Annotated in this window: 97 protein-coding genes and 3 pseudogenes (1 of these 100 cut by a window edge); 87 read left to right on the forward strand and 13 right to left on the reverse strand. The window is 35.2% G+C overall.

Annotated features, from left to right (window positions below; translation table 11 throughout):
* Positions 1-139: 139 nt before the first annotated feature.
* From QJV49_RS09035 to QJV49_RS09110, 16 genes are all read left to right on the forward strand, one after another.
* Positions 140-1,000 (forward strand): MetQ/NlpA family ABC transporter substrate-binding protein, encoded by an 861-nt coding sequence (locus tag QJV49_RS09035; protein ID WP_225512334.1) that lies wholly within the window; start codon positions 140-142, stop codon positions 998-1,000.
* Positions 1,001-1,143: 143 nt separating this feature from the next.
* On the forward strand, positions 1,144-2,004 hold the full coding sequence (locus QJV49_RS09040) for a MetQ/NlpA family ABC transporter substrate-binding protein (protein WP_225512335.1): 861 nt from the start codon (positions 1,144-1,146) through the stop codon (positions 2,002-2,004).
* Between the two features lie 116 nt (positions 2,005-2,120).
* On the forward strand, positions 2,121-2,981 hold the full coding sequence (locus QJV49_RS09045) for a MetQ/NlpA family ABC transporter substrate-binding protein (protein WP_225512336.1): 861 nt from the start codon (positions 2,121-2,123) through the stop codon (positions 2,979-2,981).
* Between the two features lie 65 nt (positions 2,982-3,046).
* Positions 3,047-3,817 carry an acetoin reductase gene (locus QJV49_RS09050; RefSeq protein ID WP_225512337.1) on the forward strand — a complete coding sequence of 257 codons (771 nt, stop codon included), beginning with the start codon at positions 3,047-3,049 and terminating at the stop codon, positions 3,815-3,817.
* Positions 3,818-3,831: 14 nt separating this feature from the next.
* Positions 3,832-4,692: a MetQ/NlpA family ABC transporter substrate-binding protein gene (locus QJV49_RS09055; RefSeq protein WP_225512338.1), complete on the forward strand. Its 861-nt coding sequence runs from the start codon at positions 3,832-3,834 to the stop codon at positions 4,690-4,692.
* A gap of 103 nt (positions 4,693-4,795) precedes the next feature.
* On the forward strand, positions 4,796-5,902 hold the full coding sequence (locus QJV49_RS09060) for a methionine ABC transporter ATP-binding protein (protein ID WP_225512339.1): 1,107 nt from the start codon (positions 4,796-4,798) through the stop codon (positions 5,900-5,902).
* Entirely contained in the window at positions 5,902-6,597 is a 696-nt protein-coding gene (locus QJV49_RS09065; RefSeq protein ID WP_003131669.1) for a methionine ABC transporter permease, read from the forward strand. Before QJV49_RS09060 ends, QJV49_RS09065 begins: the two co-directional genes overlap by 1 nt.
* 46 nt (positions 6,598-6,643) lie before the next feature.
* A complete protein-coding gene (locus tag QJV49_RS09070) occupies positions 6,644-7,192 on the forward strand; it encodes an ECF-type riboflavin transporter substrate-binding protein (protein WP_012897180.1) in 549 nt (182 codons plus the stop codon).
* Between the two features lie 108 nt (positions 7,193-7,300).
* Positions 7,301-8,998: an ABC transporter ATP-binding protein gene (locus QJV49_RS09075; RefSeq protein ID WP_225512340.1), complete on the forward strand. Its 1,698-nt coding sequence runs from the start codon at positions 7,301-7,303 to the stop codon at positions 8,996-8,998.
* Complete coding sequence (locus QJV49_RS09080) at positions 8,991-9,812, forward strand: energy-coupling factor transporter transmembrane protein EcfT (protein ID WP_225512341.1); 822 nt, start codon at positions 8,991-8,993, stop codon at positions 9,810-9,812. The genes QJV49_RS09075 and QJV49_RS09080 overlap by 8 nt, the downstream gene beginning before the upstream one ends.
* 163 nt (positions 9,813-9,975) lie before the next feature.
* Positions 9,976-10,269: a helix-turn-helix transcriptional regulator gene (locus QJV49_RS09085; protein WP_010905285.1), complete on the forward strand. Its 294-nt coding sequence runs from the start codon at positions 9,976-9,978 to the stop codon at positions 10,267-10,269.
* A complete protein-coding gene (locus QJV49_RS09090) occupies positions 10,193-10,972 on the forward strand; it encodes an ABC transporter ATP-binding protein (RefSeq protein WP_225512342.1) in 780 nt (259 codons plus the stop codon). Before QJV49_RS09085 ends, QJV49_RS09090 begins: the two co-directional genes overlap by 77 nt.
* Entirely contained in the window at positions 10,965-11,915 is a 951-nt protein-coding gene (locus QJV49_RS09095) for an iron ABC transporter permease (RefSeq protein ID WP_225512343.1), read from the forward strand. The genes QJV49_RS09090 and QJV49_RS09095 overlap by 8 nt, the downstream gene beginning before the upstream one ends.
* 1 nt (position 11,916) lies before the next feature.
* The gene (locus QJV49_RS09100; RefSeq protein WP_225512344.1) at positions 11,917-12,855 is read left to right on the forward strand and encodes an iron ABC transporter permease; all 939 of its coding nucleotides are present in this window, start codon (positions 11,917-11,919) and stop codon (positions 12,853-12,855) included.
* An 83-nt stretch (positions 12,856-12,938) separates the two neighbouring features.
* Entirely contained in the window at positions 12,939-13,880 is a 942-nt protein-coding gene (locus QJV49_RS09105) for an iron-hydroxamate ABC transporter substrate-binding protein (RefSeq protein WP_195362605.1), read from the forward strand.
* Positions 13,881-13,941: 61 nt separating this feature from the next.
* The gene (locus QJV49_RS09110; protein WP_225512345.1) at positions 13,942-14,853 is read left to right on the forward strand and encodes a LysR family transcriptional regulator; all 912 of its coding nucleotides are present in this window, start codon (positions 13,942-13,944) and stop codon (positions 14,851-14,853) included.
* A gap of 50 nt (positions 14,854-14,903) precedes the next feature.
* Here QJV49_RS09110 and QJV49_RS09115 read toward each other — a convergent pair whose 3' ends face one another.
* Positions 14,904-16,085 (reverse strand): MFS transporter, encoded by a 1,182-nt coding sequence (locus QJV49_RS09115; protein WP_225512346.1) that lies wholly within the window; start codon positions 16,083-16,085, stop codon positions 14,904-14,906.
* Between the two features lie 12 nt (positions 16,086-16,097).
* Complete coding sequence (locus tag QJV49_RS09120) at positions 16,098-16,916, reverse strand: aldo/keto reductase (protein ID WP_225512347.1); 819 nt, start codon at positions 16,914-16,916, stop codon at positions 16,098-16,100.
* 141 nt (positions 16,917-17,057) lie between these two features.
* On the opposite strand from QJV49_RS09120, the gene QJV49_RS09125 reads away from it, so the two are divergent.
* The 21 genes from QJV49_RS09125 to recA all read left to right on the forward strand — a co-directional run bounded on the left by QJV49_RS09125 (position 17,058) and on the right by recA (position 43,658).
* Complete coding sequence (locus tag QJV49_RS09125) at positions 17,058-17,405, forward strand: helix-turn-helix domain-containing protein (RefSeq protein ID WP_003131654.1); 348 nt, start codon at positions 17,058-17,060, stop codon at positions 17,403-17,405.
* 25 nt (positions 17,406-17,430) lie between these two features.
* The gene (locus QJV49_RS09130; RefSeq protein WP_225512348.1) at positions 17,431-17,823 is read left to right on the forward strand and encodes a VOC family protein; all 393 of its coding nucleotides are present in this window, start codon (positions 17,431-17,433) and stop codon (positions 17,821-17,823) included.
* 176 nt (positions 17,824-17,999) lie between these two features.
* Complete coding sequence (locus tag QJV49_RS09135) at positions 18,000-18,701, forward strand: phosphoglycerate mutase (protein ID WP_003131652.1); 702 nt, start codon at positions 18,000-18,002, stop codon at positions 18,699-18,701.
* Positions 18,702-18,873: 172 nt separating this feature from the next.
* Complete coding sequence (ahpC, locus tag QJV49_RS09140; protein ID WP_225512349.1) at positions 18,874-19,437, forward strand: alkyl hydroperoxide reductase subunit C; 564 nt, start codon at positions 18,874-18,876, stop codon at positions 19,435-19,437.
* 65 nt (positions 19,438-19,502) lie between these two features.
* Positions 19,503-21,032, forward strand: coding sequence for an alkyl hydroperoxide reductase subunit F (gene ahpF / locus QJV49_RS09145; protein WP_225512350.1), 1,530 nt, complete (start codon positions 19,503-19,505; stop codon positions 21,030-21,032).
* 166 nt (positions 21,033-21,198) lie between these two features.
* Positions 21,199-23,364 (forward strand): penicillin-binding transpeptidase domain-containing protein, encoded by a 2,166-nt coding sequence (locus QJV49_RS09150; protein WP_225512351.1) that lies wholly within the window; start codon positions 21,199-21,201, stop codon positions 23,362-23,364.
* Positions 23,365-23,501: 137 nt separating this feature from the next.
* Positions 23,502-24,098, forward strand: a complete 597-nt coding sequence (gene recR, locus QJV49_RS09155; RefSeq protein WP_003131648.1) for a recombination mediator RecR — start codon at positions 23,502-23,504, stop codon at positions 24,096-24,098.
* 116 nt (positions 24,099-24,214) lie between these two features.
* Positions 24,215-25,264, forward strand: coding sequence for a D-alanine--D-alanine ligase (locus tag QJV49_RS09160; protein ID WP_225512352.1), 1,050 nt, complete (start codon positions 24,215-24,217; stop codon positions 25,262-25,264).
* A gap of 297 nt (positions 25,265-25,561) precedes the next feature.
* On the forward strand, positions 25,562-26,884 hold the full coding sequence (gene murF / locus QJV49_RS09165) for a UDP-N-acetylmuramoyl-tripeptide--D-alanyl-D-alanine ligase (protein ID WP_225512353.1): 1,323 nt from the start codon (positions 25,562-25,564) through the stop codon (positions 26,882-26,884).
* 169 nt (positions 26,885-27,053) lie between these two features.
* A complete protein-coding gene (locus QJV49_RS09170; RefSeq protein ID WP_225512354.1) occupies positions 27,054-28,706 on the forward strand; it encodes a peptide ABC transporter substrate-binding protein in 1,653 nt (550 codons plus the stop codon).
* Positions 28,707-29,014: 308 nt separating this feature from the next.
* Positions 29,015-30,652, forward strand: a complete 1,638-nt coding sequence (locus QJV49_RS09175; protein ID WP_058204070.1) for a peptide ABC transporter substrate-binding protein — start codon at positions 29,015-29,017, stop codon at positions 30,650-30,652.
* Positions 30,653-30,729: 77 nt separating this feature from the next.
* A complete protein-coding gene (locus QJV49_RS09180; RefSeq protein WP_225512355.1) occupies positions 30,730-31,641 on the forward strand; it encodes an ABC transporter permease in 912 nt (303 codons plus the stop codon).
* A 15-nt stretch (positions 31,642-31,656) separates the two neighbouring features.
* Entirely contained in the window at positions 31,657-32,688 is a 1,032-nt protein-coding gene (locus QJV49_RS09185; RefSeq protein WP_012897196.1) for an ABC transporter permease, read from the forward strand.
* Between the two features lie 2 nt (positions 32,689-32,690).
* Positions 32,691-33,740, forward strand: a complete 1,050-nt coding sequence (locus tag QJV49_RS09190) for an ABC transporter ATP-binding protein (RefSeq protein WP_225512356.1) — start codon at positions 32,691-32,693, stop codon at positions 33,738-33,740.
* Positions 33,737-34,678 carry an ABC transporter ATP-binding protein gene (locus QJV49_RS09195; RefSeq protein ID WP_277877535.1) on the forward strand — a complete coding sequence of 314 codons (942 nt, stop codon included), beginning with the start codon at positions 33,737-33,739 and terminating at the stop codon, positions 34,676-34,678. The genes QJV49_RS09190 and QJV49_RS09195 overlap by 4 nt, the downstream gene beginning before the upstream one ends.
* A gap of 229 nt (positions 34,679-34,907) precedes the next feature.
* The gene (locus tag QJV49_RS09200) at positions 34,908-36,479 is read left to right on the forward strand and encodes a peptide chain release factor 3 (RefSeq protein WP_015425810.1); all 1,572 of its coding nucleotides are present in this window, start codon (positions 34,908-34,910) and stop codon (positions 36,477-36,479) included.
* 263 nt (positions 36,480-36,742) lie between these two features.
* The gene (locus QJV49_RS09205) at positions 36,743-38,386 is read left to right on the forward strand and encodes a DEAD/DEAH box helicase (protein ID WP_153241712.1); all 1,644 of its coding nucleotides are present in this window, start codon (positions 36,743-36,745) and stop codon (positions 38,384-38,386) included.
* 397 nt (positions 38,387-38,783) lie between these two features.
* Positions 38,784-39,695, forward strand: a complete 912-nt coding sequence (gene era / locus QJV49_RS09210) for a GTPase Era (RefSeq protein ID WP_225512358.1) — start codon at positions 38,784-38,786, stop codon at positions 39,693-39,695.
* A gap of 97 nt (positions 39,696-39,792) precedes the next feature.
* Positions 39,793-41,385, forward strand: coding sequence for an asparagine synthase B (asnB, locus tag QJV49_RS09215; protein WP_225512359.1), 1,593 nt, complete (start codon positions 39,793-39,795; stop codon positions 41,383-41,385).
* A gap of 138 nt (positions 41,386-41,523) precedes the next feature.
* The gene (mutM, locus tag QJV49_RS09220; protein WP_225512360.1) at positions 41,524-42,342 is read left to right on the forward strand and encodes a DNA-formamidopyrimidine glycosylase; all 819 of its coding nucleotides are present in this window, start codon (positions 41,524-41,526) and stop codon (positions 42,340-42,342) included.
* 152 nt (positions 42,343-42,494) lie between these two features.
* Entirely contained in the window at positions 42,495-43,658 is a 1,164-nt protein-coding gene (recA, locus tag QJV49_RS09225) for a recombinase RecA (RefSeq protein ID WP_023189932.1), read from the forward strand.
* Between the two features lie 12 nt (positions 43,659-43,670).
* Here the strand turns inward: recA and QJV49_RS09230 are convergent, their stop codons facing one another.
* Both QJV49_RS09230 and QJV49_RS09235 read right to left on the reverse strand, forming a co-directional pair.
* A complete protein-coding gene (locus QJV49_RS09230; protein ID WP_003131627.1) occupies positions 43,671-45,044 on the reverse strand; it encodes an amino acid permease in 1,374 nt (457 codons plus the stop codon).
* Positions 45,045-45,112: 68 nt separating this feature from the next.
* A complete protein-coding gene (locus QJV49_RS09235) occupies positions 45,113-46,492 on the reverse strand; it encodes an amino acid permease (RefSeq protein ID WP_225512361.1) in 1,380 nt (459 codons plus the stop codon).
* Positions 46,493-46,638: 146 nt separating this feature from the next.
* On the opposite strand from QJV49_RS09235, the gene QJV49_RS09240 reads away from it, so the two are divergent.
* From QJV49_RS09240 to QJV49_RS09250, 3 genes are all read left to right on the forward strand, one after another.
* Positions 46,639-47,019 (forward strand): YlbF family regulator, encoded by a 381-nt coding sequence (locus QJV49_RS09240; protein ID WP_225512362.1) that lies wholly within the window; start codon positions 46,639-46,641, stop codon positions 47,017-47,019.
* The gene (locus QJV49_RS09245; RefSeq protein ID WP_225512375.1) at positions 47,006-47,320 is read left to right on the forward strand and encodes a YlbG family protein; all 315 of its coding nucleotides are present in this window, start codon (positions 47,006-47,008) and stop codon (positions 47,318-47,320) included. The genes QJV49_RS09240 and QJV49_RS09245 overlap by 14 nt, the downstream gene beginning before the upstream one ends.
* A gap of 230 nt (positions 47,321-47,550) precedes the next feature.
* Positions 47,551-48,069 (forward strand): dithiol-disulfide isomerase, encoded by a 519-nt coding sequence (locus QJV49_RS09250; protein ID WP_225512363.1) that lies wholly within the window; start codon positions 47,551-47,553, stop codon positions 48,067-48,069.
* A gap of 63 nt (positions 48,070-48,132) precedes the next feature.
* Here the strand turns inward: QJV49_RS09250 and QJV49_RS09255 are convergent, their stop codons facing one another.
* Positions 48,133-48,726 carry a CYTH domain-containing protein gene (locus tag QJV49_RS09255; RefSeq protein WP_225512364.1) on the reverse strand — a complete coding sequence of 198 codons (594 nt, stop codon included), beginning with the start codon at positions 48,724-48,726 and terminating at the stop codon, positions 48,133-48,135.
* Positions 48,727-48,941: 215 nt separating this feature from the next.
* Between QJV49_RS09255 and QJV49_RS09260 the strand changes: the two genes are divergently transcribed.
* The 4 genes from QJV49_RS09260 to QJV49_RS09275 all read left to right on the forward strand — a co-directional run bounded on the left by QJV49_RS09260 (position 48,942) and on the right by QJV49_RS09275 (position 52,274).
* Complete coding sequence (locus QJV49_RS09260) at positions 48,942-49,748, forward strand: DUF817 domain-containing protein (protein ID WP_225512365.1); 807 nt, start codon at positions 48,942-48,944, stop codon at positions 49,746-49,748.
* Positions 49,749-49,934: 186 nt separating this feature from the next.
* Positions 49,935-50,594 (forward strand): GTP pyrophosphokinase family protein, encoded by a 660-nt coding sequence (locus tag QJV49_RS09265; RefSeq protein ID WP_015425820.1) that lies wholly within the window; start codon positions 49,935-49,937, stop codon positions 50,592-50,594.
* Complete coding sequence (locus QJV49_RS09270; protein ID WP_003131619.1) at positions 50,581-51,393, forward strand: NAD kinase; 813 nt, start codon at positions 50,581-50,583, stop codon at positions 51,391-51,393. The genes QJV49_RS09265 and QJV49_RS09270 overlap by 14 nt, the downstream gene beginning before the upstream one ends.
* Complete coding sequence (locus tag QJV49_RS09275; protein WP_225512366.1) at positions 51,393-52,274, forward strand: RluA family pseudouridine synthase; 882 nt, start codon at positions 51,393-51,395, stop codon at positions 52,272-52,274. Before QJV49_RS09270 ends, QJV49_RS09275 begins: the two co-directional genes overlap by 1 nt.
* 41 nt (positions 52,275-52,315) lie before the next feature.
* On the opposite strand, the gene QJV49_RS09280 is transcribed toward QJV49_RS09275, so the two are convergent.
* A complete protein-coding gene (locus tag QJV49_RS09280) occupies positions 52,316-53,146 on the reverse strand; it encodes a peptidylprolyl isomerase (protein ID WP_225512367.1) in 831 nt (276 codons plus the stop codon).
* Positions 53,147-53,455: 309 nt separating this feature from the next.
* Between QJV49_RS09280 and QJV49_RS09285 the strand changes: the two genes are divergently transcribed.
* From QJV49_RS09285 to QJV49_RS09295, 3 genes are all read left to right on the forward strand, one after another.
* Positions 53,456-54,889, forward strand: a complete 1,434-nt coding sequence (locus QJV49_RS09285; RefSeq protein WP_225512368.1) for an amino acid permease — start codon at positions 53,456-53,458, stop codon at positions 54,887-54,889.
* 114 nt (positions 54,890-55,003) lie between these two features.
* A complete protein-coding gene (locus QJV49_RS09290) occupies positions 55,004-55,813 on the forward strand; it encodes an NADPH-dependent FMN reductase (RefSeq protein ID WP_225512369.1) in 810 nt (269 codons plus the stop codon).
* The gene (locus tag QJV49_RS09295) at positions 55,813-56,790 is read left to right on the forward strand and encodes an FAD:protein FMN transferase (RefSeq protein WP_225512370.1); all 978 of its coding nucleotides are present in this window, start codon (positions 55,813-55,815) and stop codon (positions 56,788-56,790) included. The genes QJV49_RS09290 and QJV49_RS09295 overlap by 1 nt, the downstream gene beginning before the upstream one ends.
* A gap of 96 nt (positions 56,791-56,886) precedes the next feature.
* Here the strand turns inward: QJV49_RS09295 and lysS are convergent, their stop codons facing one another.
* Both lysS and QJV49_RS09305 read right to left on the reverse strand, forming a co-directional pair.
* Positions 56,887-58,341, reverse strand: coding sequence for a lysine--tRNA ligase (gene lysS, locus QJV49_RS09300; protein WP_225512376.1), 1,455 nt, complete (start codon positions 58,339-58,341; stop codon positions 56,887-56,889).
* 228 nt (positions 58,342-58,569) lie between these two features.
* A complete protein-coding gene (locus QJV49_RS09305; protein ID WP_029344833.1) occupies positions 58,570-59,388 on the reverse strand; it encodes a LysR family transcriptional regulator in 819 nt (272 codons plus the stop codon).
* Positions 59,389-59,551: 163 nt separating this feature from the next.
* Here QJV49_RS09305 and QJV49_RS09310 point away from each other — a divergent pair, with 163 nt between their 5' ends.
* Positions 59,552-60,547 carry a YeiH family protein gene (locus QJV49_RS09310; protein WP_225512377.1) on the forward strand — a complete coding sequence of 332 codons (996 nt, stop codon included), beginning with the start codon at positions 59,552-59,554 and terminating at the stop codon, positions 60,545-60,547.
* Between the two features lie 177 nt (positions 60,548-60,724).
* Here QJV49_RS09310 and QJV49_RS09315 read toward each other — a convergent pair whose 3' ends face one another.
* Together QJV49_RS09315 and QJV49_RS09320 are read right to left on the reverse strand one after the other, a co-directional pair.
* Positions 60,725-61,669, reverse strand: a complete 945-nt coding sequence (locus tag QJV49_RS09315) for an L-lactate dehydrogenase (protein WP_225512371.1) — start codon at positions 61,667-61,669, stop codon at positions 60,725-60,727.
* 293 nt (positions 61,670-61,962) lie between these two features.
* Positions 61,963-62,784 (reverse strand): LysR family transcriptional regulator, encoded by an 822-nt coding sequence (locus tag QJV49_RS09320; RefSeq protein ID WP_225512372.1) that lies wholly within the window; start codon positions 62,782-62,784, stop codon positions 61,963-61,965.
* Positions 62,785-62,937: 153 nt separating this feature from the next.
* Between QJV49_RS09320 and QJV49_RS09325 the strand changes: the two genes are divergently transcribed.
* Positions 62,938-63,912 carry a TDT family transporter gene (locus tag QJV49_RS09325; RefSeq protein ID WP_058210875.1) on the forward strand — a complete coding sequence of 325 codons (975 nt, stop codon included), beginning with the start codon at positions 62,938-62,940 and terminating at the stop codon, positions 63,910-63,912.
* A 715-nt stretch (positions 63,913-64,627) separates the two neighbouring features.
* On the opposite strand, the pseudogene QJV49_RS09330 reads toward QJV49_RS09325, so the two are convergent.
* Positions 64,628-65,784 (reverse strand): annotated as a pseudogene (locus QJV49_RS09330) (IS3 family transposase).
* Between the two features lie 124 nt (positions 65,785-65,908).
* On the opposite strand from QJV49_RS09330, the gene QJV49_RS09335 reads away from it, so the two are divergent.
* Both QJV49_RS09335 and QJV49_RS09340 read left to right on the forward strand, forming a co-directional pair.
* Positions 65,909-66,577: a relaxase/mobilization nuclease domain-containing protein gene (locus tag QJV49_RS09335; RefSeq protein ID WP_225512895.1), complete on the forward strand. Its 669-nt coding sequence runs from the start codon at positions 65,909-65,911 to the stop codon at positions 66,575-66,577.
* A gap of 63 nt (positions 66,578-66,640) precedes the next feature.
* Positions 66,641-66,991: a helical hairpin domain-containing protein gene (locus tag QJV49_RS09340; RefSeq protein WP_281449131.1), complete on the forward strand. Its 351-nt coding sequence runs from the start codon at positions 66,641-66,643 to the stop codon at positions 66,989-66,991.
* Positions 66,992-67,026: 35 nt separating this feature from the next.
* Here the strand turns inward: QJV49_RS09340 and QJV49_RS09345 are convergent, their stop codons facing one another.
* Positions 67,027-67,896, reverse strand: coding sequence for a hypothetical protein (locus QJV49_RS09345; protein WP_225512893.1), 870 nt, complete (start codon positions 67,894-67,896; stop codon positions 67,027-67,029).
* 400 nt (positions 67,897-68,296) lie between these two features.
* Here QJV49_RS09345 and QJV49_RS09350 point away from each other — a divergent pair, with 400 nt between their 5' ends.
* The 24 genes from QJV49_RS09350 (at position 68,297) to QJV49_RS09465 (ending at position 104,154) form a co-directional block, all read left to right on the forward strand.
* Positions 68,297-69,280: a PTS sugar transporter subunit IIB gene (locus tag QJV49_RS09350; RefSeq protein WP_225512892.1), complete on the forward strand. Its 984-nt coding sequence runs from the start codon at positions 68,297-68,299 to the stop codon at positions 69,278-69,280.
* A 22-nt stretch (positions 69,281-69,302) separates the two neighbouring features.
* The gene (locus QJV49_RS09355) at positions 69,303-70,130 is read left to right on the forward strand and encodes a PTS mannose/fructose/sorbose transporter subunit IIC (RefSeq protein WP_225512891.1); all 828 of its coding nucleotides are present in this window, start codon (positions 69,303-69,305) and stop codon (positions 70,128-70,130) included.
* 18 nt (positions 70,131-70,148) lie between these two features.
* Positions 70,149-71,213 carry a PTS system mannose/fructose/sorbose family transporter subunit IID gene (locus QJV49_RS09360; RefSeq protein ID WP_225512890.1) on the forward strand — a complete coding sequence of 355 codons (1,065 nt, stop codon included), beginning with the start codon at positions 70,149-70,151 and terminating at the stop codon, positions 71,211-71,213.
* Positions 71,214-71,652: 439 nt separating this feature from the next.
* Positions 71,653-82,605 carry a non-ribosomal peptide synthetase gene (locus QJV49_RS09365; protein WP_255597835.1) on the forward strand — a complete coding sequence of 3,651 codons (10,953 nt, stop codon included), beginning with the start codon at positions 71,653-71,655 and terminating at the stop codon, positions 82,603-82,605.
* Positions 82,602-86,210 carry an amino acid adenylation domain-containing protein gene (locus tag QJV49_RS09370; protein WP_255597834.1) on the forward strand — a complete coding sequence of 1,203 codons (3,609 nt, stop codon included), beginning with the start codon at positions 82,602-82,604 and terminating at the stop codon, positions 86,208-86,210. Before QJV49_RS09365 ends, QJV49_RS09370 begins: the two co-directional genes overlap by 4 nt.
* Before the next feature lie 6 nt (positions 86,211-86,216).
* Entirely contained in the window at positions 86,217-87,563 is a 1,347-nt protein-coding gene (locus QJV49_RS09375) for a condensation domain-containing protein (RefSeq protein WP_225512889.1), read from the forward strand.
* A 1-nt stretch (position 87,564) separates the two neighbouring features.
* Positions 87,565-87,972, forward strand: coding sequence for an aspartate 1-decarboxylase (gene panD, locus QJV49_RS09380; RefSeq protein WP_225512888.1), 408 nt, complete (start codon positions 87,565-87,567; stop codon positions 87,970-87,972).
* Positions 87,962-88,972 (forward strand): bis(5'-nucleosyl)-tetraphosphatase (symmetrical) YqeK, encoded by a 1,011-nt coding sequence (gene yqeK, locus QJV49_RS09385; RefSeq protein ID WP_225512887.1) that lies wholly within the window; start codon positions 87,962-87,964, stop codon positions 88,970-88,972. Before panD ends, yqeK begins: the two co-directional genes overlap by 11 nt.
* The gene (locus QJV49_RS09390; protein ID WP_225512886.1) at positions 88,965-91,355 is read left to right on the forward strand and encodes an AMP-binding protein; all 2,391 of its coding nucleotides are present in this window, start codon (positions 88,965-88,967) and stop codon (positions 91,353-91,355) included. The genes yqeK and QJV49_RS09390 overlap by 8 nt, the downstream gene beginning before the upstream one ends.
* On the forward strand, positions 91,352-91,987 hold the full coding sequence (locus QJV49_RS09395; protein ID WP_225512885.1) for a 4'-phosphopantetheinyl transferase superfamily protein: 636 nt from the start codon (positions 91,352-91,354) through the stop codon (positions 91,985-91,987). The genes QJV49_RS09390 and QJV49_RS09395 overlap by 4 nt, the downstream gene beginning before the upstream one ends.
* A gap of 608 nt (positions 91,988-92,595) precedes the next feature.
* Positions 92,596-94,605, forward strand: a complete 2,010-nt coding sequence (locus QJV49_RS09400) for a hypothetical protein (protein ID WP_225512884.1) — start codon at positions 92,596-92,598, stop codon at positions 94,603-94,605.
* Positions 94,606-94,762: 157 nt separating this feature from the next.
* Positions 94,763-95,155, forward strand: coding sequence for a DUF956 family protein (locus QJV49_RS09405; protein ID WP_225512883.1), 393 nt, complete (start codon positions 94,763-94,765; stop codon positions 95,153-95,155).
* Between the two features lie 65 nt (positions 95,156-95,220).
* Positions 95,221-95,553 carry a DUF956 family protein gene (locus QJV49_RS09410; protein WP_281449132.1) on the forward strand — a complete coding sequence of 111 codons (333 nt, stop codon included), beginning with the start codon at positions 95,221-95,223 and terminating at the stop codon, positions 95,551-95,553.
* A 216-nt stretch (positions 95,554-95,769) separates the two neighbouring features.
* The gene (locus QJV49_RS09415; protein ID WP_225512881.1) at positions 95,770-96,546 is read left to right on the forward strand and encodes a S24 family peptidase; all 777 of its coding nucleotides are present in this window, start codon (positions 95,770-95,772) and stop codon (positions 96,544-96,546) included.
* A gap of 186 nt (positions 96,547-96,732) precedes the next feature.
* Positions 96,733-98,451: a helix-turn-helix transcriptional regulator gene (locus QJV49_RS09420; protein WP_225512880.1), complete on the forward strand. Its 1,719-nt coding sequence runs from the start codon at positions 96,733-96,735 to the stop codon at positions 98,449-98,451.
* A 375-nt stretch (positions 98,452-98,826) separates the two neighbouring features.
* Complete coding sequence (locus tag QJV49_RS09425; RefSeq protein ID WP_225512879.1) at positions 98,827-99,072, forward strand: hypothetical protein; 246 nt, start codon at positions 98,827-98,829, stop codon at positions 99,070-99,072.
* Positions 99,062-99,268 carry a DNA-binding protein gene (locus QJV49_RS09430; RefSeq protein WP_309568388.1) on the forward strand — a complete coding sequence of 69 codons (207 nt, stop codon included), beginning with the start codon at positions 99,062-99,064 and terminating at the stop codon, positions 99,266-99,268. The genes QJV49_RS09425 and QJV49_RS09430 overlap by 11 nt, the downstream gene beginning before the upstream one ends.
* 43 nt (positions 99,269-99,311) lie before the next feature.
* Entirely contained in the window at positions 99,312-99,434 is a 123-nt protein-coding gene (locus QJV49_RS09435) for a hypothetical protein (protein ID WP_003131860.1), read from the forward strand.
* Positions 99,435-99,437: 3 nt separating this feature from the next.
* Complete coding sequence (locus tag QJV49_RS09440; protein WP_012898553.1) at positions 99,438-99,773, forward strand: hypothetical protein; 336 nt, start codon at positions 99,438-99,440, stop codon at positions 99,771-99,773.
* Positions 99,774-99,775: 2 nt separating this feature from the next.
* Entirely contained in the window at positions 99,776-100,282 is a 507-nt protein-coding gene (locus tag QJV49_RS09445; RefSeq protein WP_225512878.1) for a DUF961 domain-containing protein, read from the forward strand.
* Between the two features lie 9 nt (positions 100,283-100,291).
* The gene (locus QJV49_RS09450) at positions 100,292-101,911 is read left to right on the forward strand and encodes an FtsK/SpoIIIE domain-containing protein (protein WP_225512877.1); all 1,620 of its coding nucleotides are present in this window, start codon (positions 100,292-100,294) and stop codon (positions 101,909-101,911) included.
* Between the two features lie 380 nt (positions 101,912-102,291).
* On the forward strand, positions 102,292-103,569 hold the full coding sequence (locus tag QJV49_RS09455) for a replication initiation factor domain-containing protein (RefSeq protein WP_225512876.1): 1,278 nt from the start codon (positions 102,292-102,294) through the stop codon (positions 103,567-103,569).
* A gap of 24 nt (positions 103,570-103,593) precedes the next feature.
* Entirely contained in the window at positions 103,594-103,857 is a 264-nt protein-coding gene (locus tag QJV49_RS09460) for a hypothetical protein (protein ID WP_225512875.1), read from the forward strand.
* Positions 103,858-103,893: 36 nt separating this feature from the next.
* Positions 103,894-104,154, forward strand: coding sequence for a hypothetical protein (locus tag QJV49_RS09465; RefSeq protein ID WP_225512874.1), 261 nt, complete (start codon positions 103,894-103,896; stop codon positions 104,152-104,154).
* 170 nt (positions 104,155-104,324) lie between these two features.
* Here QJV49_RS09465 and QJV49_RS09470 read toward each other — a convergent pair.
* A pseudogene (locus QJV49_RS09470) lies at positions 104,325-105,481 on the reverse strand (IS3 family transposase).
* 551 nt (positions 105,482-106,032) lie between these two features.
* Between QJV49_RS09470 and QJV49_RS13245 the strand changes: the two are divergent.
* The 12 genes and pseudogenes from QJV49_RS13245 to QJV49_RS09530 form a co-directional block, all read left to right on the forward strand.
* Positions 106,033-106,233: pseudogene (locus tag QJV49_RS13245) on the forward strand (helix-turn-helix domain-containing protein).
* Positions 106,230-106,454 (forward strand): helix-turn-helix domain-containing protein, encoded by a 225-nt coding sequence (locus tag QJV49_RS09480; protein WP_225512584.1) that lies wholly within the window; start codon positions 106,230-106,232, stop codon positions 106,452-106,454. Before QJV49_RS13245 ends, QJV49_RS09480 begins: the two are co-directional and overlap by 4 nt.
* A gap of 15 nt (positions 106,455-106,469) precedes the next feature.
* Positions 106,470-106,832 (forward strand): helix-turn-helix domain-containing protein, encoded by a 363-nt coding sequence (locus QJV49_RS09485; protein WP_225512585.1) that lies wholly within the window; start codon positions 106,470-106,472, stop codon positions 106,830-106,832.
* Between the two features lie 36 nt (positions 106,833-106,868).
* Entirely contained in the window at positions 106,869-108,137 is a 1,269-nt protein-coding gene (locus QJV49_RS09490; protein ID WP_058225861.1) for a conjugal transfer protein, read from the forward strand.
* A gap of 5 nt (positions 108,138-108,142) precedes the next feature.
* Positions 108,143-108,376, forward strand: coding sequence for a TcpD family membrane protein (locus tag QJV49_RS09495; RefSeq protein WP_012898546.1), 234 nt, complete (start codon positions 108,143-108,145; stop codon positions 108,374-108,376).
* A gap of 8 nt (positions 108,377-108,384) precedes the next feature.
* Entirely contained in the window at positions 108,385-108,750 is a 366-nt protein-coding gene (locus QJV49_RS09500; RefSeq protein WP_012898545.1) for a TcpE family conjugal transfer membrane protein, read from the forward strand.
* Entirely contained in the window at positions 108,750-111,317 is a 2,568-nt protein-coding gene (locus QJV49_RS09505) for an ATP-binding protein (protein ID WP_225512586.1), read from the forward strand. The genes QJV49_RS09500 and QJV49_RS09505 overlap by 1 nt, the downstream gene beginning before the upstream one ends.
* A complete protein-coding gene (locus tag QJV49_RS09510) occupies positions 111,318-113,363 on the forward strand; it encodes an MnhB domain-containing protein (RefSeq protein WP_225512587.1) in 2,046 nt (681 codons plus the stop codon).
* A gap of 15 nt (positions 113,364-113,378) precedes the next feature.
* Entirely contained in the window at positions 113,379-114,443 is a 1,065-nt protein-coding gene (locus QJV49_RS09515; RefSeq protein WP_081043273.1) for a phage tail tip lysozyme, read from the forward strand.
* An 84-nt stretch (positions 114,444-114,527) separates the two neighbouring features.
* Positions 114,528-114,839, forward strand: coding sequence for a nucleotidyltransferase family protein (locus tag QJV49_RS09520; protein ID WP_225512588.1), 312 nt, complete (start codon positions 114,528-114,530; stop codon positions 114,837-114,839).
* Positions 114,840-114,941: 102 nt separating this feature from the next.
* Positions 114,942-115,262, forward strand: coding sequence for a HepT-like ribonuclease domain-containing protein (locus tag QJV49_RS09525; protein WP_281449133.1), 321 nt, complete (start codon positions 114,942-114,944; stop codon positions 115,260-115,262).
* Positions 115,263-115,265: 3 nt separating this feature from the next.
* On the forward strand, positions 115,266-115,343 hold the 5' end (the start) of the coding sequence (locus tag QJV49_RS09530; protein ID WP_225512590.1) for a hypothetical protein. It continues 417 nt past the right edge of the window; 78 of the gene's 495 nt are visible here — the first part of the coding sequence; the start codon lies at positions 115,266-115,268; its stop codon lies off the right edge, out of view.

A 115,343-nucleotide genomic window follows, 5' to 3' on the forward strand; every position in this document is an offset into this window, starting at 1 on the left:
GCGCTTTATCTTGAAGAATTTGTTTAACTTTAGAAAAATTAACAGGTGCACGGTTGATTTTTCTAATGGATGTAAAAGTTTATCAAAAGGGGAATAATTGATTTTGAAAAATAAATCAATTAGAAAAAAGGGAGAAGAAATGAATCCAAGAAACAGAAATATTTTAATTGTCGTTATTGTTGTTGTAATTGTTGCTATCGCTGCATTTTTCGGTTTTAATCATAAATCTGGTGAAAGTAAAACGGCAAATAAAACTGTGAATATTGGAATAATGACAGGAACAAAAGAAGATGATGCCATTTGGTCAACTGTTTCTAAAACAGCTAAAGATAAATATGGAATTACTTTAAAATTCACTCATTTTACAGATTATACACAACCAAATACAGCTTTGAAAAACGGCGATATTGATTTGAATGCCTTCCAACATTATGCTTTCTTGAATGCTTGGAATAAAGCTAATGACGGTGATTTGAAAGCAATTGGAAATACAACAATTTCACCAATTCGCCTTTATTCTAAAAAAATCACTTCATTGAGCCAAATTAAATCAGGAGATACGATTGCAGTACCAAATGATGCTTCAAATGAAAGTCGCGCACTTTATGTCTTGAAGAATGCTGGTTTGATTGGCCTTTCTGTATCAGGTGATACACTTGCGACGGTCAAAGATATTAATTCAAATCCAAAAAATTTGGTCATTAAAGAATTAGATGCGGCACAAACACCGCGTGCGCTTGACTCAATTACAGCGGCAGTAATTAATGATGATTTTGCAACAACAGCAAAATTAACGGTTGAAGATTCTATTTATACTGAACCTGTAAACAAAGATAGTGAGCAGTGGATTAATATCATCGTTGCAAATAAAAAAGATGCTAATAACAAAATTTATAAAGAAGTTGTCAAAGCCTACCAAACTGAAGCAACGAAAAAAGCAATTGAAAAAGCTTATCCTGATAAGAGAAAAATTGCTGCTTGGGGATTAAAACTTGACTAAGTAGTTTCGTTAAAAAGTAACGGTTAGGTGAATGCTTCGGAAATTTTTACCTTAGGAATTTCTGCCTTAGGGCTAATAAATTTTACTGACAGAAGACTTAAACTGTTTGCGAACGGTTTGGTCAGTAGAAATTGGAGAAACTTATGAATCCTAGAAATCGTAATATAATTATTGGAATAATTGTTGTTGTCATTGTAGCTATTGCTGCATTTATCGGCTTTGGTCAAAAATCTCAAGCAAATAAAACAGTAAATAAAACAGTGAAAATTGGGATAATGACAGGAACTAAAGAAGATGACAGCATTTGGCAAACGGTATCTAAAACTGCTAAAGATAAATATGGAATTACTTTGAAATTCACACACTTTACGGATTATACTCAGCCAAATACAGCATTGAAAAATGGCGATATTGACTTAAATGCCTTTCAACATTATGCTTTCTTAAAAGCATGGAATAAAGCAAATAATGGCAATTTAGTGGCGATTGGGGATACGGTGATTTCGCCAATCAGTGTTTACTCAAAGCAACTCAAAAATATTTCAGATATCAAAGAGGGTGGAACTATTGCAGTACCAAATGATGCTTCTAACGAAAGTCGTGCCCTTTATGTCTTGAAATCCGCGGGCTTGATTAAATTGGACGTTTCTGGTCAAACATTGGCGACGGTCAAAGATATCACATCAAATCCAAAAAATTTGGTCATTAAAGAACTTGATGCTTCACAAACTGCGCGTGCTTTAGATTCAGTAGATGCAGCAGTTATCAATAATAATTATGCCGTTACTGCTGGTTTAAAGAAATCTGATGCCATTTTTACAGAACCGGTTAATAAAGATAGCCAACAATGGATTAATATTATTGCTGCTAATAAAAAAGATGAAAACAACACTGCTTATAAAGATGTTGTCAAAGCTTATGAAACAGAGGCAACCAAAAAAACTATTGCTAAAGCTTATCCAGATAAGAGTACGATTCCTGCTTGGGGCTTGAAATTAAAATAATTATTTTTAGTGCTCAAATAAGTCTCTCTCCTTTGAGAGGCTTATCGTTCAAAGAAGGTCTGAACACTTGTGAAATAGAATAATTTATAAGTATTCAGTAGAATTTGGGGAAAAATTTGAATCCGAAAAATAGAAATATTATTGTTGCACTCGCACTGATTATTGTTGTTGCTTTGGTTGCTTTCTTTAGTTTAAATCATCAAGCAAGTAAAAAAACAACCGCTCAAAAAACAGTTAAGGTTGGAATTATGAGTGGGGACAAGCAAGACCAAGAGGTTTGGAAATCAGTAGCTAAAACCGCCAAAGAAAAATATGATTTAAAGCTAAAATTTGTTTATTTTTCTGATTATAATCAACCTAATGAAGCACTTCTTTCGGGAGATATTGATGTCAATGCCTTTCAATCTTATAATTATGTGAAAACTTGGAATAAAGCACATAAGAGTGATATTGTGGCAGTAGGAAATACTTATATTACACCAATGCACATTTATTCAAAAGAAGTTAACAAATTGTCAGATTTAAAAGAAGGGTCAACCGTTGCAATACCAAATGATGCTTCAAATGAAAGTCGGGCATTGTTTGTGCTCCAAAGTGCAGGGTTGATTAAATTGACAACAAGTGATTCAAGCAAATTAGTTGGCTTGCCAGATGTCACAGAAAATCCTCATCAATTGAAGTTCAAAGAAGTGGATGCAAGTCAAACACCGCGTGCCCTGGATTCTGTTTCCATTTCGGTTATTAACTATAATTATGCAACAGCAGCTAGCTTACCAAATTCTGAATCTGTCTATATGGAACCTCTCAACAAAACTTCTGCTCAGTATATTAACTTTATTGCTGCGACAAGTAAAGAAAAAAATAATAAAGTTTACAAAGAAGTTGCCAAGGCTTATGCTTCAAGAGCGACAGAAAAAGCAATCAAAGAACAATATCCAGATGGCGGAGAATTGCCAGCTTGGAACTTGAAACTTTGAAACTCCATATCTGTAGCTGTGATAAAAAAATATTAAGCTAGTAGAAGTTGCGAAAGAAGAAAAATATGGGAAAGTTAGCAATTATAACAGGAAGTGGACAAGGCATTGGTGAAGGAATTGCACATCGTCTAGCAGCAGATGGTTTTGCAATTGCTGTGGCAGATATTAATCCTCAGACATCAAAAAAAGTTGCAAAAGTATTGATAAATAAAGGATTTGAAGCAAAAGATTATGTGGTTGATGTCGCGAATCGTTCGGCAGTTTTTAAACTTGTTGCTCAAGCGGTAGAAGATTTCGGCGAACTGGCTGTTTTCGTTAACAATGCTGGGATTGCTTTTATTGATAGTATTGTGGATTCTGATTCAGAAAAAATTGAACGACTATTTGATGTTAATATCAAAGGAACTTACTGGGGAATACAAGCAGCAGCGACTCAATTGAAAAAACAGGGTCATGGTGGACGTATTATTAATGCGGCATCGCTTGCAAGTGTTGAGGGTTCAGCCTTGCAAAGTGCTTATTCTGCTTCAAAGTTTGCAGTGCGTGGATTGTCACAATCGGCTGCGAAAGAACTTGCGAAAGATCATATAACAGTGAATGCTTATAATCCTGGTATTGTACGAACTGCTATGCGGGATACAATTGATAAAAAAACGGCTCAAATCAAAGGAATTAGTATCGAAGAACAGCAGCAAAATTGTTTGAATGAAATTTACCTCGGACGTGAAGGAAAACCAGAAGATGTTGCAGAAGTGGTAGCCTGGTTTGCTTCAGATGCGGCAGAATATATTACAGGACAGTCTATCTTGGTGGATGGTGGCATGAGATTCCATTAGGAAGAGGGGCAAATATGAACGTAAAAAATAGAAGAAGAATAATTACGATTATTATTATAGGATTTCTTATTATCGTTGGTGGAATTTTTGCTTTTTCTCACGCTAGTAGTAAATCAAAAGTTTCTTCAAAAATCGTAAAAATAGGTTTGATGCCTGGCGGGAAACAAGAAGATGTCATTTGGAAACAAGTTCAAAAAAATGCTAAAGACCAATTTGGAATTACTTTAAAATTTGTCAATTTTACTGACGGAGATCAGCCCAATAAAGCTTTGGCTAACCATGAAGTGGACCTCAACGCCTTTCAACATTATGCTTACTTGAAATCATGGAATAAAGCTAATAATGGAAATATCGTATCAATTGGTGATACAATTATTACGCCGATTCATTTGTATTCTACAAAGTATAAAAATGTGACGGAAATTCCTGATAAAAGTACAATTGTTATTCCAAATGATGTTACCAATGAAAGCCGCGCCCTTTATGTTTTAAAAAATGCAGGACTCATTAAGCTTGATACTTCTAGAGGAGCATTAGCAACGGTTAAAGATATCAGAGATAATCCTAAAGGATTAATTATTAAAGAAATTGATGCGAGTCAAACCCCACGTGCGCTTGATTCTGTTGCTGCAGCAGTCATTAATTATAATTTTGCTATTTCAGCAAAAATTTCTGAGAAAGAATCAATTTATCAAGAACCTTTAAATGAAGATTCTGCTCAATGGATTAATTTTATTGCGGCAAATCAGTCTGATAAAAATAATAAAGTTTATAAAGAAGTGGTCAAGGCTTATGAACAAAAAAATATCGCTGATACCATTAAAAAAGAATATCCAGATGGTGGAGAACTCCCTGCTTGGAATTTAAAATTGTAACTAAGAAAACTCGTCAGAGACGAGATTTTCTGTCAGTACTGACAAAGTTATTTTCTCTTTTGTCAGTACTGACAGAGAATGAAAAAAGATAAAGGAAAACAATATGACAGCAATTATTGAATTAAATAATCTTTCTGTACAATTTCATCAGAAAGGACGATTAGTCACAGCAGTAAAAGATGCTACTTTACACATTGAAAAAGGGGATATTTATGGAGTCATTGGTTATTCTGGAGCTGGTAAATCAACTTTGGTCAGAACCATTAATCTCCTTCAAAAACCGACCAAAGGTCAAATTGTGATTAATGGTGAGAAAATTTTTGATAGTGAAAATCCTGTAAAATTTACTGGAGCGAAATTACGTGAGTTTCGTCAAAAGATTGGGATGATTTTTCAACATTTTAATCTTCTGAGTGAAAAAACAGTTTTTAATAACGTGGCTTTTGCTTTACAACATAGCCAAATCGAAGATAAAAACGGGAAAAAACGTTATCTTACAAAAAAGGAAAAAACGGATAAAGTGACCGAATTATTAAAATTGGTTGATTTAGAAGAGCTTTCTGATAAGTATCCGGCTCAGCTTTCTGGAGGACAAAAACAGCGGGTTGCTATTGCGCGTGCACTTGCTAATGACCCTGAGATTTTGATTTCAGATGAAGGAACATCAGCGCTTGATCCAAAAACAACCAATCAAATCTTAGATTTACTTAAATCTCTTCATGAAAAATTAGGAATCACGGTTGTGTTAATTACACATGAGATGCAAGTGGTTAAGGAAATTGCTAATAAAGTAGCTGTTATGCAAAATGGTGAAATCATTGAACAAAATTCATTAATTGATATTTTTGCGCAACCTAAAGAAGCTTTGACGAAACAATTTATTGAAACAACAAGTTCGGTCAATCGTTTTATTGCTAGCCTTTCTAGAACAGAACTTCTGGCACAATTAGCAGATGACGAAGAATTAATTCACTTAGATTATTCAGGTTCAGAGCTTGAAGACCCTGTAGTTTCTGATATTACGAAAAAATTTGATGTAACAACTAACATTTTCTATGGTAATGTTGAGTTACTTCAAGGTCAACCTTTTGGCTCATTAGTTTTGACCTTAAAAGGTTCAAGTGAGCATCGGGCTGCTGCAAAGGCATATTTTGTTGAAAAACATTTGAAATTTGAAGTTTTAGGTAAAATTGAAAGGACGGTAGACTAATGGCAGAATGGTTTGCACATACATTTCCTAATGTGGTTTATTTAGGATGGACAGGTGAGACGGGTTGGTGGACAGCAATTGTTCAAACGCTTTATATGACATTTATTTCAGCACTTATTGGTGGTTTATTGGGATTGATATTTGGAATTGGTGTTGTCGTGACTGCTGAAGATGGGATTACACCTAATCGACCTTTATTTTGGATTTTAGATAAAATTGTTTCTATCGGACGGGCTTTTCCCTTTATTATCTTATTAGCAGCAATTGCTCCCTTGACTAAAATTTTGGTGGGGACGCAGATTGGTGTTACTGCGGCTTTAGTTCCATTGGCTCTAGGAGTGGCTCCTTTTTATGCCAGACAAGTTCAAGCTTCGCTTGAGTCTGTTGACCATGGAAAAGTTGAAGCGGCTCAAACAGTGGGAGCTGATTTTCTCGATATTGTTTTCACGGTCTATTTACGTGAAGAGTTAGCTAGTTTAATTCGTGTTTCAACCGTTACTTTAATTTCCTTGATTGGTTTGACTGCAATGGCTGGTGCGATTGGAGCTGGTGGACTAGGAAATACTGCCATTTCTTATGGTTATAATCGCTTTGCTAATGATGTTACTTGGTTTGCAACCATTTTAATCTTGATTTTTGTTTTATTGGTTCAGCTTGTTGGTGATTTCTTAGCTAGACGGGTTTCACATCGATAATTTATCAAATAATTTTAGATAAAAATAGTTTCTAAAAGGAGAAACAATGAAAAATAACTCTGTAAAAATTGTTGTTGCCACTGGGATTGGGGCTGCTTTGTTTGTGATTATTGGTTGGCTAATTAATATTCCTACACCAATTCCAAATACTAGTATTCAATTGCAATATGCGGTCCTTGCCTTATTTTCAGCCTTATTTGGCCCTTTAGCTGGTTTCTTGATCGGTTTTATTGGTCATGCCCTTAAAGATTCATTTCTCTATGGTGCGCCTTGGTGGACTTGGGTTTTAGGCTCAGGTTTGATGGGCTTATTTCTAGCTTTTGGAGTCAAAAGAGAAACTTTGACTCAAGGAATTTTTGGAAATAAAGAAATCATTCGTTTTAATATTGTTCAATTTTTAGCCAATGTTGTAGTTTGGGGAATTATTGCTCCAATTGGGGATGTTTTAGTTTATAGTGAACCGGCAAATAAGGTCTTCACACAAGGAATTGTTGCTGGTTTAGTAAATGCATTGACTATTGCTGTAGCAGGGACTTTACTACTCAAACTCTATGCTGCTACCAGAACCAAATCTGGCTCACTCGATAAAGAATAAAAAGCTCCAGATATGCTAAAATAAAAGCAGCAAATATTTGCTGCTTTTACGCTTGTATCGGTTTAATAAAGCACAAAAAATAAAGTATCTCTAAAAAGAAGGATAAAAATGGAAGCCTTAATTTCGTTCAAAGATTTTACATTTAAATATGATTTACAAAAAAATCCAACTTTAAAAAAGATTAATTTGGAAATATTTCCTGGGGAAAAAGTACTGATTGTCGGACCTTCTGGTTCAGGTAAATCAACGATTGGTTCTTGTCTTAATGGGATTTTGCCCCATTTACATAAAGGAGAAGCAAGTGGGGAACTCTCAATTGCTGGTTTGCCTTTTGGGACTTCAATTGCTGAATTATCTGAAAAGGTGTCGACGATTTTGCAAGATACTGATGGACAGTTTATTGGTTTGAGCGTTGCTGAGGATATTGCTTTTGCTTTGGAAAATGATGGTCTGATTCATGATGAACTGGTCAGTAAAGTGGCCTATTGGTCAGACAAAACAGAAACAAAGAAACTCTTGAATCATCGTCCCCAAGATTTGTCGGGAGGACAAAAGCAGCGGGTTTCTTTAGCTGGTGTTTTGATTGATGAATCGCCAATTTTGCTTTTTGATGAACCTTTAGCCAATTTGGATCCACAAACTTGCTTAGAAACAATGGCTTTGATTAAGGATATTCATGAAAATAATGAAGTTACTACGATTATCATCGAACACCGAATCGAAGAAGTTTTACCGCTTGGCATTGACAAAATTGTCGTGGTCAACGACGGCGAAATTGTTGCAATTGGAAGTCCTGCTGAATTATTAAAAACAGAAATTTTTAATGAAAATTCATTACGCGAGCCCCTCTATCTCTCCGCATTGAAAGCTGCAAATGCTACAGAATTACTGACAGATTTTTCTGACCTAAAAAGTTTGGAAGTCCTGTCAGCAAAAAATTTACTGACAGATTTTTTAGACACTTATAAATTTACTGACAAAGCTGTCAGCAAAAATAATATTCTGTCAGTAAAAAATTTATCAGTAAATTTTGCTCAACATGAAGTTCTAAAAGGTATTAATTTAGAAATTCAAGAAGGAGAAAAAATTTCAATTGTCGGTAAGAATGGAGTTGGTAAGTCAACCTTTGCCAATGCGCTCTGTCATTTTATTGAGGCGAGTGGCGAAATTTTATACCGAGGACAATCGATTATTGCTGATTCTATTTCTGAACGTGCGGCAAAAATTGGCTATATTATGCAAAATCCAAATCTGATGATTTCGCAAAATATTGTCAGTGATGAGGTGGCAGCTGGTTTACGACTCCGTCATGTTGATGAAAAAATGATTCAAGATAAGGTTGAAGAAATCTTGAAAGTTTGCGGGCTTTATCCTTTTAGAAATTGGCCAATTTCTTCCTTGAGTTATGGTCAGAAAAAAAGAGTAACGATTGCTAGTATTTTAATACTAGAACCTGAAATTTTAGTCCTTGACGAACCAACCGCTGCTCAGGATTTACAATCTTATCGGGAAATCATGGATTTTCTTGACGAACTTAACCGTCGTCTTCATTTAACAATGATTATGATTACACACGATATGTATTTAATTACAGAATATAGTGACCGGACCCTTGTTTTTGCTGACGGGAAAATTATTGCTGACAGCAGTCCCTATCAAATTTTAGAAAATGAAGATTTTGTAAAAATGGGCAATTTAAGTCAACCAAGCCTTTATCAACTTGCCAGACAAACGGATACCAATCCCGTTTTACTGACAAAAGCTTTCATCAATTTTCAGAATCAGGAGAGATTAAAGCATGAATAATCAACTTAGTGTTCTAGGCTATCAAGCTGGAAATTCTTTTATTTACCAACTGAATGCAACAGCAAAACTCCTTTTCTTTCTATTACTTTCTGTCAGTAGTATGGTGACTTATGATACGAGATATTTGGCTTTTGTTGCTTTATTTTCGGTAATTTTATTCTATTTTTCTAAAATTCCTTTTTCATCAGTAAAAAGGGTTGCCCAATTTGCAGCAATTTTTGCGATTTTAAATCTGCTTTTTGTATTTATTTTTGATCCTGGATATGGCGCACGACTTTACGATTCTAAAACAATCCTTTGGGGACCTCTTACTTTAGAAGAACTCTTTTATCTTTTTAATCTCGTCTTGAAGTATTTTTCAACCATTCCGCTCGCTTTACTCTTTATCTTAACTACTAATCCGAGCCAATTTGCCAGTAGTTTAAATAAAATTGGTCTTCCTTATCGTTCCTCATATTCCGTTTCATTAGCGCTTCGCTATATTCCTGATATGCAAGAAAAATTTTTAGCAATCCGTAATGCTGGACAGGCCAGAGGAATGGATTTGTCAAAAAAAGTAGGGCTTTTTTCGCGAATAAAATTAAATGTTCAATTGCTACTCCCTTTAATTTTTTCCAGTTTAGAACAAATTGATACTATTTCTACAGCTATGGAGCTTAGACGATTTGGTAAAAAGAAGAAAAGAAGTTGGTATTCTTATCAACCTTTGAATGTTAAAGATTACTTTGTTATCTTGCTTGCGCTTTTAGGAGTGGCAATTGTTATTCTTCTCTTCTTTGTAAATCAGGGCCGATTTTTTAATCCATTTCATTAAAGAAAAGCAGGTTTTCTGCTTTTTTCTTATCTTGCAAAAATGGGTGGAAAATGGCATAATAGGACTTGTAAAAAACTTTTGACAAGCCAATTGTTTGCAAAAGATAATAAAATTTGAATTAAATCTTAAAAAAGAACTTCCAAAAGAATTAGAAGGGAAAAACATGGAAAATAAAATACGTGAATTGCGCCGATTATCTCATCTTTCACAAGAGGATGTCGCACATATCGCTCACGTCTCGCGTCAGACGATTAATGCGATTGAAAATGACAAATACGACCCAGAGTTAACGCTTGCTTTCAAACTTGCAGAGACCCTAGGGACAACCGTTGATGAGCTTTTTAACTATCAACCAACCGTTGTGAAAAGGAAAGAAAACGATGTATTTTGGTGCGAAAAATATCAATGTGTCTTATGGAAAAGAGCAGGTATTGAAAAACGTAACGCTGTCGATTGAAAAAGGAAAAACGACAGCTATTATTGGAGTCAATGGTTCTGGAAAATCAACGATTTTAAAGGCGCTTGGACGTTTAATTAAATCGGATGGACAGATTATCTTTGATAATCAACCTTTAAGTCAACATTCTAATCGTGAAATTGCTAGAATTTTAGCCCTCTTGCCTCAATCAATCACTGCCCCAGCTGATATTACAGTCTATGAACTTGTCAGTTTAGGACGTTTCCCACATCAAAAATTAATGCAACAACGTCTCTCAAAAGAAGATATTTTGTTCATAGAAGAATTGATGAGAGAAACAAAGATTTGGGACATCCGAGAAAGTAAGATATCGGAACTTTCTGGTGGACAAAAACAAAGAGTTTTTATCACGATGATTTTGGCTCAAGATAGTGAGATTATTTTATTAGATGAACCAACGACTTATCTAGATTTAGCTCATCAGTTAGATATTTTATGTTTATTAAAAGATTTGGCGACAAAGAGAAATAAGACCATTGTTTACGTCATTCACGATTTGAACCATGCTGCTCGTTTTGCTGACAATCTAGTCCTTGTTAAAGACGGAGAAGTGGTTGAAGAAGGAACTGTTGATGAGTTATTTACTCAAAAAACATTGAAAGAATGCTTTGGATTAGATGTCACTTTAGGATGTGATACCTTTACCAAAAAATTAATGATTACTGGGGTGAAAGATGCCTAAAAAACATTTTCTGACAATCTTTTTTGCCCTAGTTTTTTCTTTACTTTTTTTGTCAGTAATATACCTGATGCTTGGGAATAAAAATGTTCCTCTGACAGAACTTTTAGTAAATAAAATGGTCTTACAATTAAGATTTCCACGATTAATAAGTCTTTATCTGACAGGATTTCTCTTATCTGTCAGTGGATTTATTGTTCAAATTATGACTAGAAACCCAATTGCCGAAATGGCCACTTTAGGGATTTCTGGCGGTTCTAGTTTGGCTTTATCACTTATTTTAACTTTGGGTTGGTCAACAAATGATGGAATTTCAGTTCTAGTTTCATCGCTAGGAGCATTTATTGCCTTAGCCGTCGTCATGCTTTTGACTGCAAGAACGCATTTTCAGCCATTAAAAGTTGTGCTAGTTGGAACATCAGTTGGACTTTTTGCAACCAGTTTGGCCAGCTCCTTGACTTTTGCCAGCCACGATACACAGGCCTATTTTCGCTGGATTGTGGGTTCTTTTTCAGGAATAACTAATACTAAAGTTCTTTTAATGGCAGTAGTAAGTTTTATTTTTCTTATCCTTTTGCTTTTATTTTCAAAACAAATTTATTTATTGAATTTTGGTGATGAGCTTGCTCAATCTTTTGGGATTTCTGTCAATTTTGTTCGGTTAGTCATTATGTTTTTAGTTGCGCTGGCTTCTGGTGTAACTGTTGCCTCAGTTGGGGTGGTCAGCTTTGTCGGTTTGATTGCTCCACATATTGCCAAGAAACTTGTCAGGGCTAATTTTTGGCAAAATGTAATTCTGTCAGTACTGACAGGAATGCTATTGCTTGTTTTGGCTGATTTGATAGCGAGAAATTTATTTAAACCTTACGAATTTCCAGCAGGAAGTCTAACCATGCTTCTAGGCGCTCCCTTCTTTCTTTGGGTTATTACAAAGGAGGCAAAATAAAATGAAAAGAAAATTCACTTTACTTTTTGTCCTGCTTTTGGTTTTGATAGTGGTTGATTTGACGCAATTTTCAACAAATCCACAGATTCTATCAATCCTAATTCCTAATTTTCGGCTTCCTCGTTTGATAACAATCCTGTCAGCTGGAATTGCTCTTTCCTTATCAGGCTTTATTATCCAAAATATTACAGAAAATCCTTTAGCGGATAGCGGAACAATTGGGATAACCTCTGGCGCTTCGGCAGGAAGTGTTGCTTTTTTACTGATTGCTGACCATTTTAAGCTGACAGGTATTTGGAATTTTTCTTATCCTATTTTTGCTTTAATAGGTGCTCTTCTTTCATTTGGCTTAATTTACTTTTTTGCTTTAAGAAAGCAAGTTTCTTCTGTCAAAGTTTTACTGACAGGAATTGCAATTACCGCTTTTTTTCAAGCTTTAATTACGATTGGTCAACTTTCAGTCAATGCTTTTGACTTTCAGAAAGTTGCAGTTTGGCTGTCAGGAGATATTTGGCAAACGGGAAGTACTTATTTGTTCATTTGTGTTCTCTTATTAGCAATTGGTTTGATTATTTTGCCATTTTTCTTAAGAAAACTTGAAATCCTCTCACTAGGTGAAGAAATGGCAACTGCTTTAGGATTAGAAGTTCAAAAAACGAAAATCTATCTTTACTTGTTAGCACTACTTTTTGCAGCTGTCGGTGTGTTATTGGTTGGAGGATTAGCATTTGTTGGATTAATTGCCCCTCATATTGCTCGTGAGATCGTTGGTTTTAAATCACGAAAAAGTTTAATCGCAACCGCACTTTCTGGGATGATTATTTTATCTTTTGCTGATATTATTTCACAAACAATCATTGCACCATCAAGTTTACCCTTAGGTTTTGTAGTTGCCTTTATTGGCGCTCCATACTATATTTATCTTATTCAAAAAGTTTAAGAAATTAATTTACTTTTAGTAAATTTCTTATAAAAAAATATCGGCTTATTTTTAAAAATAGCCTAAAAATAGAGGAGAATCTTTTGAAAAAAGTACTCACAACCCTAATTGCTGCAGGAGCTTTACTTACTTTAGCTGCCTGTTCATCAAATTCATCATCAAAAAAAGCGACATCAAGCGATGATAAAGTAACCTTTCACGCTTTAAATGGGGACGTCAAAGTTCCCAAAAATCCTAAACGTATTGCTGTTCAAAATTATCCAGATGAAGTCGCTTCATTAGGTGCAAATGTTGTTGGAACAGATTCATGGGCCTTCCCAAATACCTTCTTATCAAAAGACCAAAAGAAGAATATGGTTGATTTAGGAGCACCAAAATTCAATATGGAAAAATTGATTGCTCAAAATCCTGATTTGATCATTACAGTTGATAAAGACCAAGTGGCAGACTATCAAAAAGTAGCCCCTACTGTTCTTGTCAATTATAAAGACCTCTCAGGAATGAATAAATCTTTGGATTACTTCGCTAAACTCCTTAATCGCGAAGATGAAAAAGCAAGTTTCCTTAAAAACTTTAAAAAAGAAGCCGATAAGCAAAAAGAAAAATTGGCAAAGGTTGATGTTAAACCAGCTAAAAACACAATTTCACTTCTTGAACTTCAAGGAGATAAGGTTTATGCCTTCGGCGACAATTTTGCTCGTGGCGGTCAAGCATTGACGACTGGTTTAGGCTTTAAAGAATCAAGCAAAATGGCTGAACTCTCAAAAGGGGTAGGTTATGCTGAAGTAAATACTGAAAGCTTAGGAGAATTTGATGCAGACTATATCTTTATTGACTTTGCAGAGAAAGATAAAGAACAATATGCTGCATTAAAAAATAATCCAGCTTGGCAAAACCTCAAAGCAGTTAAAGAAGGACATGTGATCACGATGGACTATGACAAAGTTTACTTCTTTGGCGGACCAACAGCGGCCAAAAAAGAGCTGTCACTCTACACTGACGCTATCATTAAAGCTACAAAATAAAAAGAAAAAGTGTATAATCAACTTATACACTTTTTTTGTAAAAAATTAAGGACTTTATGACATGAATATTAAACAATTACGGTACGTCGTCGCCATTGCTAATAGTGGAACTTTTCGTGAGGCTTCAGAGCAACTTTTTGTTAGTCAACCATCAATGTCGATTGCGGTTAAAGACTTGGAGCAAGAACTCGGTTTTCAAATCTTTGAGAGAACAAATACAGGTGCGACTTTAACTATTGAAGGCGAACGTTTTTATGAACAAGCACAAACTGTTTTACGTAATTTTGAAACTTTTGAATCAAAATATTCTAAGCCAAAAGAGTCTGATAAGACTTTCTCAGTTGCCAGTCAACACTATGATTTTCTAGCACCAGTTGCAGTGGAATTTGCAAAGAAAAATCCTGAAATCAAAAATTTTAGAATTTTTGAGTCAACCACTTATAATATTTTGCAAGAAGTGGCGCAAGGGCACAGTGAACTCGGAGTGGTTTATCTCAATAAACAAAATCGCTCAGGGATTTTAAGAATGCTCAATAAACTTGAATTAGATTACGAAGAAATTTTCTTATCACAGACGCATATCTATATTCGCAAAGGCCATCCACTAGCTCAACGCGAAACAATTTCAGATGATGATTTAAAACCGCTAGATCGTGTGCGATTTACACAAGAAAATGAACAGTTTCTTTACTATTCCGAAGATTTGGTTGAGACTTTTGAAAATACCCTGATTTATAACGTCACTGACCGTGCAAGTTTAAATGGAATTTTAGAACGGACAGATGCCTACGCAACAGGTCTTGGTTTTATTGATAAAGAGAGCGTCCATAATGTAACAGTTGTCCCTATGGAGGGAGACAATGGAAATAGTTTGATTTTAGTCAAGCATCGTGGACATTTATTATCAAATGCGGCGACTTCTTATAAACGCAGTCTTGAAGTTTACTTTGAAAACTATGATTTTAAACAATAGCTAAAATAAATACTCTCTGAATAATTATCAGAGAGTATTTTTATAACTTATTATAGTTTACTTGCTTGGTCTTTTTGTGCCAAGTGAATAAGGAACATTGCAAGGAGAATGATAATGATTCCCCCAAGTGGAGTAAAGGCAACACTTGAGCCTTTAGAAATTTGTCCTCCAACAAATGAGCCTAAAGTGATTCCGATATTAAAGGCTGCAATGTTAAAAGCTGAAACTAAAGTAATATCTTTTGGCGTAAATTTCTCTGCTAATTGAACAACATATAATTGTAAACCTGGAACATTCATAAAAGCGAAGAGCCCTAAAAGTAAAGTTGCAATCAATCCCAAAGGTTGCGAAGCTAAACTTGCACTGATAAAGAGAAAGAGTAGACTCAAAGCTAAAGCCGCAAACATTTTTTGAAGGGCAGGTAGGATATTTTTATTTGCTAGATGTCCACCTAGTGAATTACCAATGGCAACCATCACACCATAAGCAACCAGAATAATCACTACTGTACTTGCTGAAAATCTAAAAGTTCCTTCAAGGATTGGTGTAAGATAAGTATAAGCCGCGAAAGTTCCTCCATAACCAAAAGCGGTAATAAAGAGAGACGTTAAAATTGATTTATTAGTAAAAATTCTAGCAAGCCCACTTAAATTAATTTTTCCGGGAATTGGAAGCCCTTTTGGAACAAGAATACTAGTAGCAATCAGTCCAATTAAGCCAATAACAACAATGAAAACAAATGACATATGCCAGTTAGAGTGCTGACCAATGAAAGTCCCTAAAGGAACACCAATGACAGTAGCAACGGTTAGTCCTGTAAACATGAGGGCGATTGCTGAAGCCCTTTTTTCAGGTCGAACAACATCAGCAGCAATGACTGTGGAAATTGACATGAAAATACCATGAGCAAGTGAGGCAAGAACCCGTCCTACTAAAAGTAAAAGGAAAGTTGGAGCGAAAGCTGACAGTAAATTACCAAGAATAAAGAGACCCATAATCGAAACCATCAAAGTTTTTCGTTTCCAAGTTCCTGTAAGAATGGTTAGTAAGGGTGCGCCAACCGTTACTCCTAAAGCATAAAGAGAAACGGTTAAACCCGCTTGAGATAAACTAATATTAAAGGTGTTGACAATCATTGGCATTAAACCAACGCTGATAAATTCGGTTGAGCCGATAGCAAAAGCATTGATTGCTAGAGCTAGAAGAGTGAGACTGGGAGATATTTTTTTCATTATACTTCTTTCTTAAAAATTAAAATGTTCTGGATCTGGCCCGACACGAAGTTCTTCATTGAGTGAGTTGATAGCTTTCATATCTTCAGGGTCAAGTGAAAAATCAAAAATTTGACGATTAGCTATCATTCGTTCACTTTTAATAGATTTTACATTTACTAAAATATCTTGTTGAATATCCCAACGAAGAATAATTTGAGCCACAGATTTTCCATGTTTGTCAGCAACTTTTTTGAGGACTTCATTGCCTAATAATTGACCTTGCATCAAAGGTGACCAAGCTTGAACCTTGATATCATGAAGTTCTAAGAAATTACGAAGTTCTTCTTGTGATAATTTTGGATGGAGTTCAATTTGATTTAAAACAGGGGTGATTTCAGCATAGCTAAGAAGTTCTTCTAAATGTGATTTTTGAAAGTTACTGACACCAATCGCTTTTATTTTGCCTGCCTTATATAAATCTTCCATTGCTTTCCAAGCTTCTTTGTAAGCATAATGTGTGCCTGGCCAGTGGATAAGATATAAATCAAGATAATCTAAATCCAATTTTTTCAAACTTTCTTCAAAGTTTTGAATTGTTTCTTCATAAGAATGATTATCTCCCCAAAGTTTTGAAGTGATGAAAAGATCTTCACGAGAAAGTCCTGTCAAGCCCAAACCTTCTTTGATTCCTTGGCCAGTTCCTTCTTCATTTTCATAAATTTTAGCTGTATCAATTAAACGATATCCGTTAACAATTGCGTTTTTGACAACATCAGCAGTTTCTTCATTTGGAATTTGAAAAACTCCCAAACCAAGTTCTGGAATTTCAATCTGATTATTAAGTTTCATTTTTTGCTCCTCATATATTTTATTTTGGCAGAAAATTAGTATATAATAAATGAAACCTCTTGAACAGTACCTACTTTTTTGTCTCATACATACTAAAAAGTAATAATTGGATAAAATAAGGGATTAGAAAGGAAATTAATTTTGAAAAAAATTTATAATATTGGTGTCGAAGCGACAATGGATGTTATTGGCGGAAAATGGAAACCAATTATTTTGTGTAATTTAAGACATAATCCAAGTCGTCCAGGAGAATTGAGACGTCAAATTCCAGGAATCAGTCAAAAAATGCTGACTCAGCAATTAAGAGAATTAGAAATTGATAATATTATCGTCCGTAAGGTTTATAATCAAGTTCCGCCGAAGGTTGAATATTCTCTGAGCCCTTATGGTGAAACTTTAAATGGTTTATTAGATATTCTTTGCTCGTGGGGTGAAGGTCATGTCCAAACTTTAAAAAGTATGGGTGAAGAAGTTCAAATTTTAGAATAAGAGAACTTAGAAGAGGAGCCGCAAGATGTACCAACCAGCTTTCAATAAAATTCATCACATCGCTATCATTGCCGCAGATTATGAAAAATCTCGTCAGTTCTATGTTGATATTTTAGGATTTTCAATCATTCGAGAAAATCATCGTCCAGAAAAAGGAGATATCAAGCTTGATTTAAAGATGAATGAAGAAACAGAAATTGAATTATTTATCAAATCTGATGCCCCTAAACGCCTAACTTATCCAGAAGCAAAAGGCTATCGCCACTTAGCCATTAAAACGACAAATATTGAAGAAGATAGAAATTATTTGATAAGTCAAGGAGTCGAAGTGGAGGAAATCCGGCAGGACGAAATTACTGACAGAAAAATGCTCTTTTTCTATGATCCAGATGATTTACCAATAGAACTTCATGAGTAATTTTTAAAAAATGGAAATGAAGAAATGGTTTTTAGGTTAGCTAAAGCTTCTGTCAGTAAATAAAAGGGCTTACAGAAAATAAAAGCTAGAAAAAAAAAGAAAAATGTAGTAAAATTAACTTTGTAAATGAACGAACTAAATTTCGTTCAAGTAAAAATAAACGGAGAATACACAAAATGCCAAAATTAGTATTTGCACGTCACGGTGAATCTGAATGGAATCTTGCTAACCTTTTCACAGGTTGGGCTGACGTTGACCTTTCTGAAAACGGAACTAAACAAGCGATTGAAGCTGGTAAATTGATTAAAGAAGCTGGAATCGAATTTGATATTGCTTACACTTCAGTATTGAAACGTGCGATCAAAACAACTAACCTTGCTCTTGAATATTCAGACCAACTTTGGGTACCAGTTGTTAAATCATGGCGCTTGAACGAACGTCACTACGGTGGTTTGACAGGTTTGAACAAAGCTGACGCTGCTGCAAAACATGGTGATGAACAAGTTCACATCTGGCGTCGTTCATATGATGTATTGCCACCAGCAATGGATCATGATGATAAATATACAGCTCACGGAGACCGTCGTTACGCTGGTCTTGAAGATTCATTGATTCCTGATGCTGAAAACCTCAAAGTTACTTTGGAACGTGCTCTTCCATTCTGGGAAGACCAAATCGCTCCAGCTTTGAAAGAAGGAAAAAATGTCTTCGTTGGTGCTCACGGTAACTCAATCCGTGCACTCGTTAAACAAATCAAAAAACTTTCTGATGACGAAATTATGGATGTTGAGATCCCTAACTTCCCACCACTTGTTTTCGAATTTGATGACAACTTGAACGTTCAAAACGAATACTACTTGGCTCCTAAAAAAGCATAATATTTGAATGAAAATACTCTAAGTTATAATAGATACCCATCTATTTAGGACTTAGAGTATTTTTTGTAATCAATGCAATAGTTTGTAAGTTTTTGAACAAATTAATTGATTCTTCATTTTATTCGTGAGATAATTTAATAGTAAAGCTTTAAAGAAGAAAAAGGAGAATCTTATGTCATTAGTAGGTAAAAAAATAGAAGAATTTTCAACAGATGCTTATCTTGGTGGGAAATTTATTAAAGTTTCCGATAAAGACTTTTATGGAAAATGGTCTGTGCTTTGTTTCTATCCAGCAGACTTTTCATTTGTTTGTCCGACAGAGTTAGAAGATTTAGAAGAAACTTATCCAACCTTGAAATCGCTTGGTGTAGAAGTTTACTCAGCTTCAACAGACACACATTTTGTGCATGCTGCTTGGCATGAACATAGTGATGCTATTTCAAAAATTACTTATCCAATGCTCGCAGACCCTTCACAAAAAATTTCACGTGCTTTTGATATTCTCGATGAAGAAGCAGGATTGGCTCAACGTGGAACATTTATTATTGACCCAGACGGCGTGATTCAAGCGGTTGAAATTACGGCTGATGGTATTGGACGTGATGCAAGTCAATTGGTCGATAAGATTAAGGCTGCTCAATATGTGCGTAACCATCCAGGTGAAGTTTGTCCCGCTAAGTGGAAAGAGGACGGAGAAAGTCTTCACGTTGGTATTGACCTTGTAGGTAAAATATAGAATAAAAAAGTGAGTCTTGGCTCACTTTATTTGTCTTTAGAAACTTAATGACAGAAAGGTTTAATATGATTTTAGATGAAAATCTTCGTGCTCAGTTGATGCCTTATATGGATTTGTTGGAAAATCCAATTATTTTAAAAGTTGATGCAGATTTAGAGAACGAAAATGGAAAAAAAATAGCAGAATTTACAGATGAACTTGCAAGTTTGTCCGAAATGATTTCAAAAGAAACAGGAAAACTTAACCGAAAAACAGCTTTTTCTATTGAAAGAGAAGGTGTTTCTGGAGTCCTTTTTTCAGGGCTACCATTAGGTCATGAGTTGAATTCATTAGTTTTGGCGCTTGTCCAAGTGAGTGGACGCCCTCCACGGATTGAACAAGAATTAGTTGAGCGAATTCAAGCGATTCAAAATCCACTTCACTTTGAAACCTATGTGAGTTTAACTTGTCATAACTGTCCAGATGTTGTCCAAGCATTAAACACAATGAGTATTCTTAACCCCAATATTAGTCACACAATGATTGAGGGGGGAATGTTTCAAGAAGAAGTGGAAGCAAAAGGGATTATGGCGGTTCCAACTGTTTTCAAAAATGGTGAAGAATTTCATAATGGACGAGCTAGTCTTGAAGAATTACTAGAAAAAATTACTGGTCCAGAGAGTTCTGAAGCTTTTTCTGATAAAGACCCTTATGATGTTTTAGTTGTTGGTGGAGGCCCTGCTGGCGCAAGTGCAGCTATTTATGCTGCACGTAAAGGGATTCGGACAGGCTTAATCGCTGAACGCTTTGGCGGTCAACCACTGGAAACTTTAGGAATTGAAAACCTCATTGGAACGCCCTATGTTGAAGGGGTTCAACTTGGTCGTCAGCTTGAAGAACATGTGAAAAAATACCCTGTCGATTTGATGAACTTGCAAAAAGCAGTTAAGCTAGAGAAAAAAGACTTGATTGAGGTGAGTCTTGAAAATGGGGCACTTCTAAAAAGTAAGTCAGTTATTATTTCAACGGGCGCTCGTTGGCGAGATTTGGGAATTCCAGGAGAGCAAGAATTTAAAACCAAGGGAGTCGCTTACTGTCCACATTGTGATGGTCCTTTGTTTGCAGGAAAAGATGTAGCGGTTATAGGTGGCGGAAATTCAGGAATCGAAGCAGCTATTGATTTAGCTGGTTTGGTTAGACATGTTACTGTTCTTGAATTTTTACCTGAACTTAAAGCAGATAAAATTTTACAAGAAAAACTTGCGACCTTAAATAATGTTACTGTCCTCACCAATGTGGAAACCAAAGAAATTTTAGGAGATGACAAGGTTAGAGGTTTGAATTATCAAGTTCGCGGCTCTAAAGAAACTGTTCATTTGGAACTTGCTGGTGTCTTTGTTTTAATTGGTTTAGTTCCGAACACTCAGTGGTTGGAAGGAACAATTGACTTATCCGCACGTGGAGAAATTTTGACTGATAAAGTTGGAGCAACAAATCTTCCTGGCGTTTTTGCAGCAGGAGATTGTACGGATAGTGTTTATAAGCAAATCATTATTTCAATGGGGACTGGGGCAACCGCTTCTCTAGGTGCTTTTGATTATTTGATAAGAAACTAAAATTTTAGATGACAAAAAAAGAAAACGTGTTTGAGTTTTCTTTTTTTATTTGATTAAATTGATAGGAATCAAAATTGTAAGGAAAAGTTTTCATAAATGTGGTAAAATGTTTAAGTACAAATTTTGAATGTAAAAACTATTTATAAAACTCATTCTTGGAGTCGAAATGTCAGATAATAAAAGAAAAAATGATAAGCGCAAGCAATCCGATAAGTCTAAAAAATCACATAAAGAAGTAAAAATTTTAAAAGATCCAACTAAATCAATTCCAAAACGAGTGAACCTCTTATTTTTTGTTATCTTTGTTTTGTTTATGATTTTAATTGGTAAGCTATTCAATATGCAGGTTTTGAATTCACATTTTTACGCCGAAAAATCAATAAGTGCAGGTGGGGATGTTCAAATTATTGAAGGTGCACCTCGTGGAAATATTTATGATGCAACAGGAAAAGCTTTAGCATCTACAGTTCCGGTTCAGGCTGTTGAATTTACAAGAAGTCAAAATGCTACTGCTGATGAAATGTATCAGGTAGCCAATAAGTTAGCAACTATTTTATCTAATAACATTGATGTTGCTGATCTGACAACGCGTGATAAAAAAGACTATTTCTTGGCTAATTCTAAAAATCTAGAGAAAATAGCTAATAGTTTATCTGAAAAGGAAAAGAAAGATAAACATGGTAATGATTTAACTGGTTCACAAATTTATGATGTTGAATTAAGTAAAGTTAAAGATAGTGACTTGAATTTTACAGCAGAACAAACTTTTGCCGCAAAATTATTCAAAGAAATGAATAGTACCACTACTTTTAACACTACTAAAATTGCTACTGGAAGTATTACAGCAGAGCAACAAGCGACAATTGCCGAACAAGAAGGTGATTTACCAGGAATTACAATCGGGACTTCTTGGGACCGTTCATATGCTCAAAATTCTTTGACACCACTTATGGGGACAATTACGTCACAAAAATCTGGAATTCCAGCAGAAGAATTAGATGCCTATCTTAAAAAAGGTTATCAACGTAATGACCGTGTAGGGACTGGGCTTCTTGAGAAGGGATACGAAAGTGAACTTCAAGGAACACACAGCATCAGTAAGGTTAAATTTGATAAAAATGGTGATGTTTCTGGAACAAAAACAATCCAAAAAGGAAAACGTGGGGATGATTTAAAATTAACCATTAACCTAGATTTCCAAAACGGGGTTAATAATATCGTTAAAACACAATTAGACCAACTGATTGCCCAAGGTTATGGCCAGTATAATAGAGGAGCTTATGCTGTTGTGTTAAATGTTAAAACGGGGGCAGTCTTAGCTTTATCTGGCTATCAACGGGATCCTAATACAGGAACAATTACGGAAAATACTTTAGGAACTTTCCAAAGTGTCTTCACACCGGGTTCTGTTGTCAAAATGGGAACATTGACTGCTGCTTGGAATGCTGGTGTCATTTCTGGAAATGACACTCTAACGGCACAATCTATTCAATTTAAAGGTTCTCCATCTATCAATGACTGGTGGGGAGATGCTTCACCAATGGCTTTAACTGCTGTTGAAGCTTTGCAATATTCATCAAATACTTACATGATGCAATTGGCAATGAGAATGTTAGGTGCTCCTTATACTGCAGCGGGACAATATCTCAATGATAGTAACAGAGTAAAAGTTTATGAACAGTTTCGTAAGGCTTTTGCCTCTTATGGTTTAGGGGCAGCAACTGGTTTTGATATTCCTGGAGAATCAACTGGATATCTCCCTTCAGCGAAATCTAAGGAAGCTTCTGGGGTCAATGTATTGTATGAATCATTTGGTCAGTATGATAACTATACGCCACTTCAATTGGCGGTTTATGCAGCAACTTTAGGAAATAACGGAACTCGTTTGTCACCACATATTGTTCAAGGAGTTTATGAAGGTGGAACTGACGGACAACCTGGCACGCTTATCAAAAATATTACTCCTAAAATTATGGATAAGGTAAATATTACTCCTGATAATATGGATGTTCTCCATCAAGGGATGTATGCTGTTGTTCATGGGGCTGGTGGATTGACCACTGGGCGGTCAATGGATTCATCAACTGTTTCCATTTCTGGTAAAACAGGGACTTCCGAAAGTACAAAAGTATTGGCAGATGGCAGTCAAGTTATTGTAACGGCTAATAACGCAGTGGCCTTTGCTCCTTCTGACAATCCAGAAATTGCTATTGCGGTTGTACTTCCAGATAATACTGAAAGTAATGCTTCAAGTGGAACAAAAGCAAACCAAAGTATTGTAACGGGAATTACTGATTTGTATTATTCAAATGAAGCTTTCCGTAAAAATTAAAAAAGTTCTCTCTGATAGGAGAGACTTTTTGTTTATAAGTGATTGAGAATTCTATCACCTTTCCTTTTCATTTTCAGTCTTTTATAGTAAAATTAATAAATTGAATAAAATATTTACAAGTGAAGAATTGGTGAAATATGTATTATCCTGAACCTATTGCTCGCCTAATTGAGTCGTTCTCAAAATTACCAGGGATTGGTCAAAAAACAGCGACTCGATTGGCTTTTTATACGATTGGCATGGAAGATCAAGATGTCAATGAATTTGCAAAAAATCTTCTGTCAGCAAAACGGGATTTGAGTTTTTGCTCGATTTGCGGTAATTTAACAGAAAGTGATCCTTGCGCCATTTGTACCGATCCGACGCGTGATCGAACAACTATATTGGTCGTTGAAGAATCTAAAGATGTTCTTGCTATGGAAAAAATTCGGGAATATCGAGGACTTTATCATGTTTTGCATGGCACGATTAGTCCAATGAATGGGATTTCTCCGGATGAAATTAATGTTAAAACATTGATTACAAGATTAATGGATTCAGAGGTTAAAGAAGTGATTATCGCAACTAATGCCACTTCTGACGGAGAAGCAACTGCCATGTATCTGGCTCGAATGATTAAGCCCGCAGGGATTAAAGTGACTCGCTTGGCTCGTGGATTAGCTGTAGGATCTGATATAGAATACGCAGATGAAATTACTTTATCAAAAGCGGTAGAGAATCGGTTGGAAATTTGATTTTTTCTGTGGTAAAATAAAAAAGACAATTACTGACAGAATTGTATTGTAAAAATATCACATGCTGTCAGTAAAAAGAAGTGTCTGACAAAGCTGTCAGTAAAAAAGGAAGAAATATGTCAAAAGAAACATTAATTTTGTTGTATGGTGGTCGTTCTGCTGAGCGAGAAGTATCAGTTTTATCAGCAGAATCGGTGATGAGAGCTGTTAATTATTCTCGTTTTGTTGTAAAAACTTACTTTATCACTAAGGGTGGTGAATTCATAAAAACGCAAGAATTTACTGACAAACCTGCTGAAGAAGAAAAACTACTGACAAATGATTTGGCAGAATCTTATCCAAAGATTTCACCAGCAGAAATTTACGAAAAAGATGCCGTTGTATTCCCAGTTTTACATGGACCCATGGGAGAAGACGGCTCGATTCAAGGATTTTTAGAAATTTTACGTTTGGCATATGTTGGTCCAAATATTTTATCTGCGTCAAGCACAATGGATAAATTATTGGCAAAACACGTTTTTGAAGCGGTTGGTGTACCCCAAGTTCCTTATGTTGCGGCTTTTGCTGACGAAAATCAAGGGGAAATTGCTCAAGAAGTAGTCGAAAAATTAGAATTTCCAGTTTTTGTTAAACCTGCTAATATGGGTTCTAGCGTTGGAATTTCAAAAGTTGATGATTTAGCAGATCTTCAACCTGCTCTAAGTGAAGCCTATAAATATGATAACCGTGTTGTCATTGAACAAGGCGTGGATGCGCGTGAAATAGAATGTGCTGTTTTGGGAAATAATAGTGACGTTTCTGCAACGCTTCCAGGTGAAGTTGTGAAAGATGTTGAGTTTTATGATTACAACTCAAAATATATTGATAATAAAATTCAAATGGATATTCCAGCAAAAGTTCCTGCTGATTTAGCTCAAAAAATGCAAGAATATGCTATAAAAGCATACAAGGCAGTTAATGGGACAGGTTTGTCACGTTGCGATTTCTTTGTGACAAAGGATGGAAATGTTTATCTCAACGAAATTAATGCTATTCCGGGATTCACACAATGGTCAATGTATCCATTGCTTTGGGAAAATATGGGCTTATCTTATTCTGATTTAATTGAAAAATTAGTTGATTTAGCTAAAGAAACTTTTGAAACACGTGAAAATCATCTTTTATAAAAAATACAAATCTGTCAGTAAATCGATTGCTGACAGATTTTTTTGTCAGTAAAAAGTGTTATAAGTATCACTTCTTATGACACGCTAAAGCGTGAACGCGCAGACGGAAGTCGCTATAGCGTCCTTCCTGCCATTTCGCCTGCCAGATTGCTGGCTTAGAGCGAATGGACAACGTAGTGAAACGAAGTAGATACCTATTACTTACTCAGTGGAAAATTATCATTCGGTCATAATAAATCGAAAGCCAGTCACATGAAACGTGTTTCACGTGACTGGCTGTGTTATAATGGAGTCACTATGAAACTCACAATTCACGAAATCGCCCAAGTCGTTGGCGCAAAAAATGATTGGTCGCAACTGGCAGATTTGTCAGTCAATAAAATTGAATTTGATAGCCGTTTGATTGAAAAAGGGGATATCTTTTTGCCACTTAAGGGGGCACGAGATGGTCATGATTTCATCAAAATCGCTTTTGATAATGGAGCAATAATCAGCTTTTCAGAAAAAGAAGTCGAACAAGCTCATCTCTTGGTTGACGATAATCTGCTTGCTTTCCAAAAATTGGCAAAATATTATCTTGAAAAGACAAAAGTTCCAGTCATTGCGGTGACAGGTTCAAATGGAAAAACAACAACTAAAGACATGATTGCTGCTGTTTTGTCTAAGAAATTTAAAACATACAAAACACAAGGGAATCACAATAATGAAATCGGCTTACCTTACACCATTTTACATATGCCGGACGATACTGAAAAATTAGTTTTGGAAATGGGAATGGATCACCCTGGTGATATTGATTTTTTATCAGAACTTGCTCAGCCTGAACTTGCTGTCATTACCTTAATTGGTGAAGCGCATCTTGAATTTATGGGAAGTCGTGAAAATATTGCTAAAGGGAAAATGGGGATTACGGCTGGTTTGCATGGTGAGCTAATTGCCCCTGCTGACCCAATTATTAATGCTTTTATCCCAGACAATCAAAAAATTAGTCGCTTTGGTTTGCCCGGTGAAGATTTATTTATTACAAAATTAGTCGAACATAAAGAAAAATTAACTTTTGAAACTAATTTTTTAGATGAATCAATTACTATTCCAGTTCCTGGTAAATATAACGCTACGAATGCTATGTTAGCTGCTTACGTTGGCTTACATTATGGGCTGTCAGAAGCCGAAATTAAAAAAGCTTTGAAAGAAGTAGAGCTGACCAGAAATCGGACAGAGTGGAAAAAAGCAAAAAATGGTGCTGACCTTTTGAGTGATGTTTATAATGCCAATCCGACAGCAATGCGTTTGATTTTGGAAACTTTCCAAGCTATTCCCAAAAATGAGAATGGTCGAAAGATTGCAGTTCTTGCTGATATGTTAGAACTTGGACCCAGTGCAGCTCAACTCCATAAAGATATATTGAAATCTATAGATTTCGACAAAATTGATAAAGTTTATCTTTATGGTGAAATGATGAAAAATTTGGCAGAAATTTCGACTGACAAAGCTGTCAGCTATTTTACAGACTTAGATTTACTGACAGAAAGTCTGTCAGCAGATTTGAAACCAACTGACCAAGTTTTATTCAAAGGTTCAAATAGTATGAAACTTTCAGAGGTTGTTGAAAAATTATAATGATAAAAAATACTGACAGAAAGTTAGTATTTTTTTGTTTTCATTAAATTATCAGAAAAATACAACAATATTCTTGACAATGTATTTTTGAAAAAGTATAATAAGTCCACATTGAATTTTCAGAATAATATGAAAATTCAATGGTATCTTTACGATTTGGAGAAAGCAGATGAAACAAGGAAAAATTATTGGACTCACCAGCATTATTGCCCTGTCAGGAATTATTTTAGTGGCCTGTGGCACAAAAACAAGTGAGCAAAAAAACATCAAATTTTCAATTCCCACAGATGTGGCATCACTTGATACCACAATTTTAACTGACCAGTATTCTTATGATGTTGCTGGAAATGTGGAAGAAGGATTGACACGCGTTGACTCTAAAGGAAATGCTGCCTTAGCACTTGCAAAATCAATTGACGTTTCAAAAGACGGCTTGACCTACACGGTTACTCTTAGAGATAATTTGAAATGGTCAAACGGTGACAAGTTGACTGCTAAAGATTTTGTTTATTCATGGAAAAGAGCAGTGGACCCTAAAACTGGTTCAGAATATGCCTATTTGATGGGGGCAGTTTCTGGGGCTAATGATATTATTTCTGGTAAATCATCACTCGATAGTCTAGGAATTAAAGCCGAGTCAGATACAGAATTTACAGTCACATTGGCACAACCAACACCATATTTTAAATTTCTCTTGTCAGAACCTGTTTATTACCCTCTTGACCAAAAAGTTGTTGATAAATATGGCAAACAATATGGAACGTCCTCAGATAAAACCGTTTATAATGGACCATTCATGTTCAAATCAGATAAAGGTTGGACAGGAACCAATAAAACTTTTTCAATTTATGCCAATCCAAACTACTATGATAAGTCGGCAGTCAAATCTAAACAAATTGATTTCCAGGTCATTTCAAATGCGAATACAGGAGCACAGCTTTATAAACAAGGGAAACTTGATTTTACACTCCTTTCAACAACTGATTTGATTAATGCCAATAAAAAGACGAAAGGTTATACTGTCTTTAAACAAGCACGGACAGACTATATTGAATACAATCAATCTGGTAAAAATGCCTCAAGTCCAGACGCTCAAAAAGCACTAGCTAATCAAAATATTCGAGAAGCCTTAAATTTGGCAACTAACAGAGCAGGGGTCGTCAAAACTGCCCTACCAGGTTCGACCGTTGCGACAAGCTTTACACCAGTGGGAATGAGCAAGACCTCAACAGGAGAAGATTTTGCAACTTATGCCAAACAAGATTATCGCTATGACCCGACAAAAGCAAAAGAGCTCTGGGAAAAAGGATTAAAAGAGCTTGGCTTAACCAAACTCAGTCTTAGTTTTGAAGCTGCTGGAGATTTAGCACCGTCAGAAGCAACAGCCAACTTTTTACAAACAGCCTATCAACAAAATCTACCAGGCTTGACTATCAATTTAAAACTTGTTCCATTCAAACAAAGGCTGAATGACGCTCAAAATGGAAATTTTGATATGGTTCTCTCAGGTTGGGGTGGAGATTACGCTGAACCTTCAACTTTCTTGCAACTCTTTACAACAGGCCAATCATATAATGATGGAAAATTTTCTAGTAAAACTTATGATGATGCCTTTAAAGCAGCAACAACAACGCCAGACGTTCTTGATCCAACCAAAGTAGATGAACACTACAAAGCAGCAGAAGCAGCCCTCTATCAAGGATCATACATCAATCCAGTTGATTTCCAAGCCAATCCAGCTTTAATGAACCCTAAAATTACAGGCTTAGAATTTCATTCAACCGGTTTAGCTTACGACCTAAAATCGGCTTATGTTAAATAAAAAATACAAAAAGATAAATTTTCTGAAAATTTATCTTTTTTATTGAATATTCTTTCTGAAAAAATAAAACACGAACCAGCCAGACCCCAATTAAATGAAAGGGTTTTAAAGAAAAGTGGGATAAAAAAATACTTTTCAAAAGTTTGTGAAAACTTTCCGCTATTTAAAAATTAAATGTTAATTTTCAGAAAACATAACCATTATACTTTACAATTCAGGTTGAATTAAGTATAATACCAATATAATAAATTTTCTGACAATAATAAAAATTGCGAAGTCAGACACAATTCATGAAAGAGGGAAATTACATGAAGACTTGGAAAAAAGTTACCTTAGGTACAGTTGCACTTGGTTCGGCAGCTTTGCTTGCAGCATGCGGCAATAGCGGTTCTAGCTCATCGTCATCATCAAAAGACATTCAATGGAATTTGACATCACCTATTCAAACATTGGATTCATCACTCGCGACAGATACATATTCAAATATCATTATTGGTAATACCAATGCTGGTTTGACACGTGTGGACAAAGATGGTAAAGCACAGCCAGAATTGGCAAAATCAGTTGATGTATCAAAAGATGGCTTGACATATACTTTCCATCTTCGTGATGGCTTGAAATGGTCAAACGGTGATGCTTTGACAGCTAAAGATTTCGTTTATTCTTGGCAACGTGCGGTTGATCCAGCGACTGCTTCAGAATACGGATACCTCCTTGGCCCAGTTAAAAATGCCAATGAGATTAATGGTGGTAAAGCTGATAAATCAACACTCGGTGTTAAAGCAACCGATGACAAAACATTCGTTGTTACCCTTGCACAACCAACACCATACTTTGAATTCTTGACAGCTAACTCTGTTTACTTCCCACTCAACCAAAAAGTAGTTGAAAAATATGGGAAACAATACGGAACATCTTCAGAAAAAATGGTTTACTCAGGACCATATAAATTTGAAAAATCAAAAGGTTGGAACGGTTCAAACCAAACATTCTCAATCGTGAAGAATGATGATTATTGGGATAAGAGCGCAGTTAAAACTAAAGAAATCGATTTCCAAGTCGTTCAAGATGTTAAAACATCATTTAACCTTTATAAACAAGGTAAAATTGACCAAACTGGTATCGGTGACCCAGACCTTTACAAAGCAAATAAAACAGATAAGAATGTTGTCTCTCTAAATGAAGCAACTACTTCATACGTTCAATATAACCAATCAGGTAAAAATAAAGCCCTTGCGAATAAAGATATTCGTGAAGCTTTCAATCTTGCAACTGACCGTAAACAATATGTTGACACTGTAACACCGGCTTCTACACCAGCAACTGGCTTGACACCAGCAGGTATGGCTAAAACAAATACCGGTGAAGATTTCGCTAAATACGCTGAACAACCTTACAAATATGATGCCACAGCAGCTAAAGCCGCTTGGGAAAAAGGTTTGAAAGAAATTGGTGAAACTAAACTTACATTGACTTTGACAACGGATGATACACAAGCTGCCAAAGACTCTGCAACATTCCTTAAACAAGCATGGGAAGAAAAACTACCAGGTTTGACTCTAAATATCAAATCAGTACCATTTAAACAACGTTTAAATGACTCAACAACTGGTAACTTTGATATGGTCATCTCACTTTGGGGTGGTGACTATGCTGAACCATCAACATTCCTTGATTTGTTTACATCAACTTCACCAAATAACAATGGTAAAATCAATAATGTGACTTATGATAAAGCCATTAAAGCTGCTGAAGTGACAGATGCCCTTGATCCTGAAAAACATTATGCAGACTATAAAGCGGCTGAAGAAGCACTTTATACAGAATCAAATATTAATCCGCTTTACTTCCGTACTTCACCAGTTCTTCGTAACCCTAACCTTAAAGATGTACGTTTTGGTTCAACTGGTTTGACTTATGACTTCAAAACGGCTTACCTCAAATAATAATAGAGTTTTAGAGCAAGAAAGTTAGGATTGGCAGATTGCCAACCCTATCTTTTGCTTAGATTAGGAAATTTTTTATGGTTAAATATATTCTTAAACGTTTGGGGCTTTTGCTTCTGACTTTGTTCCTGATTGTGACATTGACTTTCTTTATGATGCAAGTCATGCCCGGAACACCTTTCTCAAATCCCAAACTAACACCAGATCAACTGGAAATTTTAAAACATGCTTACGGTTTAGATAAACCACTTTGGCAACAATACTTTATCTATGTCGGACATATGTTCACGGGTAATTTTGGTACTTCATTCATTTATACCAACCAACCTGTTATTACGATGATTGCCCAACGTTTACCAGTCTCAATGCAACTCGGTGTTCAAGCACTTATTGTTGGGACAATCCTTGGTGCTTTCATGGGTAAAGCTTCCGCTCGTCGTAAAAATGGATTGCTTGATGGAATTTTCGGTTTTGTTTCAGTCCTTGGGATTTCAGTTCCTTCATTCGTAATTGGTACCTTAATCCTTCTTTACTTAGGATTTAATTTGAATCTTTTCCCAATTTCTGGTTGGGGAACCTTCTCACAAACAATCATGCCAACAATCGCTCTTTCTTTTGCTCCAATGGCTGTGGTAACCCGTTTTGTTCGGTCTGAAATGATTGAGTCTTTATCTTCAGACTACATCTTGTTAGCTCGTGCTAAAGGACTTTCTGAAAAAGAAGTGGTCAATAAACATGCGTTGCGTAACTCACTGATTCCAATGTTGACTTTGATTGGACCAATGGCTGCCAATCTTTTGACGGGTTCGGTCTTGATTGAAAAAATCTTTTCAATTCCCGGTATTGGTTCACAATTTGTTGATTCAATTCCAGCTAAAGACTTCCCAGTTATTATGGCAACAACAATTGTTTATGCGGTAATCTTGATGCTATTTATCTTGGTTACAGATATTCTGACCGCAATTGTCGATCCACGAGTTCGTCTCTAGAAAGGGTTTGTCGAAATGGAAAATTTAAATAAAGACTTCACCCTTGTTGGTTCAAAGGGTTCAGATTCAACAGAAAAAATTGCGAAACCTGCCTTGAGTTTTTTCCAAGATGCTTGGCGTCGTTTTAAGAAAAATAAAGTAGCTTTGGTTGCCATGTGGATTATTGCGATTACATTGGCTTTCTCAGTAATCTCAGCATTTGTTGTACCACAATCAAAGGCAAACTACTTTAATCCAAATAAATCACAGGTTTATGGAAATCTTCCACCAAAACTCTCAGGTGATTTACCATTTTGGAATGGTGAATTTAAAGCACCAGGTTCTACTGAAAGAACAGATGTTTATAAATCACAAGGTGTTCCAGAAAAAGATAAATATGTCTTTGGGACGGATAAATATGGACGTTCATTGGCTAAACGGACAATTGTTGGTTTGCGTATTTCATTGATTATTGCCCTTGCTGCCGCCTTGATTGACTTAGTAATCGGGGTGACCTATGGGATTATTTCCGGCTGGATGGGCGGAAAAGTCGATATGGTTATGCAACGGATTATTGAAATCATCCAATCTGTACCTAACTTAGTTGTAGTAACAATGCTTGCCTTACTCTTAGGACAAGGGATTTCATCAATTATTATTGCGATTGGTCTATTTGCATGGACCGGGATGGCCAGGCAGGTACGGAACATGGTTCTCTCCTATAAGGAGCGTGACTTCGTCTTGGCCTCAAAAACTTTAGGACAATCTACTTGGAAAATTGCAGTAAAACATTTGTTGCCAAACGTTTCAGGGGTTATTGTTGTCCAAATCATGTTTGATATTCCAAGTATGATTATGTATGAGGCTGTTTTATCAGCGATTAACCTTGGGGTTAAACCGCCAACGTCTTCTTTGGGGACTTTGATTAATGATGGGATTGCAAGTTTGCAATTCTATCCATTCCAATTGATTATTCCAGCAGTAGTATTGTCTGTGCTTTCACTCACATTTATCTTCTTTGGAGATGGTTTGCGTGATGCATTTGACCCTAGAGCAAGTGAGGATTAGAAATGGCAGAAGAAAAAGTATTAGAAGTTAAAAATTTGCATGTCAATTTCCACACCTATGCTGGAGATGTTAAAGCGATTCGTGATGTTTCTTTTGATTTAGAAAAAGGACAGACCTTAGCAATTGTTGGTGAGTCTGGCTCTGGTAAATCAGTAACAACAAAAACTTTGATGGGCTTGAATGCGAAAAATGCGGTAATACCACAAGGTGAATTATTATTTAAAGGGCGTAACCTTCTTGATTTAAAGGAGGAAGAGTGGCAAAAAATTCGTGGAAATGAAATTTCAATGATTTTCCAAGACCCAATGACTTCTCTTGACCCAACAATGCGCATTGGAAAACAAATTGCTGAACCTTTGTTGAAACACAACAAAGGAATGAGTAAAGCCGATGCCATGAAACGAGCACTGGAATTGATGCAACAAGTCGGAATTCCTGATGCAGAAGTGCATATTAATGATTATCCACACCAATGGTCAGGGGGGATGCGTCAACGTGCAGTTATCGCGATTGCCTTGGCTGCTGATCCTGAAATCTTGATTGCAGATGAACCAACAACTGCGCTTGACGTTACAATTCAAGCACAAATTATGCATATGATGGCCGAATTGCAAGAAAGAATTAATTCTTCTATTGTCTTCATTACCCATGACTTGGGAGTTGTTGCTGGCTTTGCACATAAAGTGGCGGTAATGTATGCGGGTGAAATTGTTGAATATGGAACAGTTGAAGAAATTTTCTATAATCCACAACATCCATATACTTGGGGACTCTTAGATTCAATGCCAACGGTTGATTCAAGTGTCGATCGATTGGTTTCAATCCCAGGAACTCCGCCTGATTTATTGAATCCACCAAAAGGGGATGCCTTTGCAGTACGTAATAAATTTGCCTTGGCAATTGATTTTGAAGAAGAACCTCCATACTTTGAAGTATCTCCAACACATTTTGCCAAAACTTGGCTTTTAGACCCACGAGCACCAAAAGTAACGCCTTCCGATAATATCTTGGCACGCTGGAAACGCTGGGAAGAATTGAAAGGGGATAAATGATGACAGAACCTAAAAAAGTAATTGAAATAAAAAACCTTGATTTGACTTTTAATAAAGGAAAGAAAGGGGCTAATAAGGCAATTAATAATGTTTCTTTAGATATTTATGAAGGAGAAACATTTGGTCTCGTTGGAGAATCTGGTTCTGGTAAAACGACGATTGGTCGAGCAATTCTTAAACTTTATGATAATTTCATTACTGGTGGAGAGATTCTCTTTGAAGGTAAAGATGTTCGTAATCTAAAAGGTTCAGATCTGCGTGAGTATCGTTCAGAAGCACAAATGATTTTCCAAGATCCACAAGCTTCATTGAATGGACGCATGCGCGTTAAAGATATTGTTGCTGAAGGACTTGATGCCAATGGTTTAGTAAAAACAAAGGCTGAACGTGATGCTCGTGTATTGGAACTCTTACGTTTGGTTGGATTGAATGATGACCATTTGACACGTTATCCTCATGAGTTTTCTGGTGGACAGCGTCAACGGATTGGGATTGCACGTGCACTTGCCGTAAAACCTAAATTTGTCGTAGCTGATGAACCTATCTCAGCACTTGATGTTTCAATTCAAGCTCAGGTTGTTAACTTGATGAGAGATATTCAAGCAAAAGAAAACTTGACTTACTTGTTTATCGCTCATGATTTGTCAATGGTTAAATATATTTCTGACCGAATTGGTGTCATGCACTGGGGGAAAATTTTGGAAGTTGGAACTTCTGATCAAGTTTATAATCATCCAATTCATCCTTATACTAAGAGTTTGCTAAGTTCAATTCCGTCACCAGACCCTATTTCTGAGCGGGAACGTACTCCAATTGTTTATGACCCAACGGCTGAATTGGATGGACAAGAACGTGAAATGCGGGAAATTACCCCAGGACATTTTGTCTTCTCAACAGAAGCAGAGGCAGAAATTTACAAGAAAAACGCTACTGTATAAATAAAAAATTTAATGATAAAACAATTAGTTTTGCTGATTGTTTTTTCTTTTGTTTAATTAACAATCGAATGAATTTTTTAACTCTTTAGTTTGTTGCTAAGATTTATAAAAATCAACTATAAAATCAGGGCAAATTTTGATATAATTAAAAGAACTATTTTTTCGAGGCTTAACCAATGTAAAATAAATTAAAAATATAAATGAATAATTAAAGAAAAAGAGAGTATAAATGACTTTACAAGAAGAAATAAAAAAACGTCGGACTTTTGCCATCATCAGTCACCCAGATGCTGGTAAGACGACGATTACAGAACAATTATTGAAATTTGGGGGAGCCATTCGGGAAGCGGGGACTGTAAAAGCTCGTAAAACTGGTAATTTTGCTAAGTCAGACTGGATGGATATTGAAAAAGAGCGTGGAATTTCTGTAACAAGTTCTGTCATGCAGTTTGATTATGCAGGCAAACGTGTTAATATTTTGGACACGCCCGGGCACGAAGATTTCTCAGAAGATACTTACCGAACATTGATGGCAGTTGATGCTGCGGTCATGGTTATCGACAGCGCAAAAGGGATTGAAGCACAAACGAAAAAACTTTTCCAAGTTGTAAAACGCAGAGGGATTCCGGTTTTCACGTTCATTAATAAACTTGACCGTGATGGACGTGAACCACTTGATTTACTTTCTGAATTGGAAGAAATTCTTGGAATTGCTAGTGTACCAATGAATTGGCCAATCGGGATGGGGAAAAATTTCCAAGGACTTTATGATTTTACGCATGGTCGTGTGGAAGTTTATCAACCTGAGGATGGTAAACGTTTTGTTGAATTTGATGAAAACGGGGAAGTGCCGGCTAGTCATCCTTTGACAAAAAATCCATTCTTTACTCAAGCTTTAGAAGATGCTGAATTACTTTTGGATGCTGGAAATCAATTTTCTGAGGAAGAAGTTGTTGCTGGGCAATTGACACCAGTTTTCTTTGGTTCAGCTCTAACTAGTTTTGGGGTAGAAACTTTCCTTGAAACATTTTTAGAATATGCACCAGAACCTCATTCACACAAAACGGTGGATGAAGAAGAAATTGAACCTTTAAATCCTGATTTTTCTGGTTTCATTTTCAAAATCCAAGCAAATATGGACCCACGTCACCGTGACCGAATTGCTTTTGTTCGGATTGTATCTGGTGAATTTGAACGAGGAATGGATGTTAATCTTGTTCGGACGGGTAAGAAAGTGAAACTCTCAAATGTCACACAATTTATGGCTGAATCGCGAGAAAATGTTGAGAATGCTGTAGCTGGTGATATTATTGGGGTTTATGATACTGGAACTTATCAGGTTGGGGATACATTAACCACAGGTAAATTGAAAAAATCTTTTGAGCCATTGCCAACATTTACCCCTGAGCTCTTTATGCGTGTCCAAGCGAAAAATGTGATGAAACAAAAATCTTTCCAAAAAGGAATTGACCAATTGGTACAAGAAGGAGCCATTCAGCTCTACAAATCTTATACAACTGGTGATATTATGCTTGGTGCGGTTGGGCAACTTCAATTTGAAGTCTTTAAGGACCGGATGGAGCGAGAATATAATTCTGAAACAATCATGACACCAATGGGGACAAAAACGGTTCGTTGGATTAAAGAAGAAGATTTAGATGAAAAAATGTCTAGTTCACGTAATATTTTGGCACGAGATCGTTTTGATCATCCTTTATTCTTGTTTGAAAATGAATTTGCCATGCGTTGGTTTAAAGATAAATATCCAGATGTTGAATTAATGGAGCAATTTTCAGTATAAAATTACTGACAGATATTTTATATAGTAGAAAAGCTTATATTCTTTAAAAAATATCATAAAAATTTACTGACAGCTTTGTCAGTATATTTTTTATGAAAATATTTTAAAAAAAGTAAAGGGCGTAAGCATTTTCAGTCAAAAAATTATGCTATAATAGATAAGTTACGTCAGGCGAGTCACATAAATTTCGCCTGTAGCAAGGGTTTCGTACCCTGTAATAAAAAGTTTGGCGTGGGAACACGCAGTAGAAATATAGGTAAAAAATGAAATTTAGTGAACTCGGCCTGTCAGAAGGAATCGTAAATACACTTACAGAGATTGGTTATGAACAACCAACACCAATCCAAGAACAAACAATTAAACTTGCACTTGAAGGGCGTGACGTTCTAGGTCAAGCGCAAACAGGAACTGGTAAAACAGCAGCATTTGGTCTTCCAACAATTGAAAAAATTGATGCTTCTAATCCAGCTATTCAAGCACTCGTTATTGCTCCAACCCGCGAACTTGCGGTTCAAGGACAAGAAGAACTTTTCCGTTTTGGTAAATCAAAAGGACTTAAAGTTCGTACTGTTTTTGGTGGTTCAAGTATTGAAAAACAAATCAAAGGCCTTAAAGCTGGTGCACATATTGTTGTGGGAACACCAGGACGTTTGGTTGACTTGATTAAACGTAAAGCAATTAAATTGGATCAACTTGAAACTTTGATTCTTGATGAAGCTGATGAAATGTTGAATATGGGATTCTTGGAAGATATTCATTTCATCATTGAAAAAACACCAGAAGCTCGTCAAACATTGCTTTTCTCAGCAACTATGCCTGCTGATATCAAAAAAATTGGTGTGAAATTCATGAAGAATCCTGAACACATCAAAATTGCAGCCAAAGAAATGACTGCTGACCGTATTGATCAATATTTTGTAAAAACAAAAGAATTTGAAAAATTTGATGTTTTGACTCGTTTGCTTGACGTTGAACGTCCAGAACTTGCAATTGTTTTCGGTCGTACAAAACGTCGTGTTGACGAATTGATTCGTGGTCTTAAATTGCGCGGTTACCGTGCTGAAGGAATGCACGGAGATTTGGACCAAAATAAACGTTTGGCTGTTTTACGTGATTTCAAAGCAGGACATATTGATGTTTTGGTTGCAACTGACGTTGCCGCTCGTGGACTTGACGTGTCAGGAGTTACTCACGTTTATAACTACGATATTACTCAAGACCAAGAAAGCTATGTTCACCGTATCGGTCGTACCGGTCGTGCTGGTAAATCAGGACGTTCTGTAACATTTGTTTCATACAATGAAATGGGTTATCTTCGTGCCATTGAAAATATGACTAAAAAGCCAATGAAAGGCTTGAAACCACCTACAAAAGAAGAAGCTTACCAAGCGTCACTCTCAGTAGCTATGGATGATGTGCTTCGTGATTTGTCTGATGATTCAGCTAAAGCGAAATTGGCTAAATTTGACAAACAAGCAGCGAGCCTACTTGAAAAATTTGATGCTAAAGAATTGGTTGCTTTACTTCTTCAAGGTCGCGTAAAAGACCCTGATAATCAAGAAGAAGTTAAAATTACAGCTGAACGTCCATTGCCATATAATGGTGAAGGAAAAGGCTTCAAGAAAAAAGGTAAAGGTGGCGGCGGACGCTACAAAGGCCGTGGAAATGGTGACCGTGACGGAAACCGTGGAGGCTATCGTGGAAATCGTGATGGTAAAGATGGCGAACGCGGTGGAGATCGTAAACGCAACTGGAAAGATCGTGATGATAATCGTGGAGGCTACCGTGGAAAACGTGATGACCGTCGTTTTGACGATCGTAAACAAGGAGAAAAAACTCCTCGTAAACGTACCACAGGAACTGAAAAATCAGCTGGCTTCGTAATGCGTAGCCGTGGTGACAAATAAAAATAATTAAGAAATTACTGATAGTTTAAAGCGATTGCTTAATGAGCTTTAAATCGGTAAATGGAGGAATGGTCAGCAAAGCTGGCCATTCTGTCATTAATAAGCGATTGCTTAATGAGCTTTAAATCGGTAAAAAGAGGAATCATCAGTTAGCTGATGATTTTTTCTTTTGTCAGCTGTCAGTAAATTTTTATGGACAATAATTGAATTTATTAAGCCCATTCTAAAGAACGCGTACTTTTCGTCAGTAAATTTGTACTGAACATAATTAGATTTATTAAGCTGACGGAGATGACAAATGATTTTTAAAGACTCTGTCGCTTTTCGTCAGCAAATTTTCACAATCATTTTTTAGAATTTTACTTAAAAAGGGCTGATTTTATGCTATAATAGCGCTATGACAAATAACAAATTTAAATCAGGATTTGTGGCGATTTTAGGTCGTCCAAATGTTGGAAAATCAACATTTATGAACCACGTGATGGGACAAAAAATTGCCATCATGTCAGATAAACCTCAAACAACAAGAAATAAAATTCAAGGAATTTATACGACAGAAAATGAACAAATTGTTTTCATTGATACGCCAGGTATTCACAAACCACACAATGCTTTAGGCGATTTCATGGTTCAATCTGCTTATTCGACTTTACGTGAATGTGATGTCGTTTTGTTCATGGTTGCGGCTGATGAACCACGTTCAACCGGTGAAAATATGATTATTGAGCGCTTGAAAAAGGCAGAAGTTCCTGTTATTTTAGTCGTCAATAAAATTGATAAAATTCATCCTGACCGTCTTTTTGAAATTGTGGCCGATTATACTTCACAAATGGAGTTTTCTGAAGTGGTTCCAATCTCAGCTCAACAAGGGAATAATACAGAAAGATTAATTGATACGCTCTCTGAAAAATTGGACGAGGGTCCTCAATATTTCCCAGAAGATCAAATCACTGACCATCCTGAGCGTTTTCTTGTTTCAGAAATGATTCGTGAAAAAATCTTATTATTAACTCGGGAAGAAGTTCCACATTCAATCGCAGTCACTACTGACCAAATGACTCGAGATGAAGAAACTGGTAAGATTCATATCATGGCAACAATTATTGTTGAACGCAAGAGCCAAAAAGGGATTATTCTTGGTAAAGGCGGCGATATGATTCGTAAAATCGGGAAAATGGCTCGTCGAGATATTGAAATTATGCTTGGGGATAAAGTTTATCTTGAAACTTGGGTCAAAATCAAAAATGACTGGCGCGACCGAAAAATGGATTTAGCTGACTTTGGCTACAATCGTGATGATTATATGTAATGAAAATAGCGAATTATCGCTATTTTTTGTTTTATTATGAAATTTCCAGACAATTGTGATATAATGTTGAAAATTATAATTATTATTGGGGGAAATTATGTGCGGTTTTTTATTTATGGAAACATCTGATTTAACGATAGAAGAATTTAAAAGTAATTTGGAATTGATTGAGCATCGAGGACCAGATGACCAACAGCATGTTCGTGATACTTTGGGAAATGATTTTGGTTTTTGCCGACTTTCAATCATGGATTTATCAGACTTGGGACGTCAGCCCTTTGGTTTGAATGGTAAAAGAGTCATGTGTAATGGTGAAATTTATAATTTTCTAACTCTCCGTAAGTTCTTGGAAACTAAAGGATACAAATTTACTGGTGATTCTGATTGTGAAGTCCTTTTACCACTTTTTGAAACCACTGGAATCGAAACAATGGTCAAAATGCTTGATGCTGAATTTGCATTTGTTTTGGTTGATGAAAATACTGGTGAGATTTTTGCAGCTCGCGACCCCTTTGGAATTCGCCCCCTTTTTTATGGCTATAATAAATTAACTGGCAAAATATCTTTTTCATCTGAAGCTAAGGCATTAATTTCAACATGTAAAGATGTTACGCCATTTCCTCCAGGTTACTACTATGCCAATGGTGAATTTCATGTTTATAATGATATTGCTGAGGTTTCAACAATTGTTGAAGAACCTTTGGCTGAAATTTCAGGACATATCCGTCGCAAATTGGAACGCGCAGTTAAAAAACGTCTTCATGCAGATGCTCCAATGGGCTATCTCTTGTCAGGTGGCTTAGATTCATCATTGGTTTGTGCAATTGCAGCTAGAGAATTAGAGAGCCCAATTAAGACTTTTGCTATTGGAATGGAAACAGACCCGATTGATTTGAAATATGCGCGTGAAGTGGCAGATTTCTTAAGAACTGACCATACCGAAATTCTGATGACAAAAGAAGATGTGCTTTCATCCGTACGCGAGGTCATTTGGCACTTAGAAACATGGGACATCACAACGATTCGGGCTTCTATTGGTATGTATTTAATCTGCAAATATATTCACGAGAATACAGAACTGAAAGTTTTGATGACTGGTGAAGTTTCTGATGAAATGTTTGGTTATAAATATACTGACTTTGCTCCATCAGCTGGTGCCTTTCAAAAAGAAGCTCAAAAACGAGTGCATGAGCTTTATATGTATGATGTCCTGCGGGCTGACCGCTGTTTAGCAGCTCATTCTCTTGAAGCGCGTGTTCCTTTTGCTGATTTGGATTTTGCGGCCTATGTCATGTCTATTAATCCTAGCAGAAAATTGAATACTTATGACAAAGGGAAATATCTCTTGCGTCATGCTTTTGAAGGAACTGAACTATTGCCAGATGAGATTTTATTCAGAGAAAAAGCTGCTTTTTCTGACGCTGTTGGTCACTCAATGGTTGACTATTTAAAAGAATTTGCTGACGAAAAATATTCTGATGAAGACTTAGCAAAGGCCAGTGAAAAGTATCCAAAACATACACCATTTACCAAAGAATCATTGATGTATCGTGATATTTTTGAAGAATTTTATCCAGGATATGAAGATTGGATTCTTGATTTTTGGATGCCAAATCGTGATTGGGTAGGCGAAGACGTCAAAGACCCATCAGCTCGCGTCTTATCAAATTATGGTGATTCTGGAAAATAAATTTTGAAATCTTTATCGTAAAAAAATGAATGATAAATGTTAAAATAGTCACTGATGAAACTTATCTAATGATAAATTATCAGTGGTTTTTTATATTTAAATTTAATTAAGGATACAATAGAAAGTTGTCAGTAAAAAATGCCAGAGTTACCAGAAGTTGAAACAGTGAGAAGAGAGCTTGAAAAAAGAATTGTTGGACAAAAAATTGTATCTATAGAAGCCACTTATCCAAGAATGGTTTTAACTGGTTTTGAGCAATTGAAAAAAGAATTGACAGGAAAAACCATTCATGGCATTTCACGTCGCGGAAAATATTTAATTTTTGAAATTGGCGAGAAAGATCGTTTGATTTCTCATCTGCGGATGGAAGGGAAATATCGACTTGCAAGCCTCAGTTCTCCAATGGAAAAACATGACCATTTAGCCCTTAAATTTACTGACGAACAATTAATATATGCTGACGTAAGAAAATTTGGAACTTGGGAACTGATTTCTAATGACCAGGTACTTCCATATTTCTTGAAGAAAAAAATTGGTCCTGAGCCAACTTATGAAACTTTTGATGAACAGATTTTCCGAGAAAAATTGCAAAAATCAACAAAGAAAATTAAACCTTTTCTACTTGAACAAACATTAGTGGCTGGACTTGGAAATATTTATGTTGATGAAGTGCTTTGGCTAGCAAAGATTCATCCGGAAAAAGTGGCTAATCAACTGACAGAAAGTTCTATTCATCTTTTACATGATTCTATCATTGAAATTTTACAAAAAGCAATTAAATTAGGCGGTTCAAGCATCAGAACCTATAGTGCCTTAGGTTCAACAGGAAAAATGCAAGAAGAATTACGAGTATATGGAAAAACAGGGGAAAAATGTGTGCGTTGTGGCAATGAAATTCAAAAAATAAAAGTGGCTGGTCGGGGGACCCACTTTTGCCCATTCTGTCAGCAAAAATAATGACTTGATTTTTACTGACAGCTTTTAAAGATTAATTTAAAAACTCAGTGACAAAGTTAATAAAAAAACGTATAGATAAAATATAGGGGCTTATAAAAAATCCTGAAAAATGCTATAATTAAACAATAAATAAAGAATAACGGAGATAAAAGTTGGCAACAAAGAAAAAAACAAATTTTGATGATATTACCAAAAAATATGGCGCTGAACGTGACAAAGCTTTGGCAGATGCACTTGCTTTGATTGAAAAAGACTTTGGGAAAGGTTCACTTATGCGTCTTGGCGAAGCAGCTAACCAAAAAGTGTCAGTAGTAAGTTCAGGCTCACTTGCACTTGATATTGCGCTTGGTGCAGGTGGTTATCCTAAAGGACGTATTGTTGAGATTTATGGACCAGAATCTTCTGGTAAAACAACAGTCGCTCTTCATGCCGTTGCAGCGGTTCAAAAAGAAGGTGGAATTGCAGCCTTTATCGATGCTGAAAATGCGCTTGACCCAGAATATGCAAAAGCGCTCGGGGTCAATATCGATGAACTTTTACTTTCACAACCCGACTATGGTGAACAAGGGCTTCAAATTGCTGAAAAATTGATTACATCTGGTGCAGTTGATTTGGTTGTTATTGACTCAGTTGCAGCTTTGGTACCTAAGGCCGAAATTGACGGTGAAATTGGTGATAGTTCAGTTGGGCTTCAAGCACGTATGATGTCACAAGCTATGCGTAAACTTGCTGGACATATTAATAAAACAAAAACAACAGCAATTTTCATCAACCAATTGCGTGAAAAAGTTGGGGTTATGTTTGGTTCACCAGAAACAACACCTGGTGGTCGTGCATTGAAGTTCTATGCTTCTGTACGCCTGGATGTACGTGGTTCAACAAAAATCGAAGAAGGTTCTGGAGATAACAAAACCCAAATCGGTAAAATCACAAAAATCAAAGTCGTTAAAAATAAAGTGGCTCCGCCATTCAAGGTTGCTCTCGTTGACATCATGTTTGGTGAAGGTATTTCAAGAACCGGTGAACTTTTAAACATTGCTGTTGATGAAGGAATCATCAAAAAATCAGGCGCTTGGTTTGCTTACAATGACGAAAAAATTGGTCAAGGAGCAGAAAAAGCGAAGAACTATCTCAAAGAACATCAAGAAATCTTTGATGAAATTGACCATAAAGTTCGTGCCGCTCACGGCCTTCTTGATGAAGCAGAAGTAGCAGAAACTACAGAAGATACTTCAACAAAAGCTAAGGCAACTAAAGCTAAAAAAGAAGAAAAAGTAGTCGAAACTGAAGAAATTGAACTCGAACTTGAAGATTAAAAAAACAGCTGATTATTCAGCTGTTTTTATTTTTTTAAAGAAAGTAAATAGTCCAAAGATAAGAACCCAAATCACAGAACCAATGGCCGGAACAATTGTATCTTTAAAGCAGAATAGTGAAATAAAGATTAAGACAAATCCAGCAATGGCTAATGGAATAAAGATGTGGGCTGCAGGTAAAACAAACCCTTTGGGATCAAAATCACTTGATTTCCGATATTTAAGATAAGTAATTAAGGTCATCAGGTAAACCACTAGAAAAAGATTGGTTGCGACACTGGTAATAAAGACAAAAGAATTAGAAATTGCAGGAATCATCGAGATGAATGGAGTAAATAGAATTAATAATGAGGTGAAAAGTAAAGCATTTACTGGTACACCAGCTTTTGAAAATTTAGTAAATGGTTTAAGTATTTTATCATTATTGAGTTTTGATAAAGAATAAAGATTCCGAGTGATTGAAAAGAGGGCAGAGTTTAAAGCCGAGGCAGCAGAAGTTAGTACCACAAAGTTCACTAAAGCCGCTGCCCACTTGATTCCAATGAGTTGGAAAATGGTAACAAATGGTGATTTATCAGCCGGAATATCGCGCCATTGGTAGATACTCATAATTGCCAGCAGTGCCCCAACATAAAAGAGGACAATTCGAATTGGAATTTGATTAATCGCTTTTTTCAAAGTCGGTCTAGGATTATCTGTCTCTGCTGCAGTCATTCCGATGAACTCCATCGAAACAAAAGCAAACATGACCATCTGGAAGCTTTCAAAGAAATTAGAAAGCCCATTTGGGAAGAACTCGAAGCCTTTGGTGATATTAGTTACACTTACAGTGTCAGTTCCTGTATGATAATGACTAAAAATAAGGATTATTGCCGTTAAAATCAAACCAATAATTGCCACAATTTTAATCATCCCAAACCAAAATTCGGTTTCTCCAAAAAATTTTGGATTTAAAGTATTCAATAAAGTTAGAAGAACTAGTACAAAGACTTCTGTCATCCAAATTGGTAAATCCGGCAACCAAAAATTAATATAAGTCCCAATAGCAATTAGCTCAGCCATAGCTACAAAAACAACAACCAGTAAATAAGACCACTGAATAAAGTAACCAGGTTTTTCACCGAGGTAGCGTGAAACAAAATTTAAAAAGGAATGTTGATTGGGATCTTGGTAAAGCATCTCCCCGATAGCTCTTAGGAGAATATACATGAGCGCACCGATTATTAAATAAACAAAAATAATTGATGGGCCAGTGAGGTGAATCGATTTTCCGGCACCGAGGAATAATCCCGTACCAATTGTTCCAGCGATGGCAATAAGTTGAATATGCCTATTTTTTAAACCACGTTGCGAAGGCTTATTTTCTTCATTTTGATTTGTATTCATAATATTATATTATACGCTTTTTCATTTAGTTTTTCAGAAGTCACTCCGTTTAGGAAAAGATGACTCGCTTAAATCTTTTTATAGTGCGAGTAGAGTCCAAAGAAAATTGTCCAGACGATTGCTCCCAAGGCTGGATAAAAGGTATCTGCGTTGAAAAATAAAGAAGCAAAGACAATCGCGAAGATAGCTACGATGAAGGGAACAGTAATTTGAGGTTTTGGTGTCAAGAAACCTTTAGGATTGTAATCTTCAGATTTACGATATTGCCAATAAGTGTAGAGGGTGATAAAGTAAACCACTAAAAATAAATTAGTCGTACAAGAGGCTGCAAAATCAAAGGCATTTTTTATCTGAGGAATAAGAGTCAGGACAGGAGCCAAAAGGGAGAGAGCAGTTGCCATATAAAGGGCATTGATAGGTATCCCAACCTTGGAAAGTTTTGTAAAAGGAGTTAATCTTCCTTTGTCGTGCTGTTGAGCGAGTGAGTACATGTTTCGTGTTGCAGAAAATAATGAACTATTAAGCGCTGAAGCCGCAGAAGTCAGGACAACAAAGTTAATGAGCGCTGCTGCCCACTTGATTCCAATAAGTTGAAAAACCATAACAAATGGAGATTTATCTGCCGGAATATAATGCCAGTTGAAGATAGCCATAATAGCCAAAAGTGCTCCAACATAGAAAAGTAAAATACGTACTGGGATTTGATTAATTGCTTTTGGTAAACTCTTTTTGGGATTAACTGTTTCTGCCGCAGTCATTCCAATAAATTCCATAGAAGTAAAGGCAAACATAACCATTTGTAAGGCACCCACAAAGTTCCAAGCACCATGTGGAAAGAGTTGAAAGCCATCAAAAATGTTGTTTAGTGAAGCAGAGTCATGAACAGTTTTTCCGCTTAAAACAGTAGTATAGTGAAAATTACCAGCTACCAAAATAATTGCAGTGACAATCATTCCAATGATTGCTGCTACTTTAATCATAGCAAACCAAAATTCAGTTTCACCAAAAAAGCGAGAATTTAAAGTATTAAGTCCAAAAAGAAGGGCTAGCATGACAATTTCAATCAACCAAAGCGGAACCTGAGGGAGCCAAAATTGAATATAAGTGCCGATTGCTGTCAATTCAGAGATACACACAAAAACAATAACTAACCAATAAGACCACTGAGTGAAGTAACCTGTCCGAACGCCTGAATATTTTGTGACAAAATTTAAAAATGAATGCTGACTAGGGTCATTGTAAAGCATTTCTCCGATTGTTCTTAAGAAAAAGAACATGGCAATTCCAATAAGAATATAAGCAAAAATAACACTTGGACCAGTCATTTGAATAGTTTTTCCGGCTCCTAGAAAAAGTCCGGTACCAATTGTTCCAGCAATAGCAATAAGTTGAATATGTCGGTTCTGTAAGCCCCGTTGAGCTTCATGTTTCTCTTGAAGATTTTCCAAAAGTTTTCCTCCCTTAAATTATCAGATAATTCTAACAATATGTTAATTATTATACCAAATTAATAAATTTGTATCAAGCGTCATATTCTCTTTTGCTAAAAATAACAGTAAAGTGTATCATTTGATATTTATGATATAATAAAAATATGTTAATAATCGACCAAAATCTATTGGAAATAGATAATTTGTTAGAAAAGATAATGGACGAGTTTTTGAAATTTCCAGAAGTTGAAGCTTATCAGAAAGCTAAAGCTGATTTTATGGCAGATGAAAATCTACAACGTCAGCTTAAAACTCTACAAGATAATTCTGAATATATCGCTTTTCGCCCAGAGTTAAGAGCACTTCAGCATGAAATAAATTTGAATGAGAAGGTTTATGCCTTTCGTTTGGCAGAAAATGACCTTCAACAAATTTTGACAGCTTTGACCAAAAAAATTACAAATAGTATTTCGGAACAGATTTATGTTGAGGAGAATCTACCGTTGAAAGGAGGGCAACATGGACGACATCATGGAAAGCATTGAGAAAAAAGAAATTCGCCCCCTTTTTATAAAAGAGCGAATTGCAGTTTATGTTTATTGTTATTCTTACAAGGGAACAAGACAATTGAGTAAATTTGGAGATGTGGTTTATACAAGCCAAAAATCAAATTATTGTTTACTTTATGTGAATGAAGAAAATCTTTCAGATTTATTGAGTAAATTAAAAGATTTGAAATTTGTTAAAAAGGTACGTGTGGGTCATATTAAAGAACTTGACCAAAACTTTTCTGAAGCTTTTGCTCAAACTAATCTCGCCGTCAAAGAGGAAATTGAGCGCTTGTAAGTAAGGGAATAAAAGTGGGCCCATGCGCAAATTTTTGTAAATGGTATTGTGTATTATTTGAGTGAGCAGACTTTTTTTGTTAATATAGTAAAAAAGAGAGGAGACTTGGTAGAGTAATACTGCTTCATTATGTGAAGGGTCAGAACCTGTGAAATAGTTGTATTCTATAGATTCTATTTATAACTTCTTCTCAATTATGAAACTATACCCAAAACCAAGGAAGAAAAACTATGTTGGAGACTCATTATTACTTCACTCCCATTTTAGACCATTTAGAACCATTTGATCATAATGATTGGCATTTATATCCGATTGTTACCCTACCTGCAGCTAAGCAGCTACGGGATGCGGAAGACTTGCCTAAAAATATTAATTCGTTGAATGCTTGTTATGACCGCTTACGAAAAGTATCACTCGATTATCTGACTGTGAATCTTTACGGGCGAAAACAAGGGAGAGCTTTTCTCTTATTGTTGCAAGATATTTTAGAAGAAACGACGATTTTAGATTATACAGTACAAGTTCGTCAGCAAATATTGAAAGAAATTGGCGTGTCTACTCTTAATTTTATGGAGTATCGTTCTTTTGCTAAAAGACATCTCGCTTTAATGTTAAAAGATTTTAGAAAAAATGATTTTCAAGCCTCTCCAGCAAGTTTGATTATGACTCATGAAGAATGCTTAAAAATTGAAGATTGTCCTCATGCCCTCTTACAACAATACTTAGAACAAATTGAAAAAACTGCCTGATGCTTGTCAGACATTTTTTTTATAAAAAATACTGACAGGATTCTGTCAGTAAAATTTTAAAAATTATTTTCGTAAATGTCTTAAACAGTCTAAAAAACGAACAACTTTAGATTTTGAAAAACGATATTCAACTCGATTTTTGTCTAAAAACTCAAAAAAGTCTTTTTTCCCTTGTTTGCTGTCATCAACTTCAAGCTCAAGTTCATAGTCAGTATGTCCCAGATAATCATTCTTATCTAAAGCAGCGAGTCCAATCGGAAGATGTTGTTCATAGCGAATCGTCGTCAAACTTCCAATTAAGGTGATTTCTTCAAGATTAATATCTCGTGCTGTCAATAGCTCACAAATTTCACTTAAATCAGTCTCTCCACAAACGATATTTCGTTCGCCAAGGAGTTGTTGAGCTTCTTCAAGACTGAGATCAATATTATATTCAATATTTCCAACTTCTTGTGGAACTTTTAAAGTCATTTCTGCGGACTTATCAAAAGTTCTAATACGCAAAGCCAATTTTTTCTTGCGTAATTTAAAGTCTTTTGAATCTAAGTAGTGGTTAGTTTGCCTAACAGGGGTTACGTGAGTAAAGAGTTTTTTGAGCTGGTCATACTCAGCCAGCGACAATAGCGACTTATACTCAATCTCCAAATTCGTACTCATTAATTATTTTTAAGATTATTTTCTAAAGAAAATATCTTTCCTTTCAGTTGGGTTAAACGATATATTAATTAAAAGTATATCAAAAGGCTGACTATAAGTAAAGTTGCGCCCTAAGTTGAAGAAAGGGAAAAGCTGGCTCAAAGCAGAGAAACAAAGGGAAGTTTTAAAAATGAAGGAGACTAGATAAGGACTGAAAATATGATAGAATTAAGGCTATGGAAAAAGTAGAAGAGAAATATCATTTAAAAGATTTTTGGGATTTTGGTTTGAAACAATTTCGGTCAGCAATTTTTGGAATCACTATTATTCTGTCATTAATTGTCACTACCTTTATCAAAATTCCACATCTTGCACGTTATGATACTTTATTGATTTGTGTCATTGTCATTCAGATGATACTTTTGGTCAGCAAATATGAGCGAGCTTATGATTTAATTCCAATCATGGTCTTCCATGTTTTGGGAATGATTTTAGAAATATTTAAAGTAAAACATGGGAGTTGGTCCTATCCAGATGCTGGCTTATTTAAAATTATGGATGTTCCCTTATACAGTGCTTTTATGTACTCGGCCATTGGTTCTTATATTGTTCGGGCAATAAAAGAGTTTGATTTAGAAGCAATCAATTGGCCCCATTGGTTGATGTCTGTTGGTATTTCTATTCTTATTTATCTCAATTTTTTTAGTGGAACCTTTGGCTTTGATTTCAGAAATATCTTTTATCTCTTTATTTTAATGATTTTCTGGAAAACTAAATTTACTTTTGTATTGTGGACAAAACGTTATCAAATGCCGGCAATTTTGAGTTTCTTTTTAATTGGTCTCTTTATTTATTTGGCAGAGAATATTGGTTCTTATTTTAGTGCTTGGACTTATTCTTATCAGTTAAAGGCCTGGCAATTTGTTGATTTAGGTAAAATCTCTTCATGGACTTTATTAATTATTGTTTCAATCATCATTGTTATTGAACTTCAGAGATATTTTTCAAAAAACATAGAAGTAAAAAATATAATTAAGAGCTAAAAGGGCAAAATGATTGCTCTTTTTTTATCGAAATTTAAAGCATTTAAGTAGCAATAATGTGAATAAAGCAAACTTATGTTAAAATATTAGATGTGATTCTAATAAATATAGAAGTCAGAAATCGTTTAAGATTTAAATACTCAAAAAAGGAGTATGTGAGAGCAATTGCTTTTGCAAAGTGAAAAAATGTTTAATTGGGAAGAATTCTTGGATCCTTATGTCCAAACAGTTGGCGAGTTAAAAATAAAATTTCGTGGAGTTCGTAAGCAATATTTAAAGAAAGGACTTTATTCTCCGATTGAATTTGTTACAGGGCGCGTGAAACGTCGAGAATCAATCAGAAATAAGGCCAAACTTCGTGGTTACACACGAGAAAATTTAGCTGAAATGGAAGATATTGCTGGTGTTCGAGTAATGGTCCAGTTTGTTGATGATGTTTGGGATGTGTTGGAGCTTTTACGTAAACGCAAAGATTTTAAAATTATTGAAGAACGTGATTATATTAATAACCAAAAAGCTTCTGGTTACCGTTCTTATCATGTCATCATTGAGTATCCAATTGATACAATTGATGGTTTCCAAATTGTCAATGCAGAAATTCAAATTAGAACTTTGGCCATGAATTTTTGGGCAACGATTGAACACTCCCTTAATTATAAGTACGGGGGCTTAATTCCTGAAGATGTCAAGGCAAGATTGACTAATGCAGCGCGTGAAGCTGCTCAACTTGATTTGGAAATGGGCGAAATCCGTGAGGATATTCAAGAAGCACAGTTACTTTTTGATAGTCCTCAGCAAAAACAAGACTTTAAAAAAGAAAATGGTGAAGAAAATGAACTTTGGTAAAAAAGTCTGGCTTATTGGAAATTCGAGTGAAAAATCCAAAAAAACGCTCAATAAATTGAGCAAGATTTTGAAAGCTGAACATTTCGTTTTTGATGATATTAATCCTGAAATTGTGATTTCAGTTGGAGGAGATGGGACGCTTCTACGGGCAATGCACATGTACGAATATCAGCTAGATCGTGTGCGATTTTTGGGTGTTCATACGGGGCATTTAGGCTTTTATACTGATTTTACTGACGAAGATTTGTTTGAAGTCGTAGAGGCCCTTTATGATGAAAATCCAGCTCAAGCGATTCACTATCCACTCATTCGTGTTCAAGTTAGTTTTACTGACGGATATCAAATTGTACGACACGTTCTCAATGAAGCAACTATTCGACGTGCAAGTAAAACAATGGTTGGTGATGTTAGAATTTCTGATTATCTTTTTGAACGTTTTCGTGGAGATGGGTTGTCAATTTCAACTCCAACAGGTTCAACGGCTTACAATAAATCAATTGGGGGAGCCGTTGTTCATCCGCGGGTAAAAGCAATGCAAGTTGCTGAAATTGCAAGTTTGAACAACGTTGTCTATCGAACATTAGGTTCACCAATGATTGTAGCTGAGAAAGATACAATTACCGTTTGTCCTGCGCCAGAGGATGATTATAGTTTGACTTTTGACCAGTTGACTTTTGAATACAAAAATATCAAATCAATTGAGTTTTCATTGGATGGAACAACGATTTCTTTTGCAAATTGTGCTCACACACCATTTTGGGAACGGGTCAGTAAGTCCTTTATTGGGGAGGTTGAGTAATGCAGTTTGCTTTTAGAAACGAGATTGAAGGAAGCATGGTTAAGTCAATGCTAAGCCGTCACGGTATTTCTAGGAGATTACTGACAAAAGTGAAATTTGATGGTGGAAAAATTACAGTTAATGGTCAGGAAAAAAATGCCATATATCGCCTGGAAAAAGATGATTTGGTGACGGTCACAGTCCCAGATGAGCCAGATAATGAAAAGTTAATTCCTGATGATTTTCCACTCAATGTCTTATTTGAAGATGACCACTATTTAGTTGTTGAAAAGCCAGCAGGCAAGCCCTCAATTACAGGGTCCTTGCATCCGACTGGTGCCATGTCAAATGCTGTCAAAGGATATATTAGTCAAAAAAATTATGCTAATCAAACGGTACATATTATCACTAGACTAGACCGGGATACTAGTGGAATCATGTTTTTAGCTAAACACCGTTATGCACATGCTTTAATGAATCAACATAAATTTCGCGACACGATGGAAAAACGCTATTTTGCCATTGTAAATGACCAAGATTTACCAGATTCTGGTCGAATTGATTTACCAATTGGTCGTCGTGATGATTCGATTATTCAAAGGCAAGTTCGCTTTGATGAAAAAGCAAAAGATGCACTGACTTCTTACGTTGTTGCTGAGCGAAAAAATGATTTAGCCCTTCTGGATATTATTTTGCATACAGGAAGAACCCATCAAATTCGTGTTCATTTTTCTCATTTGGGTTATCCTTTAATTGGTGATGATTTATACGGTGGAAATCATGAATTGATTTCACGTCAAGCCCTTCACTGTCACCATTTACAGTTCTTAAATCCTTTTACTGACGAAATGGTTCATGTTGAATTAGACATGCCAGAAGATATGAAAAACTTATTGAAATAAAAAAGTTACTGACAGATTTTCTGTCAGTAACTTTTTATTTATTAAAATTTCCAGTTTTTAAGAATTTTAACAGATTTAATTTTTACAGGGTCAACAGGAGATGAAGCTTCGCCAGAACCACTTGATGTGACCTCGGCTTTAGCGATTTTATCAACGACATCCATTCCTGAGATAACTTGACCAAAGACAGTGTAACTTCCGTCTAAACTAGGATATCCCCCTTTTTTATAAGCATCAATTATTTTTTGAGGATATTTAGTCTTGTCCTGAATTTGACTGGTCATATCTTGGGAATTTTGCACAATGAAAAATTGTGAACTGCTAGAGCTTGCTTGACCAGTATTTGCTAAAGCAAGTGCGCCGCGGATATTGTACAGTTGATTAGAAATTTCAGTATCGAAGGTTTTTCCACCAAAAATTGAAGCAGTACCAGTTCCTTGATTAGAAGGGTCACCAGATTGAATCATGAAATCTTTAATGACACGGAAGAATTCATTGTTTTTGTAGTAACCATTTTTGGCAAGAACAAGGAAGTTTTGAACTGCATTAGGGGCTAATTTAGGGAAAAGTTTAATATTGATATTTCCAGCAGTCGTTTTGATTTCAACCTCAGCTTCATCCTCACCAACAGTTGTAGACAGTTGTGGCAAAGTCAAATCATTAAGTGCAGTTGTAGAATTTTTTACTGCATCATGTAATTTATAATTTGTTGGATAGTCAACTTTTTGACTTGAAGAAGTGCTTGTACTACTTGCTGTACTATCATTTGTTTTTGGACGATTGGCAAAGAAAACAAGGAGTCCAACGATAATAACTAAGACAATCCCAAAGATTGTAAAAAGAATTGTATTATTTTTTTTATTCGTATTCATAGGAATATTTTAACATAAAAATGAGTAATTATAAATTTTTATCAAATTAATTCTTGCAATTTCTAAAAAAAAGGTATAGAATATAGAAAAATCACGAAAGGAGAATCACGAAATGAATAACTTCTCATTACGCCATCATCATTTGCATAGATAAGAGTTGTGTCATACAGTAGGTATAGATACAGCTTTAGAGTACGCTCAAGTATCTATGCCGGTGATTCTCAAGAGACCGGTTGTAAAGACAACTGGTCTTTTTATTTGTTCGTGCTCTGGTTTGTAGAAAAAACAAGAGATTAGAAAGCAAAGATTATGGAAAATCAAAATCAGGTCAAGCGCAACCTTAAACAGCGCCACATCACCATGATTGCATTGGGTGGTACAATTGGAACAGGTTTATTTTTAACCTCAGGAGCAACAATTAGTCAAGCAGGCCCCTGGGGCGCAGTTCTTGCTTATTGTTTTATTGGTATTATGGTTTACTTCGTAATGACTTCCTTAGGTGAGATGGCGACTTATTTGCCCACCTCAGGTTCATTCTCCGATTATGGTGGTCGTTATGTTGATCCCGCTTTTGGCTTTGCATTAGGCTGGAACTATTGGCTCAATGGAGCGATTACCATTGCCGTGGACTTAACGACAGCAGGATTGATTACGCAGTTTTGGTTTCCGCACCTTCCGTCTTGGATATTTTCAGGAATTGCGACAGTCTTAATTTTTATTATTAATGTCATGGCGGTTGGAGCATTTGGGGAAACAGAATATTGGTTATCAACGATTAAAGTGATTACGATTGTCCTCTTTTTAGCTATTGGTTTACTTACCATTTTTGGAGTTTTGGGACAAGGCAATGTTGATGTCGTTGCCAATTTAAGTGCTGGGAATCATGGTTTTGTTGGTGGGATTTCAGGTTTTGTGGGAGTTTTACTTATTGCCGGATTCTCTTTTCAAGGAACTGAGCTTTTAGGAATTACCGCAGGTGAATCTGAAGACCCAGGTAAGTCAATCCCTAAAGCAATGAACTCTATTTTCTGGCGTATCTTACTCTTTTACATCTTTTCAATCATTGTGATTGCTGCAATTATCAATTTTAAAGATCCTCGCTTGTTAAATCCAAATTCGACAGCTGTCATGAGTCCATTTACCATTGTCTTTAAAAATATTGGCTTTGCAGTTGCAGCTTCAGTTATGAATGCAGTCATTCTTACTTCTGTAATTTCATCAGCAAATTCAGTAATGTATGCTTCAACACGGATTCTTTATTCATTGGGACAAGAAAAAGGTGCTCCAAAATTCTTTGGACGAACAGCAAAAAATGGAATTCCTTTTTATGCCCTTCTAGCAACAACAATTATTTGTTTTATTGCTTTCTTAACTGGAATATTTGGAACGCAAATTTATCTTTTCTTGGTTGATTTATCATCACTAACAGGATTTCTTGCTTGGCTTGGAATTTCTATCAGTCATATTCGTTTTAGAAGAGCCTATATTGCTCAAGGGAAAAAACTGGAAGATCTTCCTTACAAAGCTAAATGGTTCCCGTTTGGGCCAATTGTTGCGCTCTTGATGACTGCAGCAATTGCCATTAATCTTGACCCAGCCATGCTCTTTAGTAAGCACTGGGGTGAAGGTTTAGCTTTATACGCCGCAATTCCAATTTTCATTATTCTTTATTTTGGTTATAAATGGAAGTATAATACAAAAATTATTCCACTTGAAGAAGTAGATTTGAGTCGAGAAAAATAATATCTGAATCACAATTCGTATAGAGTTGTGGTTTTTTATTTATAATATAAAGAGAAGTAAGGATATTCTTTAAAAGTTACTTACCAAAAATTACCAAGTGAAAGAGGAAATGGGATGAAGTTTATCGCCATTGTTGGGACCAATGCTAGTTTTTCTTATAATCGAAAACTTCTTTGGTACATGAAAAAGCATTTTACAAAAGAAGCACAAATTGAAATAGTAGAAATTACGGACCTGCCACTATTTTCTGAGGATATCAGAGAAATTCCCGGAGGCGTTCAAAAAATTGCAGAGGCAATAAGAGAAGCAGACGGCTTGATTTTTTCAACGCCTGAATATGATCATGCAATTACTGCTGCTTTGAAATCTTTGATAGAATGGCTGTCATGGATAAAACCTCAGCCATTGAACAGTCTGCCGGTTATGATTGTTGGGGTTTCCCTAGGAAATATGGGAACTGTTTTTGCCCAAGAAAATCTTCGACAAATTTTAAGTTCACCGGGTCTGGATGCTTTTGTTTTACCTTCCAATCAATTTCTTTTAGGACGAGCAGCTGAAGCATTTAATCAACAAGATGAATTGGTAGATGAACGGACAATTAGCTGGTTGGAGCATTGCTTTAATAATTTCATATTTTATAGTAAGACATTAAAACCTATGCGATTCCCTTTGCCAAAAAAAGAGAATAATAAAGACATAATTGAGGGTGAGGAAAGTAAAAGCTCTACAGAAGCTGAGGAAGTTTGGTGGACTAAAGAAACGAATCAAGGATTGCCAATCCTTTCTGATGCGGATACAGGAGCTTCTGAGTATGAAGAAGTGATTGAACCTGAAAATTCGGCCTATCTACAATTTTTGGAAGAGGGAGAAACTTGGAATTTTGATGATATTGGAGAGTTAAGAGGGGACATACGAGAAGACTGATGAAAATTTTAGAAAAAAAGTCGACCTTGAAAATTTCTAAACGCTATCGAGCTTTAGGGACAGTCATTAGATTAACAATTTATGGTCATCAAGATGTGGAGTTATTAGATAGAACTTATCAATTAATCAAGTATTATGAGCAGCTATTTACGGTAAATCGTGACCAATCAGAATTGATGGCTGTCAATCATAAAGCAGGGATAGAGCCTGTTCAAGTATCAGAAGCAGTTTATGGCTTAACAAAAATAGCGCTTGAAAAAAGTAAGGAAGCATTTGGTTTTAATGCAGCAATTGGTCCTCTCGTTAAACTTTGGCATATTGGCTTTTCAGACGCTAAATTGCCAACTCAAGCAGAAATAGATGAAAAGTTAAAAGTGATTAATCCAGATAGGATTATTCTAAGGGATGATGAATTTTCGGTATTTTTGCCAAAAAAAGGGATGGAAATTGACTTAGGAGCGATAGCAAAAGGTTATATTGCCGACCGGATTAAAGATTTTTGGCATGCTTACGGCATCTCCTCTGGCATTATTAATCTAGGAGGAAATCTTCTATTGGTGGGAGAAGCTCCGCATCAGATAGATAAAAAATGGCGCATAGGTATTAGAAATCCTTTAACTAATGATAAAAAAACTGTGCTACAGCTTTTGTCTGGTGAAGGTTCTGTTGTGACTTCGGGAATTTCTGAGCGTTACTTGAAAGTGAACGATAAGATTTATCATCACATTATTGACTCCAAAACAGGTTATCCACACCATAATCAGCTGGCAAGTGTTACTGTTTTATCAAAAAAATCAATTGATGGTGAAATTGAAACGACCCGATTATTTTTTGCTGACGGTCCAATTGAAAATTGGCTGACAGAAAATCCGGAAGTTTATGGCGCTATTTTTATTAGTAAAGATAAGAAAATAAAAGCCGTTGGAATTCCAAGAAGTCAGATTTATGTTGCTGACCAAAGTTTTGAATTTGAATAAGTTAAAATTTAAGTGTAGCTAATTTTTGTCAGTACTTTTGACAATAAAAATTTACTGACAGAAATAAAAAAAACCGCCAAAAGCGGTTTTTATTTTTTATTTCATAGTTGGGAAAAGCAAAACGTCACGGATTGAAGTTGTGCCAGTAAAGAGCATTACTAAGCGGTCAATCCCGATACCGAGTCCACCTGTTGGTGGCATACCGTGTTCGAGTGCTTCAACGTAATCGTAATCAACACCAGTCGCTTCGTCATCCCCAAGTTCTTTAGCTTTAGCTTGAGCTTCAAAACGTTCCAATTGGTCAATTGGGTCATTCAATTCGCTGAAAGCATTAGCGTATTCTTTACCGTTGATGAAAAGTTCAAAACGGTCAGTGAAACGTGGGTCTTTCTCGTTCATTTTAGCAAGTGGTGAAATTTCTTTTGGATGACCAAAAACGAAAGTAGGTTGAATCAAAGTTTCTTCAACATATTTTTCAAAGAATTCGTTAATGATATGACCAACAGAAGTGAAATGTTTTTCAACATGAATATCATGTTCTTTTGCAAGAGCTGTTGCTTCTTCAAAAGTCATCTCAGGCCAGAAATCAACTCCAGAAACTTCCTTGATGGCATCAACCATGTGAACGCGTTTGAATTTTCCGCCCACATTGATTTCTTTACCATCATACTCAAGAATATCTTGACCGACCACTGTTTTAGCAACGTGTTGGAAAATTCCTTCTGTCAAATCCATGATATCTTCAAAATCAGCATAAGCTTCATAAGATTCCATTGTTGTGAATTCTGGATTATGAGTCATATCCATTCCTTCGTTACGGAAGACACGGCCAAGTTCATAAACTTTTTCCATTCCACCAACAATCAAACGTTTCAAGTGTAATTCAGTTGCAATACGAAGCGCCATATCAATATCAAGACTGTTATGATGTGTGTAGAATGGGCGAGCAGCAGCACCACCGGCTTCGTTGTTAAGTACTGGAGTTTCAACTTCAAGATATCCACGACCATCCATATAACGACGGATTTCACTGATAATTTTAGAACGAGTGACAAAACGATTGAAGCTTTCTTTGTTTGAAATCAAATCCAAATAACGTTTACGATAACGTGTTTCAGTGTCAGTCAAACCATGGAATTTTTCAGGCAAAGGACGAAGCGCTTTTGAGAGGAAAGTCAATTTTTTTGCTTTAATTGACAATTCACCCATGTCAGTTTTCATGATTTCGCCTTCAACACCAAGGAAATCTCCGAGGTCAGCTTTTTTGAAAATTTCATAATTTTCTTCGCCGACTTCATCTTTACGAACATAAAGTTGAATTTGGCCTTCGCGGTCTTGAAGATGGGCGAAACCGACTTTACCTTTACCACGTTTAGTCATCAAACGACCAGCGACAATTCCTGAAAGTGCAAGTTCATGCAATTCTTCTTTCGTCTTTTCGTCATAAGCTTCGTGTAGTTCTTGTGAGTTGTGCGTACGTGTAAATTTATGTCCAAATGGGTCAATTCCCGCTTCGCGCAGGTTTTCCATTTTTTCACGGCGGACTTTCATTTGGTCATTAAGTTCTTCGATTTCAGCCAAAATAGTACTCCTTGTAATTTTTTATTCTCTCTATTTTAACATATTTTCAAAAAATTAACAGAAATTTTTTTGTCAGTAAACGCTTTAAGCATAGGCTTGAGAAGATTTTTTTACTGTCAGTAAAAAATGCTGATAAAATGACTGACAGAAATTTAGAAAATGATGAATGACCTTAAAGAATTTCTGTCAGTAAATTTTTTAAAACTCACTTAAATCTTTGATTTTTTTAATCACAGTTTTGAGCAATTTGTCTTGTTCAGACAAGAAGGAAAGACCATAAAAAATGCGTTGATAACGTTCGCCAAGACCTTGAAAAGCAATATTTTCATTAATAAATCGTTTTGAAATCAATGACAGGCCAATGCCAGCCTTAAGTTGACTGACAATCATATCATTGTTATTGACGCTGACCAAATTCTTTGGATTAAGATTATTTTCTTTAAGATAATTATGTGTATAATGAGCCACACCAGACCCTGCTTCGCGAATAAAAAAGATGTCACTTTCTGGATTGCCAGCAAGAACGAGTTCATCTTTAAAAAGTGGGAAAGTTTCGATGGTTTCATCCATCATCGGTTTTTCAATAATTCCAAAATGAATTTCATGATTACGAATTAAATCAAAAACCTCTTGAGAATCAAGCATCATTAATTCAATGTTAAGTTGTTCAAGTTCAGGAATTAAATTTTTAAAAATCAAAGGTAAAACAGTAGTTGCTGAACTATGAGAAGCAGCAATTTTAAAAGGTTTACGACTAGGCGTCTGATTTTTTAGGGAAAATTGTAATTCATTCCAATCATTGAGTGTTTTTAAGGCTTTAGGATAAAGAAGATGGGCACTTTCTGTAGGAATTACTTCTTGGTGTTGCCCTCTTGAAAAAAGTTGAACTTTTAGTTCTTCCTCTAATTTTTTAATTCTAACAGTTGCGGTTGGCTGTGAAATAAAACATTGATTAGCAGCCCTGGTAAAGCTTTTGGTTTCAAACACAGCAATAAAAGTTTCGAGTAAAGCGAACATAAATCTTCCTTTAATTAATAAAAGTAATTTTAAAAATGATAATAATTTATTTTACAAAATAAAGGAGATTGTGTAAACTAATTGATGCTAGACAATTAAAAAAGGAAAAAGTAGAAAAATGTTAAAATTAAAAAATTATATTAAAAATGATAGACAGGCCATAATGAGTATTTTACCAGGATTTCTGCTCTCCTTTGCCATTGCTATAGTAAGTTATTTACTCAATCGTTTTATCTTCCATAGTTTAGGTTCAGCAACCATTGCAATATTATTAGGAATTATTTTAGGTAATTTGTACTTCAAACAAGTCACTTTGTTTGCAGGAACAGCTTGGTCAGAAAAAAAACTTCTGGAATTTTCAGTGATGTTTTTAGGGGCCACAGTCACTTTCCAAACCATTGGTAAGTTAGGATTCTCCGGGGTAGGATTTATATTAATACAAATGATTTCAACAATTATTTTTGTTTTGTTTATGGGTAAAAAACTAGGATTTTCTGCTAATGTTTCTGCCCTAATGGCTTCTGGAAATGCAGTTTGTGGTTCATCAGCAATTGCCGCAGTTGAACCAGTTATTGGAGCTGAAACCAGTGAGAAAAGAACATCAATTGCGATGGTCAATCTCATGGGGACTATTTTAATGCTAAGTCTTCCATTTTTAGGAACTTGGATATTCGGTAATAATGATCTATTAAGGGGGGCACTGATTGGTGGAACAGAACAATCTGTTGGTCAAGTCGTTGCTTCAGCGACAATGGTAAATCCAAACACAACAACCTTAGCCACTCTGTTTAAAATTATGCGAATTATCATGCTCGTTTTTGTTGTTTTATATTTTGGTTTTAGAAGTAAAAAACAAAAAAGAAATGAACAAGGACCCACTCAAATAAAAATTAAAAGAAATTCTTTTTTACCATGGTATGTTCTTGGTTTCTTAGTGCTTTGTACTTTAGATACATTGATTCATTTTATACCAGAAGTTTCAGCTACCGCAAAATTTCTATCCGGTTGGTGTGAAACCATTGCCTTAGCTGCGATTGGTTTACGACTAAATTTGGTTGAATTTATAAAAGCAGGAAGAAAATTACTGATTTATGGTTTATCTACTTTAGTCTTTCAAGTAGTTCTTGCACTTATTTTAATAAGCCTTTTAATCAAATAATTAGAATTAAAACGATAAAAAAGTCATTAAACCAGAGATTTAGTGACTTTTTTTGTGCTAATTATTAATCAATCGGACTCATTAATGTTAAACCAGATTAATCCCCAAAGTGAAGCTATGACTAAAAAGAGTAGAGCAAGCATTTTATTTTCCTTTATGTTTGTAAGGTCTGATAGATTACTTAATAGATTCTATTACCTCTTTAAGTTGATTGACAGATTTTTCAAATTGTTTCTTTTCATAGGCATCAATATTTAGTTCAATGATTTCTCTAACACCATTTTGATTTACAATAGATGGAACACCGGTAAAGACACCTTCTTGACCATATTCACCACGTAAATAGGCAGAAACTGGTAGAATTGCTTGTTCATTATTTAAGATGGCTTTGACAATTCTAGCTGTACTCATTCCAATACCGTAATAAGTAGCCTGTTTTTTATCAATAATCTCATAGGCAGCATTTTTTACCTTATTTGACAAATTAGACAAATCTTCAACCCCTATTTTTTTATTTTTAACAATAAATTCAAGAATAGGTTTTCCACCTACCGTAGTGTGTGACCAAACTGCAACTTCAGAATCGCCATGTTCGCCAATAATATATCCATGAACACTCCGTGGGTCAATTTCTAGCTTTGTGGCTAATTCTTTTCTAAAACGAGTAGTATCCAAAGTTGTACCAGTTCCGACAATTCTAGATTGATCAAGACCAGAAGTTTCCCAAGCGACATAGGTAAGGATATCCACAGGATTTGAAGCAATTACAAAAATACCATCAAAACCTGAATCCATAACCTGAGTCACGATTGAGCGCATAATTTTAGCATTTGTATTAACCAAATCTAAGCGTGATTGACCTGGTTTTTGATTTACCCCAGCCGTAACGACCACAATATCAGCATTTTTACAATCCTTGTAATCTCCAGCCCTGACAATAACATTTTCTTGCCCCCAAGAAATACCATCTAATAAATCTAATGCTTCACCCTCTGCTTTATCCTGATTAACATCTATCAAAACCAACTCATTAACAAGTCCTTGATTAATCATTGAATAAGCAATACTTGTTCCAACAAAACCAGTTCCAATAACTACTACTTTTCTACTTGTAATTTTCATTTTTAGCTCCTTTTCAATTTTTTATATATTTTTATAAAGCCTATCTGTTAAAAAGCCAAAGATAACTAATCATAGTACATAAAATAAAAATGATAGAAATTACAAAACTAATGATGATAGAAGCCAATTCTATCTCCTCCTTCAACCCCTTTTTCTGATGTCTTTTATAAAATCTATAATTATTTTATCTCTATTTTTATAATGTGTAAAATGAATTTATTTTATCGTTATTATTAATAAAAATAATAAAAAAACAAAAGCAGATTGCTCATGTTTTTCTATTTTTAATAATTCTAATGAATCTCGGTTTCTTTTTTTATTTTACTAATTAATTTTTGAATCACAGGATCTTTTTCTTCATCAAAAGAAACTCCTAGAAACTCTCTATGATAATTACTCCCAAGTTCTTGATAAGGGATATCATCAGTTAAAAATGATTTAGAAATCAATGAAGAACCTAAGCCCGCTTTGATGTGGGAAATAATCATCTCGTTGCTATTCATACGAACAATGTTTCTTTGAGAAGAAGGAGCGGATTTAAGATATCTTTTGATATAATATCCAATTCCTGAACCAGATTCTCTGGTAAAGAAAGTTTCTGAATCTATATTTCCGGCAAGGACTAACTCATCTAAAAATAAAGGAAATGTTTCGGTTTGATCGCTAATGAGTAATCTCTCAATGATTCCAAAATGTAAATCATGATTTGCAACTAATTCAAATACTTTTTCTGAGTCATACATATTAATTTCTACATCTAAATGTTCCAACTCGCCTTCAAATACTTTAAAGATTCTTGGCATAATACTTAGAGCAGCACTGTGTGAGACCCCAATTTTGAAAGGATGTTTTGCAAGAGATTTTTTTTGAACTTCAGCTTGGTCTTCCTCCCATTTTTTTAGATAGGCAATCGCTTTGGGATAGAATAATATAGCGGCTTCAGTCGGAATGATTTCTTGGTGTTTTCCTCTTAAAAATAATGTTGATTTTAATTCTTCTTCGAGTTTCTTAATTCTCACGGTTACAGTGGGTTGGGAAATAAATAAATATTTTCCAGCTAAGGTAAAACTTTTAGTTTCGTAAACGACGATAAAGGTCTCAAATAATGAAAACATGTGATTTTCTCCCTAAAGTACAAAATAACAAATTATTTTTTTTAATTTATATGATTATAATAATTTATTTTACAAATTAAATCAACTATTATATATTATTAATAGAATCAATTATTTAAGACGAATTAATAAAAAATATAGAAAGAGAACTCTATGATGTATTCAAAATTCATATCATTTTTAAAACAAATTCCCCTCCCGATATGTGGCTTAATTTTGGGTTTAATATCCTTAGGGAATCTCCTTTACAGTAAAGGCTACCCTATTTTAGGAAATTCTTACGATATGTTAGGTTTATTCCTGATGTTTTTAATTTTACTCAAGATAGTACTGGCAATGAAACATACAATTTCGACTTTGAATGACCCAATTGTAGCCTCTGTTTCACCAACTTTTACGATGTCTTTAATGGTACTAAGCGTATTTTTAAAACGTTTGTCCGGCTTTAGTCTTCTTGCGAATGTTACTTGGTGGACTGCTTTAATCTTGCATCTTATCTTAATGATGTATTTTATTTATCTTCATGTGCTACCAAAAGAATTAAAAATACATGATGTTTATCCAAGCTGGTTTATTACTTTTGTAGGCATTGGGGTAATATCGGCAACATCACCAGATTTCGGTCTTGAAGTGGGTAAAGTTGTGGTTTGGATAACATTACTCTTTTACTTTATTCTTCTTCCTATTGTTATGCATAGAGTTTTCATTTTACGAAAAATGCACAAATCTTTACTTCCTTTGATTACAATTATCACGGCACCAGGTTCACTTGGTTTAGTAGGATACCTCACTGTTGTAGAAGCAAAATCTAAAATATTTGTTATCTTTTTATTTATTTTATCGCAAGCTATCTATTTTATAACTTTAGGCTTGCTGACAAAACTTTTGAGAAGTGCCTTTTATCCTAGTTATGCTGCCTTTACATTTCCTCTCGTTATTTCTGCAACTGCGGTAAATTTAACAAGTAAACTCAGCGTTTTTCAGTTCCTGAATTTAGAATTATTAGCGAATATGGAAATCCTTATAGCAATTGCAATCGTTACTTATGTGCTCATCAGATACTGTATTTTTTTAGGATCAAAATTAATTCAGATTATGTCTGAAAAATATTCCCCTGAAAGTATATAAAAATAAATCATTGATAAAAATTACCACTAGGTCAATAATCTAGTGGCTTTTTATTTTGCTTTAAAAATAGAGTATATCAAGCTCAATAGAGCCTTAAGAAATCCTTTATAAATGAGACAATAATTTTAAAAATGCCTATAAAAAAAGGGACACATTGTGTTATAATTAGAACGCTGCGTGCTTTTTTTCTTTAAATAAAGAAGATTTGACTGGTTTTTTAACTTAAATCGTTCATTTTTTTGAAGTATTTAATGATTAAAAGTATGCAAAAGAATATAGGAGAATAAAAATGACTGTATTATATGATGAAATCATGGTTCGTTATAATGCTAAGTTATGCTCTAATAGTCAATGCTGAATTTTTAAAAAAAGAATTAACCATAAAATTAACCAAAAATAAAGAAGTATATAGGAGTATTTGTTACGATAAATACGAAAATTTATAAAATAAAAAGTCACTAAAATTCTTCGTAGTGACTTTTTATTTTGCGAATTTAAGTAATAATTATATAAAGCGGAAATATCAGTAATACTCTTTTTCTATTAAAACTCAGATTTTCCAGTTCCACAATATTCACATTTGTATGCTTTAGATTTACTCATAGAAGCACAATAATGACATTTCAAGTTAGGCTTTGATATCTCTTCCTTTGGGGGGGAAATCGGTCAAGAACAGAATTTGAAGCATCTCCTACTTTGGACTAATGTCAAATATTTAGACACAAAATGAGCTATCTTTTCTTAAAATAATTTTCTTCTTTCTGATTCGGAGTTAATCCATTGTTTGCGGAATGCGGATTATAATTGTTATAAAATTGTTCGATGTATTCAAAGCAGGATAATTGAACTTCCTGAATGGAGTGATAAGTTCTGCGATTAATTTCTCGTTGTTTAAGATACTTGAAAAAGACCTCAGTGACGGCATTATCATAAGGATATCCAGGCTTGGAGTAAGAAGCAAGCAATTGATGCTCATCTAATAACTTTCTAAAGGAAGCTGATTTAAATTGGCTTCCTTGGTCCGAATGAAAGATAATTGGTTCCTTAGGCTTCCTCTTATTTATAGCTATTTCTAAGGTGTCACAGGCGAGTTTGGCACAATCCTATCACTTACTTTCCACGCAATACATTTCCTTGAGTAGAGGTCAAGAATAGCACAGAGATAAACATGACGTTTAGGTCCTATAGAGATATAAGTGAAATCTGTTGTCCAAACTTGATTTGGGGAGTTTGGGTTAAATTCTTGTTTAAGCAGATTATCAGAAGAAAATACAGGAGCTTTCTTTGATTTAAAACGAGGTTTGATGGTTGACATTTTAGGGAGTGTCATAGACTTGAGAAGTCTTAAGATACGGCCTTCAGAAATATTAACGCCATAATCACGCAGAAGAATGATTTTAAAAGCTCTCGTTCCAATTCTTTTCTTGGCTTTCATATAAATCTCAAGGAGGTGTTTTCTCAAGCGTTGATTTTCTACTTCACGCTTCGAAGGCTTCTTGTTTATGAAGTTATAGTAGGTGGAACGATTGACATGTAAAACACGACAGAGCATAACTGTCGTGTGTTCAAATCGGAGTCGATAGATGGCTTTCAATCTTACTTGGAGTTTTGCATGAATATGGCACTCGCTTTTTTTAAGATCAGATTTTCTTCCTCTAGTTGGGCATTCCTCTTTTGTAATTCTTGAATCTGTTTAGCAGTCAACACCGTATTATCTTCAAGACGCACTTGAGAGTACTGCTTAATCCATTTTGCAAGTGCAGAAGAAGATACCCCATAATCTTTACAGAGTTCAGTTTGTGTTTTACCAGTTTGATAGAGATTGACAAGAGATTGTTTAAATTCCTCGTCGTAACGTTTAAATCCTGACATAAAAGTCCTTTCATTTTTGTGTCTTCTTAGACAGATTATAACACACTAATTTGTGTCTACTTTTATAGTATAGCTCCAGTTTGAGTGGCAGTTGACTCGTCTGAGAAATGGAAAAGTGAAGGACATGACTTATGAAGCTTTTCAAAAAATCTCAGATCGCATAGCCTCAAAGGCAGGCGCAAAAATCATTGAGGTATCCCTCAAAAATTCTCATGCCAAGTACATCAAGTGGCAGACGGAAAATATTTTCAAGTCACGAATTAAATCCCGTTTGGATTTTTTGTTGGAGCATTCGCTGGACTTGGACGATTTCAAAACGAAGGCTAAGGCTCTAAACTTAGCTGTGGACTTTTCAGGAAAGTGGGCAACCTATCGCTTGCTAGATGATGTCCAATTGAGAAATACCCGCGGACGAAATTTGATCAAGTCTGACCCAGAGCGCTATAATCTGGATTGGATTGAAGCCCATCTGAAAAAGAATACGGGGACGTTTTCGGTGGTAGATGTCGTCAATCAGTACGAAGAAAAAATCGAAACCGTTAAAAACGATTTCGATTATCAAGTCACCATTGAGCCTTGGCAGATTGACCATGTGACGGCCAAGGGACTTTACGTCAATGTGGATTTCGGCATTGCACAGCATGGAGTGATTTTCATTGGCGCCTATAAGACTGACCTGCTAGAAGACGGCAATTATAATCTTTATCTCAAAACCAACGACTATTTTTACTTCATGGACACGGCAGGCGCAGCCAATAATCGCTACATGATGGGGCCGACACTCATGCGGTAACTCAGCCTTTATAATGGGACGATTCCCATCGCCAAAGAAAAAGTCATCTCGACGATTGATGAATTGACCGAGGCAATTAATTTCTTGGCAAGCCATGGCGTGACAGAGGGCGGAGAGCAGTTGGTGCGATTAGAGCAGCAATTGTTTGAAGCGGTACAAGAGGCAAAGAATCGATTAAAGGAACTCGACCAGAAAATCAGGGCCTTGAATGATTCGGCTAAAGAATTGATTGTCAGAAATGATGACGGAGTCCAAGACGAATCGCTTGAGCAGATTAGAAATCAAATTAACTCTGTTAAGGTTAGTCGTGATTTGTTGAAAGAAAGGTATGGTTGTGCAATAAAAGAAATTAAAGAATATCAAGGAATTACTCAGGTGTCTTGTGAGAGAAAAGTGGATATTTCAACAAATTAGTACACCATCATTGCTATAAAGCGCTAATTTGTAAATCAATCAAGAGTTTTAATTCTATCGCTTATTTCATTTGCTAGTTTAAAACTCCCAGATATTTCTAATAAATCTTGAAGCTTCTTCATATCGAGCATAGCTTTTTCATTTCCTTTTTTGTATTCCAAAAGGTAACGATTAAACCGTAAAATGATTTTCTCAAATGTCCAGTATTCATGAATGTCAGTATTTTCTAAATAAGTTATAAATTCTTCAGCAAGAGTGATTTGATTGTTCTTAATAAAGTATTGAATGCAGTTTAATATTGCTTGAATTCGTACTTGCTTAATATAAACTAAATTAAAATTTGTTTGTGTTGGCATGATAATGGAATGAATAAATTTGGATAAGGTAAGTAATTCAAATAACGGAACACAATCTGAGAAAAGTAGTATTTCGTAGTATCCCCACTCTTTAAGAGAAGATAAGTAATTACGTAGGTACCGAACCTCTTCATTAGGTACCACATAGGATGGGTCAAGATAGGATATGACAGCTTTACAGCGGATTTTTTCCAATTCCATTTTCTTTGAATTGTTTTCGTTACTTTGGAGTTTATGAAGAAGATTTTTTAATTCAACAACATTATGTACAAGAAAAGCCTCAGAAATAGTCGAACTAAATAACGTAATATCCTTCTCGTATATAAACTGATTGTAGTCATTCTGAAATTCGAAAGCTGTAACATTTATGTTGGCCAGTGCGCTGAAAAAGAGATGGGCTGATAAATTCGTTCGAGAAGTTTCAAAATTTGCTAGGTGTTTCGGAGACATCGCATCTCCTGCAGCTTCTTTTATAGTAAATCCTTTTGCGATGCGTAACTTTCTAAAAAAGGGGCCAAGATTATTCGAAGAAGAAGTATTTTTAATCATTGCTAGACTTTCTATCCATAATTAGTTATTTATTATTTTAGCACAAATTAGCCTATGTGGCTTATTTTTATTTGATTTGCTTACGCTACTCCTTGAGAAAAAAGAGAAAGGGGAACCATATAAGTTTACGGTGATTTTCTATTTTCTAAATTTTGCTGAAAACAAAAGGTTTAGTGGGCTTTTGTAAAAATAAAGAGGATTATATAAGTTATAAAATAAGGAAGTGAAAAAAAGTATTATAAGAGCTAGGGAAGTATAATGTGTAAGGAGGCTGAAAAGGCTTTCTTGATGAGCTGTGAGGTAAAGTTTTTTGCATTTATTTATCCCATGATTTCAGCGCATCAAAATTAAATGAATATAAGCGATTAGCTTATAAATAAAAATAGGAGGTTACTCGTAAATGAGTATCGGAATTATTATTGCGAGCCACGGCGAATTCGCTGAAGGCATCAAGCAAACTGGTTCCATGGTCTTTGGTGATCAAGAAAAGACAGAAGTCGTTTCTTTCATCAACGGCGACACACCAGATGACTTGCATGCTAAAATCGAAGCTGCCATCGCAAAATTCGACCCAACGGACGACGTTTTGATTCTGGCTGATTTGTGGGGCGGTTCCCCATTCAATCAATCTAGTACTGTTCTGAGTGAAAACCCAGATCGTAAGATCGTCATCTTAACAGGTCTCAATTTGCCAATGCTGATCCAAGCTTACACAGAACGCATGATGGATGCATCTACTAGCGTGGACACAGTCGTGGCAAATATCATGAAAGAAGCTAAAGGTGGCGTTAAAGTCTTGCCTGAAGAACTTCAACCTGCTGAAGAGACAACCGCAGCTGGCCCAGTCGCCAATGCTGCTGCTATCCCAGAAGGCACCGTGATTGGTGACGGTAAGATCAAGATCAATCTTGTTCGTATCGACACTCGTCTCTTGCACGGTCAAGTCGCAACTGCTTGGACACCTGAATCTAAAGCAGATCGCATCATAGTTGTTTCCGACAATGTCGCTAAAGACACCATGCGTAAAACCCTAATCGAACAGGCTGCTCCTTCAGGAGTACATGCTAACGTCGTCCCAATCAAGAAATTTATTGAGATTACAAAAGATCCTCGCTTTGGTGGGACTCACGCCTTTCTACTGTTTGAAAATCCAGAAGACGCTTTAGCGGTTGTTGAGGCTTGTCCAGGACTTATCACAACCATCAACGTTGGCTCAATGGCTCACTCGACTGGTAAGACTATGCTTAATAGTGTTCTTTCAGCCGATAAGACTGATAAAGAAGCCTTTGAAAAAATGGGCAGTTTAGGCGTAAGCTTTGATGTGCGTAAAGTTCCTACCGACTCAAAAGCAAATCTAACTGAATTGTTGAAAAAGGTTAAATAAATATAAAGGAGAAAAACAAAAAATGAGTGCAATTTCTATGATTCTCGTTGTAATTGTAGCATTTATTGCTGGGATGGCCGGGATTTTGGACCAATGGCAGTTTCATCAGCCCATTGTCGCGTGTACATTGATTGGTCTAGTAACAGGCCACATGACATCAGGGATTATCCTTGGTGCATCACTTCAAATGATTGCCTTAGCTTGGGCTAATATCGGTGCCGCAGTCGCACCTGATGCCGCTTTGGCTGCTGTCGCTTCTACCATTTTGATGGTTCAAGGGGGCAATTTCAATTTAGCCCATATTACGGGTGTTATCGTACCTGCAGGTATCTTGCTTGCAACAGCTGGTCTTGTTTTAACAACCATTGTTCGTTTCATTAACGTCGGTACGATTCACTTGGCAGACCAAGCAGCAGAACGTGGTTCTTACTCTGGTGTGCAACGCTGGCACTACTTTGCTTTGTCATTGCAAGGCTTCCGTATTGCTTTACCAGCCGCTTTGATTTTGGCTATTCCTGCTGACACCGTTACGGCTGCCTTGAATGCCATTCCAAATTGGCTATCAGCAGGTCTTGCCATTGGTGGTGGCATGGTTGTTATCGTTGGTTACGCCATGGTTATCAATATCATGGCAACCGCTGAATTGTGGCCATTCTTCTTCCTTGGTTTCGTTTTGGCACCATTGGCACCTTCATCAACAGGTGCTGCTGATGGTATCACTTTGATTGGTATGGGTATTATCGGTGTGGTTCTCGCTCTGATTTATCTCGCTCTATCCGAAAAAGGTGGCTCTGCAGCTACCGCATCTGGTTCAGGTGATCCAATCGGCGACATTTTGAATGATTACTAAGAAAGGAGAAATTAGATAATGGAAAATAATAATAAAAAATTCTCCCTTTCAAAGAGAGAACGGTTTGGCATTATGTGGCGTTCACAGTTTCTGCAAGGTTCGTGGAACTATGAGCGGATGCAGAACTTAGGTTTCTTGTATGCTATCTTGCCTGCCTTGAAGAAATTCTACCCAGCTGGCTCAGACGAAGCCAAAGATGCCCTTAAACGTCACATGGAGTTCTTTAACTGTCACCCATATCCGACAGCGCCAATCATCGGTGTAACCTTGGCTTTGGAAGAAGAAAAAGCCAATGGTGTGGATGTCGATGCTGCTGCTATCAATGGTGTCAAAGTCGGGATGATGGGACCTCTCGCTGGTGTCGGTGACCCTGTCTTCTGGTTCACAGTTCGCCCTATCGTCGGTGCCATCGCAGCCAGTTTGGCTGTGTCAGGCTCTATCATTGGCCCTCTGTTCTTCTTCATCGTCTGGAATGCCATTCGTTTAGCTTTCTTGTGGTACACGCAAGAATTTGCTTACAAACAAGGAACGGCTATTACATCTGACCTTGGCGGTGGTTTATTGCAGAAGTTGACAAAAGGTGCTTCTATTCTTGGTATGTTTATCTTGGGCGTCTTGATTCAACGTTGGGTTAATGTCAATCTAGCTGGACCAAATGCCATGTTACCAAAACAACCTCTAGCAGATGGTGCTTATAACGGACAATGGATTACCCATGCTCACAACATCGGCACTGTTGGTAACCCTGTTTGGGCTGCAACTGCTCATTCAGAGATTGTTAACCAAGGAACTTCTGGCGCACACTTTGCAGCCATCTCAAATTTGGGGGCTTTGAAAAACATCGATGGTTCAACGTTGATTTCTACTTTGCAACAGGCAGCCTCTGGCCTCGGTATGAATCCATTCAAGCAACAATCTTTGAATGAAGTCTTTAATTCATTGATTCCAGGTTTTGTAGCTTTGATTTTGACTTTTATTGTCATTTGGATTTTCCGCAAATGGAAAAATCGTAATGCACCATTGGTTATTATCATTTGCCTATTTATTTTGGGAATTTTGCTTCACGTAGTTGGACTCGCTTAATTTTGATTAGTAGCCTTACTCATAGAGGGTAAAGCTACTATTTTGTTAATGCCTATTTGTTGGATACTCATATCAAGTAGGTATTAACAAAATAATATCGTACATGCAGATGTAGCTGAAAAGAGCATTGAGATTTCTTGAAATCATATCGAAAAAAATTATTAGTCAATACAAGTTTAGCCAGGCTGTAAAGAAAAAGAGAGTTTCTACTTTGAAGAAGAAATTTCTCTTGAAAGAATTTTCAAAATAATTTGCGTCAAGATAATTTTGTTTTGCTATCTGTACTATATATCAAAACGAGGAGAAAGTGTAGTTCTCTTTTCGTAGGTTGCTAGGTAAATAAAATATGCTTTAGACTAAGTATTCAGTTTTTTAGAAGAGCTTTATTTATTAATTTTGGAGCTGTAGAAATAAAATAATAGCATTTGAGGGATTAATCATGAAAACAATAATTGATGCTTTTGAAAAACAAGTGAGAGAAACTCCTGAAAGAGTAGCTGTTACTTTTGGCAGTCAGAGTTTAACGTACCAAGAACTGAATAAGCAATCAAACGCCTTAGCTCATTATCTAAGTAATACCTGTGGGGTGAAGCAGGGAGATATAATACCGCTGCTTTTGGAAAGAAATGAGAAAATGATCATTGCTATATTGGCAGTTCTGAAATTAGGGGCTTGCTATACTGCAATTTCTAAAGAATATCCTTCTTCGAGAATTGAGTATATCAAGGAACAAACTTCTGCAAAAGTAACTATAACAGATGAGCTTCTCAATCAAAAATTTAATCATCATACGAAAAATCCAGAGGTAAAAATCAGTCTGGACGATTTGGCTTATATAGTCTATACTTCAGGGACAACTGGGAACCCAAAAGGAGTAATCCATACTCACCGAAGTGTTATGAGCCATATTACTGCCTATTGTAATTTTGTAAAGTTAAATGATTCACAAGAGTACAATATGCTATTTTTAGTAAATTATATTTTTTCTGTAGCAGTTACTCAGATATTTAGTGCATTATTATATGGGCACAATCTTGTTATTTCAGAGAATGGCTGCCTAGAAAATATAGAAAAATTTACTAAGTATATCAATGATAATGAGATAAATTATTTTCAGTGTACTCCCTCTCTTGCGGAAGAGATAGACTATAGTCGAGTTCAATCAGTTCATACAATTGCTGTGTCGGGTGAAGTTCTTTCAGAAAAACTTTTTAAAAAGGCTCAAGATAATGGGTTAACTTTATACAACATTTACGGACAATCTGAATTACATAGTGGTACTGGAAAACTTGTCTCTCGCGCTGAGGATATAAGAAATATAGGCTCTGCTCTGGGGAGTGTTGGAGTTCATGTTTTAAATGAAAATCTTCAAGAAGTTAAAATTGGTGATATTGGAGAAATTTGCTTCACTGGTAGCCAACTATCTCTAGGATATTTAAAACTAGACAGAGAGACAAAAGGACATTTTGTCAAAAGTCCTTTTGGGAATGGCATGCTTTGCAAAACTGGCGATTTAGTAAAAAGATTGCCGAATAACGAGTTTGAATTTATTGGTAGAAATGATTTTCAGTTAAATATTAATGGTATCCGTACAGAGCCGATGGAAATTGAAAGCCAGTTACTAAAAGTTCCAGAAATTCATAAAACTGTGGTCGTTGGTTTTGAAAACCAGTTTATAGCTGCATATTATGTTAGTGATAAAGAATTAGACGAAAGTTATATAAGGGGGATAGTTAATCCTAAATTGACGGATTATATGCAGCCTCAAGTCTATATCTGGCTTAAAGAACTTCCGCTAAATTTAAATGGTAAGCTTGATAGGTCAAAATTGCCAGATATTGAGATAACTAAATCTAATTACCTTCCTCCCCAAACAGATACTGAAAAACTGCTTGTCAAAGCAATAGAACAAGTATTGGGATTGAATAAGATAGGTGTATTAGATAACTTTTCTTATATTGGTGGCAATTCCTTAAATGCTATGCAAGTTGCTAATTACGTATATGATAAGGTAGGAAAACAGCTTAGTGCGAAGATTATATTTGATAATCAACCCATCAAAAAGTTGGCTGCTGTTCTAGAACAACAGCCAGAAGAAGTAGAAAATAATATAAGGAAATCACCTGATTACCTTGATTATTTGATGAGCCCAGCTCAGAGAAGAATGTTTATCGCTTTTGAGTTAGATAGAGAAGGAATTAGTTACAATGAACAAACAGTAACTGATTTTACTGGGCGCATTGATGAACTTCAAATGAGAAATTCTCTCACTATACTAATGGCTAACCATGAATCATTAAGAACTAAGTTTTTTAGGGACGAAAAAGGAAATTATGTTCAAAAGATTATGCCAGTGGGGCATTTGGATTTTGAGGTAATTGCTCATACTCATAATTATTCCGAATTAGTTAAACCATTTAATTTAGAAGCAGGCCATACCATGAGAGTGGTGGTTTTAAGAGGTGACGGCAGGGACTCATTATTCATTGACAAGCACCATATTATTACAGATGGGATAAGTGAGGAATACTTTTATGAAGAACTTAGTAAACTGTACGATGGCGGAGAATCGGTTACAGCTAATAGTTTTCACTACAAAGATTTTAGTGAATGGTTCAATCAGTTAGACAGAGGGGAAGAAAAACAGTGGTGGAATCAATTTCTAAATGGATATCAACGGCTAGAAATCGCGACTGATTTCAAAAAAAGTAACACTGTTCTACCTAACGGGGAGAACTATCAACTGTCTATTGATAAAAAGATTATCAATAGGGTTAGTAGTTTTTCTAAAACCTATGCTGTTAGTGAATATACAATTTTTTTGAGTGCCCTTAGCATTCTTCTGTCAAAAATGTATTCAAGTGAAGACTTTATTTTAGGAACGGTAAGTAATGGTCGAACAGAGAGAGCGGCAGAAAAAATACTTGGAATGTTTGTTAATACGCTTCCACTCAGGGTAAAACCGTACTCAGATTTAACACTCAAACAATATATGTTAGATACTAAGGAAATGGTGTTTTCTGCAATCTTAAATCAGAATTATCAATTTGAAGAAATTGTCAATGACCTTGGAGCAACTTCTGATATGGATAACCCACTGTTTAACTGCATGTTTGTTTATCAAAATATGAAGAGGAATGAACAGCTTTTTGGGGGAAGGGCTCACAAGAATAGCTATAGGTCTAAACAGGCAAAGTTTGATATAACTTTTGAAATTGATAAGGTAAATAGCGACGATGTTTTAATAATCAATTATGATAAAAATCTCTTTTTAGATGACACTATTCATTCTCTAGCTAAACGTTTCTTTAAAGTATTAGAAAAAATATTAGATGATACAGATTCAACCATTGGTGAGGTTACGTTGGTTGAAAAAGAAGAAATTGCGGCTCTTACCCAGTTTGAGTATCCCCAAAAATATATTGATGTAATTAGTTTATTTGAAAAACAAGTGGAAACTAGGCCAGATTTTCCTGCCTTGAGTGATGGAGAGACAAGTTACACTTATCGACAATTAAATCAAGAGGTCAATAGCTTATCAAATCTGTTACTCAAAACTTATGATGTCAAGGCAGAGCAGAAGATTCCTTTGTTACTAAAAAGAAGTTGCCGTATGGTAATTGCTATTTTAGCAGTATTAAAGGCAGGGGCAGCTTACGTTCCAATAAGTTTGAAATATCCGAAAGATAGAATTGAATATATCATTGATACTTGCGAGAATGACTTTGTGATTGATGAAGATTTTATGACTCAATCCTTTTCGCAGAATACTGCTAATCCTAATGTTACTAGAAAAAGTAATCAGTTGGCATATATTATCTTTACTTCAGGAACTACTGGTAAACCTAAAGGAGTAATGGTAGAGCATGGAAATTTGAGTAATTTCTGTATTGAAGTACCTAAAATGAATAAATCAGGGATACATTCAGAAATGGTGAATGGTGCCTTTTTTGAGTATGTGTTTGATTCCTCGATACACGATCTTGTTAGACCGTTTACTATGGGAGAAAGTGTAGTAATACTTGATACAGATTTGATCTATGATATTGAGAAGTTTATTAATACGTTAATTGATTACAAGATAAACGCAATTGGAATGACACCTTCTTTAGCGGCTAGAGTTGATTTGTCCAAAGTTCCTACAATGAAAGTTCTTCACTGTGGAGGAGAATCAATAACTGAAGAAGTAATCAGTAAATATCATAATTCAGGAATCCAGATAAATAATTGTTATGGTCCTACTGAAAATACGGTGCTAAGTTTTGTTAACAATGATGTTTCTGATTTATCTATCGGAGTACCATTAACTGGAGTTGAAGCATATGTTGTTGATAATAAGGGAAATCTGCTACCACAAGGAGGAGTGGGGACTTTATTTGTTGGCGGGCGTCAGGTTACTCGGGGGTATATAAATCAACCTGATGAAACAAGCAAGAGGTACTTGGATAGTCCTTTTAGTGCTGGAAAAGTTTATGACACAGGGGATTTAGTAAGAAAACAGGCTAATGGAAAATATCAATTTTGGGGAAGAAAGGATTCACAAGTCAAGGTTCGAGGCTTCCGTGTTGAATTGGGAGAAATTGAATCGGCTATGAAATCTGTTGAGGGAATCGAGCAAGTCGCTGTTATTGTAAAAGACAGTAATTTGATAGGATATTATGTTGCAGAACATAATATCCGTGAAGATAATTTGTATAGTCAACTTGCCCGACACTTACCAGAATACATGATTCCAAGTTTCTTTGTTAAAATTTCGTCAATACCTTTAACTATCAATGGAAAACTTGATGTGAAATCTCTCCCTTCTCCTGAATATGAGGAAAATTATATTGCTCCCACTAATGAAAGAGAAAAGCAGATAGAGCAAGCTTTTTGTGAAGTGTTACACTTACCAAAAGTTTCAACATCTGCAAATTTCTTCAGGTTGGGTGGGAACTCTATTTTGGCTATCTCGTTAGCCAAGTTGATTAATGTCTCAGTAAAAACGATATTTGAGCAAAAAACAATATTCAATATTGCAAAGGTTAATGAAAAAATAGTACGGATATCAAAGCAAGAATTCTCTAGTGAACAAGAACAAGTATTGTCGTTTGCTCAAGAGAGAATTTGGGTAATTGAAAATCTTGAGCAAGGGACAGTCGCTTATAATATACCATTGTTATTAACTTTAAATGACGAAGTGGATGTTTCCAAGTTGGAGAAAGTTGTTCACGAAGTAATTGAGCGCCATGAAGTTCTACGTACAGTCATCAAAGATAATTACCAAAGAATACTTCCTCCAGAAAGTTTGGTAATTGGTCATGAATTGGTCAATAAAGCGGAATTTTTCAGCAGAAAATTCGACTTAGAAAATGAAATTCCAATAAGGGTCAATGTTTTTGGAAATCAATTGTATATATGCATTCACCACATCGCATTTGACGGATGGTCAACAAATATTTTTCTGAAAGAAATTATTGACTTATATAACGGGGAAAGTCTGAATAGAATGGAATTCCAATATAAGGACTATTCAAAATGGCAGAGAGAGTTCCAGACGCCAGAAGAGATGCTTTCTCAAAGGGAATATTGGAAAGAAAAGTTAATGGGGTATGAGGGTCTGGATTTTCCAACCGACTTCTCAAGACCAGCTCAGTTTGACTATAAAGGAGATGAGCTAAATTACAAGTTGGAAGGAGAACTTCTTAATAGCATAAAAGACTTAGCAAAGAAAAACGATGCGAGCTATTTTGGAATTTTATATAGTGCTTTTGTCCTTCTAATTTCTGCATATTCAAATAAAAAAGATATAGCTGTAGGCTCTCCAATTGCTAATCGTCATATACAAGGAACGGGAGAGCTAGTAGGCCTTTTTGTAAACACGGTTGTTTTAAGGTCCAAAATAAATATTAAAGGAAAATTTGATGATTTGGTAGCCGAAAGTATGGCTCTCATTTCGGAAGTACAAAAAAATCAAGACTATCCTTTTGAAAAAGTCGTTGAAGTTGTAGAAAAAGAAAAAGATTTATCAAAAAATCCTATATTCCAAGTAATGTTTAATATTGAGGAATTAGATGAAAAAGTAGATAACAATAATATTTTTACATCTATCAATGATCAGCTATCTCTTCATGATGCTAAATTTGACATTACCGTCACGCATAGAAAAAATGTCGTGAATTTTAATTATGCAACCAGCCTATTTAGCAGAGATACCATACAGGGAATTGCAGAAACTTATGAACGGTTATTAAAACAAATTGTTAAGAATTCTGAAATTCAGCTTGAGGATATTATCTACAATGCAGATGAGGAGAAAGGTGAAAGGAAAGAATTTCCGACAGATACTCTCCAAACTTTATTTGAAAAGCAGGTTGAACTTCACCCTAATGATATTGCGATAGTTTTCCAAAATAGGAAACTTACATATAGGGAATTAAATGAAAAAGCAAATCAATTTGCAAATACGTTATTAGAGGATTATCAGATCACAAAAGGTAGTCACGTTCCTATCTTAATGTCTCGAAGTGAGAAATACGTTATTGCGATATTAGGGATATTAAAAGTGGGAGCGAATTATGTGCCTATGAGTCTTGAATATCCTGAAGAAAGAGTTCAGTATATCGTAAAAAAAGTTAATTCTCCATTGCTTGTAACAGATGATTTTTCGGTAAAATCATTAAACCCAAATAATCCCAACATTGATGTTGGTTTGGAAGAATTGGCTTATATCATATTTACGTCTGGTACGACGGGGGTACCTAAAGGGGTAATGGTTGAGCAGAAAAGTGTAATAAACACTATTTATAACCAATTTGAGATTTGTGGGGATATACTAGGTAAAAAAGCTGTACATTTTTCTAATTTTGTATTTGATGTTTCTGTTTCAGAACTGTTTTATATATTATTATCAGGAGCGACAATGTATTTGTTAGATGATCAAACGAGAAAAGATTATCAGCTTTTGAAATCGGAAATTGAGAATAATGATATTTCTTTTGGAACAATTCCACCGGCTGTTTTATCACCAGATAATCTTCTACCATTAGAAACATTGATTGTAGCTGGAGAACCGACACCTTCTAATATTTATAAGGCGTACAGTAATAGTGGAACAACGATTATTAACTCTTATGGTCCAACAGAAACCACAATATATGCTACTCAAAAAGTATATGAAGAAGGCATGAATCCCAATAATATAGGTAAATCTCTAATTAACAACAGAGCTTATGTACTAAATGATTCGTTACAGAGAGTACCACTCAATGGTGTAGGAGAACTGTTTGTAGGTGGACTTGGTGTTGCTAGAGGATATTTCGAGGACAATGAAAAAACAAAACACTCATTTATTGACCACCCTACTCTTGGCAGGATATATCGAACTGGAGACTTAGTAAAATCTTTACCTTCAGGAGAATATATCTACCTGGGAAGAAATGATTCTCAAGTCAAAGTTAGAGGTTTTAGAATCGAACTTGGAGAAATCGAAACAAAACTTCTCAAACAGAAAACAGTTAGTCAGTGTTTGGCAATAGTTAGGGGCAATAACATTGTAGTTTATTATAAAGGGAAATTGCAAAGAACTCTTCAAGGAGAATTACCACAATATATGCTTCCGTCAAGCTATGTGGAATTAGAGGAATTTCCAGTAACATTAAATGGGAAAGTTGATATTAAGGCATTGCCTGACCCTGTTATATCTAACGAGATATTTATAGCTCCCAAAAAACCGCGTGAAAAAGAAATTGCTGCGGCCTTTTGTGAATTGTTAAGTATTGATAAAGTGTCTATTTTAGATAACTTCTATTCATTAGGAGGAAACTCTATTCTAGCTTTGAAATTGGCGAGGAAGGTTGATCTAGAAGTAAGAGAAATATTTGAGTTCCAGAATATCCGAGAGTTGGCCAAGCTTCTTCCAAGAGAGATGAAAATTTCCCAAATTGAGAAACGAAAAGATGGTAACTATCCTCTGTCCTTTGCTCAAGAAAGGCTATGGTTTATTGAACAGTACGAAGACGGAACTAGCTCATACAATGTGCCAATTATATTAAGGCTCTCAAAAGAAACTTCAGCTAAAAAGGTAGAAAATGCAATTTTAGAGATTGTCTCAAGACATGAAATTCTGAGGACGACTCTTAAGGCGGAATCACAAGTTGTTCATGATAATCTTCAATTACAAATAACGTATGAAAAAATAGATACTGAAAAGTATATAGGGGAAAAGTTTGATTTAGAAACTAGTATTCCGATTAGGGTCAATATTTTCGATGATGTTGTAGCTATTGTGGTACATCATATTGCTTTTGACGGTTGGTCAACAGAACTATTCTTAAAAGAACTAATTCAACTGTATAATGGTAAAACCTTAAAGCCTTTGCCAATTCAGTATAAAGATTACTCTGTGTGGCAGAAGCGTTATCTTTCAACTCAAAGGACTAGAGAGCAAGGAAAGTTTTGGGACGAGTATTTACAAGATTATGAAACTCTCAATCTGCCTAATGATTTTGAGCGTCCAAAAGATTTTACGTATAAGGGAGAAGAAATTCACACAATATTTCAAGAGGATTTAAAGTATAAATTAGAAAGAATAGCTAAGAAATACAAAACAAGCCTTTATACAGTGATGCTCTCAGCTCTTGATGTTATGTTAGTCCAGTATAGCTACCAAAAAGATATTATTATAGGGACTCCATTTGCTAATAGGCATATAAAAGGAACTGAAAACTTAATTGGCTTCTTTGTCAATACTCTACCGGTTAGAACAATTATTGATGGTAATGAAAAGTTTGGAGAGTTGGTAATAGCTAATCATAAAAAAATACTTACGATTCAAAAAAATCAAGATATACCATTTGAGCAAGTTGTTAACAGGCTTCAAATTGAACAGGACTCATCAAGAAATGCTGTATTTCAAGTATTGTTTAGTGTTCAAGATTTTTCTAAAACTATAATAGATGATAGTAAACTTTTTTTGAGCATGAATCAAGAAATTGATTATCACTCTGCTAAGTATGATTTATCAGTAATGGTTGAAGATGGGAAAATCGGCTTCAATTATTGCTCAGATCTATTTGAGGAGTCAACAATGGAATCCATGATGAAGACCTATGTCTCTATATTGAATGAGGTATCTAGTGGTGATGAAAAACTTATCAGAGATTTTTCATTTTCAGGAAATTATTTAGAGGGGGAAACTGTAGTATATCCAAAGAAAACAATAGTTGATTTATTCGAAGAACAAGTAAAGAGAACTCCAAATGCCGTAGCTATTGAATATCAGAATATTAGTTTAACATATCTTGATTTTGATAGATTAACTAATAGATTTGCTAATGAGTTAGTGGAAAAGGGAGTCAGGTCTGGAGAAAAAATACCAGTTATACTTGAGAGAAGCGAAAAATTGCCTATTGCAATTTGGGGGATTTTAAAGGCTGGCTGTGCTTATGTTCCTATTTCTCCTGAATTCCCTAACACTAGAAAAGAATATATTCTTCGGGAAATTAGTTCAAAGATAGTAATTGATGAAAATTATGATGTATATAAGGGGGAAAATGAATTTCCAGTTACTGTTTTTCCAAAACTTACAGATCTTGCTTATATCATCTTTACTTCGGGAACAACAGGGAATCCTAAAGGAGTGATGATAAATCATGATGGTTTAAGTAATAGGATTCAATGGATGAATTCGAAGTATCCTATTACTTGCCAAGACAGCATTTATCAAAAGACAAATTTCATTTTTGATGTATCAGTCTGGGAAGAAACATGGGCGTTAATTGCAGGAGCAAAAATTGTTTTTGCAAAAGAAGGCGGACATAAAGACCCTTTATATCTTGCCGAAGAGATAAAAAATAAAAGAATCACTGTAATGCATTTCGTCCCAAGCATGCTTGATGCATTTATGGATACAATAACAGCGTATGGTGGAGGCTCAGAGGAAAATTCGTTTGACTTCTCTTCCTTGAAGTACATATTCTGCTCTGGTGAGTCACTTGGAATAAATAGTGTCAAACTTCTTCGTAGCTTGATTCCAAATGTAAAAGTATATAATTTGTACGGTCCCACTGAAGCTAGTATTGATGTAACGTATTTTGATTGTAATGCCCCTGAACTGTCTAAAGTTTTAATTGGTAAACCAGTCGCTAATACCAGTTGCTATACTTTAGGAGTTTTTGAACAGCAAATTCCTTTTGGAGGAATAGGTGAGCTTGCGATAGCGGGAGTGCAACTCTCGCAAGGTTACATCAACCAAAAAGAGCTTACAGCGGAAAAATTTATTAACTATCCGAAAGTCGGAAGACTATATAAAACAGGGGATTTAGTTAGATTTTGTACTAATCAAGATATTGAATATCTAGGACGTAACGACTTTCAGGTGAAAATTCGTGGTTTACGTATCGAACTAGGCGAGATTGAAGCAAAGCTGGGAGCTGTAAATGGCATAAAGCAGGTGGCTGTAATTGAAAAAGCTGGACAGCTAATAGCCTACTATCAAGCTAGAGCGGAATTTTCAAGTGAATTTCTTCAAGAGAAGTTATCACAAAGTTTAGTTGACTACATGATTCCAAATGTATTCATCTTTGTTGAGAAGTTTCCGCTTACAATAAATGGAAAACTAGATAGGCGAGCACTCCCTGTTCCTACTTTTAGTCATAAAGTGTTTGCAGATGCTCAAGATAATCGTGAAAGAACAGTTCAGAAAATAGTGGCTGATATACTTGGACAAAGTATAAAGAGTATAGACGTTAATGAAAGCTTTTTCCATCTTGGTGGTGATTCAATTAAAGCTATTCAGCTGAGCAATAGAATTAAACAGCAGTTAGATTCAACAGTAACCATAAAACAAATCTTTGAAGAAAAAACGGTTAAAAAAATATCGAGTTGTTTAGAGTTGAAAGAAAAAGTAGAGTCTCTACGAGAAGATGGGGAGTTGACAGGGGAAAGTGGTTTGCTTCCAATTCAAAAGTGGTTTTTTGAGGAAGTCAATAGTAATAGCTTTATACAAGCTTTTGGAATTAGTCTTCCCAAAAATATCAACTTGGCAAAGTTGAATGATGCTCTAGTCTCAATAGTTAATTATCATGATGCACTTCGTTTTAGGTTCAACGGAAGAACACAATATTATGCGAAGAAAGTTCAAGAAGTCCAACTTATAAATTGTCCAACGTTAAAAGAACTAGAAAAATTGCAAATATCTTTTGAACTTGATAAGGAGCTCTATCGTTTTGTGTTTGTAGAGAAAGAGAGCATTCTTGCTGTTCTTTGCCATCATTTAGTAATTGACACCGTTTCTTGGCAAATTATTGCCACTGACTTGAAAGATTTGTACGGAGGTAAGAAATTACTACCAAAGGGAACGAGTTATAGGCAATGGGTAGATGTGTTAGAGAACAGGCGAAACACGAAATGATGAAAGGTATGGTTATGAGAAAAGAACTATATACATTTTCTGAAATATATAAAAAGGTCAGTATTGAATTTGATGAGCTTCTCACAAGTCAATTGCTGAATAAAGTTAATCAGGTCTATAATACTCAAGTTCAAGATATTCTGTTTACAGCTTTGGCTCGAACTCTTAAGGAGGTTCATGGAAATGACACGAGCAATATTAAATTGGAATCCTATGGTAGAGCAGACTTATTTCCTAATGTTGACATTAGAAGAACCGTAGGATGGTTTACCACCATGTATCCACAAGAAATATCTATAAATCTAGTCGAAACAAAGCAGTTAGTCAGAAGAATCAAAGATTTGGGTATTGACTATGATATGAAATATGGCATACACTCCGAACAACTTCCCGAAATATTATTCAATTACATTGGACAGGTGGATAATGGGAAAGGAGAGGATTGGTCTGTTGTAAGCATTGATAATTTAGAGCCCAATCACCCTATCATAGACAATGACTTACTCACGATAACAGGTGGAGTTTTTCACCGTAAACTAAATTTTGAATTTAGTGGGTACATTCAAGACATTGAAAAAATAGCTCAAAGTTTTAAAAAATTCCTTACTTTACTTGTTCAGGGGCTTTGCGAATACACGCGAACTTATTTGACAAGTGATGATCTGATATTTCCTTTGCCTCAAAGTGATCTAGATGAATTACAGAAAGATGAAGAGATTGAAGGGATATTTGCTGCGAATTCCTTGCAGCAAGGGTTCATATATCAGTCTTTTAGCAATGATTCAAATGATGACGCGTATATTTGTTCGTACATGTTTGATTATGAGCAACGTATCGATCCTTTGCTATATAAAAAAGCATGGGAAATGGCTCAGAAAAAGTACCCTACTCTTAGATTGGCTCTGAATTCTAATTATGGTGAGTTACTCCAAATCATATACAAGCAAAAAAATTTGGACTTTGAGTTTCTGAATGGGGTCAGTACACCCGAAGTAGTAGAAGAAGAACGAAAGATTCCATTTGATTTATCTAAAGGTGGATTATTAAGAGTTAAACTTATTCAACACTCAGTTTCTTCATTTACTTGCCTTATAACAGTTCACCATTCTATTTTAGATGGCTGGTCTAATCCTCTTCTTATCAATTTTGTAAATGAAACTTATAATTCATTGTTTGATAAGAAAAATATAATTGAAGAGAAAGATGAGGCTTACTTAGAAGCTCAAAATTATTTGTATGAGCATCGAGGACAGTCGGATTTGTTTTGGGATAATCAGTTGCAAGAGGTATCCCATCCAGATTTAAATGGTCTGTTTATTCCTGAAAGGCACACGATAAAGCTTGAAGAGGTAAAAAGAATTGAACAACCAGAGGATAGTATTTTTAAAATTGGTGGAGAGACATTTAAACAGCTTGGACAGTATTCAAAAGAAAATGGACTAACATTAAATATAATTGCTCAATATGCGTGGCATAAAGTTTTGAGTGTTTATGGAAACACACAAGATACAACAGTTGGTGTAATAAACGCGGGAAGAAACTTACCAATCAAGCACATAGAGCAAAGTGTAGGCTTATATATTACTACATTGCCAGTACATTTCGTTCACACAGAGAAATCGTTACTTTCCCAACTTAATTCCCTTCAAGATTTAAATAATGACTGTATGATGCATAATAATATTAGCCCTGATAAATTACAAAAAGACGGTGGCCGATTATTTGATAGTTTATTCGTATATGAAAACTATCCTTTACCTAAAGCTGAGGCTGTTTCTCACAAAATATGGGTTTCTCACTTTGATAGCGTAGAAAAGCTTGACTATCCATTATCAATTATTATTAGTGAGGGGAGTGAGGAACTTCAAATTCGACTTAAGTTCGCTGCAGAAATCTTTAGTAGTACGGCAATCCAACAGATTTTTTCACTCTGGGAGAATATCATTGAACAAATTGTAAATAAAAGTTCAGCTCTTGAATATGTGAAGGAAACACCAAAATTTTCTATTAGTTATTATCCTCAAGACACAATTACCTCAATCTTTGAAGAAAAAGTCGGAAAACTTCCTCAAAACATAGCGTTGAAATTTGAGACAAAAAAATACACATTTTTTGAATTAAATTCATGGGCTAACCGAGTAGCGCATACGCTAATAGAAGATTTCGGAGTAAAACATGGGGATAGAGTACCATTATTATTAGAAAAATCAGATAAGATGATTATTGCTATTCTCGCAATTCTTAAGATTGGGGCGGTCTATGTACCGATGTCTCCACAATATCCAAAAAATCGTCAGGAATATATTAAAAAACAAGTCCTTGCTAATCTAGTAATTGACGAGGAATTTATGGAACAAGATTTTTCTAAAAAAGCAGAAAATCTCTCTGTAAGGGTATCTCCGAAAGATTTAGCATATATCATTTTTACTTCTGGAACGACGGGTACCCCAAAGGGGGTAATGGTGGAACATCGTAATTTTATTGAGTATCTAAAAAATATTTTGGAGGCTATCAGAAAAAATGGAACTCAAGACATAGAGTTTGGTTGTATTGCAGAATATGTATTTGACATCTTTGGAACAGAGATTTTTGGGCAGTTACTAAGGGGGAAATGTATAAATTTATTTGCAGGAACGCCTGAAGAATTCCCAGAGTTTATGCGCACTCATAATGTCACTACACTGCAGTCAACTCCTGGGAAAATAGATTATCTGTTTCAAGATAATGTTAGCGAAATACTTTTAAAGTCGTCTCTTTCAACAGTAATGGTTGGAGGTGAAAAGATGAATTCTTCTTTTGCTGATAAATTGAAAAATATTAATTTAATTAATATATATGGTCCCACAGAGGGAACTGTATGGACTGCAATGAAAAAAGTTGAAAGTAATTTTTCTGATATTGGTACTCCTTTTTCTAATTATTTTCACCTTGTTTTGGATAAAAATCATAGAATTCTACCAAAAGGAGCTATTGGAGAGCTTTACGTAGGAGGGCCCCAACTTTCAAGGGGATACTATGGGAGAAAAGATCTGACAGAGCAAGCTTTTATTGAGAATCCATACAATTCTAGTGGTTTAGAAGAATATCAAAGGATATATAAAACGGGAGATATAGTTCGTGTTCTACCTAATGATGACTTGGAATTATTGGGTAGGAATGATTTTCAGGTAAAAATTAGAGGCTTTAGAATTGAGTTAGGTGAAGTTGAGAGTGCAGTATTAAAAATTTCTGGAATTAATAGAGCTTTAGCACTTGCACTGGGTAAGGAAGACAGCAAGTATATTGGGGTGTACTATCAAAGCTCCGAGGAGATTAAAAGAGAATCTATTGAAGAAGCGATTTCACAATACTTACCCGATTATATGATTCCTTCGGGGTATCAACATGTCGTAGAGTTTCCACTGACAATTAATGGGAAAATTGATAGAAATAAACTTCCTCAAATTCGCTATGAAAATTATGTTGAATTTAAAAAACCTGAAACAGAATTTGAAAGAAAAGTTTTGAACATGGTTTCTGGGATACTGGGGATTGAGGATAAGGAGATTTCTGTCTTAGAGAATTTCTTTAGAATTGGCGGAGATTCTATTAAAGTTGTCAAGTGAATCAGTTTGATTAAACAGGAGCTTAATTCAAAAATTACCGTTAAGGAGATTTTTGAAGCTAAAACTATTCGTAAAATTGCAGAGATATTGGAAGAAAACAACAATAAATCAAAGTCTACGGAAGGAAGGCTAATTGTTACAAAGCAAGAATTTTTGAGTGTCCAAGACCAAAAATTATCTGTAGGGCAGAAGACCTACAGGCAACTTCCAGTAAATTCATATAGTAATGTGAAAATTGCATTCCGTCTCAAAGAAGGAATTGACGAAAAACGATTAGCTAAAGCTATCACAAGGGTTGTACAACATCAAGAGATTTTACGAACTAAAATTTTTGATAATTACCAAGTTGTAGATGATGGGAATTTGGCTATCACACATAATAATGTAAATCGATCAGATTACTTTGCACACCGTTTCGATTTGACAAAAGAAATACCAATTAAGGCAAACATATATGAAGGTATATTTACCTGTGTTATTGATCATGTTGCTTTTGACGGATGGTCTACATCTCTATTCTTAAGTGAAATTGAGAGTGCATATTTTGAAAAAGGGCTTCCTAATCTTCCTTTCCAATTTAAAGATTTTTCTAAATGTCAATCTGAGTTCTTGAGTAGTAGTAAAAAAAGCAAACAAATTGAGTTTTGGAAAGAGAAGTTGTCAGAATATATGCCAATAAAGTTTGGTGATAAGAAAGAAAGCAAGAACAAGAGTGTAGGAGGTGGCGATGAGTATCTCCACTTAGATAACCATCTTTACCAAAGAATCATAGATATTACGAAAGAAGGGGAACATACTCTTCATGATATTCTTTTGGGAACCTTTTATTTGCTTCTCAAAAAAATTAGTGGAGATGAGATTGTTAGCATTGCAATTCCTACAGTCAATCGCAGTGTAGAGGGCACAGAAAATTTAATTGGATCATTTATCAACCAATTTTTACTACCTATGCGAGTTTCGGGAGATGATACTGTTGAATTATTCCTAAATAGATTAAGTGAAACGGTATTAGCAGCTCAAGATAATCAAGATATTCCTCTCGAGACGGTTATTCAAGAACTAGGAATAAAATTGGGAGGGAATTCTGTTTATTTTGGAATTCAAGGATTTAAGGGGGAGGCTTTAAAAAATTCTCAAATTTTTGAACCAATTTCTGAGATGAATCAGCAATCAGTTAAAGATGCTTTTTGTGATTTGACAATCTTCGTCTGGGGGCAAGATATAAATTTCAATTATAACTCTCGTGAATTCAGTGAGGAAAGAATTGAAGAAATAAAACGGATATATGAAGATGTTTTGAAAAAAATTGTTAATAATTTTGACTACAAAATAAAAGAGATAATAAGAGATTAAGATGCTAGTAGAAATGTTAAAAGGAAAAATACACAGAGCGACAGTGACTCAAGCTGAACTCAATTACGTTGGTAGTATCACAATTGATGAGAGTTTAATGATTGCTGCAGGGATAATGGAATATGAAAAGGTTCAGATTGCTGATGTTGATAATGGGGAACGTTTTGAGACCTATGTTATAGCAGGGGAGAAGGGGTCTGGAATGATTTGCTTGAATGGAGCTGCTGCAAGATGTGTTTCAGTTGGAGACAAAGTGATTATAATGGCTTATGCTCATTTTGAGTTGACCGAAATCGAAAAATATCACCCTAAAGTGGTTTTAGTTGAGAGTAATAATCAAATAAAAAAAGTTGTATCTTATGAGAAGCATGGTGTTCTTTCTGAGGAGGAAGGGACTTATGAAAGATAGAGGTTTTTTAACTCCAGTGACTGAAAATTTTTTACATGCTTTTGGTGTTGGAAAGGTTTCATTTGATCTTGCTCTAAAATATGGCGAGGACCCCCAATCAGCATTTATAGCTGGATGTTTGCATGATTTAGGAGGGGCAGTACCAAATAATGACCGTGTAGAAGTGGCTGAATCTTTAGGAATAGAACTTTTTGAAGAGGAACGGAAAATCCCGCTATTAGTTCATGCTAAATTGGGAAGATATTTTGCTCGAACCTTATTTGATATTCAAAATGTAGATGTTTTAGACGCTATACTTTATCATACTACTTGTATTGATAATGCCAGCACCTTGGTAAAGATAGTTTTTTTGGCAGATAAAATTCATTGGGATAGAAATGGTATCCCGCCCTATTTGAACGGTCTGCTGAAGGCTCTGGAAATATCTCTTGATCAGGCTTGTGAATATTTTATTAGATGGCTATGGGACTCAGAACTTTACATTGTTCATCCCTTTCTTCTTAGAAGCTATGACTATTATGTAAATAAAAATCCCAATCCTAGAAAGGATGTATATTTTCGAGAGGAGAGTTTACCTAAACTGTCCAAAGAGCTTATTGAAAAGTATTATTTGGTAGAAATTAAAAATGAATTTGTTAGGACATTTGTCATGGGAGAAAAAGCAGTAGAGTTCTATACCGAGGCAAGGGGGGAAGAGTCTTCAGAAAAAGCTTATCTTGCTGCTGTATTGTCTAACTGCTTAAATACTGTTACAAATTTAGAGCTACGAGATATTGCCCTTCATGTTGGACTCACAAGTACCCAAAATCTTGAGATTATACGAGAAAAATTGACTTGCTATTTTGCAAAAGAAGAATATAAAATTTACGATAGCAGTATCCTTAATACGCTTTCTCACCATCGACATGGGGAAAATGTCAAAGACGAAGTTTGTGTTGCGGTAAATAGAGCCTACGAATACGTAAATAATAGTACAAGAATTGGAGAATGTAATGAGTGATAATTTGGTCTTAGATAAAATTGAAGATTTTGCACTATCTCACCCTGATAAAATAGCGATTGTAGATCAGAATGTAACACTAACTTATCGGAATCTGGTTGATGAGATTCAGAAAGTGAGTAGAATTTTGAGTGAGAAGAACCTCTCAGATAAAATAGTTGCTATAAAGCTTCCAAGAGGAGTTTATTTTCCAATAGTGATGTTAGCCTTGACTAAAGAAAAAATAACATTTATCCCCCTAGACATTTCGCAACCGTCATTGCGTATAAACCAATTGATTCAGATTTCAGGTGCACAAGTTATTATTTCAATGGAAAAGTCTGAGCTAGTTTTTGAAGAAACACACGTAGAGAATAAAGGAACTCCTCACTCATGGGCTGTGTACTTCACGTCAGGTTCAACGGGAGTTCCCAAAGCTGTACAGATTTCATGGAGAAATGTTGAGAATATAACTCTATGGCAGCGAGACAAATTTGAGCTATCCTCAATTGACAGAGTTGCAGCTTTTACCCCCTATACGTTCGCTGTTAGTTATATGGATATCTTTCCAACTCTATATGCTGGAGCCACACTTTATATTATGAGTGAGGAGATACGACATGATTTGATTTTACTTGAGGACTATTTGAATGATAATAGTATTACATTTTTTAATGTAACTACTTTGGTTGGGGACTTAGTTATCAAAACTATGGAACTTCCTAAGTTAAGAATGATAACATTATCAGGGCAGCGTTTCCCAAATAAAAAAGTTAAAAAGAGATCTTATAAAATTCTCAATGTTTATGGTAATACAGAATGTGGCGCAGTTACGGTCAGCAGAATTACAGAAAAAACAGACAAGATTACTATCGGGAAACCAGCGAAGGGAATGGGGGTGTTAATATTAGATGATAACTCCCAATCTGTTCCTGATGGAGAAATTGGAGAGATATTTGTTTTTGGTGAGCAAGTATCCAAAGGATATTTTATGAACCCCGAAGCTTCTCAATTAGCTTTTGTTGGAATTAATCATTTAGGTAAAAATATAAAAGGGTACCGAACAGGAGATTATGCCAAAATTTTACCGAATGGCGAAATAGAGTACCTCGGAAGAAAAGATAGACAATATAAAATAAACGGGAACAGAATAGATCTTTCCGAAGTAGAACATGCTTTTTATGAGGTGGTTCCTGATTCTAAACAAGTTCATATTGGAATTTACAATAATCAAATCATTTGCTGGTACATTAACGCTGATTTATTAGATGAAAATGAATTAATTGAAAAACTGAGCAAGCTTCTCCCAGAGATAATGGTGCCAGCCAATATAATTCAAGTAGAAGAATTCCCAACTAATAGTAACGGTAAAGTCGATGAAAATCAACTAATTAATTCTCTAAAGTCAAAGGAATATTCACAATCCGTACCGCAGGATAAATTTAATTTTTTGAGAAAAATCTGGAGCGATATACTGAACATATCAGAAGTAGAGATTGGGCTAGGGAGTGATTTTAGAAAAATGGGAGCAACCTCTCTACAAATTATGGAGTTGGGTGTTAGAATTCTTCAAGATTTGGGGAAGAAAATAAATTTTGTTGATTTATATGACCATGTGAAATTTGAGGATATGGCAAGGTTTATTTTAAAACAAGAAAATTTCCAGCCAATTTATACTTTTGTAAAAAGAACACCAGAAATGGGTAAAAAACCTGCTCTTTTCGTTATTCATTCTGGTAATACAGGAAGTGATGTCTATAGACCTTTATTTAAAAATTTAATAAATCCTGAATTTCCTATATATGTTATAGAGCCTTATAATTTGTTAACTACTGGGGAGAGGATAGAAGGGATAGAAAGACTTGCATCATTTTATCTTAAGCTAATAAATGACTTTGCAGCGGAGAAAAGTATTCGAAGTTTTAACTTGATGGGGTGGAGCTATGGCGGAGTTGTAGCAACTGAAATTTGTCATCAGATTGAAAAAAGTGAAGAAGGAAAGGCTATTGAGTCATTAGCTATTCTGGATTCGCCATTTTACTTAAGTCAGGTTGATTTGGACAGGGAGAAAAAGAGAGAGGCCAATGGATATTACAGAAAGTATTTTGAAAGTACCCATATTTTTGAAGGAATGTCTAAAAAAAATATTACTACAGAACACTTAATAGAAAACAATCATCAAGTATTTCTTGATATCTTCAATTATCGTGTTAGCAGTGTCAGTACCCCTACATTATATGTTAGGAGTACCGTTGAAGATAATCCATTAAGTGACGAAAATATTCACAGTATCTATAGACATGTACGGATAGAAAATGTTCAAGCAGGACATGATTATCTTTTTGTCGATAAAGATGCAAGAGCTGTGATACAGAGTGAATTAGGTTTGAAGCAGGAAAGATGAGAAGAGTTCTTTACTCTCTTTATGACGACACTCTCTACGGTACTATTGAAAAATTTGTACAAAATAATTCCCTCCAACGGTATGCAAGCGCCATGAAGTATAGAAAAAAAGTAGATAGGTTTAATAGTTTGATGTCGTACGTCCTTTTGTGTCTTGCGGTGGGAAAAGGAGTAGGGGACCTTATAATTGGACGCAATGGTAAGCCTTCTTTGAGTGTGGAGTTTAAAAACTTGTATTTTTCTATATCTCATACGCAAAGTCTTGTGGCTACTGCGATATCTGATAGTCCAATTGGTATAGACATAGAAGAAAATAGTAATGTTACCGCAGAGCTCATATCAATGGTAAGTACAAATGGCGAAATACGTCCACTTGGAAATCGGCCATTAGCATTACTTTGGACAGCTAAAGAGGCAATGAGTAAATTAGTTAATGAAGATTATTACTCTGCCCCTCATACCAGCTTAGTAATCAATGGGGAAGAATTAATAGATGAAAGTCACCCCAGTATAGTTTTAGAATATAGAACTTGTAGTACTCACACATTTTGTCTTGCGAGCTTAATTAGAGAAGAAATTTCAATAGAGTACGTTGATAAATTTCAAGTTATTGAATTTTTGAAAAATATTTAAATAAATGTCGTTCCTCTAGTGATGACAATAAATAAATCAGTTACGGTCATTTTAAAAGATTTAGTTTCTAAAGATATGATTCCACTGACGTATTATTATGTAATATGATACTAGAACTAGGAGGTTACTCATATTTAAGTGCCCAAAAAGTTCAATAAATTGAGCTATATTTGGTGATTTAAATATGAGTAACCAATATATTCTAAAATACTATGTTTTGTAGTACATTAAGTTATGATCTATTTTGAAGTTTAGGTATTCTTATTAAGAATAGTGTCACTCCTTTGGCGGTGACTGTAAACAAAGTAACTACAACTGCACGCGAAAGAACTTTCAGAAGTATGGTTCCGTTACCGCGTCAATGTCAACATAATTTTAATGTTGGATGACGTGATGCCAAAACTAGGAGGTTACTCATATTTATGGACTCAAGTTTTTGGTGTTTAATCTTTGATTTCATAAATATGAGTAACCGAAGTTAGATTAGCAATCTATGAACATTAGCGACTTGTTTGATATTTTTTTTGCTTTTTAGAAAGTAAAAGAAGTTAAAGAGAAGTATCATGGAGAACTAAATATTACCAGAATTATTATAGAGAGAGCATGTTATGACATCTGTTGTATCTTTTAAAATGACCCCCACACCCAAACAAAAAAGAATTTTAAATCAATATTTTGGAGTATATTATAAATTTTACTGTGAATCAATGAAGATTGTTCAAAAGCAAATGAAAAAAATGTATGCCTCGCAAAAGTGGATTGAAGTCAATGATATGGTACGTTCTGTTATGATGGCACCAGAATTTATAAACTTCCTAAGACATGGAGAGGATAAGGCTGAAATCATACATAGAGATGATTCCTCGCTATCTTCTCTTGCTCAGGTTCGTCAATATATTTTGAAACAGAGTGAAGAGCAATATAAAATGGCACTTATAAAGTTGGAAAAGAGTGGGAAGGCAAAAGAAGGGGATTGGGAAAGGGAAGAGAGAAGATATAATTCTGTAAAGAAATCGCTATTAAAGTTGGAGCAGTCAGAAAGTGGAAAGCTTAATGAAAAAATTTATAGAGAATATTTATCAAAATTAAAAACTATAAAGTTCAGTATTCTGAATAGCTATCATCTGAATGGTGGGACGGGTGTTCCACTTGAAAGTAGTGTTCGCTTTTTGCTCAAACCAGTAACAAATAAATATAGAGATTTAAACAACATGTACACTTCAACTGTAGGAGAGGTCATTGTTTTAAAAATGATTGTACCATCTATTTTATCAACCTTTGATAGAAAAGTGGATAATCCCAAGAGCAAAAGAATCGGAGAGTACTTAATACCTCGCTATAAAAGATTTAATGACTTTAATACAATACAATGTGGACAATTTCGAGGAGGTGCTGGAACGACAACACCTTTTAAGATTAATTTTGAGGAAAATAAAGCTATGTTTTATTTTCCGAGGCGAGCTGATAATAAATTGAAAGGACTTAAAGGAAAAGAGAAACATGTCATCAAATTAAAGAAATATGATATTTACCGTAAAAATTTGATTGAAAGAAACTTACTTGCTGATAAGCATTATAAAGAAACGAAAGATAAAAGTTATTGGTTTTTCAAATATCCTACATTGATCAGAAAAATTAATCGAAGTGGAGCAGTTAGCTATGAGTTGCAAATTACCTATAACGGTTATCCTATGAATAAAAAGGCATTAGGAGTTGGTTCGGTAGGAATCTCCCTTTCTAATACAACAGTAGCGGTATGGTCAGTAGAGGCAAAAGGAATTAGACAATATCAACCTTTGTATCCTGGATTTTTTGAAAAAAAAGTTTATTTAGCAAATGGAAAAGTTTTTAATGGTGATGTGAAAAATAGTCAAAAATATTTTTTAGCTTCAGGAATCCCACTGACAATTCAAGAAGCTCAAAAAGAATTCCAGCGAATTCAGAGCCAGATAGAGTATGAAGAAAATAAGGAATTCATGGAGAAAGTCATTCGCTTTGATGAGGAAGGAAACGATTCTGGTGAGGTTTCATATAGATTCAAGAGGGGGCAAAAAAGCAAGAAAATAAGGTCCCTCAAATATTTTCGTGTACGTAATCGGGCAATTGGATTAATGAAAGCTAGTAGCCGTATTAGAAAGCAATATTATAATATTTTTATTGGTAGTATTTTGGAACATGCAGATGAAATTCATCTTGGAAGAGGAAAAGGGAGCTTTTCTAAATATCTTATGAATGGCAGAGAAAGAGAAACGGATTCACAGAAAATGTCGAGAATCCACAAGGAAATAAGGAATTTCGCTTCGTCTGATTTTGAAACAATTTTGAAAAATAAGCTTAGAAATTACGAAGGAGGGGATAAATTTCTTCTCTTATCAGATATAAAGCTTCCGACATCAAATATAAATGAAATTGAATACAGTGCAGAAAACTATGGAGTTGAGTCTATAGTTCAATCTGATATGTATCATGCTTTCCTATTAGCGCATACAAACTTGATAGTAAGAGATAACGGAAGAGAACCACAATTAAGTAAAAGTGAGAATATAGAATGGGAAACTAAATTTAGTAAAGAAGAATGGATTGAATTTGTTTTTTGGAGCCAAGAGAATGCTCTTTGATATTCAAAAATAAATAGTCCATTTCGCACAAGTCAAAGCCTCTTTGTATGGTTTTGAAGACAAAAAAATAAAATGCTAGTCTCTTTTTGAATTGGTTGAGTTCTAGTATAATAGGTAGGTTTATATTTTAAAAATAAAGGAATGAAATGGAGAAAAAATGGCTCAATCTTTGAATACAAAAGTAGATTTAACGGCAACGGCGCTGCAGTATCTGGGCTTTGCACAGTATGGCAAGGTTATGATCGGCGATCGGGCATTTGAATTTTTTAATGACAAGAATGTCGAACAAAATACGCAGATTCCTTGGAGTACAATCTCAAAGGTCGAAGGTAGCGTCACCAAGAGTTTCGGTGGTAAACAACACATTGGGCGCCAATTCGCTATTTACCTGCCGAATGGCAAAATGGTGCGTTATGCCTCTAAGGACGCGGGAAAGATTCTCAAGGTTATGCGTGAATATCTGGGCAATGACAAGGTAGTCAAGACCAAGTCTTTCATTGAGAAGATTAAAGTTGGTCGGCTTGCAAGTTGGTTGCGACGTGGGAAATAATGCAGTTGTGATCTAATATGACTTGTTTGGAGGCTTTGATTTGGAGGTTAAGACAAAATACTACTGTGGAATTGACAGCGGCTGCTAGCGCTTTAATTGGCGCTGCTGTGTCGGGTAAATTGGAACTGGGCGATGAAGGTTTTGTTTTTCATTATGGAAAGCAAAATGGTGGATCTAGTTTATTTTTTGCTTGGTCTGAGATTGATAAGCTTGAGCTAAGTATCAGTTTTAGGGGCAGATTGAAAAAAATTTTTGCCGTGTTTGTACGGGGGAACGTTTTTCGGTTTACGAGTGACGAAGTCAGCCCAATTTTGAAACTGATGCGTGAAAGAATTGGTAGTAGCAAGATGATTCGTGCGCGTAATTTGTTCTCGCCATTTGTAATTTTTGGGAAGTGAAACTTAAAACTGACGTTTTGCGATATGTTAGTTTTTTGCTCATTACTAAAAAGTTCTTTTTTGTAGGGAGAGCTTTTTATATTAGGCACTCACTCTTTGACTGTCAATAAAGAGAAGTTTATTTTTAAACACTTTTTGCTTCGGCAGTAATATCTCTTGATTTAAAAAATTTTTAGCGATATAATATTGATAATATCAATATTTGGAGACGATGTTATGGATATAGGCAAAAAATTAAAAATGTTGCGAGAGGAAAAACATCTAACGCAAGTAGAAGTGGCAAAAAAACTGAGTATCTCTCAAGGAAACTATGCTATTTGGGAAAAGAAGAAGACTAACCAAACGCTTGAAATGATAGAAAAAGTGTCCCGCTTTTATGAAGTTCCACTCCAAGTTCTCTTAGATGAAGAGCAACAAACACAAGATTATATTGATTTAGTTAATAATTATGAACAACTACATCAAGACCAAAAAGAGGTCATCGTGGATTTATCAAAAGTTATGGTAGAAAAAAATAAACGATTATCAGAAATTCGGGAAACGGCACCAGTTTACGATATTAAAACCTATCGTAAAAAAGACCTCTACGAAGTTGAAGTCCAAGATGAGGAGCTCTCTGCTGGTTTTGGGACAGGTATTAAAGACAATTATGAGACTTATACCATCTATACTGATACACCCGTTAGAGGTTATGATGGCGCTGCACGAATCAAGGGCGAATCCATGGAGCCTGATATTCCGAATGGATCAATCGTAACCTTTGTGAATAATGGCTTTGATATAGACGGAGATATTTACGTCATCTCGGAGGGAGGATATGGCGAAGAAACACTATATTGCAAGCAAGTTTACCAAGAGGAAGATAATCTTCGTTGTCATTCACTTAATCCTGATCCGCAGTACAAAGATTTTTACTTGGACGAAGACGCTCGAATTTTAGGTGCTGTTGTGGATTGTGTACAAGAGATTGATCCAGACTTAATAGAGGAGTGAGAACGTCTGTTCGAGTGTCATATAAAGCTACCTGGAACCCAATCCATTTTTAGATTTTATAAGTTATCAAGAGAGAATTTAGTTATTTAGGGGCCAAGAGATAAGTTGAAGGAGAAAGTCATGGAAAAAGATATTTCGTTCATGAAGTACATCAAAGCACACTTCTTACCCGTCTTATTTGATGCCGTGAATACACATCTGGAAAAGACCAGTCACGATTCATTACAAGATTTAGAAGTTCGGGCAGTTTATGTGTCGGACGCACCTTTCATGCGATTAAACTTTGATGTGGTGATTGTCGCAAAGCTTGTGACAGGACAAAATATTTTTGAATCTTGGTTGCACATTCCTTGTACAGGAGATTTAGAAAAGCGGCTAGAAGATTTTCAGGTCTTGTCCGTTTCTACTTATTCAGGAAAACCGTCATACCAAAATCCGTTATCTGATACCTTGCTTCCTTATCTTCATCGCGATCAACTGGATGCCGTAGCGAGTGAGATTATTAAGCGGTATTATCCTGAAGCGTTGCTCACGAACCAGGTGCTAGATGCTATGAAATTTGTTCAGAACTTGGGGCTAGATATTAAAATGCGAAAGCTCAGTAAAGCAGGGACAATTTTTGGGGAGACGATTTTTACAGATACCAAGGTAGAAATTTATGACAAAATTTCTGATAGTATGGTGGAGGAAGAGATTAAAGGTGGCACCATTCTGATTGACCCCAGCCATTATCTCACGCGAAATTATGGTGCAGTCAATAATACGATTGTCCATGAATGTGTCCATTGGTTGTTACACCGCAAGGCTTTTACCCTTGCTCGACTTTTTCAACCCAAAATGCGCTTTCTAAGGAGTTCTTTCAGTAATAAAACGACCCTAGACTGGATTGAGTGGCAAGCTAATACGCTAACACCTAGACTTCAAATGCCAATTGTCCCTTTCAAGGATAAAGTGATAGAACTACAAGGAGTTTATAACTACCTCAATAATGAGCAATCAAATTTGATTGGCGAAATGATTTATATCATTGATAGTTTAGCTAACTTTTATCACGTCTCAAAAATGGTCGCTAAAATTCGATTACTTGATGCAGGTTTTGAGGAAGCAAGCGGTATTTACAAATATGTGGACGGTCATTATGTCCAACCTTATTTTTTCAAGCGTGGTGTACTCTCTCAAACGCAAACTTTTGCGATTTCTTTAGAGGGAGCAATTCGCCAAAGTGCGACAAACAAGGAACTTCAAGAAAAACTTGATACAGGAAGTTACCTGTATGTAGATTCCCATTTTTGTTTGAATGACTCGAAGTATCTTCAAACGAATAAGTTTGGAAGGTTGGAATTAACAGAGTATGCGAGACTTCACATTGAGGAGTGTTGCCTGATTTTTGACTTGGTTGTTCAAGACAAGAAAGGGGAGTCTGTGTTTGAAGACGTCCTCTATCGGGACGCCAATCAAGAAATTCGGTTTGAAGCTCACTTCATCAATAAGAAAAACGTGGACGAAAAGTATCTCATTCGGAATCGTATGATTGAACTTCAAAAGCTGGCCATGTCTCTGCCTGGAAGCTTTTCAGGAACCGTTTCAAAATTGATTGAATGGTCGGGACTAACACTTGCCAAAGTGGAGGAACAGTCCCTGATTAGCGAGCGGACACTTTATCGTATGCGGACTGACGAAAATTATAACGTCTCGCTTGAATTGATACTTCAGCTGTGTATTGGCTTGCACTTGCCACCAGAAATTAGTGACATTCTTATTTCACGGTCAAGCAAACGCTTAGGGAATATGGAATTGCATTTTCTTTATCGTTTTCTACTCAACTGTTGTTATACCAGTACAATCTTTGAATGCAATGATATTTTAGAAGCACAGGGATTTAGTCGGTTAGGAAAAGAAAGTTAAAAATTATCCGCCACCAGATGGCGGATTAGGAACCTATAATAACAAGGATTACAGAGCATTTCTCTTTTGAGAAGTGCTCTTTTTGGCGTGGTTGAGCGAAAACTATCCGCCATGGGGTGTCCTGTTCATTTGTTTTTATATCGTTAAAATAGAATGTAGAGAAGGGATAAAACTTTCTCTCATGGTGAATATCAAATCTGTAAGGTAAAACTTACGAGTGGGAGAGAGCCAAGGACTGCGCCCGCTATAAAAAAATACCGTTATGCTATTTTGTACAAACGTTCCGATGGAGGAAATCAAAGTCATTTTGGTTGCGGGTTCGATTCCCGTCGTTTGTATTCTTCGAAGAAAATCAAAATAGGAAAAGAGAATGTCATGAACTACTATGAACAACAATTAGAGCGTTTCCGTCGAAATTTTAATTTTAGTTTTAAGATTTATGAGGGACGTCCTTTGGAGCAGAAGACGCTTTGCCTGCAAATGAAAGATAAAGTAGAGCATTTTCGGATTCCAAAGAACTATGCCATGCTCTATCGTACTCGTCAACAGCTGGTTAATTATATTCAGGACACTTATTTGGAAGTGCAAATCCAAGAGAAAGCAGGTAAATATGGACACTAAGACTGAAATCACCCCCAAAAAGAAAATGGTTAAACTTTACGGCACCAAGCAAGAAATTGCTTATATCTTTGGCGTCAATCTCAAAACGCTCGCCAATGATTTAACGGCTATGCGGCGTTTACCAGAATTTGCTGGTTATGTCCTGAATGTGGGGCATAAGCGAGTGAACATCTCAGTCAAAGGCTATGGTGAATGACCGAAAAGTCAATAAACTATAAATCTGAAATAAGAGAGGAAATATGTTTATAAAAGTGAAAGATATACCACCAAAAATACTAATCATTAATGGTAATCGCAAACAATGGCTTCAAAATCACCCTGATTTTGGGGCTTTTTTAATTATAGAAAAAGAGGAGGGCTAAAGAATGGCTCAATTAACAAGCGCAAAAACCCCAGTTAAAGGGTTTACTAAAGATGGAAAGATTTTTGTATCTCCTAACTATAAAACAATTCCACGTACAAAAGAAGTTGCTCAACACCACGTTTTCGTTGGTATGGGTGCTGGTCAGAAGAATTTTCTTGTTGTAACTTATGATGATGTACCGTCACAAGAAGTATTGGCAAAATCTGTTGTCCGTGGTCGTTTGGAATTGGATATTGATTTTATTACTTTAATTGATTTCAACTATCCTGAAAATGGAGTAACAAAAAATCAAGCAGCAGCCCTTGTTGAAGGCTTTAAAATTAAAGGAGAGAAATAATTATGGCAAAATATGGAATTGAAGCATTTAAAGATAACAAACCCGTCGCTTATCCGATTGACGCTAAAGAAACATACGGAACGTTGAGATTTACTGGTTCTGAAGTAAGAAACAAATTCATTTATATTGATGATGACGGAGAGGTTCACGAAGAACAAAACGCCCAAAACACATGGAAAGCACAAGATACAGGACAACCTCAAGATAAGTATATTATGGCTTATTCAAGTAAAACTAAGGATGTAATGGATATTCATGTTCCACTTGATTTTGATGTTGATAGCCTAGAGTTTGACCAAGAAATTGAATTAATTGGAGCTGTAGTTACAATCGGTAATTCTGAAAAAGAACAAAAAGTAGTCACTCGAAACGGTGAACAAATCCGTTCTGTTGATTGTAAAACTTTCCCTGTTCAAGTTGAGGGTGTGAACGTAAAAAGTTCAAAAACAGTCTCTCAACCAGCACAGCATCAAGGAAAAAATGAACAGTCATCTAAACCGAAAGAATAAGGTGATTAGATGAAAAGATTATTTTCAAAAGGTCACAGAGTTAGAAATAAGGACAAGCTCATTCCCTATTGGCTTGCTACTATTGTAGCTCTGCCTTTTTTGTTACTTATTGGTGCTGTAGGCTTTGTTATATTCGTGAGCTTGCCTAATCAATGGATAATATTTGGTATTGTGATTTTTGTACTAGTATTAATTTCAGCTATTGTTGTTTATCGGCTTTATTTAATACTTTTGAGCAAAAATAAATTTTTCATCCATCGTTACAGAGAATTTTTGCTGTGGCGATTTTTGTTTCAAAATGGTTTTTATTTTACCAAGGATTCAAAAGGGAAGCCAACCAATGGTAAACCTAGAATTAATTTTCCTAAAGTGTATTTAAAACAGGAAAAATACACGTTATCGGCTTCATTTCAACTTGAAGGCATTAAGTTTCAAGAACGCTTTTTAAGTATTGGCGGACAATTAGAAACAATGTTTTCAGCCGATATGATGGGGAGTGTGGATGATAAAGCCTTTATTACTTACAATTATGCGATTGATTCGATAAGAGGTCGGATTTCTACTAAGGATGTGACAGCGACAATTGCTAAAGGTGTGAAACTTTCAGAAGGGGTTTATTGGGATTTCGTACATGACCCTCATTTACTTATTGCTGGTGGTACTGGTGGTGGTAAAACGGTGTTCTTGCGTTCGTTATTGGTTGCTTTATTGCGACTGGGAAGAGTTGAAATATTAGACCCTAAACAAGCAGATTTTGTATCACTTAAAGATTTAAACGTTTTGAAAGGTCGTGTGACTTGGGAGACTGAGGAAATGGCTCAACGATTGATTGATTTAAATCACCAAATGGATGAACGTTATGAATTAATGCGGAAAATATCAAATGAGCGTAAAGAAAAAGAGTTAGGGGCTTTTTACAAGTATGATTTAAAACCACTTTTTATTATGATTGATGAATTTCCTTCTTTAGTTTCTGCTGTTGAAGATTTGCCACAGAATGCTTCAGTACATTATATGGAGTTTATGAGTGCCTTAAAACAGTTAGATTTAAAAGGACGTCAAGCAGGGTTTTATTTGATTATTGCTACTCAAAACGTAAAAGCGGATGATTTACCCTCTACAATTAAGGATAATATGATGTTGCGTATCACGTTAGGTCGTGTATCATCCTTTACTTATGCGACTTTGTTCGGTGAGGAAAACAAGGACAAGAAATTTAAGTATGTAGAAAAAATTGGTGCTAATCGAATATTTGGTCGTGGTTATTATGGAATTTTTGGTGTGCCCGCAAAAGAATTTTTTGCACCTTTACTGCCTGATTCTAAAGATTTTGATTTCTACACAGATTTTGAAAGTTTGCCACGGATTGAAGATGAAAAAACTCAATTTCCAGATGAAGTAGTAGAAGAAAAAAGATATTTACAGGCTGATGTCTTGGAAAAATTAGAAATTACTAGAAGTACATTAAAGAAAATTGAAAGTCTTTTGAAAGAAAATTTGTATTCATTAGAGGGAAACGGTTATTCTGAAAAAGAATTGGATGTGTTCAGAAAAATATTAGCTGAAGCTGAAGAAACAGGGCATACCTTACGTGATTCTGTAAGTGATGTGGTATCAACATTAGATTAAAACATGAGCAACTACTGTTGGTTTCATTCCGCTGTAATGACAAGTGGAATAGCAAGAAAAAAGGTTATCCTTTACTTGTCCTAAACGCTGATAAGATGAGCGAAGTGAGCGTAAGCGAAACGAAGGGAGTCTGAAGCGGAGAGGCTAGAAAAGGTCTTTTTTTATTGCGTTAAATGAAACGTAGGAGTTCGAGGAGATGAAAGCATTACAGGAGTTGAACAGGGTAGCCGTAGGCTACCCTGTTCAATGCGTCCTGTACCCCGTCGAGTAACACGGGGTACAGGTAGTACACAATGACAGTCAGCCCCACGGTTGAGCTAAAAAAACTGTGAACTTTATGATTTTTCATAAAAATAAGTTAGAAATACAAGGAAATATAGATGGAATTGGCAAAAGTTCGTAAGTCATTTGGGCTTTCTCAAAATGATATTGTCAAAATTACGGGTTTATCAAAATCAATGGTATCAATGATTGATAAAGGAGAAAGACAACTAAATAGTGAAAGTGAACAATTGTTAGTTGACTATCTTCACAGAAAACCCAAAGCAGATATAACAGCTATGATTGACTATTTAGTCATTCGAGTAAAAACATTGAATTATAAAAAATTTATCAATGAAGTATTGAAAATACCTGATTATTATTTTGAGCAAGGTCAATCTGGCGGTAATGGTTATCCATTTCGGATTGAATATGGTGAGATTAAAGTCTTTTATCATAATGAAAATATTGATATGGGTACTCGGATAGAGTTTAAAGGTGGGGCTTGTCGGTTATTTGAAACATTTTTAGAGGAACAAAATAGAACTTGGCAAGACTTTTTAAAAGATGTCATTAACTATTCTTTTGAAGCTACAAGAATTAATGGTGTAGATGACCCTATCGAAGCGAGAAAATTTCTTAAATTTAAACGTTTAGATATTGCGTTAGATGAACGATTCAATGAAAAAGGTAATTATAATCTGATGGCTCTATGGGAAAAAGTCAGAAAAGGACAAATTGAGATGAAACTCAAAGGGTTTCGTCCAGAAGAAGAATTTAAAATGTCGGATGGCTTTTTAAAATCTTTGGGAATCTCATTATATTTTGGTTCAATTCAAGGTTTCATTCGATTTAACTTTTATGAAAAAGATTTGGAACAAGCCTTTAGGCGAAATATTCCAGTAGAAGATGTTCAAGAAATATTTGGTTTTAAAAATCGTTATGAAATACGATTAAAAGATGATAAAGCCTTTCAAGTGATTGAGGATTTTGTGGGGTGGGAAAAAACTCCTGAAACACTTTATGATTTGGGGGTAGGTATTATCATGGACTACTTACAAGTTTTTGATGAAACTGGACGTCCTGATCGTTCATGGTATGAAGTTTTCGGTCAAGGAAAAAAATATAAATTTATTACTCAACCGAAAATTGAATCGTTAGAAAAAAGGAGAGCATGGTTTGACCGTCAGCTTAAAAGGAATCTGTATATTGAAGCAAGAATCTCACGAGAAACGGGTCGTTCTTATGTTGAAGAATTGATTTCTGAATATGACCCTGATGATGAAGATGAAAAAATAATCAGACGGGATGTTGAACGGATAAAAAACCGTGACTTTGAGCATGAAGCAAGAAGTACGCCTGAAGGACAGGCATTTTTGAAAGCATTAGGCAAATAATTACTTAAAAGAAAAGGATTTAGGATGAATAAAGCACAACGAAATTATGGTGACCAACTACGACAACATATTATTAGTCGTGTCAATCTTCCTGAAGCTCAACTTTTAAGAATGAAAATTGATGCCTTATCAACGTACCATTATTTACCCGATAGTGAACTTTATCGAGAATATATAAAAAAAGCAAGAAAATACCCTGTTGACCAACGTTTGAAATGGATAAAGCAGTATGTCAAAGAGTATGATTTATTGCTTCGACAAGGCTTTTCACCAATGGTAGAGGATTAACTAGAGATTAGAAAAAGAAAGTAAAAGGTAAATAATATGGCTTATAACAAAAAAGAATTAGAAACAAAGGTTCAAACTTTAGGACAATTAATGGAAGGTCATAAATACGATGAAGCGTGGACGCTTGCTGGTGAAATTAGCAGTATCGTTAAATCAAATAAAGATACTATGACTTGTACAGAGTATGAGATTGTCAATGATATTACAAAGAATTTTTATGGAATAAATAGACAATTGCAAAGCGTAAATAAACGTGCATTTGCGATGGGTAAAAAAGCCCAAGCCGTACAACTCTAAAAAATAAATAAAGGGCGGGGGTGAAAAACCTTGTCAAAGCAATAAAGTAGAAGTGCCTTCACTCATGGTAAGGCAAAGAGAAAGGAACTCTCCATGAGTGAGGAATAAAAAATATGACAGTAACAAATATGAGCAAAGCTCGACCACAGATTTGGACCAATGTCAAATATTTAGACACAAAATGAGCTATATTTTCTTAAAATAATTTTCTTCTTTCTGATTTGGAGTTAAACCATTGTTGGCGGAATGCGGATTATAATTGTTATAAAATTGTTCGATGTATTCAAAGCAAGAGAGTTGAACTTCTTGAATGGAGTGATAAGTTCTGCGATTAATTTCTCGTTGTTTAAGATACTTGAAAAAGACCTCAGTGACGGCATTATCATAAGGATATCCAGGCTTGGAGTAAGAAGCAAGCAATTGATGCTCATCTAATAACTTTCTAAAGGAAGCTGATTTAAATTGGCTTCCTTGGTCCGAATGAAAGATAATTGGTTCCTTAGGCTTCCTCTTATTTATAGCTATTTCTAAGGTGTCACAGGCGAGTTTGGCACAATCCTATCACTTACTTTCCACGCAATACATTTCCTTGAGTAGAGGTCAAGAATAGCACAGAGATAAACATGTCGTTTAGGTCCTATAGAGATATAAGTGAAATCTGTTGTCCAAACTTGATTTGGGGAGTTCGGGTTAAATTCTTGTTTAAGCAGATTATCAGAAGAAAATACAGGAGCTTTCTTTGATTTAAAACGAGGTTTGATGGTTGACATTTTAGGGAGTGTCATAGACTTGAGAAGTCTTAAGATACGGACTTCAGAAATATTAACGCCATAATCACGCAGAAGAATGATTTTAAAAGCTCTCGTTCCAATTCTTTTCTTGGCTTTCATATAAATCTCAAGGAGTAATTTTCTCAAGCGTTGATTTTCTACTTCACGCTTCGAAGGCTTCTTGTTTATGAAGTTATAGTAGGTGGAACGATTGACATGTAAAACACGACAGAGCATAACTGTCGTGTGTTCAAATCGGAGTCGATAGACGGCTTTTAATCTCATTTGGAGTTTTGCATGAATATGGCACTCGCTTTTTTTAAGATCAGATTTTCTTCCTCTAGTTGGGCATTCCTTTTTTGTAATTCTTGAATCTGTTTAGCAGTCAACACCGTATTATCTTCAAGACGCACTTGAGAGTACTGCTTAATCCATTTTGCAAGTGCAGAAGAAGATACCCCATAATCTTTACAGAGTTCAGTTTGTGTTTTACCAGTTTGATAGAGATTAACGAGCGATTGTTTGAAATCCTCGTCGTAACGTTTAAAACCTGACATAAAAGTCCTTTCGTTTTTGTGTCTTCCTAGACAGATTATAACACACAATTTTCTGTCCACTTTTATAGTATAGCTCCAATTGATTTTTCACTTCATAAAGCACCACTTAAAGATTTATATGATATTCAAATCATTTTTCCTGATGGAACAAATCAGTTTTGGTCTGGGTTGAATGAAAAGAAAGTCATGTGGTTGTGTGAAAAATACAATCCGATTTCAACTCCGCTGTCAATTGCGATTGCTCCTCGATTTTTGCCTAAAAGTAATATTCAAAAGCCTAACTGGGCGATTAGAAAGGTTTAGATAGTGAAAAAAATATGTGAAGTAATAAAGGGGATGTTACTATTAATATTCTTTTTACCTCTATGTTTTCTTTAAATTTGTGCCTTGATTTGGGCTGTAATGCTACCTTGGCTAATATTGTATTGTTTGTTTAACATTTATAGCGTTAGCGATTGGTATGAAGTTATAAAACTAATATCTATTTGGCTTGCAAGTTTTGGAGTTAGTTGTCTAGGGATTGCATTATTTAATTTAGGTGAGGATAATAAATGAGTGTATTTGCTGAACAACTAAAAACTTTACGAAAAATAAATGTACTAACTCAAAAAGAACTTGCTGAAAAATTAAAAATCAAACAAAACTCATATAGTGATTGGTAAAATGGAAAGAGTGAACCAAACATTGAAATGCTTGTAAGAATTGCTGATTCTTTTGACGTTAGCTTAGATTATTTAATGGGGGAAAAATGAAAAATATTAGTGAAGAATTTTCACTTTGCTTAAAAAAATTAAGAATGAAAAGAAAACTATCTCAAAAACAGATAGCTGAAGAATTGAAAATATCACAACAACAATATTCAAAGTGGGAAGGCGGAATAATTACTCCTAATGCTGAAACTTTAGTAAGGCTTGCTGATTATTTTGATGTTAGCGTAGATTATCTACTTGGTCGAAAAAGAGAAAGAAATTAAGAAGGAATAAAAATTATGAGTTTTTATCAAAGAATTCAAGAACTCGCCCAAAAAAAGGGAGTATCTTTTAAACAAATCGAGAAAGAAACGAGTTATCCAACTAACACTCTATATGGGTATAAAAGTAAAGTTCCAGGAGGACAGCGTTTAGTTGAATTATCACAATACTTTGATGTCAGTATAGATTATTTAATGTGTAGAAAAGCAAAAGATACAACTGAAGAATTTGAAGAATTATTTAAAATGATATATAGGGATTTTATCTTAGCCGTAAGAGAATGCAATTTTAAAAGAATGGACTTTGTCGCAAATCTTTCGTTTTTGTGTCTTCCTAGACAGATTATAACACACTTATTTGTGTCTACTTTTATAGTATAGCTCCAAAGTGAAATAGAAAGAAAGAGAGGGTAATGTTTGAGACCAATTACAATAAATGACCTTGCGAAAGCCTTAAAGGTTAGTGTGGGGGTTCTGCTAGTACTATGTCAGGTTAACGGAATTGAAGTAGAAGATGAAAATTCTGAAATTACGTTGGAACAGTCAGCACTTTTAACACAATCACTAAAAGAAAATGATTCTGTTGTTCCATCAATGGAAACAAAACCAACAAAAAAGAAAAAATCAATTCTTCCATTTTCTGAGAAAAAACCTAAGGTTAGTAAAAAGAAGTGGAAAAAAGAAGAAAAAGAGGGTTCTAATCAAGAACCATTGAAAAATCAAACGTACGAAAAAAGCGTTATTCCTAAAAGCTACAATCAAAAATGGAGTAATCGTATTTTTATTGGTTTGATTGCTGGTGTAGTTCTATTATCTGTTGGGAGCGGAGTGAGTTATTTACAAGCTAAGAATCATGTTCATTCTGAAGCAAATAAAATTGTTAAATCTGACAAAGAACAGATTCAAAAAATATCAAATGGGCAAAGTTCACAAAATTATAAAGCTCAAATATTTTTAAACGATTTTGTAAAAGCATATTTTAATGTTCCTAGTGATGAAAAGGAACAAGAAGATTATCAAAAAGTGCTTTTAGCCTTTTACGGTCAAGATTTACCTGTTGCATCACAGGGGCAACAAAAAAATCAGAGCGAATTAGAATCTTCACAGTTAATGGATATAACAAATTCAACTGCAACCTATCTTGTGACCTATACTACACATACAAAAGAAAATGTGCCAGCATCTAAAGGAAAAAAAGCATCTGTTAAAACTGTTACACATGATAATAGTACATTGTTCAAAATTTCCTATGGAACAGTTAAAGGAAAATATTATGTTTCAACGTTTCCAACATTTGAAGATGTTACCAGCTTGAATGCTGGAAAATCAGCACCTCTTTTAACAATGGATGCGGTCACTAACTTATCTAAAAGCAAAGAAAATCAACTTAATACTTTTGTGAAAAGTTTACTTGAAGCAAAAACAAAAAATCAAGAAACATTAGAGTTGTTAGCTGATGGTTTGACCCTATCTTCTAATGAAGAATTGGTTTCAGTCGATTACACCAATTTTCAACAAAAAGGTAAAGATACTTACAAAGCGATTGTTCAAGCAACCTTTAAAAATGATATGGGAACACACCCTGAAAATTATGTCTTTACTATCACTAAAACAAACAAAACATTCTTTGCACGTGATTTTACTAATGTAATAACTGCAAAAGATATGGAAACAATGAAAGGATAAATAAAATGGATTTATTTCAAGCACTTTGGAAACTTGGCTCAGGGCCTTTTTTAGCATGGATGGGTTTTAAAGTTATTAAAGAAATGCACTCTCATAAAACAATGGCTGCTGTTGCGGTTATTCTTGGCGCTGGTTTGGTTTGGTGGTTCGCTGCCAACCCTGAAAGTTTCATGAATATCATCGGTGGAGTAGTCGGAAAAATTATTAAATGGATTGGAAGTAAATTTAACTTAGGATAGGGGAATTAATGAAAGATAAACGGTCGTTTTCACTTAAGCGTTCGTTTGAACAGCCTGTGTGGATTCAACAAATTACTAGAAATTGGTCTTTAAACAATGCCAAAAAGTTCTCTACATACGCTTATGCGGTGGGGGTATTCATTATTTTATGGATATTCCCTTTTCAATTCTTGGAGATAATTCCCTTGAATTGGCGCTTGTTTGGAGATGGCTTTTTAGCTTGGAGTGTCGGTCTTGCTTTTTCAGATTATCGACCTGACGGAAAGAGTTTTCCTGTTTACTTATGGGATTTCTCAAAAACATATGTTATATATTTTAGAAAAAAAGGTTACTGGGTGAAAGGAGTTCATCATAGAGAGGTGGAAGAAGATTAATGTTTAAAAATCGAAAATATAATGATATCATCGCATTTCATAAAAATTTGATGTTAAAAGAAAATGGTCAAGTGTACGCTATGTTTGAAGTTCCGGCAATGAATTTATCTCGTACAGATGAACAAGCAAAGGAAACAGCGAAAGCAATTCAACATAGTGCTTTTCTTGAACTCATTCCATATCACAATGGGGAAATCCTAACTTTACCTATGAATCTTGATGTGTTCTCTCGTTATCAAGTCTTATCGGATGATTTGGCAGATGATACAAGAGAAGTAGCAGAATATATGTTTGATGGTACGTTAGATTTATTTGCTGAAGAAATGGGCGCACCTTATGAATATCGCTATTTTATGGTTATTCCATTAAAAAATAACTTTATTTCTACAAACCTTATCAAGACCATTAAAACAACGTTTGAACAATTAAAAGAGCAAGCAATGGGCTATTTGAAAGAAAAACAATTTTTTGAGGATTGGTATGAAGAGTATGAGGGGCTTAATGATACGCTATCCTCTACTCTGTCAACGTTGGATGCAAAACCAACAAATGGGGAGCAAACAAAGTTTATTAATCGTTATCAATACTTACGTGGCTTATATTACAATCGTGAACATGAGGTCAATATGGTGGAAAACTCTATTTCTAATCTTGAAGAAGTTCGTAAGAAATACTTTGTAGATGGTACAAGCCGTTTAGGTAACGATTATGGAGAAAGTGTTGTAAAAGTTCTTCCAATTGCTTATTTGCCAAATAATGTAAGTTACTTTCATTTGGTTGAGTATATTCAAACAATGCCTTTCCCAGTTGAAGTTAATACGAAGTATTATTTTAATAAACGAAAAGGTTGGAACTCTATTAAGAAAAAGGCTGAACGTGCTTTAGGACGACTAAAACAGACACAGATTGAAGCTTACGAAAAGGATTCAATCCAAAATGATAATATTGGAGCTTCAGTTGAAGTCTTAGGAGATGTTATTCAAAGGGATAATGCAAATGAGGTTTTTCTTTCTTATCTCATGACCCTTATTATTACTGGTGAATCAGTAGAAGAGGTTGAATGGAAACAAAACCATTTGATGGAGAAAATGAAGGCTTATAATATTGAGCTATCTTCAGCAATGGGTGACCAGCCCTATTTACTTGATAAACTTACTTTTGCTAGTGATTTACTGGCAACGGATAAAAACTGGATACAGCCAATGTCAATTGAGAGTTTCTGTGAGAATCTCTTTTTTGTTACCGAAAAAGTTGGGTTTGACTACGGTTTCTATCTAGGTCGTGTTGATGGTTCAAGTCGAAATTATGGTGGAGATTTTAAGCAAGCTCTTGCTGATTCTAATAACCTTGTTTTTGTCAATCCATTTGCTGTTAATAAAGACATCTTGGGAAAAGTAACCAATAATCCAGCGACTGATGTTACAGGTGAAACTGGGGCGGGTAAAAGTTTCTTGGCTAAACTGTTGTTCTTGTATATGACTTTAATGAAATCTAAAAATTTATATATTGACCCTAAAGCAGAGATGCGAAATCAATATTTAAAGGTCATGGAAGAATACAAAAATGCACCTATTCCTGATGATGATGCAAGCGAAAAGGAAATTTGGTCTTATAATTTCAAACAAGCGATTGTAAGATATATTGAGAAAATTAATTTCATTACTTTTGATGCGGAAAATGAAAAAAATCACGGGGTGCTTGACCCTATTGTATTTTTAACTGGTCAAGAAGCAGTTGATTTAAGTAAAACACTTGTTAAACAAGTTATCCCTGAAAAATATCGAAATATCGATTTTGACACGGAATTTCCAAATGCGGTTGAAATGTTCCTTGAAAAACGTAAACGTGGTGAATTGGTTGGTTTACTTTCCATTTTTGAATATCTAAAAGACAATGAAGTTGAAGGAATTTCTAAGGTGGCTAAATATTTAATTGGTAATAGTCACCGCTCTGTTCTCTCACTTATCTTTTCAAATGGTCAAAATAAAGCGATCTCTATGGAAAGTCGCATTACTATTTTAGAAGTTCAAGGGCTTTCACTTCCACAAGCTGGAGATAAACCTGAGCAATTCACAGATGCTCAAATTAATTCCTTAGCGATTATGTATGCGTTAGGACATTTTTGTACATGGTTTGGTCGTAGAGATAAATCAGAAAATACATCTACGTTATTTGATGAAGCGTGGTTTTTGGAATCTACACCAATAGGGGCGCATATTTTGAAAGAAAAACGGAGAACTGGTCGCTCTTATAATGATTTTACATTCCAAGTTTCACAATCGGTTAAAGATAAGAGTGAGCTTGAAGGGTTGAAAGATAGCACTAGTTTTGGTCAAACCTTTGCCTTTCTTGAACCAAATGAAGTTGATGAAGAATTAGCTTATCTTAAAATTCCGAAGACAGATGAATCAAGAAAAATGATGAATACAATGACAAAAGCGCAATGTGTTTATAAAGATTGTTTTGGTCGAAAATCAAGAATGACAGTAGATGGAGTTTTTCCTGAAATTTCAAAACTTTTTGAAACACAAGAAGGTAAGAATGCTTCGGCTAGAAAGGTAGCGTAAATGAAAAAAAGAACAGTCCTTATTTTAGTGGCGCTGTTTTTCTGTTTTATTCCCCTTTCCAAAGTCGGGGCTGATACATCAAGTGGTTCAATACCTGGTATAGATTTACCAGACCAAAATACACTAGATGATTTAAATAACTCTGCGGATGATGCACAAAATGCGGTTGATGATATAACGGATGCTTCAGATGATGCAATAAATAAAGAGTTAGGTGATGATTCAACAAATTATGAATTAGGTGATGATAAAACACCACTCTATGTTTATACATCTTATCTTGATACTGACAATAAGATTAAAGTTACTGTTAATATGGGGGTGCAAGGTGTATTCTACATTGCAAAACAAGAATATAGTTTTACAAAGTGGATAGATAACATGTTTTCTAAAATCAATGTTGTTAAAGACTATGGAAAAATTGTTCTTGCATCAGGAAAAACAGTTTATGATTCCTTGCTCAGTCCGTCCAACCCTTCTTTTTGGTTGATTGCAACATTTATACTGTATAGCCTGCTTCGAGCATTCTTAAAAGGGCATCTTGCTAAAACAGTAATAGTGATTTTTGGTTTACTGATATTGAATAGTTCATTTTTCAATTTGGGCGGAAAAGTTATTGATACAGTTCAGACTAAATCGGCAGATATTAATACTTCAGTGATTGAAAAAATTAAAATTGGTGGGGTATCTAACGGTAAGCCTGATTTACTTCAAACAATGGTTATTACACCATTTGAAAGAATGAATTTCGATAATGATAAGCAATATGGTACTAAAAGTGAAAATGTTAATAAATTAATTAATTCAGGCGGAGATGCTGGTAAAGTAGCGGACATAAGGAAAGCCGAAAAAGTAAGTCATTTACGCTTTAATGAAATTGGAGATAAGTTTTCTGTTGCTCTTGGGGCAGTTATCAATAATTTTGTTTTAGGATGTGGTGTTTTACTCTTCAAGTTAGGAGCGCTTATTGCGGGTATTGCATTTCTTGTTTTCTTACTTGTAGCACCTATTGTAGCCTTTTTAGTTTTCCTCTCAGTTTTTGAGCAAGCGGGTAAAAACTTAGTTGTCAAAACAGGGGTAACCCTTATTTTGTCTGTACTTTTAGGGTATGCGACAACTTTATTTTTAAGTTTGAATAATTTCTTAGATACTATCTTTGGTGGTGCTGGTGCAAATTATTTGTTTATGTCAATCGCAAAAGTGATTGTATATGTTATCTTGTTTAAATTTAGAGGTTTCTTCTTCTCTGTTTTAGGTAATGCATCAAGTGCGATTACAAACAATCGAGCATTTAATGCAATGGACACAGCATTTTCAAGAGCTAAACAACGGACATTACAGCCAATATTGGCTGGTGGAACAGCGGGGATCATTGCTGGTAAAACTTTTGCAAAAGATATTAATTATAAAGTTGGAACGGGTGCAATTAATCGTCGTCGTTCAGAAAATCGATTTAAAAAGTATGGTGAAAGTATGAAGAATATTCTTGACCCTAATTCCGATGAGAAAAAACGTAATAAGGCAACTAAACAAAAAGAGCGCTTTGAGAAACGTTTTGAGAAACAAAATAAAAAAGCGGAGAAAAAACAACAAAATACTCAAACTTCAGAAACTAAAAAGAAACGAGCAAGTGACAAAGTTGCTCCTTATTCTGATATGAATAAAGCACAACCTAAGACAGAAACAGGTAAAAATCTTAAAGATTTGAAACAAAAATCGGAGCAAAAAGTTGAACATGATAAAAAACTTGAACAATTACGCCCAGCAACTGAGCGAATGGTGAAAAATACGCAACAAAATTATGAGAAAAAACATCAATCAGCAGAAAGCAGAAATCAAGCAATTGTTAAAGGTGTAAAAGCGAATCAAGAACAAAAAGCAAGTGCGCAAAGAATGGCACAACGCTTTGAAAAAAATAAACAGCGTTTTAGTCCAAATAGTAATAAGCCTATAAAAACGAGTGTGAAACAGTCTGTTAAGTCAGAAGATATTAAACGAGAAAATGCTCAAATCAATCGTCCTACTAAGATTAAAAATGAGTTGTAACAAAAGGGGGGAGCTGTGATTAAAAAGAAACTGAAGCGAAAACTTACTTTATCTTTTGTTCCTCTTTTATTGCCCTTTGTTTTCCTTTTGACTTTTTTATTTGTCCTTTTTAATGTTGTTACTGCGGATGATTCCTCTAATAATAATGTTAATGTGAACACTACACAGCAACAAGTCGCAAAAACGATTTGGGATAGAGCATTAAAAGAGGGCGGAACTAAAGAAGGAGCTGCTGCTTTAATTGGTAATAGCCAACATGAAAGCGGTGGATTGATTCCAAGCGCTATTCAAAGTCAAGCGTCCTATGATGAATCAAAAGCTATGAATGGTAGTATCGGTGGCTATGGCTTTGGTTTAGCACAATGGGATAGTGGTAGGCGAGTTAGTTTGCTTAAGTACGCTAAAAGTCAAAAAAAATCTTGGACAGATACTAATATTCAAGTTGAATTTATGTTTGAACACGATGATTCTGATTCTACGTTGATAAAAAAATTAGTTAAAGAAACTAATATTAATCAAGCCACAGAAGATATTATGCGTAAATGGGAACGTGCGGGGGCAGTTGATAGCCTTTCTCAGCGTCAAGAATATGCTCAATATTGGTACACATTCTTTACTACTGGTGGTGATAATGGAACTGGTGGCGGTTCAGGTGGCTCAGGAATTACTCCAGATATTCCGTCGGGTTGGACTTTGGATAAACCAATTAATACTAGCGGTTATATTGCATCAAGTTATGAGTACAAACAATGTACGTGGTTCACGTGGAATCGAGCTAAGGATTTCGGTATTACTTTTGGAATGTATATGGGTAATGGTGCTGATTGGCAAAAACAAGCTGGTTATACAGTAACAACTACTCCAACACTCCATAGTGCGGTTAGCTTTAGTGGCGGTCAAACAGTAGGTGGTCAATGGAATGCTGACCCACAATACGGTCACGTGGCTTTTGTCGAGGGAATACATTCAGACGGTTCAGTCTTGATTTCACAGTCAGGAACTGGTTTTAGTACAGTTTATACTTTCCAAGTTTTAACAAAAGCACAAGCTAGTCAATTGCATTATGTGATAGGAAAATAAAAAAAGTTTAATTAGCTCTATTATGTGATTAAAAAAAAGTTTGATATAATAAAATAAAGTGTTAATAAGGCGAGGAGGATAGTGATGTCAGTATTATCAATGAAAGAAATAGTTGAGAAAATTAGACCAATAATTAAGGAATACCAAATACCTGAAGTATGGATTTTTGGCTCTTACGCTAGAAATGAAGCTTCTGAGAATAGTGATATTGATTTAGTTGTTAATTCAAGTGATATTGATGATTATGCTTTTCTTTTTGACTTAGAAGAAAAAATAGAAAAAGTTCTTAATCGTTCCGTAGATATAATTGAGGAAGAAACGCTCTATAATAAACGCACACCTCAGAGGGAGCGTTTTAATACAAGTGTTCGTAATGAGATGTTTAAATTGATTTAAGATGAAATAGCAATGGTTCAAGCCTAACTTTAAATAGTTAGTTTTTTTTATTTTATAAAGAAATAGGTGAATATGAGAAAAGATAGTAGATATATTCGCAATATGATTGAATTTGGCGAGAGGGCTTTAGAAACTTTTGCTAAGGTAAATGATAACGTGGAAAAATTGGAAGAAAATTATGATCTATACAATTCAGTTTTAATGAGCTTAGTTCAATTGGGAGAAAATGTCAATTTAGTGGGTGAAGAAATAAAAGAGAAGTATCAGGGTATCAATTGGAATAAACATAGAAGAAATAGAAATAGAAATTTTTATGTTCATGTTTATGGTGCTGTAAATATTAGACGTTTAGGGGAATACCTTCATAAAGATGTTCCAGAATTAGTTGAAAATTTAAAAATGATTGAACGTAAAGTGAGATAGATAATGTCAGAACTTGAAGAAGTTAGAGCAAGTGGGAAAATGTCTGAAAGAGTGTTAGAAAATAATTTCAGGCACTTCGAC

It is taken from the genome of Lactococcus sp. NH2-7C (assembly GCF_029953655.1).
GTDB lineage: Bacteria > Bacillota > Bacilli > Lactobacillales > Streptococcaceae > Lactococcus > Lactococcus lactis.

Excerpts from the sequence above, each read along its gene's own strand:
- QJV49_RS09130 (WP_225512348.1), top strand. The coding sequence starts at position 17,431 with ATGTACCAACCAGCTTTCAATAAAATTCATCACATCGCTATCATTGCC.
- QJV49_RS09180 (WP_225512355.1), top strand. The coding sequence starts at position 30,730 with ATGGTTAAATATATTCTTAAACGTTTGGGGCTTTTGCTTCTGACTTTG.
- QJV49_RS09160 (WP_225512352.1), top strand. The coding sequence starts at position 24,215 with ATGTCAAAAGAAACATTAATTTTGTTGTATGGTGGTCGTTCTGCTGAG.
- QJV49_RS09060 (WP_225512339.1), top strand. The coding sequence starts at position 4,796 with ATGACAGCAATTATTGAATTAAATAATCTTTCTGTACAATTTCATCAG.
- QJV49_RS09190 (WP_225512356.1), top strand. The coding sequence starts at position 32,691 with ATGGCAGAAGAAAAAGTATTAGAAGTTAAAAATTTGCATGTCAATTTC.
- mutM (WP_225512360.1), top strand. The coding sequence starts at position 41,524 with ATGCCAGAGTTACCAGAAGTTGAAACAGTGAGAAGAGAGCTTGAAAAA.
- QJV49_RS09440 (WP_012898553.1), top strand. The coding sequence starts at position 99,438 with ATGGCTCAATTAACAAGCGCAAAAACCCCAGTTAAAGGGTTTACTAAA.
- ahpC (WP_225512349.1), top strand. The coding sequence starts at position 18,874 with ATGTCATTAGTAGGTAAAAAAATAGAAGAATTTTCAACAGATGCTTAT.
- QJV49_RS09275 (WP_225512366.1), top strand. The coding sequence starts at position 51,393 with ATGCAGTTTGCTTTTAGAAACGAGATTGAAGGAAGCATGGTTAAGTCA.
- QJV49_RS09040 (WP_225512335.1), top strand. The coding sequence starts at position 1,144 with ATGAATCCTAGAAATCGTAATATAATTATTGGAATAATTGTTGTTGTC.
- QJV49_RS09240 (WP_225512362.1), top strand. The coding sequence starts at position 46,639 with ATGTTAATAATCGACCAAAATCTATTGGAAATAGATAATTTGTTAGAA.
- QJV49_RS09450 (WP_225512877.1), top strand. The coding sequence starts at position 100,292 with ATGAAAAGATTATTTTCAAAAGGTCACAGAGTTAGAAATAAGGACAAG.
- QJV49_RS09355 (WP_225512891.1), top strand. The coding sequence starts at position 69,303 with ATGAGTGCAATTTCTATGATTCTCGTTGTAATTGTAGCATTTATTGCT.
- asnB (WP_225512359.1), top strand. The coding sequence starts at position 39,793 with ATGTGCGGTTTTTTATTTATGGAAACATCTGATTTAACGATAGAAGAA.
- QJV49_RS09135 (WP_003131652.1), top strand. The coding sequence starts at position 18,000 with ATGCCAAAATTAGTATTTGCACGTCACGGTGAATCTGAATGGAATCTT.
- QJV49_RS09290 (WP_225512369.1), top strand. The coding sequence starts at position 55,004 with ATGAAGTTTATCGCCATTGTTGGGACCAATGCTAGTTTTTCTTATAAT.
- QJV49_RS09390 (WP_225512886.1), top strand. The coding sequence starts at position 88,965 with ATGAGTGATAATTTGGTCTTAGATAAAATTGAAGATTTTGCACTATCT.
- QJV49_RS09250 (WP_225512363.1), top strand. The coding sequence starts at position 47,551 with ATGTTGGAGACTCATTATTACTTCACTCCCATTTTAGACCATTTAGAA.
- QJV49_RS09050 (WP_225512337.1), top strand. The coding sequence starts at position 3,047 with ATGGGAAAGTTAGCAATTATAACAGGAAGTGGACAAGGCATTGGTGAA.
- QJV49_RS09465 (WP_225512874.1), top strand. The coding sequence starts at position 103,894 with ATGGCTTATAACAAAAAAGAATTAGAAACAAAGGTTCAAACTTTAGGA.
- QJV49_RS09480 (WP_225512584.1), top strand. The coding sequence starts at position 106,230 with ATGAAAAATATTAGTGAAGAATTTTCACTTTGCTTAAAAAAATTAAGA.
- QJV49_RS09245 (WP_225512375.1), top strand. The coding sequence starts at position 47,006 with ATGGAAAGCATTGAGAAAAAAGAAATTCGCCCCCTTTTTATAAAAGAG.
- QJV49_RS09350 (WP_225512892.1), top strand. The coding sequence starts at position 68,297 with ATGAGTATCGGAATTATTATTGCGAGCCACGGCGAATTCGCTGAAGGC.
- QJV49_RS09510 (WP_225512587.1), top strand. The coding sequence starts at position 111,318 with ATGAAAAAAAGAACAGTCCTTATTTTAGTGGCGCTGTTTTTCTGTTTT.
- QJV49_RS09205 (WP_153241712.1), top strand. The coding sequence starts at position 36,743 with ATGAAATTTAGTGAACTCGGCCTGTCAGAAGGAATCGTAAATACACTT.
- panD (WP_225512888.1), top strand. The coding sequence starts at position 87,565 with ATGCTAGTAGAAATGTTAAAAGGAAAAATACACAGAGCGACAGTGACT.
- QJV49_RS09505 (WP_225512586.1), top strand. The coding sequence starts at position 108,750 with ATGTTTAAAAATCGAAAATATAATGATATCATCGCATTTCATAAAAAT.
- QJV49_RS09075 (WP_225512340.1), top strand. The coding sequence starts at position 7,301 with ATGGAAGCCTTAATTTCGTTCAAAGATTTTACATTTAAATATGATTTA.
- recR (WP_003131648.1), top strand. The coding sequence starts at position 23,502 with ATGTATTATCCTGAACCTATTGCTCGCCTAATTGAGTCGTTCTCAAAA.
- QJV49_RS09400 (WP_225512884.1), top strand. The coding sequence starts at position 92,596 with ATGACATCTGTTGTATCTTTTAAAATGACCCCCACACCCAAACAAAAA.
- QJV49_RS09090 (WP_225512342.1), top strand. The coding sequence starts at position 10,193 with ATGTATTTTGGTGCGAAAAATATCAATGTGTCTTATGGAAAAGAGCAG.
- QJV49_RS09110 (WP_225512345.1), top strand. The coding sequence starts at position 13,942 with ATGAATATTAAACAATTACGGTACGTCGTCGCCATTGCTAATAGTGGA.
- QJV49_RS09360 (WP_225512890.1), top strand. The coding sequence starts at position 70,149 with ATGGAAAATAATAATAAAAAATTCTCCCTTTCAAAGAGAGAACGGTTT.
- QJV49_RS09500 (WP_012898545.1), top strand. The coding sequence starts at position 108,385 with ATGAAAGATAAACGGTCGTTTTCACTTAAGCGTTCGTTTGAACAGCCT.
- QJV49_RS09185 (WP_012897196.1), top strand. The coding sequence starts at position 31,657 with ATGGAAAATTTAAATAAAGACTTCACCCTTGTTGGTTCAAAGGGTTCA.
- QJV49_RS09285 (WP_225512368.1), top strand. The coding sequence starts at position 53,456 with ATGGAAAATCAAAATCAGGTCAAGCGCAACCTTAAACAGCGCCACATC.
- QJV49_RS09195 (WP_277877535.1), top strand. The coding sequence starts at position 33,737 with ATGATGACAGAACCTAAAAAAGTAATTGAAATAAAAAACCTTGATTTG.
- QJV49_RS09520 (WP_225512588.1), top strand. The coding sequence starts at position 114,528 with ATGTCAGTATTATCAATGAAAGAAATAGTTGAGAAAATTAGACCAATA.
- murF (WP_225512353.1), top strand. The coding sequence starts at position 25,562 with ATGAAACTCACAATTCACGAAATCGCCCAAGTCGTTGGCGCAAAAAAT.
- QJV49_RS09070 (WP_012897180.1), top strand. The coding sequence starts at position 6,644 with ATGAAAAATAACTCTGTAAAAATTGTTGTTGCCACTGGGATTGGGGCT.
- QJV49_RS09315 (WP_225512371.1), bottom strand. The coding sequence starts at position 61,669 with ATGAAAATTACAAGTAGAAAAGTAGTAGTTATTGGAACTGGTTTTGTT.
- QJV49_RS09115 (WP_225512346.1), bottom strand. The coding sequence starts at position 16,085 with ATGAAAAAAATATCTCCCAGTCTCACTCTTCTAGCTCTAGCAATCAAT.
- QJV49_RS09120 (WP_225512347.1), bottom strand. The coding sequence starts at position 16,916 with ATGAAACTTAATAATCAGATTGAAATTCCAGAACTTGGTTTGGGAGTT.
- QJV49_RS09270 (WP_003131619.1), top strand. The coding sequence starts at position 50,581 with ATGAACTTTGGTAAAAAAGTCTGGCTTATTGGAAATTCGAGTGAAAAA.
- lysS (WP_225512376.1), bottom strand. The coding sequence starts at position 58,341 with ATGAAAGTCCGCCGTGAAAAAATGGAAAACCTGCGCGAAGCGGGAATT.
- era (WP_225512358.1), top strand. The coding sequence starts at position 38,784 with ATGACAAATAACAAATTTAAATCAGGATTTGTGGCGATTTTAGGTCGT.
- QJV49_RS09460 (WP_225512875.1), top strand. The coding sequence starts at position 103,594 with ATGAATAAAGCACAACGAAATTATGGTGACCAACTACGACAACATATT.
- QJV49_RS09455 (WP_225512876.1), top strand. The coding sequence starts at position 102,292 with ATGGAATTGGCAAAAGTTCGTAAGTCATTTGGGCTTTCTCAAAATGAT.
- QJV49_RS09280 (WP_225512367.1), bottom strand. The coding sequence starts at position 53,146 with ATGAATACGAATAAAAAAAATAATACAATTCTTTTTACAATCTTTGGG.
- QJV49_RS09425 (WP_225512879.1), top strand. The coding sequence starts at position 98,827 with ATGAACTACTATGAACAACAATTAGAGCGTTTCCGTCGAAATTTTAAT.
- QJV49_RS09295 (WP_225512370.1), top strand. The coding sequence starts at position 55,813 with ATGAAAATTTTAGAAAAAAAGTCGACCTTGAAAATTTCTAAACGCTAT.
- QJV49_RS09260 (WP_225512365.1), top strand. The coding sequence starts at position 48,942 with ATGGAAAAAGTAGAAGAGAAATATCATTTAAAAGATTTTTGGGATTTT.
- QJV49_RS09175 (WP_058204070.1), top strand. The coding sequence starts at position 29,015 with ATGAAGACTTGGAAAAAAGTTACCTTAGGTACAGTTGCACTTGGTTCG.
- QJV49_RS09200 (WP_015425810.1), top strand. The coding sequence starts at position 34,908 with ATGACTTTACAAGAAGAAATAAAAAAACGTCGGACTTTTGCCATCATC.
- QJV49_RS09150 (WP_225512351.1), top strand. The coding sequence starts at position 21,199 with ATGTCAGATAATAAAAGAAAAAATGATAAGCGCAAGCAATCCGATAAG.
- QJV49_RS09430 (WP_309568388.1), top strand. The coding sequence starts at position 99,062 with ATGGACACTAAGACTGAAATCACCCCCAAAAAGAAAATGGTTAAACTT.
- QJV49_RS09395 (WP_225512885.1), top strand. The coding sequence starts at position 91,352 with ATGAGAAGAGTTCTTTACTCTCTTTATGACGACACTCTCTACGGTACT.
- QJV49_RS09305 (WP_029344833.1), bottom strand. The coding sequence starts at position 59,388 with ATGTTCGCTTTACTCGAAACTTTTATTGCTGTGTTTGAAACCAAAAGC.
- QJV49_RS09405 (WP_225512883.1), top strand. The coding sequence starts at position 94,763 with ATGGCTCAATCTTTGAATACAAAAGTAGATTTAACGGCAACGGCGCTG.
- QJV49_RS09525 (WP_281449133.1), top strand. The coding sequence starts at position 114,942 with ATGATTGAATTTGGCGAGAGGGCTTTAGAAACTTTTGCTAAGGTAAAT.
- QJV49_RS09415 (WP_225512881.1), top strand. The coding sequence starts at position 95,770 with ATGGATATAGGCAAAAAATTAAAAATGTTGCGAGAGGAAAAACATCTA.
- yqeK (WP_225512887.1), top strand. The coding sequence starts at position 87,962 with ATGAAAGATAGAGGTTTTTTAACTCCAGTGACTGAAAATTTTTTACAT.
- QJV49_RS09170 (WP_225512354.1), top strand. The coding sequence starts at position 27,054 with ATGAAACAAGGAAAAATTATTGGACTCACCAGCATTATTGCCCTGTCA.
- QJV49_RS09325 (WP_058210875.1), top strand. The coding sequence starts at position 62,938 with ATGATGTATTCAAAATTCATATCATTTTTAAAACAAATTCCCCTCCCG.
- QJV49_RS09055 (WP_225512338.1), top strand. The coding sequence starts at position 3,832 with ATGAACGTAAAAAATAGAAGAAGAATAATTACGATTATTATTATAGGA.
- QJV49_RS09310 (WP_225512377.1), top strand. The coding sequence starts at position 59,552 with ATGAGTATTTTACCAGGATTTCTGCTCTCCTTTGCCATTGCTATAGTA.
- QJV49_RS09265 (WP_015425820.1), top strand. The coding sequence starts at position 49,935 with ATGTTTAATTGGGAAGAATTCTTGGATCCTTATGTCCAAACAGTTGGC.
- QJV49_RS09345 (WP_225512893.1), bottom strand. The coding sequence starts at position 67,896 with ATGATTAAAAATACTTCTTCTTCGAATAATCTTGGCCCCTTTTTTAGA.
- QJV49_RS09255 (WP_225512364.1), bottom strand. The coding sequence starts at position 48,726 with ATGAGTACGAATTTGGAGATTGAGTATAAGTCGCTATTGTCGCTGGCT.
- QJV49_RS09485 (WP_225512585.1), top strand. The coding sequence starts at position 106,470 with ATGAGTTTTTATCAAAGAATTCAAGAACTCGCCCAAAAAAAGGGAGTA.
- QJV49_RS09435 (WP_003131860.1), top strand. The coding sequence starts at position 99,312 with ATGTTTATAAAAGTGAAAGATATACCACCAAAAATACTAATCATTAAT.
- QJV49_RS09335 (WP_225512895.1), top strand. The coding sequence starts at position 65,909 with ATGACTTATGAAGCTTTTCAAAAAATCTCAGATCGCATAGCCTCAAAG.
- QJV49_RS09095 (WP_225512343.1), top strand. The coding sequence starts at position 10,965 with ATGCCTAAAAAACATTTTCTGACAATCTTTTTTGCCCTAGTTTTTTCT.
- QJV49_RS09100 (WP_225512344.1), top strand. The coding sequence starts at position 11,917 with ATGAAAAGAAAATTCACTTTACTTTTTGTCCTGCTTTTGGTTTTGATA.
- QJV49_RS09495 (WP_012898546.1), top strand. The coding sequence starts at position 108,143 with ATGGATTTATTTCAAGCACTTTGGAAACTTGGCTCAGGGCCTTTTTTA.
- ahpF (WP_225512350.1), top strand. The coding sequence starts at position 19,503 with ATGATTTTAGATGAAAATCTTCGTGCTCAGTTGATGCCTTATATGGAT.
- QJV49_RS09320 (WP_225512372.1), bottom strand. The coding sequence starts at position 62,784 with ATGTTTTCATTATTTGAGACCTTTATCGTCGTTTACGAAACTAAAAGT.
- QJV49_RS09065 (WP_003131669.1), top strand. The coding sequence starts at position 5,902 with ATGGCAGAATGGTTTGCACATACATTTCCTAATGTGGTTTATTTAGGA.
- QJV49_RS09445 (WP_225512878.1), top strand. The coding sequence starts at position 99,776 with ATGGCAAAATATGGAATTGAAGCATTTAAAGATAACAAACCCGTCGCT.
- QJV49_RS09230 (WP_003131627.1), bottom strand. The coding sequence starts at position 45,044 with ATGAATACAAATCAAAATGAAGAAAATAAGCCTTCGCAACGTGGTTTA.
- QJV49_RS09365 (WP_255597835.1), top strand. The coding sequence starts at position 71,653 with ATGAAAACAATAATTGATGCTTTTGAAAAACAAGTGAGAGAAACTCCT.
- QJV49_RS09080 (WP_225512341.1), top strand. The coding sequence starts at position 8,991 with ATGAATAATCAACTTAGTGTTCTAGGCTATCAAGCTGGAAATTCTTTT.
- QJV49_RS09085 (WP_010905285.1), top strand. The coding sequence starts at position 9,976 with ATGGAAAATAAAATACGTGAATTGCGCCGATTATCTCATCTTTCACAA.
- QJV49_RS09370 (WP_255597834.1), top strand. The coding sequence starts at position 82,602 with ATGATGAAAGGTATGGTTATGAGAAAAGAACTATATACATTTTCTGAA.
- QJV49_RS09035 (WP_225512334.1), top strand. The coding sequence starts at position 140 with ATGAATCCAAGAAACAGAAATATTTTAATTGTCGTTATTGTTGTTGTA.